Source organism: Roseinatronobacter thiooxidans, assembly GCF_001870675.1.
GTDB lineage: Bacteria > Pseudomonadota > Alphaproteobacteria > Rhodobacterales > Rhodobacteraceae > Roseinatronobacter > Roseinatronobacter thiooxidans.
The window spans coordinates 1-85,667 of sequence record NZ_MEHT01000011.1; the positions used below are offsets into that span (position 1 = coordinate 1).

66 protein-coding genes and 1 tRNA gene are annotated in these 85,667 nt (G+C 59.6%); 40 read left to right on the plus strand and 27 right to left on the minus strand.

Features of this window, described 5'->3' with window-relative positions; translation table 11 throughout:
• From BG455_RS06940 to BG455_RS06950, 3 genes are all read left to right on the plus strand, one after another.
• On the plus strand, positions 1–772 hold a 772-nt coding region (locus BG455_RS06940), incomplete at its 5' end, for an FAD-dependent oxidoreductase (protein ID WP_143079886.1).
• A 163-nt stretch (positions 773–935) separates the two neighbouring features.
• The gene (gene glpK / locus BG455_RS06945) at positions 936–2,423 is read left to right on the plus strand and encodes a glycerol kinase GlpK (protein ID WP_071469268.1); all 1,488 of its coding nucleotides are present in this window, start codon (positions 936–938) and stop codon (positions 2,421–2,423) included.
• A 2-nt stretch (positions 2,424–2,425) separates the two neighbouring features.
• Entirely contained in the window at positions 2,426–3,550 is a 1,125-nt protein-coding gene (locus tag BG455_RS06950) for an iron-containing alcohol dehydrogenase (RefSeq protein ID WP_071469269.1), read from the plus strand.
• A gap of 146 nt (positions 3,551–3,696) precedes the next feature.
• On the opposite strand, the gene BG455_RS06955 is transcribed toward BG455_RS06950, so the two are convergent.
• The 6 genes from BG455_RS06955 to BG455_RS06980 all read right to left on the minus strand — a co-directional run bounded on the left by BG455_RS06955 (position 3,697) and on the right by BG455_RS06980 (position 10,707).
• Positions 3,697–4,443, minus strand: coding sequence for an SDR family oxidoreductase (locus BG455_RS06955; RefSeq protein ID WP_071469270.1), 747 nt, complete (start codon positions 4,441–4,443; stop codon positions 3,697–3,699).
• A gap of 531 nt (positions 4,444–4,974) precedes the next feature.
• A complete protein-coding gene (locus BG455_RS06960; RefSeq protein WP_170124780.1) occupies positions 4,975–6,006 on the minus strand; it encodes an AbrB family transcriptional regulator in 1,032 nt (343 codons plus the stop codon).
• Between the two features lie 154 nt (positions 6,007–6,160).
• Complete coding sequence (locus BG455_RS06965; RefSeq protein WP_071469271.1) at positions 6,161–7,675, minus strand: sugar ABC transporter ATP-binding protein; 1,515 nt, start codon at positions 7,673–7,675, stop codon at positions 6,161–6,163.
• Positions 7,672–8,673 carry an ABC transporter permease gene (locus BG455_RS06970; protein WP_245735492.1) on the minus strand — a complete coding sequence of 334 codons (1,002 nt, stop codon included), beginning with the start codon at positions 8,671–8,673 and terminating at the stop codon, positions 7,672–7,674. Before BG455_RS06970 ends, BG455_RS06965 begins: the two co-directional genes overlap by 4 nt.
• Positions 8,670–9,644, minus strand: a complete 975-nt coding sequence (locus BG455_RS06975; protein WP_071469272.1) for an ABC transporter permease — start codon at positions 9,642–9,644, stop codon at positions 8,670–8,672. The genes BG455_RS06970 and BG455_RS06975 overlap by 4 nt, the downstream gene beginning before the upstream one ends.
• A gap of 121 nt (positions 9,645–9,765) precedes the next feature.
• Positions 9,766–10,707, minus strand: coding sequence for a sugar ABC transporter substrate-binding protein (locus tag BG455_RS06980; protein ID WP_084386180.1), 942 nt, complete (start codon positions 10,705–10,707; stop codon positions 9,766–9,768).
• 267 nt (positions 10,708–10,974) lie between these two features.
• On the opposite strand from BG455_RS06980, the gene BG455_RS06985 reads away from it, so the two are divergent.
• The 8 genes from BG455_RS06985 (at position 10,975) to BG455_RS07020 (ending at position 20,587) form a co-directional block, all read left to right on the plus strand.
• A complete protein-coding gene (locus tag BG455_RS06985) occupies positions 10,975–12,723 on the plus strand; it encodes an extracellular solute-binding protein (RefSeq protein WP_111361346.1) in 1,749 nt (582 codons plus the stop codon).
• 23 nt (positions 12,724–12,746) lie between these two features.
• The gene (locus BG455_RS06990) at positions 12,747–13,553 is read left to right on the plus strand and encodes an SDR family NAD(P)-dependent oxidoreductase (RefSeq protein WP_071469274.1); all 807 of its coding nucleotides are present in this window, start codon (positions 12,747–12,749) and stop codon (positions 13,551–13,553) included.
• A gap of 67 nt (positions 13,554–13,620) precedes the next feature.
• Complete coding sequence (locus tag BG455_RS06995; RefSeq protein ID WP_071469275.1) at positions 13,621–14,919, plus strand: M24 family metallopeptidase; 1,299 nt, start codon at positions 13,621–13,623, stop codon at positions 14,917–14,919.
• 83 nt (positions 14,920–15,002) lie between these two features.
• Positions 15,003–15,980, plus strand: a complete 978-nt coding sequence (locus tag BG455_RS07000; protein ID WP_071469276.1) for a thiamine pyrophosphate-dependent dehydrogenase E1 component subunit alpha — start codon at positions 15,003–15,005, stop codon at positions 15,978–15,980.
• Between the two features lie 12 nt (positions 15,981–15,992).
• On the plus strand, positions 15,993–16,988 hold the full coding sequence (locus BG455_RS07005) for an alpha-ketoacid dehydrogenase subunit beta (protein ID WP_071469277.1): 996 nt from the start codon (positions 15,993–15,995) through the stop codon (positions 16,986–16,988).
• A complete protein-coding gene (locus tag BG455_RS07010) occupies positions 16,978–18,261 on the plus strand; it encodes a biotin/lipoyl-containing protein (RefSeq protein ID WP_071469278.1) in 1,284 nt (427 codons plus the stop codon). Before BG455_RS07005 ends, BG455_RS07010 begins: the two co-directional genes overlap by 11 nt.
• Positions 18,262–18,276: 15 nt before the next feature.
• Positions 18,277–19,701: an NAD-dependent succinate-semialdehyde dehydrogenase gene (locus BG455_RS07015; protein WP_071469279.1), complete on the plus strand. Its 1,425-nt coding sequence runs from the start codon at positions 18,277–18,279 to the stop codon at positions 19,699–19,701.
• A 10-nt stretch (positions 19,702–19,711) separates the two neighbouring features.
• Positions 19,712–20,587, plus strand: a complete 876-nt coding sequence (locus tag BG455_RS07020; RefSeq protein WP_071469280.1) for a 2-oxo acid dehydrogenase subunit E2 — start codon at positions 19,712–19,714, stop codon at positions 20,585–20,587.
• Positions 20,588–20,754: 167 nt separating this feature from the next.
• On the opposite strand, the gene BG455_RS07025 is transcribed toward BG455_RS07020, so the two are convergent.
• A complete protein-coding gene (locus BG455_RS07025) occupies positions 20,755–23,751 on the minus strand; it encodes a calcium-binding protein (RefSeq protein WP_071469281.1) in 2,997 nt (998 codons plus the stop codon).
• Between the two features lie 356 nt (positions 23,752–24,107).
• On the opposite strand from BG455_RS07025, the gene BG455_RS07030 reads away from it, so the two are divergent.
• Together BG455_RS07030 and BG455_RS07035 are read left to right on the plus strand one after the other, a co-directional pair.
• Positions 24,108–24,851 (plus strand): Crp/Fnr family transcriptional regulator, encoded by a 744-nt coding sequence (locus tag BG455_RS07030; protein ID WP_071469322.1) that lies wholly within the window; start codon positions 24,108–24,110, stop codon positions 24,849–24,851.
• A 134-nt stretch (positions 24,852–24,985) separates the two neighbouring features.
• Positions 24,986–25,180 (plus strand): hypothetical protein, encoded by a 195-nt coding sequence (locus tag BG455_RS07035; protein ID WP_071469282.1) that lies wholly within the window; start codon positions 24,986–24,988, stop codon positions 25,178–25,180.
• Between the two features lie 329 nt (positions 25,181–25,509).
• Here BG455_RS07035 and BG455_RS07045 read toward each other — a convergent pair whose 3' ends face one another.
• Both BG455_RS07045 and BG455_RS07050 read right to left on the minus strand, forming a co-directional pair.
• On the minus strand, positions 25,510–26,796 hold the full coding sequence (locus tag BG455_RS07045; protein WP_084386181.1) for an FIST signal transduction protein: 1,287 nt from the start codon (positions 26,794–26,796) through the stop codon (positions 25,510–25,512).
• A 64-nt stretch (positions 26,797–26,860) separates the two neighbouring features.
• Entirely contained in the window at positions 26,861–27,508 is a 648-nt protein-coding gene (locus BG455_RS07050) for a response regulator transcription factor (RefSeq protein ID WP_084386182.1), read from the minus strand.
• Positions 27,509–27,759: 251 nt separating this feature from the next.
• Here BG455_RS07050 and gdhA point away from each other — a divergent pair, with 251 nt between their 5' ends.
• The 7 genes from gdhA to BG455_RS07085 all read left to right on the plus strand — a co-directional run bounded on the left by gdhA (position 27,760) and on the right by BG455_RS07085 (position 36,367).
• Positions 27,760–29,112 carry an NADP-specific glutamate dehydrogenase gene (gene gdhA / locus BG455_RS07055; protein WP_071469284.1) on the plus strand — a complete coding sequence of 451 codons (1,353 nt, stop codon included), beginning with the start codon at positions 27,760–27,762 and terminating at the stop codon, positions 29,110–29,112.
• Positions 29,113–29,272: 160 nt separating this feature from the next.
• Positions 29,273–31,588, plus strand: coding sequence for an OmpA family protein (locus tag BG455_RS07060; RefSeq protein WP_071469285.1), 2,316 nt, complete (start codon positions 29,273–29,275; stop codon positions 31,586–31,588).
• A gap of 249 nt (positions 31,589–31,837) precedes the next feature.
• Complete coding sequence (locus tag BG455_RS07065; RefSeq protein WP_071469286.1) at positions 31,838–32,482, plus strand: YiaD family glycine zipper/OmpA-like lipoprotein; 645 nt, start codon at positions 31,838–31,840, stop codon at positions 32,480–32,482.
• Positions 32,483–32,562: 80 nt separating this feature from the next.
• On the plus strand, positions 32,563–32,763 hold the full coding sequence (locus BG455_RS07070; protein ID WP_071469325.1) for a hypothetical protein: 201 nt from the start codon (positions 32,563–32,565) through the stop codon (positions 32,761–32,763).
• A 403-nt stretch (positions 32,764–33,166) separates the two neighbouring features.
• Positions 33,167–35,572 carry an endopeptidase La gene (gene lon, locus BG455_RS07075; RefSeq protein WP_071469287.1) on the plus strand — a complete coding sequence of 802 codons (2,406 nt, stop codon included), beginning with the start codon at positions 33,167–33,169 and terminating at the stop codon, positions 35,570–35,572.
• 119 nt (positions 35,573–35,691) lie between these two features.
• Positions 35,692–35,766, plus strand: a tRNA-Val gene (locus BG455_RS07080).
• A 154-nt stretch (positions 35,767–35,920) separates the two neighbouring features.
• Positions 35,921–36,367: a YaiI/YqxD family protein gene (locus BG455_RS07085; RefSeq protein WP_071469288.1), complete on the plus strand. Its 447-nt coding sequence runs from the start codon at positions 35,921–35,923 to the stop codon at positions 36,365–36,367.
• A gap of 3 nt (positions 36,368–36,370) precedes the next feature.
• Here BG455_RS07085 and arsJ read toward each other — a convergent pair whose 3' ends face one another.
• From arsJ to BG455_RS07110, 5 genes are all read right to left on the minus strand, one after another.
• Positions 36,371–37,588 carry an organoarsenical effux MFS transporter ArsJ gene (arsJ, locus tag BG455_RS07090; RefSeq protein WP_071469326.1) on the minus strand — a complete coding sequence of 406 codons (1,218 nt, stop codon included), beginning with the start codon at positions 37,586–37,588 and terminating at the stop codon, positions 36,371–36,373.
• Between the two features lie 135 nt (positions 37,589–37,723).
• The gene (locus BG455_RS07095) at positions 37,724–38,749 is read right to left on the minus strand and encodes an ArsJ-associated glyceraldehyde-3-phosphate dehydrogenase (protein ID WP_071469289.1); all 1,026 of its coding nucleotides are present in this window, start codon (positions 38,747–38,749) and stop codon (positions 37,724–37,726) included.
• Positions 38,750–38,752: 3 nt separating this feature from the next.
• Positions 38,753–39,598 carry a metalloregulator ArsR/SmtB family transcription factor gene (locus BG455_RS07100; RefSeq protein ID WP_071469290.1) on the minus strand — a complete coding sequence of 282 codons (846 nt, stop codon included), beginning with the start codon at positions 39,596–39,598 and terminating at the stop codon, positions 38,753–38,755.
• Between the two features lie 215 nt (positions 39,599–39,813).
• Positions 39,814–40,755 carry a carbohydrate kinase family protein gene (locus BG455_RS07105; protein WP_071469291.1) on the minus strand — a complete coding sequence of 314 codons (942 nt, stop codon included), beginning with the start codon at positions 40,753–40,755 and terminating at the stop codon, positions 39,814–39,816.
• A 114-nt stretch (positions 40,756–40,869) separates the two neighbouring features.
• Entirely contained in the window at positions 40,870–41,250 is a 381-nt protein-coding gene (locus BG455_RS07110; protein WP_071469292.1) for a winged helix-turn-helix domain-containing protein, read from the minus strand.
• Between the two features lie 265 nt (positions 41,251–41,515).
• On the opposite strand from BG455_RS07110, the gene BG455_RS07115 reads away from it, so the two are divergent.
• Positions 41,516–42,358 (plus strand): cobalamin B12-binding domain-containing protein, encoded by an 843-nt coding sequence (locus tag BG455_RS07115; protein WP_071469293.1) that lies wholly within the window; start codon positions 41,516–41,518, stop codon positions 42,356–42,358.
• Between the two features lie 36 nt (positions 42,359–42,394).
• On the opposite strand, the gene BG455_RS07120 is transcribed toward BG455_RS07115, so the two are convergent.
• From BG455_RS07120 to BG455_RS07135, 4 genes are all read right to left on the minus strand, one after another.
• Positions 42,395–43,144: an SDR family NAD(P)-dependent oxidoreductase gene (locus BG455_RS07120; protein WP_071469294.1), complete on the minus strand. Its 750-nt coding sequence runs from the start codon at positions 43,142–43,144 to the stop codon at positions 42,395–42,397.
• A 16-nt stretch (positions 43,145–43,160) separates the two neighbouring features.
• On the minus strand, positions 43,161–44,495 hold the full coding sequence (locus BG455_RS07125; RefSeq protein ID WP_071469295.1) for a TRAP transporter large permease: 1,335 nt from the start codon (positions 44,493–44,495) through the stop codon (positions 43,161–43,163).
• Entirely contained in the window at positions 44,488–44,976 is a 489-nt protein-coding gene (locus BG455_RS07130) for a TRAP transporter small permease (RefSeq protein ID WP_071469296.1), read from the minus strand. The genes BG455_RS07125 and BG455_RS07130 overlap by 8 nt, the downstream gene beginning before the upstream one ends.
• A 67-nt stretch (positions 44,977–45,043) precedes the next feature.
• A complete protein-coding gene (locus BG455_RS07135) occupies positions 45,044–46,048 on the minus strand; it encodes a DctP family TRAP transporter solute-binding subunit (protein WP_071469297.1) in 1,005 nt (334 codons plus the stop codon).
• A gap of 181 nt (positions 46,049–46,229) precedes the next feature.
• Here BG455_RS07135 and BG455_RS07140 point away from each other — a divergent pair, with 181 nt between their 5' ends.
• The 4 genes from BG455_RS07140 to BG455_RS07155 are packed head-to-tail and all read left to right on the plus strand — an operon-like array spanning position 46,230 to position 50,612.
• Positions 46,230–47,036, plus strand: a complete 807-nt coding sequence (locus BG455_RS07140; protein WP_245735493.1) for an IclR family transcriptional regulator — start codon at positions 46,230–46,232, stop codon at positions 47,034–47,036.
• On the plus strand, positions 47,033–48,202 hold the full coding sequence (locus tag BG455_RS07145; protein ID WP_071469298.1) for an acetyl-CoA acetyltransferase: 1,170 nt from the start codon (positions 47,033–47,035) through the stop codon (positions 48,200–48,202). Before BG455_RS07140 ends, BG455_RS07145 begins: the two co-directional genes overlap by 4 nt.
• Positions 48,199–49,782 carry an acyl-CoA synthetase gene (locus tag BG455_RS07150; RefSeq protein ID WP_071469299.1) on the plus strand — a complete coding sequence of 528 codons (1,584 nt, stop codon included), beginning with the start codon at positions 48,199–48,201 and terminating at the stop codon, positions 49,780–49,782. Before BG455_RS07145 ends, BG455_RS07150 begins: the two co-directional genes overlap by 4 nt.
• 8 nt (positions 49,783–49,790) lie before the next feature.
• A complete protein-coding gene (locus tag BG455_RS07155) occupies positions 49,791–50,612 on the plus strand; it encodes a hypothetical protein (protein WP_071469300.1) in 822 nt (273 codons plus the stop codon).
• A 123-nt stretch (positions 50,613–50,735) separates the two neighbouring features.
• Here BG455_RS07155 and dxs read toward each other — a convergent pair whose 3' ends face one another.
• The 4 genes from dxs to BG455_RS07175 are packed head-to-tail and all read right to left on the minus strand — an operon-like array spanning position 50,736 to position 54,740.
• Positions 50,736–52,652 carry a 1-deoxy-D-xylulose-5-phosphate synthase gene (dxs, locus tag BG455_RS07160; RefSeq protein ID WP_071469301.1) on the minus strand — a complete coding sequence of 639 codons (1,917 nt, stop codon included), beginning with the start codon at positions 52,650–52,652 and terminating at the stop codon, positions 50,736–50,738.
• Between the two features lie 44 nt (positions 52,653–52,696).
• On the minus strand, positions 52,697–53,572 hold the full coding sequence (locus BG455_RS07165; protein WP_084386184.1) for a polyprenyl synthetase family protein: 876 nt from the start codon (positions 53,570–53,572) through the stop codon (positions 52,697–52,699).
• Complete coding sequence (locus BG455_RS07170; protein ID WP_071469302.1) at positions 53,569–53,808, minus strand: exodeoxyribonuclease VII small subunit; 240 nt, start codon at positions 53,806–53,808, stop codon at positions 53,569–53,571. The genes BG455_RS07165 and BG455_RS07170 overlap by 4 nt, the downstream gene beginning before the upstream one ends.
• Entirely contained in the window at positions 53,805–54,740 is a 936-nt protein-coding gene (locus BG455_RS07175) for a histone deacetylase family protein (protein WP_071469303.1), read from the minus strand. Before BG455_RS07175 ends, BG455_RS07170 begins: the two co-directional genes overlap by 4 nt.
• Before the next feature lie 132 nt (positions 54,741–54,872).
• On the opposite strand from BG455_RS07175, the gene BG455_RS07180 reads away from it, so the two are divergent.
• The 5 genes from BG455_RS07180 (at position 54,873) to BG455_RS07200 (ending at position 60,123) form a co-directional block, all read left to right on the plus strand.
• Positions 54,873–56,354 carry an AMP nucleosidase gene (locus BG455_RS07180; protein WP_071469329.1) on the plus strand — a complete coding sequence of 494 codons (1,482 nt, stop codon included), beginning with the start codon at positions 54,873–54,875 and terminating at the stop codon, positions 56,352–56,354.
• Positions 56,355–56,517: 163 nt separating this feature from the next.
• A complete protein-coding gene (locus BG455_RS07185; protein WP_071469330.1) occupies positions 56,518–56,808 on the plus strand; it encodes an HU family DNA-binding protein in 291 nt (96 codons plus the stop codon).
• 215 nt (positions 56,809–57,023) lie between these two features.
• Positions 57,024–57,938, plus strand: a complete 915-nt coding sequence (locus BG455_RS07190) for an MBL fold metallo-hydrolase (RefSeq protein ID WP_342742039.1) — start codon at positions 57,024–57,026, stop codon at positions 57,936–57,938.
• A gap of 1 nt (position 57,939) precedes the next feature.
• Positions 57,940–58,893, plus strand: a complete 954-nt coding sequence (locus tag BG455_RS07195; RefSeq protein ID WP_071469304.1) for an MBL fold metallo-hydrolase — start codon at positions 57,940–57,942, stop codon at positions 58,891–58,893.
• A 72-nt stretch (positions 58,894–58,965) separates the two neighbouring features.
• A complete protein-coding gene (locus BG455_RS07200) occupies positions 58,966–60,123 on the plus strand; it encodes an amidohydrolase (protein ID WP_071469305.1) in 1,158 nt (385 codons plus the stop codon).
• Positions 60,124–60,314: 191 nt separating this feature from the next.
• Here BG455_RS07200 and BG455_RS07205 read toward each other — a convergent pair whose 3' ends face one another.
• Positions 60,315–61,385 carry a helix-turn-helix transcriptional regulator gene (locus tag BG455_RS07205; protein WP_170124779.1) on the minus strand — a complete coding sequence of 357 codons (1,071 nt, stop codon included), beginning with the start codon at positions 61,383–61,385 and terminating at the stop codon, positions 60,315–60,317.
• A 314-nt stretch (positions 61,386–61,699) separates the two neighbouring features.
• Here BG455_RS07205 and BG455_RS07210 point away from each other — a divergent pair, with 314 nt between their 5' ends.
• From BG455_RS07210 to BG455_RS07225, 4 genes are all read left to right on the plus strand, one after another.
• Positions 61,700–65,263: a beta strand repeat-containing protein gene (locus BG455_RS07210; RefSeq protein ID WP_143079888.1), complete on the plus strand. Its 3,564-nt coding sequence runs from the start codon at positions 61,700–61,702 to the stop codon at positions 65,261–65,263.
• Positions 65,264–65,638: 375 nt separating this feature from the next.
• Complete coding sequence (locus BG455_RS07215) at positions 65,639–66,325, plus strand: haloacid dehalogenase type II (RefSeq protein ID WP_071469308.1); 687 nt, start codon at positions 65,639–65,641, stop codon at positions 66,323–66,325.
• 570 nt (positions 66,326–66,895) lie between these two features.
• Entirely contained in the window at positions 66,896–67,318 is a 423-nt protein-coding gene (locus BG455_RS07220; RefSeq protein WP_071469309.1) for a universal stress protein, read from the plus strand.
• The gene (locus BG455_RS07225; RefSeq protein WP_071469332.1) at positions 67,315–67,956 is read left to right on the plus strand and encodes a 5'-methylthioadenosine/S-adenosylhomocysteine nucleosidase; all 642 of its coding nucleotides are present in this window, start codon (positions 67,315–67,317) and stop codon (positions 67,954–67,956) included. Before BG455_RS07220 ends, BG455_RS07225 begins: the two co-directional genes overlap by 4 nt.
• A 214-nt stretch (positions 67,957–68,170) precedes the next feature.
• On the opposite strand, the gene alr is transcribed toward BG455_RS07225, so the two are convergent.
• Positions 68,171–69,208, minus strand: coding sequence for an alanine racemase (gene alr, locus BG455_RS07230; protein WP_071469310.1), 1,038 nt, complete (start codon positions 69,206–69,208; stop codon positions 68,171–68,173).
• 209 nt (positions 69,209–69,417) lie between these two features.
• Here alr and BG455_RS07235 point away from each other — a divergent pair, with 209 nt between their 5' ends.
• The gene (locus tag BG455_RS07235; RefSeq protein ID WP_071469311.1) at positions 69,418–72,879 is read left to right on the plus strand and encodes a class I SAM-dependent DNA methyltransferase; all 3,462 of its coding nucleotides are present in this window, start codon (positions 69,418–69,420) and stop codon (positions 72,877–72,879) included.
• 398 nt (positions 72,880–73,277) lie between these two features.
• Here BG455_RS07235 and BG455_RS07240 read toward each other — a convergent pair whose 3' ends face one another.
• A complete protein-coding gene (locus BG455_RS07240; RefSeq protein ID WP_071469312.1) occupies positions 73,278–74,528 on the minus strand; it encodes an AAA family ATPase in 1,251 nt (416 codons plus the stop codon).
• A 190-nt stretch (positions 74,529–74,718) separates the two neighbouring features.
• Positions 74,719–76,473, minus strand: coding sequence for a S1 family peptidase (locus BG455_RS07245; protein ID WP_071469313.1), 1,755 nt, complete (start codon positions 76,471–76,473; stop codon positions 74,719–74,721).
• 300 nt (positions 76,474–76,773) lie between these two features.
• Between BG455_RS07245 and BG455_RS07250 the strand changes: the two genes are divergently transcribed.
• Positions 76,774–80,244: a class I SAM-dependent DNA methyltransferase gene (locus BG455_RS07250; protein WP_071469333.1), complete on the plus strand. Its 3,471-nt coding sequence runs from the start codon at positions 76,774–76,776 to the stop codon at positions 80,242–80,244.
• Between the two features lie 202 nt (positions 80,245–80,446).
• Here the strand turns inward: BG455_RS07250 and BG455_RS07255 are convergent, their stop codons facing one another.
• A complete protein-coding gene (locus BG455_RS07255) occupies positions 80,447–81,550 on the minus strand; it encodes a tyrosine-type recombinase/integrase (RefSeq protein ID WP_143079889.1) in 1,104 nt (367 codons plus the stop codon).
• A gap of 580 nt (positions 81,551–82,130) precedes the next feature.
• Here BG455_RS07255 and BG455_RS07260 point away from each other — a divergent pair.
• From BG455_RS07260 to BG455_RS07275, 4 genes are all read left to right on the plus strand, one after another.
• The gene (locus tag BG455_RS07260; protein ID WP_071469315.1) at positions 82,131–82,823 is read left to right on the plus strand and encodes a recombinase family protein; all 693 of its coding nucleotides are present in this window, start codon (positions 82,131–82,133) and stop codon (positions 82,821–82,823) included.
• A gap of 299 nt (positions 82,824–83,122) precedes the next feature.
• Positions 83,123–83,437 carry a hypothetical protein gene (locus BG455_RS07265; RefSeq protein ID WP_071469316.1) on the plus strand — a complete coding sequence of 105 codons (315 nt, stop codon included), beginning with the start codon at positions 83,123–83,125 and terminating at the stop codon, positions 83,435–83,437.
• A gap of 254 nt (positions 83,438–83,691) precedes the next feature.
• Positions 83,692–84,459, plus strand: coding sequence for a hypothetical protein (locus tag BG455_RS07270; RefSeq protein ID WP_071469317.1), 768 nt, complete (start codon positions 83,692–83,694; stop codon positions 84,457–84,459).
• 143 nt (positions 84,460–84,602) lie between these two features.
• A complete protein-coding gene (locus tag BG455_RS07275; RefSeq protein WP_071469318.1) occupies positions 84,603–85,250 on the plus strand; it encodes a hypothetical protein in 648 nt (215 codons plus the stop codon).
• Positions 85,251–85,667: the final 417 nt, after the last annotated feature.

An 85,667-nucleotide genomic window follows, 5' to 3' on the forward strand; every position in this document is an offset into this window, starting at 1 on the left:
CTATTTCTTTCAGGGCACAGACGGGCGGATCATTTTCGCCATTCCCTACGAGCAGGATTTCACCCTGATCGGCACCACAGATGCCGAACATGACGACCCCGCGCGCATGCCCCGCTGCACTGATGAGGAACGCGACTATCTGTGCAGCTTCGCCAGCCAGTATTTCAAGCGCAGCGTTTCTGTACAGGATGTGGTCTGGTCCTATTCGGGCGTGCGCCCGCTTTATGATGACGGCGCAAGCTCTGCCACAGCGGCCACGCGCGATTATACGTTGAAAATAGACCAGAGTGCGGGCGCGCCGGTGCTGCATATTTTCGGGGGCAAGATCACAACCTACCGGCGGCTTGCCGAACAGGCTTTGGACAAGATCGGCACCATCCTGCCGCTGGATAAAGGCGCGTGGACCGCAGGTGTGGCGCTGCCGGGCGGCGATTTTGCGCATGACGGGGTGGGCGCGCTGGTGGCGGGCTTGCAGCGCGATTACCCGTTTCTGGGCGATTTCTGGGCGCGCAGGCTGGTGCGCGCCTATGGCACCGACGCCCGCGCCATTCTGGGCACGGCGCGCGACGCGGCCAGTCTGGGCAAGGATTTCGGTGCCACCTTGACCGAGGCCGAAGTCATATGGCTGATGACGCGCGAATATGCCTATAACGCACAAGATGTGCTGTGGCGCCGCTCGAAACTGGGGTTGCGACTGGACACCGCACAAGCCGCCGCATTGGAGGAATGGATGGCGACGCAAAGGGTGCAGGCTGCGCGCGCTGCCGATTAACGCGTCACACGGGGCGCGCAGTTGCCGTGTTGCAGGTTGGGGGCGGCAAAGGGGCCTGTGACATTCTGCGGTTTTCAGGGGCAAGGGATTTGCACTAAATCTGACATATGGTCACAAGGGAACGGGACTTGAAGTTGTCCTGCACGACAAGGGAGATAGGGGAATGTCGTATATACTCGCGCTTGATCAAGGCACGACATCCAGCAGGGGGATTGTGTTCGATCCTGCGATGAAGATTGCCGCCATTGCGCAAGAAGAATTTCCACAGCATTACCCCGCATCGGGCTGGGTCGAGCATGACCCCTCGGACCTGTGGGCGACCACCGCCGCAACCGCACGCGCCGCGATCGAGAAGGCGGGATTGCACGCCACCGATATTGCCGCGATCGGGATCACCAACCAGCGCGAGACGACACTTGTCTGGGACCGCAAGACCGGCAAGCCGATCCATAATGCCATTGTCTGGCAAGACCGCCGCACCGCCGATTTCTGCGCCACCCTGCGCGAGAATGGCCACGAGCCGATGATAACCGCGCGCACAGGGCTGTTGGCAGACCCCTATTTCTCGGCCACCAAGCTGAAATATATCCTCGATACAGTAGAGGGCGCGCGGGCGCGGGCGCGCAAGGGCGAGTTGGTGTTCGGCACAGTCGATACATGGCTGATCTGGAACCTGACCGGCGGGCGCGTTCATGCCACCGATGCCACCAATGCCGCGCGCACAATGCTGTATGACATCCATAAGGGCCGATGGAGCCAGACCATCTGCGACCTGTTCGATATTCCGTTGCAGATGTTGCCCGAAGTGCGCGATTGCGCCGATGATTTCGGGGTCACGCGTGCCGATCTGTTCGGGCGGGAAATTCCCATTCTGGGCGTGGCGGGCGACCAGCAGGCCGCCACGATCGGGCAGGCCTGTTTCACCCCCGGCATGTTGAAATCCACCTATGGCACCGGCTGTTTTGCCGTGCTGAACACAGGCGAGACGCCAGTTACCTCAACCAACAAGCTGTTGACGACGATTGCCTACCAGCTGGACGGAAAACCAACCTATGCGCTGGAGGGGTCGATCTTTATTGCGGGCGCTGTGGTGCAATGGCTGCGCGACGGGCTGAAAGTCATCCGCGCCGCCCCCGAGACGCAGGGACTGGCCGAACAGGCCGACCCGTCGCAAGACCTGATCCTTGTGCCTGCTTTCGTGGGGCTTGGTGCGCCCTATTGGAAGCCCGAAGCCCGCGGCGCGGTGTTTGGCCTGACCCGCAACACAGGCCCTGCCGAATTTGCGCGCGCGGCACTGGAATCGGTGGGCTATCAGACCCGCGACTTGCTGGAAGCGATGCAAGCCGACTGGGCGCGCGAGGGGGCGCAGCCCACTTTGCGTGTCGATGGCGGAATGGCGGCGAATGACTACGCCATGCAGTTTTTGTCCGATATTATCGGCGCGCCGGTGGACCGCCCGCAAGTGCTGGAAACCACAGCGCTGGGTGCGGCATGGCTGGCGGGCCAGCGCGCAGGCGTCTGGCCGGGCATGGAGGATTTCGCCAAAGGCTGGGCGGTAGAGCGACAATTCACAGCCACAATGGATGATGCGCACCGTCTGGCGCGCGTGGCGCGCTGGCGGCGTGCCATCACTGCGGTGCTGGAGGTGTGAGCATGGCACCTTTTGGGTTCGCCACGGCGGGCACGATCCGTTTCGGGCGCGGTGTTCTGGCGGAAGCCGCACCTTTTGCGCAGGCGCGCGCGCGCAAGGTGTTGCTTGTGCGCAGCCGCTCGGTCGTGGCGGCATCGGTGCTGGCCCAAAGCCTGCGCGGCGCGGCCGATGTGCTAGAGCTGACAGTGACAGGCGAGCCGGACTTGCCCGGGATTGTGGCCGATCTGGCCTCAGCGCGCGATTTCAGGCCCGAGATGGTCATCGCCATTGGCGGTGGCGCGGTGATTGACCATGGCAAAGCGCTTGCCGCTTTGCTGCGTGCGGCGCATGGGCCGATGCATTATCTGGAAGTGGTCGGTCAGGGGCACCCGCTGGAGGCCGCGCCCCTGCCTTTGGTGGCTATTCCCACAACAGCGGGCACAGGGGCCGAAGTGACCCGAAATGCCGTGATCCAAATTCCAGAGGCGCGCCGCAAGGTCAGTCTGCGCGACCCGCGCCTATACCCGACACTTGCATTGATCGATCCCGATGTGTGCCTGTCCTGCCCCAAATCGGTGACGCTTGCCTCTGGCCTTGATGCGATCACGCAGGTGATCGAGCCGTTCATCTGCGCGCGCGCCAATCCGGTGACGGATGCCCTGTGCCGCGACGCGATCCCGCGCGGGCTGTCTGCGCTGCGCAGGCTGGTTGCGCATGGCGACACGCTGGCATGGGATGACATGGCGCTGACCAGCCTGTTTGGCGGGATTGCGCTGGCCAATGCAGGGCTTGGCGCTGTGCATGGTTTTGCAGGCGTCATTGGCGGGCGGACAGGGGCGGCGCATGGGGCCGTTTGCGGGGCCTTGCTGGTGCCTGTGCTTGAAGCCAATCTGCACGCCGCGCCCAAAGACAGCGTGACCGCGCAGCGCATCGGGTGGGTGATGGGCCAGATCGCCGCAGAATTCGGCAGTGTTGCGCAGTTCCGCAGCTGGTGCCGTGATAACGGCTTGCCGCGCCTTGCAGAGCTTGGCGTCTTGTCAGGCGATCACGCATTTCTTGCACAGGAAGCGCGGCTGTCCTCGTCCTATAAGGCCAATCCGGTTGATCTGGGCGCAAGGCAGCTTCAGGACATACTGGCCACTGCCTGACGTTTGCGGTGATCAGATGTGGCAGGCGGGGGCTTACACCCGCATATGCGCCGCACTGGCTGTGCCGCAGCAGGCAAACCCCACCCAAGCCGCAGGCTGCCTGCGGGCCTGAAAGGCTGCGCTATGTTCCCAGCTTGGCCGCGTGCCTATCCGCGCCCGATATAGGGCATCTTGGTTGCCATGATGGTCATGAATTGCACATTGGCCTCTAGGGGCAGGTCAGCCATATGCAGCACGGCATCGGCAACAAGGGTCACATCCATGACGGGTTCTGCGCGCATGCTGCCATCTGCCTGCGGAACACCCTTCGATATGGTGTCGGTCATGTCGGATGCCGCATTGCCAATGTCGATTTGTCCGCATGCGATGTCATGCTTGCGCCCGTCCAGCGACAAGCTGCGCGTCAGTCCGGTTATGGCTGTTTTGGTGGTTGTGTAAGGCACCGACCCCACACGCGGCGCATGCGCGGAAATAGAGCCGTTATTGATGATGCGACCGCCTTTGGGCTGTTGGGCGCGCATCATGGCGAAAGCCCCGCGCGCAACCAGAAATGCCCCGTCCAGATTGACCGAGGCGACACGCCGCCAGTCTTCCCAAGAGATATCGGCGATTTCGGTTGCGGGCATGCCAATGCCTGCATTGTTGAACACCACGTCCAGACGTCCGAACCTGTCGTCAATGGCGGCGAATAATGCCGCGACCTGATCGGGGTTGGCCACATCACACGGGTGGACCATTGCGCGCTCGGGCGCGTGCTGTGCGACAGTTTCCAGCGCGTCGCGCCCGCGTGCGGCCAGGATCACATGATGCCCTGCTTCCAGAAACGCAGTGGCACAGGCGCGGCCAATCCCTTGGCTGGCGCCGGTTATTAGCACGATTTTTGGCGTTGGCATGGTCTGTCTCCTGTTCAGGCGGGGCGGGCGGGCAACTCTCCGCTGGGGTGTGGCATGTGATCGGCCGCGAGAATGGACTGGATAACATGCCCCCGAGCATGCCAAACACCGGCTGCGACGCGGCTTTAGTGGCACAACGAATACCGGTGTCAAGCGCTACGGCACATGGGTTTTTGCTTGGGGCGGGGCGCTCGTGTTCCGCCCCTGACATAGGGTGCCTACATGCGTGACAAAAGTCCGTTTTGCGGGACTTTTCAGCCGTTCGCGCGGAGTCGAGGCGCGTAGCGCCGCCGCGCATCGCCGGGCCGTCCCCCGGCACGGCGATTTGGCTTGGCTACGCGCAAAGCCCTGATCTTACGCGGATTTGGCTGGCATAAAGTTATCCAGCATAGATCGGGGATCGCCGCACCACGGCCCGACGCTGCGCGGCTAGTCTCATCCCTCCAAAGCCATCAAAGCTGTCATTTCATTTCTTGTGTCAGGTGGCGAACACCAAAGCGCTTGCTTTGGACGCGGATCAGGCATGCCCCGTCACGCGGTCTTGTTGCGCGAGATCAGAACCGGAATGAATATCCCAAGCACCATCAGGCGAAACACATGATGCGCGGCCACGAATGCTGGTTCCAGCCCTGTTTCTACAGCGAGTGCGGCCATTATCTCTACCCCGCCGGGGGCGAAAGCCAGCAGCACCGCCGCCGGAGGTAACCCGATAACTCTTGACGCAAGAACAGCGCCCATTGCGGCAAATGCACAGGCGACCAGCGTGATCACAATGCCGGCGGCAAGTGCACTGGCAAGGTGTTTGCGGTCAAACCCGCGAAAGCGCGTGCCAATCAAAGACCCCATGCCAATAAACGCAATCACTGTCAGCCATGCCGGAACTGTGCCGGGTGTATAATTCGCGCCCTGACCAAGCGCCGACACAGCCATAGCCGCGATCAGCAGCGGCGCTGGCACAGACAGCCGTTTGAGCAGCAGACCCACGCCAACCGCCACCAGAAATGTCAGCGCAAGCGCAACAGGCGACATGGCGCCAGTATCGGCAAGCTGGGCTGTGCCTGTCACACCCCAAAGCGAGATCAGCACCGGCACCAACAAAGTCAGCAGCAAAACACGCACTGTCTGGACCAGTGCGACGCTGCGAACATCAGCGGCCACTGCGGTGGACATGCTAAGCACATAGCTCAGATGCCCCGGCGTGGCACAAAGTGCGGCGGTCATCCGGTCATAGCCAAAGCCGCGCATCAACAGTTTTTGCGCAACAAGCACCGTCAGAACCAAAGTCACCATCAGCATGAACAGCGACACGGGCCATGCCAGCGCTGTTTCTACAACCTCGGGGGTGACGGTGCTGCCGATTGCAATGCCGATGGTCAGAAACACGCCATCGCGCAGGCTTGCAGGTATTGCCGTACGGATGCCAAGGATCGTGGCCAGTGAAACGGCGGCGGCCGGGCCGGTCAGAACCGCTGCCGGAAACCCGATCAGCCAGAACAGCGCCGCGCCCGCGCAGCCAATCAGCAGCGTTGGCAGCGCTTCTTTCCATTCCGTATCAATCCGCATCATCATTCCAGCAAGAAAACCGTGCCACAGGGGATCACTCCTATGGAGCATCGCGCCTATGTGGGCAAGGTCAACCGCTTTCATGACTGCCGCCTGAATTTGCGCGCACCAATTTTCCTGCGCGGGTGCACAGGCCAGACAGCGCAATCAGCGATCATGCGACTTCGCTTGTCCGTATACCTGAAATTGCCTGCACCAGCGAATCTTCGGTCACCTGCTCGGCGGTGAATTCGCGCATGATCTGCCCGCTATACATTGCCACGATCCGGTCAGAAACACGCAGCACCTCGGGCATTTCGGAACTGATGACGATCACGGCATAGCCCTGTGCTGCAAGGGCGCGCAGCAGCATGTGTATCTCGGATTTTGACCCAACATCGATGCCGCGTGTGGGTTCATCCACGATCAGCACGCGCGGGTGCATTGACAGCCATTTGCCGATTACGATTTTCTGCTGGTTGCCCCCAGACAGCACCCGCGTTGTCTGGCGCCAACTGGGTGTTTTGATTTCCAGCTTGTCGCGGTATTTGTCAAAGATCGCAATTTCAGCGCCCGACGACACGAAGGGGCCTGTGGTCAGGTTTTGCACCTGCGGCAGGGTCATGTTGTCGCGGCAGTTCATCGACAGCACAAGCCCTTGTTCCTTGCGGTTTTCGGGCACCAGCGAGATGCCCAGCTTGATCGCATCGGCGGGCGCGTTGATTTGCACAGGCGATCCGTCTACCAGAATTTCGCCGCTATCGGGGCTACGCAACCCGAACAGGGTTTCAGCAATTTCGGTGCGGCCTGCACCAACCAGCCCGTAAAAGCCCACCACTTCGCCTGCCCGAACTGAAAAGCTGATTTTCTTGAACAAGGGCGCGCAGCTTAGATCGCGGACTTCCAGAACAACCTCGCCCAAGCTGTGTTCGGCGGTGTCGCGTGACAGGTCCAGACTGCGCCCGATCATCAGGCGCGTGACCTCATCCTCATCGGTGTCGGCGGTGGTCAGGGTGCCGCGATAGGCCCCGTCGCGCAGCACGGTAATCCGGTCGGACAGGGTGAAAATCTCATCCATCCGGTGCGAGATATAGACAATCCCCACACCGCGCGCTTTCAGGTCGTTTATGATCTCGAACAACACCACTTTTTCCGCGTCTGTCAGTGACGCGGTGGGTTCATCAAACACCACCACGCGCGCATCGACTGTCAGGGCGCGCGCAATTTCCACCATTTGCTGGTTGGCGATGGACAGGTTTGCCACTGTCACCTCGCCGCGGAAGTTGCAATTCAACCGCTTGAGGATCGCGTTCGAGCGTTCAAACAAGGTGGTCCAATCTACCCGCCCGAAGCGCTTTAGCGGCAATTCGCCCAGATAGATATTTTCGGCGGCAGACATTTCCGGCACAAGGCTAAGCTCCTGATGGATCAGCACCACGCCTTGGGCCTTGGCCTCGATCGGGGTGGTCATGCGCACGGGCTTGCCCGCGATGATGATCTGCCCCTCATCGGGTTGGTGCATGCCTGCAAGCACTTTCATCAAGGTGGATTTGCCCGCGCCATTCTCGCCCAGAAGGGCGTGAACCTCGCCCGGCATCACCTCGAAATCCACCCCGTCCAGCGCACGCACGCCGGGAAATGTCTTGACAATGCCCTTCAGGCGCAGGGCCGGTTCCTGTTGGTCACTCATAGGCGCAGCCCCCCATTGGCAGTGCGGTTGAAACGTTTGTCCAGAAACAGAACGGCGATCAGGATGCTGCCAAGGATGACATAGACATAGAAGGCCGGCACCTGCATCAGGTTCATGCCATTGCGCAAAATGCCAATGGCCAGAACGCCGCCCAGCGTGCCGATAATGTCGCCCTTGCCGCCTGTCAGCTTTGTGCCGCCCAGCACGACAGCGGTGATAACCCACAATTCATAATCGCGGCCCAGATTGGGCGTGGCGGCCCCCATCTGCGTGGATAAAAGCACACCGGACAGGGCGGCCAGAAACCCGATGATCATGAAATTGACCATCATATGCGGCCCCACACGAATGCCTGCATTGACTGCAGCCTCGCGGTTGCCACCCACCGCATAGGTGTTTCGCCCATGCACTGTGCGCGACAGGACAAGATGCACGATCAGGGTGCAGGCCAGAAAGATCAGCGCCAGAACCGGAAACGGGCCGACAGATAAGGCGCTGAAATCCGAATAGGCGAAGTTCATCGCATAAAACGAGGATTCGCCCGTATACACGAACACCAACCCGCGAATGCCCAGCATCGCCCCAAGCGTGACGATGAAGGCATCGACCCCCGTTTTCCAGACGATAAAACCGTTGATCGCGCCCATCAGAATTCCAACCAGCAGCGCAAGGCTGACGGCAGGCAGTATTTGCCAGTTGCCCCAAGTGGCGAACATGGCCCAGCTTTGCACATCGACCGCGAAGGCGGCGGCAAGCGCCAGTGTGGCCCCCACCGACAGGTCAATATTGCCATTGATCATGACAAGCGTCATGCCCAAAGCGATCAACCCGATGGTCGAGGTTTGCACAAGAATGTTCTGGAAGTTGCGATAGTCGAAGAAATGCTCTGACATCAGACTGAAGAAGATGAAAACCAGCAGCACAAAGCCCCAGATCGGGTTGCGCATTAACCAGCGCAGAGGTGTGATATCTGTCAGGTTCGACATGGTGTGCCTCATGCTATGGGTGAAAACAGGCGGCCGCGCTTGGCTGCGACATCCAGCCAGACCGCCACGATGATGACCACCCAAGTGACCAGCCATTGCGTGTAATAGGGCTGGCCCATCAGGATCAGGCCATTCTGGATAAAGGCCAGCATCAGAACGCCCAACACGGTTTTCAGGATACTGCCTGCCCCCCCCAACAGCGATGTGCCCCCAAGGATGACGGCCGCCAGCACCTGCAATTCATAGCCCTGGCCCACATTGTTCTGCGACCCCATCACGCGGCTGCCCAGAATGATTGCCGCCACTGCAACGCAGAGCGCCGAGATCAGATAGGTGGTGAACACCACGCGCGAGCGCGGAATGCCCGAGAAGACAGACGCAGTCGGATTGCCGCCCACAGCATAGACCTTGCGGCCAAAGGGCATGGTCGACATGATGACGTGAAAGATAATCGCCATCAGCCCGAAGATCAGTATTGGTGCGGCAATGCCCAAAACCGAACCGCGTCCGAAAATGGCGAACCATGTGCCGCGCTGGTCGACAATATCGACATTCTGCCCGCCGCTATAGATCAGCACCAGCCCCTGAATGGCCGACAGCATGCCCAGCGTCACAATCAGGGAATTAAGCCGCAGAATACCAATGAGAAATCCGTTGATCGCGCCCAGACACAGCGTGGCCAGCACCATGATGGGAATGGCCAGCTCTGGCCCGATCTTGTCATGCAGATCGACCACAAGCACAGTCGCAAAGGACAGCATGGACCCAACAGACAGGTCCAGATTGCCGCCGATCACAACAATCGTGACCCCCACCGCCATAACCCCGATGATCGCGGATTGACGAAAGACCGACATGATGTTGTCGGCGGTCAGAAACCTGTCGGACATAAGCGAGAATACGATCATGAACAGAATAAAGGCCACAAGGATGCCTTGCTTGGCAATCGCAGGCCCACCGGCCTTGAGGCGGTTCAATAACATCAGAGTCCTCCCGTAAAGCGGCGTGCTACGCGCTCTCCCCAGCGCGGGCGTATCGCTGCATTCGCAGCGATAACCGGGGCAGAGGCAAACACGCCCGCCCCGGTTCATTCATGTGACTGCCTTAGAATACAGGGCGGTCAAACTCTTCCATATTGTCCTGAGTGATTTTGGGTGTGTCAAAATAGTTCAGCTTTGGCACATCCTCGCCCGCCAGCACATCGAGGGCGGTTTGCAATGCCGCTTTGGCGTCATCAACAGGCGATTGATAGACCGAACCCCAATATTCGCCGCGCCCCATCGCATCATAGCCCACTGCGAAATTTGTGGCCCCGATAAACACCATGCCTTCGGCACGGTTCGCAGCGATTGCGGCATTCAGTGCGCCCACACCCATATTGTCATCGCCGGAATACACCCCGTCAATCTGGTCAAACCGTGTCAGGAATGTTTCCATCGTGCGCTGCGCGCGCTCGCGGTTCCAGTCGCCGGGCTGAATGTCCAGCTGGGTCACACCGGGGCACATTTCGGCCAGCCGCTCGTCAAAGCCCTGCTGGCGTTCAATCGCGGTGGTATAGCCCGGCATGCCGGTGATCTGCACGATCTGGCCTTCACCCTCCAGGGCATCACACATCATCTCGGCCGAATAGATGCCCTGCTGGATATTGTTCGGGCCAGAGAAGGCGGCGATAAATTCCATGCCTGCCTCGGCAATGTTCGAATTGGTTACGATGACCGGAATTTCGGCGCGGTGGGCATTGCGCACAGCGGGAACCACTGCCTGCCCATCGGTGGGCCAGATGATGATTGCATCAACATTTTGCTGGATCAGATCCTGCATCTGGCTGATCTGGCGTGCAACATCACCGCCCGCATCCAGCACGATCACCTCTACATCGGGGTTGGCATCGGCTGCGGCGATGAACGCGCGCTCATAGGTTGTCTGATAGCTGTCGATACCGACATTGTTTTGGGTAATTCCAATACGAACAGTATCGGCTGACGCCGCGCTGGCCAGGGCAAGAGTGCCGCAGCTGGCAAGCAAAATGCGCATTTTATTGGTCATGGTCTTCCTCCCATAGGTGAAATATCGCCGCGCGCCCCGATGAAATATCGCACCAACAAGGCAGGTTCGCGGTTGGTCTATGCTGTCCGCACGCCCCCCAACACAACACAGCAAACATGTTCAAAATGACCTTATTTATAGTCAAAATGAACATTTACGCGCTATGATCACACCGTCAAACTGAACAAAGTGAAAGTATTGCAGATGAGCATACACCGCAACGCGACCAATCGCAGTACACAAAACAGAAAGTCCGCAGACGTGAGAATGGGAAATATTCAAAAAGAAAATTTCTCGAAAGCTTCCGGTACAGGCCGGGGGCAGGCGAGGGCAGGGCAGGCCGCATTGCCTGCCGCGCTGGCCTTTGTGGACACATTGAGCGCCGAGATCGATACCGCGCTGGAGATTGCAGAGCCGAACCCTCATCTGAATATGGTCGCCGCACTGCTACAGGCGCATCTTAGCGGCAAGATCATAACTGCGACAATGCTGATTTCAGCTTCGGGCGTGCCCTATGCAACTGCAAGACGCAAATTGCAGCAGTTGCAGGACTGCGGCTTTATCGAACAGCGCGCGCGCACACGTTCGGGGCGGTCGTTCTCGCTGCACCCCACCGAGCGGCTGATGAATAACTGGCTTCAGCTGTCAGACCGTATTTTGCGGCTTTGCGCCGAAACGGGCGGGACAGGGGCGAAAGATGCGCGCGATTACTATTTCGGCGCATCCTATGTGCCTGCCAGCCAAGCCATCGCGCCGCCGCAGGTTTTGCCCGAACCCCTGCAACTGGGCGGCGGTTTGCGTATTCTGGTGCATGGTGATCCGACCTTTATGGTGATGGAGAACCTCAAGCGGCAGTTTGAACAGATCATCGGTACCAATATCAGCCAGCGCGCCTTTTCCATTGACCGGCTGCGCGCGGAAGCCTTGCGCAATGCCGAACGCCGGGTCAGCAAATATGACATCATCGCGGTCGATCTGCCCTGGATCGGTGAGTTTGCCCAAAAAGGGGTTCTCATGCCGCTGGATGAATGTCTGGACACTGACCGACTGGATACGCCGGATTTTCACACCGCAGGCTGGATGGCCGCGCATTGGGGTGGTCGCCCCTACGGGGTGCCCAGCCAGACCACGCCGGAATTGTTATTCTATCGCAAAGACCTGTTTGCCGAAGCGGGGTTGGAGCCGCCAGACACCACCGACAAGCTGATTGCGGCGGCGCGCCATTTCCACGCCCCCCAACAGGGCCGCTACGGGATTGCATGGAATGCCGCACGCGGCACGGCGCTGGGCCATCAGTTTCTGATGACATGCGCGGATTTCGGGCAACCCATCGTCAATCTGGACGCCATCGCAGGCGGGTTTGCCGCTGACACGGCGCACCGCCGCGATATTGCACCCACGATTGACACGCCTCTCGCGCTGGATGCCTGCGAATTCCTGCTCTCGCTGCTGGAATTCTCGCCCCCCGATATTCTGTCCATGTCATGGTATGAGCGCGTGCGCCCCTATGCGGCAGGCAAGATCGCCATGGCTTATGGCTATACGCTGCTGGCCCCGTATTTCGAACGCGACCCCTCGTCGCCCGCCAATGGCAATACCGGCTATCTGCCCCATCCCGCCGGGCCAGAGGGGCAGCCCGTGGCAACAGTTGGCGGCTATGTCATGGGCATTCCGGCAAATATTGCGCCAGAGCGCCGCGCGGCGGCAGCCGAGGCGCTGATCGCCTTCACCTCGCCCGAGGCGCAGAAGCTGTATATCCTGAATGGCAGCCGCACCGCCCCGCGCTACTCCGTAGGGGCAGACCCCGAGGTGCGCCGCATCTCGCCCATATTCGAGGCGGTGGACGCCATGTCCCTGCGCGACGAGCTGCAATACTGGCCGCGCCCGCCCATCCCCCAGATTGCCGAGATCATCGAGATTTGCGGGCAGGAACTTCACGACATGCTGCGCGGCGTACTGACCCCGCGCAACGCATTAAGGCGCGCCCAAGCACGGGCAGAAGACGCCTTGAAATAACCAAAAGCGCTGAGGAGGACGCCATGGACACCACCCGCCTGAAAGGCAAAAACATTCTGATCACCGGGGCCGCGCGCGGCATGGGTGCCTGTAATGCCGAACATTTTGCAGAACTGGGCGCGAATGTCTGCCTTGGCGATCTGGACCTTGATGCCGCGACAGAGATGGCCGAGAAGATCAACGCCAAAGGCAATGGCCGCGCCATTGCCGTGAAAATGGACGTGACCAAGCGCGAAGACAACGCAAACGCAGTCGCCGCCACAGTCGAGGCATTCGGTATGATCAATGTGGGCCTGTTCAATGCGGGCCTGAACAAGCCCCGTTTCTTCATGGATATTGATGAAGACAACTGGGACATGATCATGAATGTCAACACCAAGGCCATGTGGCTGGGCATGCAGGAAACCGCCCGCCAGATGATCAAGCAGGGCAAACAGGATTACCCCTATAAGCTGATCAATGTAGGCTCTATCGCGTCGCGCAAGCCGCTGGTGGATGTCACGGTCTATTGTACCTCGAAATACGGCTGCCTTGCGCTGACGCATTGCGGCGCCATCGGGCTGTCGGAGCATGGCATTACCGTCAACGGCTATGCGCCCGGTGTGGTGGTGACACCGCTATGGGAACAGCTGGACAAGGACTTGGTCGAGATCGGCTTCAAGGACCGCGAGGGCCAGGCCTATGATGATATTGTCCGCGATGCGTTGCAGATCAAGCGCGTCTCTTACCCTGACGATGTGAAAGGCACAGCCGCCTTTCTGTGCAGTTCCGACAGCGACTATATGACGGGTCAGATGATCCATATCGATGGCGGCTGGTGCATCCAGTAACGCGCTGACCTTCCTTCCAGTTCACCTTTAGAAAAATCGGTGCATGCGCACCCGATGGAGTATTCCCATGTCACGAGCCTTGATGCCCAATCTGCTGACCCCGCAAGACCTTGAACCCAACTGGCGCTGGGAAGGGCGGCTGCCCGCCTGGGGCCACACCTCGGTTGATTTTGAACGCCGGATTGACCATGACCGCCTGCGCCGCTACCGGCTGGCGCGCACGCGGCAGGCGTTGCAGGCGTCGAATGCGGGTACGCTGTTGTTGTTCGATGTGAACAATATCCGCTATGTGTCCGCCACCAAAATCGGGGAATGGGAACGCGACAAGATGTGTCGCTTCTGCCTGCTGACGGGCGATGATGCGCCTTATGTCTGGGATTTCGGGTCTGCCGCGATGCACCACAAGAAATTCAGCGATTGGCTGGTGCCCGACCATTGCCGCGCCGGTGTGGTGGGCATGCGCGGCACCATCCCGCCCGAATTCGGGCTGATGCGCCAATATGCCAAGGAAATTGCGGGCCTGATCCGTGATGCGGGCATGGGCGACATGCCGGTGGGTCTGGACTATGCCGAAACCGCCATGTTCCATGCGCTGCAAGAAGAAGGGCTGAATGTGGTCGATGGCCAGCAAATCATGCTGGCCGCGCGCGAGATCAAGAACTGGGATGAAATCCAGCTGCTGACGCAGGCCGCCGCCATGGTCGATGGTGTCTACCATATGATCTATGAAGAGTTGAAACCGGGCATCCGCGAGAATGACATCGTGGCACTGTCGAACAAGATGCTTTACGAGATGGGCTCGGATGATGTGGAAGCGATCAACGCCATCTCGGGCGAGCGGTGCAACCCGCATCCGCATAACTTCACCGACCGTTATTTCCGGCCCGGTGATCAGGCGTTCTTTGACATTTTGCAAAGCTATCAGGGGTACCGGACCTGCTATTACCGGACCTTCAACATTGGCCGCGCGACCCCTGCGCAGAATGATGCCTATGTGAAAGCGCGCGAATGGATTGATGCCTCGATTGCCATGATCAAACCGGGGGTCAGCACTGACAAGGTGGCCGAAGTCTGGCCACGCGCCGAAGAATTCGGCTTTCCGGATGAACAATCGGCCTTTGGCTTGCAATTCGGCCACGGGCTGGGGCTGGCGCTGCATGAGCGCCCCATCATCAGCCGCGCGATCAGTCTGGACCACCCGATGGAGATCAAGACCGGCATGGTCTTTGCGCTGGAAACCTACTGCCCTGCGGCAGACGGCTATTCGGCAGCCCGGATCGAGGAAGAGGTCGTCGTGACCGAGACCGGCTGCGAGGTGATCAGCCTGTTCCCCGCCGAAGAACTGCCGATTGCCAACCGCTATTGAACGCCCCTGCCGGGGCGTGCCTCCGGCGGGAGTATTTTTCGGCAAGAAAATGTTGGGGCAGATGGCCCGGAGAGGATGAGATCATGGCCAAGGCCAAGTCGAATACCGAAGACTACCTGCGGATGTATCGCCAGATGGTGCGCATCCGCACGTTCGAGGATAACGCCAACCAGTTGTATCTGTCGGCCAAGATGCCGGGCCTGACACATATGTATTCGGGCGAGGAAGCGGTGGCGGTGGGCATCTGCGAGGCACTGACCGATGATGACCGCATCACCTCGACCCATCGGGGGCATGGGCATTGCGTGGCCAAGGGGGCGGAGTTCAAACAGATGTTCTGCGAGTTGCTGGGCAAGGCCGAGGGGTATTGCAGGGGCAAGGGCGGGTCCATGCATATTGCCGATCAAAGCCATGGCAATCTGGGGGCGAATGCGATTGTCGGCGGGTCCATGGGGATTGCGACGGGGTCTGCGTTGCGCGCGAAGCTGCAAGGTGCGGATGATGTGACAGTCTGTTTTTTCGGCGACGGGGCGACCGCGCAGGGGCTGATGTATGAGGTGATGAACATGGCCGCGCTCTGGCACCTGCCGGTCATCTATGCCTGCGAGAATAACGGCTATTCGGAATATACCAAGACCGAAGAAATCGCGGCGGGGTCCATTACCGCGCGCGCCGAGGCCTTCGGGATCGAGGCGCATCAGGTGGACGGGCAGGATGTGCTGGCGGTCAATGACCTGACGCGCAAACTGGTGGCGCGGGCGCGCAAGGGCGAAGGGCCGTTCTTTATGGAGTTGATGACCTATCGCTACCATGGCCACCATGTCGGCGACATCAACCGCGAATATTACCGCTCCAAGGATGAAGAGAAGGACTGGCGCGACAACCGCGACCCGATCATCCGGTTCCGCGCGCATCTGGTCAGCGAAGGGATCGCCACGGAAGAAGATCTGGACGCGATGAATGCCGAGGTGGAACGCGACGCGGCCGAGGCTGTCGCCTATGCACTCGACGCGGCCTACCCGGATGCGTCGGAAGTCGACATGCATGTTTTTGCGGCCTGAGGAGGATATAGTATGCGCGAGATCACCCTATCGCAGGCCGTGAACGAGGCCATTGCCGAAGAAATGCGCCGCGACCCGACAGTCTTCCTGATGGGCGAGGATGTGGCCGAGGCAGGCACGCCGTTCAAGGTGCTGTCCGGTCTGGTCGAAGAGTTTGGCACCGAGCGCGTGATCGACACGCCGATTTCCGAGCCGGGCTTTGTCGGGCTGGCGGTGGGCGCCGCGATGACGGGCGCGCGGCCCATTGTGGACCTGATGTTTGGCGATTTCATCTATCTGGTCATGGACCAGCTGTGCAATCAGGCGGCCAAGCAGCATTACATGTCGGGGGGCAAGCTGACAGTGCCGATGGTGTTGCGCACCAATATGGGGGCCACGCGCCGCTCTGCCGCGCAGCACAGCCAAAGCCTGCAGGCGCTGGTGGCGCATATTCCGGGGCTGAAAGTGGCGATGCCGTCTTCGGCCTATGAGGCCAAGGGGCTGATGAAAACCGCCATCCGCGACAATAACCCGGTGGTGATTTTTGAAGACAAGCTGATGTATCAGGATAAGGCACCGGTGCCGGAGGAAGAATATCTGATCCCCTTCGGCGTGGCGAATATAAAGCGCGAGGGGTCTGACATTACCCTGATTGGCACCTCGTCCATGGTGCAGGTGGCGGAAAAAGCCGCCGAGATACTGGCGCTAGAGGGGATCAGCGCCGAGGTGATCGACCCGCGAACGATTGTGCCGCTGGATGAGGCGACACTTCTGGCCAGCGTGAAGAAGACCAGCCGCGCGATTGTCATTGATGAGGGTCACCAAAGCTACGGCGTGACGGCGGAAATCGCCAGCCGGTTGAATGAAAAAGCGTTTTACCATCTGGATGCGCCGGTCTTGCGCATGGGCGCGATGGATGTGCCGGTGCCTTTCTCGCCTGCGCTGGAAGACCTGACCGTTCCCACCCCTGAACAAGTGGCGGCGAACGCACGCAGGCTTTGCGCGGGGGAGTTGATCCATGCCGCATGAGGTGACAATGCCGCAGCTTGGCATGGCACAGGATGCCGGACGCCTGACGCAATGGCTCAAAGCGCCGGGCGATGAGGTGGCCAAGGGCGATGCGCTGTTCGAGGTGGAAACCGACAAGGCCACGATGGAGGTGGAAGCGCAGGCATCGGGTTTCCTGACCCATGTGACGGCAACTGAGGGCGAGGATGTGCCGGTCGGGCAGGCCATCGCGCGCATATCCGACAGTGCGGAAGATGACACGCCTGCCGCAGCCCCCCAACCACAAGCAGATGCCCCGAACACGCTGCCCGAGGGCCGCGAGATCACCATGCCACAACTTGGCATGGCGCAGGATAGCGGTGTGCTGGTCGGCTGGCTGGTGGAACTGGGCGCGCAAGTCGGCGCGGAGGATCTGCTGTTCGAGGTGGAGACCGACAAGGCCACGATGGAAGTTCCCGCAGGCATGGCCGGCTATCTGGCGGCAACTCTGGCGCAGGCCGGGGACGCGGTGCCAGTGGGGCAGGCCGTGGCCGTCATCTCGGCCAGCAAGCCCGCGGCACCTGTCGCGCGCGCGATGGCGGCAGCCGCGCCCGCGCCGAAACGCGAAGCGGAACCCGCGAAAGCCCCTGATCCTGCACCCGCCTCAAAACCGGCACAGGCCGCGCCAACCGTGGCCCAGCAATCGGATGGCCGCATTCTCGCCTCGCCCAAACTGCGCCGCGTGGCGCTGGAGCAGGGGCTGGATCTGGCGCGTCTGGTGCGCGCGGGCCATCCGCAGCCCTACCATATGCGCGATTTGGAGATGTTGCGCAGCCTGAAGGACGCACCCGCCACCGCCGCGCCGGTGGCGGCGCAAGCCATGCGCCTGCACGCCGACTGTGCCGAAGACGGGTTTGCGCATTTCGCGGCATGGGCTGCCGAAGCGCAAGGCCTGACGGATGCAGACGCGCTGCTTGCAGGGCTGGCCGGGGCCAGCATGGGCGGGGCGGCCACAGTTGCGATTGAGCGATTTGGCACAGCGCGTGTCTTCGCCGTGCCTAAGGGCCGCTGCCTGTCTTCTATTGCCGAGAGTGAGGCCGCACCCGATCTGCGCGTGCGCGATTTGCGTGCAACGCCCTTGCGTGCGGTCAGCATGGGGGCCGAAGATCTGCCGGTTCTGACGCTGATGCAGGCAGGCACGGGCCTTACACTCGTGCTGGAATGCAGCCCTGACCAGATCGCCCCTGAAGCCGCAATCGCCCTTCTTTCCGAATTCGCAGGGCGCATGCACGACCCGCTGCGCCACCTGCTCTGACTCTTCGAGGTATCCATGGATTATACCGATCTCTATATCAACGGCGCATGGCACAAAACGCCCGAGCGGTTTGACGTGATCAACCCCGCAACCGAGGAGGTGCTGGCCTCTGTCGCTTCTGCCGGTATTGCCGACGCTGATGCCGCGCTGGATGCCGCCGAGGCCGCGATGGCAGACTGGTCCGCGCGCACGCCGCGCGCGCGCTCGGAAGTGTTGCGCAAAGCATGGGAATTGATGACTGCACGTCTGGACCATTTCGCGCATCTGATTACGCTGGAAAACGGCAAGGCGGGCGCAGATGCACGCGGTGAAGCCACTTATGCTGCCGAATTCTTCCGCTGGTTCGCCGAAGAGGCCGTGCGCGCGGACGGGATGATCACGCAGGCCCCTGCATCGGGCGCGCGGATCATCGTGCAGCACAAGCCTGCGGGGCTGGCTGTGCTGATCACACCGTGGAACTACCCCGCCGCCATGGGCACGCGCAAGATCGCGCCCGCGCTGGCGGCAGGCTGCGGGGTGATAATAAAGCCCGCCTCGGAAACGCCGCTGACCATGCTCGCGCTTATGCCGCTGCTGGAAGAGGCGGGTGTGCCTGCGGGGCTGGTCAATGTGCTGCCCTCACGCCGCACCGGCGCGCTGGTCGATCACATGCTGCATGACCCCCGCGTGCGGGTGGTCAGTTTCACCGGCTCCACCGGCGTGGGGCGCACACTGTTGAAATCCGCCGCCGATCAGGTCTTGAAACCGGCGATGGAACTGGGCGGCAATGCGCCCGTGATCGTGTTTGACGATGCCGATCTGGACGTGGCGATTGAGGGCACGATGCTGGCCAAGATGCGCAATCTGGGCGAGGCCTGCACGGCGGCGAACCGCATCTATGTGCATGAGGCGATCGCGCCCGAATTCACCCGTCGCCTGACGGCGGCCATGCAGGCCTTGAAAGTTGGCGATGGCACCGACCCGAGCGTAGATGTCGGCCCGCTGGTCAATGCTGCCACGCGCGACAAGGTGGCGGAATTCGTGGCCGATGCGCTGGCCAAGGGGGCAAAGCTGGAATGCGGCGGTGTGCTGCCGGAGGGGCGCGGCTATTTCTACCCGCCCACAGTGCTGTCAAACGTGCCCGAGAGTGCCGATTGTGTGCAGGACGAAATCTTCGGCCCTGTGGCGGCACTTCAGACATTCAGCGATCAGGATGACGTCATCACCCGCGCCAACAACACCGAATACGGGCTGGTGGCCTATGTCTTCTCGGGCGATTTCAAGCGCGCGCTGCAGGTCTGCGAGCGGCTGGATTACGGCATGGTGGGTCTGAACCGCGGGCTTGTCAGCGACCCTGCCGCGCCTTTTGGCGGCACCAAGCAATCGGGACTGGGGCGCGAAGGCGGGCATGAGGGGATGTTAGAGTTTATGGAAACGCAATATATCTCGGCCAGTTGGTAAGGGGGCAGACATGTCAGACATCATCGCCAGCCCCAGCACGCGGCGCAAGGCCCTTGAACAGGGGGTTGATCTGGACGCGCGTGCCCGCGAATTGGGGCGCAAGACCATGGGACCGGAAGACCTTGGCACCTCCGCCCCCGCAGCCCCGACGGGCGACACCAGCTATTGGGATGTGGACCATGCCGCTTACGGGCCAGTGACCCATGAGCCGATGAGCCGCTTTGCCCAAGTGGCCGCCGCCAATCTGGGGGCGGCCAATGCGCTGATCCCGCAAGTCACCCATCACGACCGCGCCGATCTTCGCGCGGTTGACGCGCTGCGCCAGCGCCTGAAACCAGAGGCACAGGCGCGCGGGCGAAAGCTGACAACGCTGGTGTTCCAGATTGCAGCGCTGGCGCGCTGCTTGCGCGCCTTCCCGCGCTTCAATGCGTCGCTCTCAGCGGATGGCAAAACCCTGATCCTGAAGGAGTATGTCCATATCGGCATCGCCGTGGATACGCCCCACGGCCTGATGGTGCCTGTCATCCGCGATGCGGACACCAAGGGGCTGTGGGAGATTGCAGCCGATCTGGCCGATCTGGCGGCCCGTGCGGGCGCGCGCAAGATCAAACCCGACGAGATGGGCGGCGCGTCCATGACCATCAGCAATCTGGGCGGTATTGGCGGCACAGCATTTACCCCCATCGTCAACCCGCCCGAACTGGCCATTCTTGGCATTACCCGAACCGAGATTGTCACCGTCTGGGACGGCGACAGCCCGCGCCCTGTGCCTATGGCCCCGCTGGATCTGTCCTACGACCACCGCGCCCTGAACGGTGCAGATGCGGCGCGGTTCATGAGCCATCTGACGCAGCTTCTGGCGGACCCGCGCCGCATGATGGTGTAATGTAACCCCCGCGAAGTGCCGCGTCTGGCAGGTTTGCAGCCAGTCGTGGGGGCAGTTGGGGCAAGTGATTTCGCCCAGACGGTGCGGATTGGCAGGGTGCCATATGCGCACGGTCCGGCAAGCCCGCTCTGGGCTGTGCGGCTGGCCTGTTGCCTGCAAAACCTGCGCTACCTTGCACCCCGACCATTGCGCCTGCGTTGCATGGCGCTAACCTGTCGGCCCAAAGCTGCGCGCGCGATTTTGCGCAGGCTTGGATAGGGGCGGATCATGTCTGCCAGCCATGGCCCCACAGCATAATAGGCGCGGATAAACAAGCGCCCCCTTCTATGCTGCGACAGTTCCAGATCGCGGTACAGGCGCAGAAACACCACATCGGGGTGGTCGGGCGTGCCATAGGCGCAGGTTGCCACGAAACAGCCCCCGCCGGTTCCGGCTGGGCGGGTGTCTTGGTCTTCCTCGTCCCTATCATCCGACCCTGCGTCCTGATGTTGCAGATATTGCTTTGAAAACTGGCCCGGCTTTAGGAACAGGGCAAAGTCAGGCTTTGTGTCGCTGTTGAGCAAGTCCAGGCGTCTGGCCTCTATTGCCGCATCGTCGATTTCAAGGATTTGCTGGATCGAGCGTGGTTCCAGATCAGGATGGGCGTCATCCCATATGTCTTCAAACTCTTCGCGTTCACGCTCTGACATGACAAGGAAGTAATCAATCCGGTCCACTTCGGCCACAGGCGGGCGCGGACGTGCGAGCATCAGATTGTCGGGTTCGCGCAAATTATCAAAGCCGTTTGCATATTCTTCTGCGGTGATCCGCTGAAACCGCATGTCCAGCGCCGCTTGGTCGGTGTCTCGCAACAGGCGCGCGGCCCCTTCGGGGCTAAGGTTTGCCAGCAGGCCCTTGAACACACCTGTATCTACCGACATGGTCAGCGCATTGGGGTTCAACTGATCCAGAAGCGAGGTTTCCGCGTCTGGTGAGAGACCCGACAACAAAACTTCCACGTCTTGCGCAGATGTCGCAGTCAGCAGCGCCTCAAAGGCGTCTTTCGAGAAGGCAGGCGGCGGGGCAGGGGTGTCATCGGGTTCGGGGTCAGGCGGGATATCCCCGCTGGGCGGCGGGGTGTTCAACTGCGCTACCAGATCGGCGACAGGTGAGGTGTCGGAGAAATCCACCAACACGGTTTCCAGATCATCCAAGCGGCTGCCCAAGCCCAGAATCGACGTTTTCTCGCCCGTGTCATGGGTGATGACAATATCGTCCCCGTCTGCCACCGCGCGGTCCAGCACCTCTTCGGGGGTGGTATATGTATTGCGAAAACTTAGCCCGTCGCCGCGCGCGATGTCGAAATCTGCAATAGTGGCACTTCCGGCAGGGTCTATGACAAAGTGGTTTGCACCACTTCCCCCTTCCATCAGGTCGGTGCCGTCACCTGAAACCAGCGTGTCATTCCCTTCGCCCCCCAGCAACGTATTGTCACCTGACCCACCGATCAGCAGGTCGTCGCCCCGCCCGCCGTCAAGCAGATCATTGCCAGCGCCGCCGATAAGCGTGTCATTGCCATCGAAGCCAAATAACTGGTCAGACCCCGCATTGCCGACCAGCAGATCATCAAATGCGCTGCCCATGATGATGTCGTCATAATCTGCCGCAGGGTCTACCACCTGGTCATGCCCTGAAATCCTGACCCCGACATCGCCGGTGGTGAACTCGAATTTCACAATTTCATATGGCGCCAGAGAGACTGACAATCCCCCGGCCCCTGCCATGTCGCTTTCATTGAGGATCTGGATATAGGGGCGCGCATCGCGCGATTCAGGGTCGCCCTCATCGCGGTCGGGGGTTGCGGGGTTGTCCAGAACGCCGAGCTGTTCCGCCCAGACATGGTGGTAGTCGGGGATCAGCCCCGATGGGTCCAGCGTGAAGTCTATATCAATGTCACTGCGCGATGATACAAAGATCACGGCTTTATCGCGGCCCTTATAGGCATGCATGACCAGTTGTTCGGCATCTTCGGGCGCGCGCTCGGCCGGGTCTGTGCCGACCGCGTTGCGCAGTGCTTCATCCGTGTCCAGATCCAGCAGGCGCAAGCCGCGAATGCTGTGTGACATCATGCGATACGTCTCGCCGGCGGGGGTCAGCCAGTATTCATAGCCGCCGGGTTCGTCGTCCCGGATGCGCAACGCCGCAAGCCGTGTTCCAAGGCTGAGATACTGTGTGCCCCAGACTGCCGCGTTATCGACGCCGCGCTCTATCATGACGCGCATCGCTTCCAGCATGCCGGACGCCTGCACAAGCCCCACATCGCCGCCGCTGTTCTGAATATTCCATTCAGAAATAAAATAGGTCAGATCGTCGGATACCCCCTCAAAGCTTTTCCAGTCATCCAGCCGGTCAAAAGTGCCCTCTCGCTGGGTCGCCAAGGCATAGGTCGGGGGGTAGTAATGCGTCGAGACAGAGTCGATAGAGTGCCGCGCGGCAAATGACATCTGCTCGGCGATGCGTTCATTCCCGTCTGGAATGCGTCTTGTTGTGGCCTGCATATTGATCAGGGGGCGTGTCCATGCCTCTGGCCCGCCTTGCTCGGCTTCAAAAATGTCGAACAGGGTATTCATGCCTGTCGCCAGTTCGTTGACCAGCGCGCCATATTCCTCGGGTGACATGCGGTCCCGATACCAGAATTCATTGCCAATCTGGAACAGTGCGATATCCACATCGCCATAGGCCCCGCGAATGATGTTATCGACGCGGTCCAGCAGGGCATACAGGCCAAAGGGGCTTGGGTCGCGCATTTCGTCCGCGCCCAGATTGTCGGACAAGTAGTTTTCGGTCGGGATTGTGAATTTTACCGATATATCATTTTCGCGCGCATATTGGAACATTGCGGGAACCGTCAGCAGCCTGTCGGCACCGCTATCCGACACACCGCTTGGGCGTGTCACGTCGAAAAACCTGTCCACAATTTCAGAGCCGGGGGCGAATGTCTCTTCTGTGACGGTGCCGCCCGGAAAGCGAAGACCGCTCCAGCCGACATCTTGCAACATGCGGTCAAACGGGCTTCCGGGGTCAAGATAGTTGAAAGTAAACAGGGCATTGGCTTCAAACATGCCATCGCCGACAACATTGCCGACATAGGGTGAATCCGTTAAAAAAATTACTTGTCCGGACATCGCAGCCCCCTTTGCAAACCCGATCGGCCAAGGCCCGCTGGACGATGCGTGAACACCCGAAGCATGTTGCAGACTGTGATGTTTAAGACCGGCAAATCATGGTCTTGCCTGCGAAAGAAAATCGCTGCCTGCAAAGGAAATTAAATTGCTCCGATATGGATTTTATCACACGAAAGAGAAAATTTCAACGCGCAGGCAAAGCGTGGGGGGCTGGGTGCAGGCAGGCGCGATGGTCACGCCGCAGCGACCTGATACTTTGGCGCAAACAATTGCTGCCCTGCGGGGCTAACCCGCGTCAAAAAAGATTGCATACGGATGTATATTTTCTTAACTTCAAGTATCAATTCGAGATTACCATGCGCGACACAATCCAAACCCTGCTTGCCGGAGATTTGCCCCGCTGTGCCCTGTGCCAGATCAAATCTATCGGCATATGCGCCAATTCCGGCGAAGAAGAGCTTTCATGGCTGGAAGATGCCAAGCTGTATCGGCGCTATTGTGCGGGCAGCATGATCACATTCGCCGGTGACCGGCTGGATTATGTCGGCTCGATCATGACAGGCATCGCCTCGATCGGGGGCACGCGCGAAGATGGTCGCCGCCAGACCTATGGCGTGCTGATGCCGGGCGACTTTCTGGGCAGGCCCGGCCGCGCAATTTCCTCGTTCGATATTGAAGCGATCACAGATATCGAATTATGCGGCTTTAAACCGGCTGTTTTCGACAATCTGCTAGACAAAGCGCCGCAACTGCATGCGCGCATGCTGGAAATGACACTGGATGAACTGGATGCCGCGCGCGCATGGATGCTGATGCTGGGGCGCAAAACCGCAAGAGAGAAGCTGTGCAGCCTGCTTGTCTATCTGCTTGACCGCCAGATGCGGCTGGATGAGACGCAAACCACCCCGCTGTTGCGGCTGCCGCTGACACGCGAACGCATTGGCGATTTTCTGGCGCTGACACTCGAGACAGTCTCGCGTCAGTTTTCGGCGCTCAAACGTGATGGCATTATTCAGGATCTGGAACGCCATGCCGTATCGATTCCAGACCCAGCACGTTTGCGGCAAGAAGCGGGAACGGACCCCTTCCATGCGCGTTAATCAACTCAGCCGTCTGGAAACAGCCCTGACATGAGAAGCTTTGGGCGGTAAATGACCTGATATGTTGATCCTATACGTATGACTGACCGTATGTTCATCAAAAGACTTGGGAACAACCCACAATGAGGGTGTCTATGGCGCATGCCAACTTCGCTGAAATCTTGCTGGAACGTCAGTTGGAAGCGACGGAATGGATCGAGCGGTCGCCGCCGCCTGATTGCGATTTGACCGAGTTGCAAGATTACCGCAGCCAGTTGAAAGCGATCCAAAAGAGCAAAGTGTGGGATGATGTGTTGCGCTTGAAAACGCCGCGTTTTGCCCGCCGCTGATAAGCTACTGCAAGAGTGCCCCCTGATGTGGCGCGGGTGCGCGGGGTGTATTGTTTCCCAGTCCATGCCCACCAATTGGCAGATGGTGCGCTTTTGTTTCCCGGCTTGCGCGTAGGTAACAGCTTTCATGGGTCTGCTGTGCGGGCCATTTCAGCTGTCCGGGCGCAATCGAGGGCCGCAGGCCCGTCGCGCTGCGCAGGATATCAAGCACCTGCGCGATGCCTTGTTCGGGCACGTCGCTGGAATGAAGCACATCCATCGCATTCAGAAATGTGCGCGCATGGCCTGCGGAAATGCCTTCTTGGCGCAGCAGATTTCCTCGGAGGCGCTCACAGGGGCAATCCGGTCTGCGGCGCGGGCGTATATGCGTTTTCGGCACCGAAGGTGATGCAGGAAATCATCAGATTGCCATGCTCGGAATCGCCACACAGGGTTTCGCCCTGCTCGCCAAAGCTGAATACCCCCAGAAACGGGGCGCCCGCCAGCGCCTGTGCGACATTTCCTGCCACCTCATCCATGCGATCTGTCACCGACAGCATGCATCCGCCGCAATATATCATCAATGCGCCGGAAATAGCGCCCTGCACTTGGTCACGGCTGCTTGCCGCGATCCTGCCTGCGCGCTCAACTAGGCTGTCTTCGGACCCCGCCATCAGCCAGACAGTTTGCCCCTCTGTCAGATCGGCGAAGAAATCCAGCCTGCCATCAGCATGGGCAACAGCAGGATGTGCCAGCATGTGAAATGTCACTTCGTTAATTTCGGTCAACCGACGGCCCAAGGGGAACATGGTTGCCTGCGCCAGAACAGAAGCGCTGCCTGTATCGGGCACTGAAACATTGCCTTGCGTCCAGTCTGCATAAAGCTGAGCGGCAGGGCGTGTGTCGATACTGTGCACTGTCCGCCCAGAGGCTTGTGTAATCACGCCGCGCTTTGCGGTCGGTGCATAGCCGCTTTCAAAGGAACAGCCTATCTGCACCGATGGAAACAGCACAGATACTACGACAGAGTTTGTATGCGCACCCTGGACTGTGATCTGTGACCAGCCGCCACTGACATCGTTATCCGCCGAACTGCCCCCCACGATCAGGGCAGGGGAGCCAATCACGTCCTTGATCCCGAGGAGCACTTGTTCTTCATGTCCGGGCGCGGCAGTCAGCCAGACAAGATCGGGCGCTTCGCCCATGCGCCCCGCATCCTGCAACGCGGCCCGCGTTGCCTGTGCGGCTGCGGCGCGCGGGTCTTCGCCAAGGGGGCATGTGCCGGTGCCATAAGCGCCCTGCGCATCCCATATGGCAAAAGCACCGATCGCGTCGCCTTGCGCAATCGCGGCACCTTGTTCGGTCATCACTCCCAGACAGGATGACCCGCCATGCAGCGCGGCTGCGCTGAAAGCTTCGGCAGCCTGCGTGCAAACCTCTCGCGCGGGCCGCCCGCCGCCGTAATGCAGGGTCACAAAATCCGGCGGGCCTGCCCCCTCAAGCCCGAGTTGCGTCACCAGGTCTTGCAGCGCGGCAGATGTGTCTGGCAGCACGCTGTGCGCGGTGGCGGCACGAAATATGGGGGCGCGGGGCCGCAGGGCGGTGTTACATATTTCCCCGTCAGCCGTTTTGTACATGACGTAGCCTTAAAAAATGCAGAAACCATGATCTGCGCAAGCCGGGCGGGCCGGCGGTCAGCCGTTAGAACAGACCACGTTTCATAGCTTCAATAACGACTTGAGTGCGGTTGCGCGCACCCATCTTGCGGCAGATCGATTTTACATCCATCTTGACAATCGTTTCCTCGATACCGATTTCGCGGCCAATTTCCTTATTCTGCATGCCTTCGCACAACAGGCCCAGAACCCGCAATTCGCGCGGCTTCAGGCCAAGGTCGCTGCCTTCATCATCTGATGCGCGGCGCAGAAATTCGCCGGGAAGATATAATTCGCCCTCTGCGATCAGGCGCACGGCGTGTTTCAGCGTTCTGAAAGGCAGGGTCTTGGGAATGAAGCCGCCGGCACCCGCATCAATGGCACGCTCGACAACTGTTCTGCTGGCGACGCCGGAAAACAGGGCCACGGCCCCTTGGTTCACTTCGACCAAGCGGCGCAGCCCGTTCAGGCCATCCATGCCGGGCACTTCATAATCCAGCAGCACCACGTCAAAGCGCCCAGTCTCTGCAATTCGGGACAGCGCATCATCAATACAATTGACGGACTGCGCTTCCAAATCATCTTGTGCTTCCAGCGCCGCCGAGAGGGTCTCACACACAAGTGAATGATCATCGACAACCAGAATTTGCAAAGAACTGACAGGCTCTATGGCCGAAGTTGTATGAAGTGTCATCTGCACTCACCGTTTTCGATTTAGACTCCACAATAAGACTATTCAGCGCCAAGTTAACAGCATTTATCGGCTTTCATGCGAAGTATCACAATTTATCTCTTAAGAGATAAGAGGGTGAATTTGCCGCCGCGACCGCCCTGCAGCGGTTTCATCCTGCGCATGCCGCGCGTCACCTCTCTCGCCAGCGCCAAGGTTTGCTTTGTCTTTGGGGGCGCTACTGTCTTTTGAAACCACAGTTTGAAAGGATTGTCATGAAAGATCGTACCGCGACACTTCTGGGAAATTTCATGGACCAGATCACCCCGCGCCACACCGGCGAGGGCGAGTTTCTACAGGCAGTAGAAGAGGTTGCGCGCGATGTGCTGCCTATCGAGAAGGCCAGCAGCGCATTCACCGATGCCCGTGCGCTGGAACGTTTGTGTGAAGCGGACCGCATCATCAGCTTCCGGATTACATGGCGCGATGACAGCGGAGCAGTACAGATAAATCGCGGCTGGAGGGTGCAGCATTCCAACCTGCTTGGCCCCTACAAGGGCGGGTTGCGTTGGGCACCCGGTGTCACCCGCTCGGTGCTGAAATTTCTGGCATTCGAGCAGGCGTTCAAAAATGCGCTGACGGGCCTGCCGCTTGGGGCTGCCAAGGGCGGTGCAGATTTCGACCCCCATGGCCGCTCTGTCCCCGAGATCGAGCGGTTCGCGCAGGCGTTCATGGCCGAACTTGCCCCTCATATCGGGCCTGACCGTGACGTTCCCGCGGGCGATATCGGGGTGGGCGCGCGCGAGGTCGGGCTACTTTCACGGGCATGGGTGCAGCATGCGCAGCGTTGGGGCGGTGCCTTGACCGGCAAGCCGCTGGCCCTGGGCGGCAGCGACATTCGCGCCGAGGCCACGGGCTATGGCGTGATTTTTTTCACGGCGGCCATGCTGGCAGAACAGGGGGCAGAGCTGCAAGACAAGCGCGTGGCTTTGTCGGGTAGGGGCAATGTCTCTGCGCATGCGGCGCGCAAAGCACGCGCGATGGGGGCGCGTGTGATCAGCCTGTCAGGGCGCGCAGGCACATGGTATGCGCCCGATGGTTTCAGCGCTGAAGCGCTGGACTGGACCCTTGCCGCCAAAGGGGAGGCGGCGATGGCACCCCCCAAAGACCTTGGCGTGGAATTCAGGGAAGGGGCAAAACCGTGGGGCCTGTCGCCCGATATTGCCCTGCCTTGTGCCACACAGAACGAGCTGGACCTGGAGGATGCCAAAGCGCTGGCCGATAGCGGCTGCCGCGTCTTGTCCGAAGGGGCGAATATGCCGCTGACGTCAGACGCCGAAGCGCATCTGACCCGCGCAGGCGTCATTCAGGCACCGGGTAAGGCGGCAAATGCGGGCGGGGTCGCCGTGTCGGGGCTGGAGATGCAGCAAAACGCCAGTTTTGCCCGCTGGACGCCTGCGCGTGTCGAAACCCAGCTGCGCGAGATCATGTGTGCCATTCACGCCCGCCTGAAAGCCGAGCGCGCCAGTTGCTGCACCGCAGGCGGCGGCATTGACTACCGGCGCGCGGCCAATGTTGCGGGGTATCGAAAACTGGCGCGCGCCGTTGTCGATGGCGGCGTGATGTAACGGGCAGGGGCAGCATTTGTCCTGTGCTGCGTGTCATCTGCAGCAACTTTGCTTGTGCGGGTTTATTTGCCGCACGGAACTAATACGCCCGCTCATACGTTATCTGAGCAAGCACGGCGGCTTATCCCTATCCCCGCGCGCCAAATAACAGGAGATCAAAATGTCCCGCAGAAATTTTCACGCGACAACGGCGCTGGGGCTATGCCTTGCCATGGTACCCCTTAGCGCGGCCGCCCAATCCACTGGTGCCGACCCAGAGGCGGCCGAGATATTTGTGCCCATGGTGCAGGATTGCGTCATCGGGGCGCGCGAGGCGGAGTGCCAGCAGGTCCGCACTGTCATCACCGAATGCGCGGCAGATCTGGAATATGACCGCTGTCAGTTGTTATTCGAGGATGCAAACGCGGTTTTCGACGACTCCCAGCAACTCGAACAAGCAGAGATGATGCTGGTCCAGACCAGCGAGATCATCGCGCAAATGGATTTTTCCGAGGCTGATGCCGAATTGGGGGACTTGGCCGAGTCGGCGCGCGCCGATGCCGAGCGCACATTGTTGCGCGGCGACGAGAACCTGATGACGCATTCCGCGCCACCATTGGTCGAGGGCGAGGCCGAAGATATCGACGCGGATCTTGAAACACCCGTTAGCGAAATTGACGCGCAACCCGATACAGAAGAGGGCGCGCCCCCTGCGGAAGATGTGACCGATCCTGAACCGCAAGATGAAGCCTCTGATGTCGATGCCGAGAATGAACGGCTGGTGCGCGAGGCGCTGGAAGCACAGCGGCGTGCCGCAGAAGACGCGGCGTCTTCGGATGCAGCAGAAGCCGGGGCAGAAGCTGATCTTGCGGTAGAAGCCGAAGGCGATGCCGAGCAGCGCTTGCGCGACGCGCTGGAGGCAGAGCAACGCGCCACCGATGAGGGCGCTGACGCAGATGCAGCGGTCAGCGCGGAAATCGAGGCTGAGGCCGAGATGGACGCAACATCCGAAGATGTGGCACAGGACGATGCCGAACAGCGCCTGCGCGACGCGTTGGAGGCAGAACAATCCGCCACAGAACCGGCCCTTGATGATGCGGAGATGACCGAAACCCCATCTGAAATGACCGAAGGAGATGCCGCAGCCGCGCGTGCACAAGCCGAGATCGATTTCGAGGAAGAACGCGCGCAGATGCGCGCCGAAGCCGAGGCAATGGCCGAAGATGAACCCGAACTGGTTATTGAAGAGGTGCCGGAAGAAGAATTCATCGCCCCTGCTGATGCCCCGCGCGAAATAGCCGCCGATGAGCAAAGCCTGATCGACCAGTTGATGGCCGACCCTGAAACCGCCGAAGCCATCACGCTTCTGGGCCAGATGGCCGAGCAGGACCGCGCGGGCGAGGCAGAGGGCGAGGCTGGAAGCCTGCTGACATCAGCACTTTCTGCATTGCAGGCCGAACGCAGCGATGACGCGGCCGCCGAGGCTGAGGGTGTGCAGGCCGAAGAAGTCACCGAAGAAGAGATCACCGCTGCCGAAATCCGCACCAGCCGCGATGATTTTGACTCGCGCTTCGCGCTGGATGTCGCGGCCGGGCAGGCGCGCAGCAGTGACCGCCGCGATCTGGAACGCGCGGGCCTTGTTGCTTTGGGGGCGCTGGCCGTGGGTATGGTCGTGAACCGCAACCGCGTGGTGGCGCGCTCTGACGAACGTGTGGTGGTTCAGCGCGATGACGGTGAATATGCAGTCTGGCGCGATGATGATGTGATCCTTAGTCAGGACGGCTCTCAGCGGCGGATTGAACGCTATGCCGACGGCTCTACCCTGACGCGCTGGGCCCGCAATGACGGGTCCGAGATTGTGACCATCCGCGATGCGACAGGCCGTGTGCTGTGGCGTGAACGGGTTCTGGCTGACGGCACCTCGATTGAGCTGGTGAATGACATGCGCGAGGTGCAGGCCATTGATGTGTCAGTCCTGCCCCCACCGCGCCGGCGCGAGCTGCGCATCACGCAGCGCACCGACCCCGATCTGGCACTTGCCCTGCTGCAAGAGGCCGAAGCCGATGCCCGCGCGCTGGACCGTGCCTTTACCTTGCGTCAGGTCCGCGAAGTGCGCGAAGTGCGCGAAGTGGTGCCGGTGCTTAGCCCCGATCCGATTACCTTCGAGATCAACCGCGCCAATGTCCGCCCAGAAGAGGCCCGCAAACTGTCTCAGGTCGGGCGGCTGATGGAACGCCTGATTGCGGATAACCCGCGCGAATTGTTCCTGATCGAGGGGCATACCGACGCGACCGGCCCTGCCTCTTACAATCTTGCGCTATCGGACAGGCGCGCGGAGTCGGTGGCGCTGGCCCTGACCGAGTTCTTTGAGATTCCGCCAGAAAACCTGATCATTCAGGGCTATGGCGAACGCTACCTGCGCATTCCGACCGCAGCCGCCGAAGAACGCAACCGGCGCGTGGCGATCCGGCGCATCTCGCCCTTGATGGGACTTTAAGTCAGCTCGGTTAACGGGCGTTAGGCCGGGGCGCGCAGTTTTGCGCGCCCCGGCTATGTGGTGCCGCCCAACCCGAAAATGCATCCAAGCGGCAGGAAAAAGCCCCCCAAGCTTTGAAATTTATTCGGAAATTCATGATCCTATAACCCAGATCAGCACAGGCCCACGCAAGGCATGCCATCGTATTTTCAATGACCTGCGACCGCCCGCCATTTGGCACAGGGGCGGCATTTTGAAAGGATTTGACTGATGGCCCAACATGGCAAGAAAATTGTAACCGGCATGCTTGCTGCAACGATCACGCTGGCAGCATGCGCCAACCCGGACGGAACCAGCAATCAGACCGGAACAGGCGCGATCGTTGGTGGCCTGACCGGCGCGGCGGCGGGCCAGATCATCGGCGGCGATACGCGCGCCACCGTGATCGGGGGCGCAATCGGGGCAGCCGTGGGCGGGGCTGTTGGTGCCGGCATGGCCGCACAGGAACGCGAATTGCGCCAGTCGCTGGCCGGAACCGGCGCAGATATCACCAATACTGGCAGCGATTTGCGGGTGATCTTGCCCGACTCGGTGACGTTCCGCACGGATTCTTCGGTTGTAGATGCCGGATTCCGTCCGGCATTGCGTAGCGTCTCGGATAGTTTGCGCCGCCACCCCAATTCGACCGTGCGGGTGATCGGCCACACCGATAATGTCGGGACCGCAGCCTATAACACCCAGCTTAGTCAGGATCGTGCGCTGGCAGTCGCGCGCGAGCTGATCTCGGGCGGGGTCAGTGGCCAGCGGATTACAGTGTCTGGGCGGGGCTTTAGGGAACCTGTGGCCCCCAATACCAGCGCGGCAGGACGGGCCGAGAACCGGCGGGTCGAGATTGTGATCATCCCCAACAGCTGAATACAACCGCGCTGTGTGAACAAGAAAGGGGCAGGGACAGTGTCCTTGCCCTTTTGAAAAAACCGCAAAAGGATGATGCCATGCAGATAAGTCCCTCATCCGTCGATACGCCTGACAAACTGAAATCTGTCAAAGAAGATTGTGACAAGGCCCCCGCCGGACGCGCAAAAGATGCCGCCATGCGGCACTATCTGGCCGCCAAGGCCGCGCAACATGCGGGCCATGACGGCGAGTGCAACCGCAAGCTGGATTCAGCGCGCCATGCGCTAGCGCAGGCGTGATCCGCGCGGGCGCAGGCAACCCTTAAAATTGAAAATGATATAAACTTGCTTGGGCAAGGTGCGGCTGCGATACTGGGGCATCTGGTCAGGACGACCGGGGTCTGATTATTCCCGTGACGTGAAGGGCACGTGGGTGAGTGGGGTTCCGGCGTGCCGGAACCCCTGTTCTTGCAGAATTTGGGCCATCCATGACAGTGCTGCCGCGCGCGCGGCACTGAAAACTGCGATCCGCCCGCCGAGTAAGTTTTTATGTGATGCGCTGATGTCTTGAAACTGATCATTTTCCCTTGTGTAACAGTCCCGTGTTCGGCACGAGAAAAGCATGGGTTGAAACCTGTGCTTTCCAAGCCCAAATCATGTGACAAGAGCGCGTTACGCGCACGGCAGAATTAAGGATAGACATATGGATCATTCAAGCCGCTACCCCGTATTGCCCCTGCGCGATATGGTGGTGTTCCCACACATGATCGTCCCGCTATTTGTGGGGCGCGAGAAATCCGTACGCGCGCTTGAAGCTGTTATGGCCGAAGACCGCCAGATCCTGCTGGTGGCGCAGAAAGATCACACACAAGAAAGCCCCGAGGCTGAAGATATTTTCTCTGTCGGTGTGCTGGCGAATGTGTTGCAATTGCTGAAACTGCCTGATGGCACTGTCAAGGTGCTGGTCGAAGGCCGGACACGGGTACAGATTGAGGATTTCGTCGAGAATGACGACTATTTTGAAGCCGTCGCGCGGAATTTCTTTGAAGAAGAAGGCGACTCCGGCTCTATCAAGGCGCTGATGCGTGCCGTTCAGACAGAGTTCGAGCGTTATGCCAAGATGCGCAAAAATGTCCCCGATGAAGCCCTTGCCGCGATTGCCGAGGCGGATGAGGCGGCTGTGCTGGCAGACCTTGCCGCAGGGCATCTGGGCACAAATGTGGCTGAGAAGCAAAAGCTGCTGGAAGCCGAGAATACATCTGACCGGCTTGAGAAGATCTATGGGCTGATGCAAAGCGAATTGTCTGTTCTGCAAGTTGAACGCAAGATCAAGACGCGCGTGAAATCGCAGATGGAACGGACCCAGCGCGAATATTACCTGAATGAGCAGATGAAAGCCATTCAGAAGGAATTGGGCGATGGCGAGGATGGCCAGAATGAACTGGCCGAGTTGGAAAACCGCATCAATGCGACGAAATTCAGCAAAGAGGCCCGCGACAAGGCCGATGCAGAGCTGAAAAAGCTGAAAAACATGTCGCCGATGTCGGCCGAGGCCACTGTGGTGCGCAACTATCTGGACTGGATGCTGTCGATCCCCTGGGGCGTGAAAAGTCGCGTCAAGAAAGATCTGGGCCGCGCGCAGGATGTGCTGGATGCCGATCACTATTCTTTGGACAAGGTCAAGGAGCGGATCGTCGAATATCTGGCAGTGCAGGCGCGCAGCCAGAAACTGAAAGGCCCGATCATGTGCCTTGTCGGCCCTCCCGGTGTGGGCAAGACCTCTCTGGGGCGGTCTGTGGCCAAGGCCACGGGGCGCGAATTCATCCGCATCTCGCTGGGCGGGGTGCGCGACGAATCCGAGATACGGGGCCACCGGCGCACCTATATCGGGTCCATGCCCGGCAAGATCATTCAGGCGCTGAAAAAGGCCAAAACCACCAACCCGCTGATCCTGCTGGACGAGATTGACAAGATGGGTCAGGATTTCCGTGGCGACCCCGCCTCTGCCATGCTGGAGGTGCTGGACCCTGAACAGAACGCAACTTTCGTGGACCACTATCTGGAAGTGGAATATGACCTGTCGAATGTCATGTTCCTGACCACGGCCAACACCTATAACATGCCCGGCCCCTTGCTGGACCGCATGGAGATTATTCCGCTGTCGGGCTACACCGAAGACGAGAAGCTGGAAATCGCACGGCGTCACCTGCTGGAAAAGTCGTTCCGGAACCATGGCCTGCGCAAGGGCGAGTTGACCATCTCGGACGGCGCGATCACGGAAATCCTGCGGCGCTATACCCGCGAAGCGGGCGTGCGCAACCTTGAACGGGAATTGAACAAGATTGCCCGCAAGGCAGTGACCAAGATCGTCAAGAACGAGACGAAAAAGGTCATCATGGCGCGCGATAACCTGTCAGAGTTTCTGGGTGTGCCGCGTCACAGGTTCGGTTTGGCCGAAAAGGAAGATCAGGTTGGCGTCGTAACCGGCCTTGCCTGGACACAGGTGGGCGGTGATCTGTTGCAGATCGAGGCGCTGCGCCTGCCGGGCAAAGGCCGGATGAAAACCACCGGCACGCTGGGCGATGTGATGAAGGAATCGATCGATGCGGCCAGTTCTTTCGTCCGCTCGATCGCGCCGGAAATCGGGGTGAAACCCCCGCGGTTTGACAGGCTGGATATCCATGTCCATGTTCCCGAAGGTGCAACGCCCAAAGACGGGCCAAGCGCGGGCATTGCGATGGTGACGTCGATTGTGTCTGTGCTGACGCAAATTCCTGTGCGCAAGGATATCGCCATGACAGGCGAGGTGACGTTGCGGGGCAATGTGCTGGGCATAGGCGGGTTGAAGGAAAAGCTGCTGGCGGCCTTGCGCGGCGGAATCAAGACCGTTCTGATTCCGGAAGACAACGCAAAAGACCTGCCGGAAATTCCGGATAATGTGAAAGATGGCCTGACCATCATTCCTGTCAGCCATGTGCGCGAAGTCTTGCGCCACGCGCTTGTCCGGCAGCCGACAGCGATTGAATGGGATGAAGAGGCCGAAGATGCCGCGCGTCAGGCACTTCTGACAAATCAGGGCACCCCAGACACACAGCGCCCCGCGCATTAAGCGCGGGAGTGTTTGAAGATGAACTGCCGCCCGCTGAAGCGGCGGCAGTTTCCTACCCTTGCCTGCGCCAAGAAGGGGTTGCACCCTGCAAAACCGCAGAGTATAGCGCAGCCCAACAGGGGCGATTAGCTCAGTGGTAGAGCGCTTCGTTCACATCGAAGATGTCAGCGGTTCAAATCCGTTATCGCCCACCATCCCTGCCTTCATTCGCCAGGCGAAAGCACGACAGTGCCGGTGCCCCCACCAGTTGCGCCACGCGGACAGGGGCAGTATGATATGCCCACGGGTCAAGGGATACGCGATTTGCCGCAGTCAGGTTTTCCGCCCCTAGGATTGGGGGAAGAATAGGTGACAATTTATGTAGATGCCGATGCCTGTCCGGTGAAGGCCGAGATCGAGCGTGTTGGCACACGGCACAAATTGGCGATGATCATCGTCTCGAATGGGGGGATCAGGCCATCGGCCAATCCGCTGGTTGACTCTGTCATCGTGCCCGAAGGCGCGGATGAGGCCGATAAATGGATCGCGGAACGGGCCGGGCCGGGCGATATTGTGGTGACAGCAGACATTCCCTTGGCCGCGAAATGTGTCGAGGCAGGCGCGCAGGTGCTGAAACACACAGGCGAGGTGCTGAGCGCGGACAATATCGGCAATATTCTGGCAACACGCGATCTGATGGCGGATTTGCGCGCCGCCGACCCGTTCCGGCAGGGCAGTGGGCGCAGTTTTTCCAAGGCGGACCGTTCGCGCTTTCTCGATGCGCTGGAACGCGCTGTGCGGCGTGCCGCGCGCTGAGTGCTACAGATGTGGCAGTTTGCGCGCAATCAGCCAGCTTGCCGCCGCCATCAGCCCCGCTGTTGCAAGGCACAAGGGCACCCCGCCAAACTGGTAGCTGACGCCGGATAACACGGTCCCAAGCAGCCTGCCTGCCGCATTGGCCATGTAATAGAACCCGACATCGCGGGTGATCCGATCCGCCGCGCCAAAGGCAAGGATCAGGTAGGAATGCACCGCGGAATTGAGTGCAAAGACAAAGCCGAACACCAACAACCCCACAACCAGAAGCGCTGTCAGCCAGTCTGCCGGACCCCCGGACAAGGCGGCCGCGATTGCCAGCAGCAGCGGGATTGGCACAAGAAGCCCCGCCCAGAGAATGGCTTTGCGGGTGATGGCTGCCTCTGACTGGCCCTTGCCACCCAGAAGCGCGGGTGCGAAAGCCTGCACTGCCCCGTAGCCAATGATCCATAGCGCCATGAAGCCGCCCACCAGAAAGAACGCCTCGCGCCGCCCCTCTGCGGTTCCATCGGATAAGACCGCCTGAAAATAGATGGGGATGCCGACAACGAACCAGACATCGCGCGCCCCGAACAGAAACAGCCGCGCAAGGCTAAGGCGGTTCACGCGCGGATCGGTTGATCGCCATCCCGCCCATGTATCGGCCCCTTTCATGCGCCCCGGCAACCCTTCGGGCAGAAACAGGACCACAGCCGCCAGAATAAGCGCCAATACCGCTGCCATCGCCCAGACTGCCGCCTGGAAGCCCGCAGTTGCAAGCAGCGCGGCCCCCAGAAAGAAACCGGCTCCTTTCACCGCGTTTTTGGACCCTGTCAGCACGGCCACCCAGCGGAACAAAGCGCCCTCTTGTGCAGGGGCCAGAAGCTTCACGGCGGATTTTGACGACATTTTGGACAAATCCTTGGCCACGCCCGACACGCCCTGCACCGCCATGACAAACACGACCGAGGCTGCGATGGTCCATTCGGGGTCAAGCTGGGCCAGCGCCGCAAGGGCCGCGATCTGCAAGACCAGCCCGGCATAAAGGGTCGCGGCCAGCCCGAAGCGCGCCGCCAGCCAGCCCGCCGCCAGATTGGTCACAATGCCCGCCACCTCGTATAGAACAAACAGCCATGCCAGTTGCACAGGAGAGAAGCCCAAGCCGTTGAAATGCAGCAACACCAGCATGCGCAGCGCGCCATCCGACAGCATGAAGGCCCAGTAAGCGGCAGTCACTGCCATATAGGCGCGTATCGGGTTTGGGCTGGTCACTGGTGCGGGCCTTTGTGCTGGTGGCAGGCAAGGGGGGCTGTCTGCCCCCCTCTTGGGCCTTTGGCCCAATTCACCCCCCGAGAGTATTTGGCGCAAGAAAATGGGTCAGAGGCTTTTTGCGATCATGCGGGTGATGTCGCCAAGGCGGCAGGCATAGCCCCATTCATTGTCATACCACGCATAAAGTTTAAGCTGAGTGTGGTTGATGACCATTGTGGAGGGGCCGTCGATAATGGCTGATCGCGGGTCATTCAGGTAGTCGGATGACACAAGCGGGCGGGACTCGTAGCCCAGAATGCCCTTGAGAGGGCCATCGGCGGCGGCTTTGAGCAAGGCGTTGACCTCCTCAATGGTGGTGGCGCGTTCCAGCTCGAACACGCAATCGGTGAGCGAGGCGTTCAGCAGCGGGACGCGCACGGCGTGGCCATTCAGCCGGCCCTTGAGTTCGGGGTAGATCAGCGTGATGGCAGTGGCGCTGCCAGTTGTGGTGGGGATCAGATTGGTCAGGGCAGAGCGCGCGCGGCGCATGTCTTTGGCGGGGCGGTCAACAATGGTCTGGGTGTTGGTCACGTCATGGATCGTGGTGATCGACCCGTGGCGGATGCCGAGCGCTTCGTGGATTACCTTGACCACCGGCGCGAGGCAGTTTGTGGTGCAACTGGCGGCTGTGATGATCTGGTGCAGGGCCGGGTCATACAGGTGGTGGTTGACGCCGTAGACAAGGTTAAGCGCGCCGCCATCCTTGACAGGGGCTGATACTGCGACTTTCCGGACCCCGGCTGCGAAATAGGGCGCAAGCTGGGCTTCGGTCTTGAACACGCCGGTGCAATCAATCACCAGATCAATGCCCATCTCTGAGAGGGGCAGATCTTCGATCTTGCGGGCATGGGTGAGCGGAATGCGCTGCCCGTCCAGAACGAGTGCGCCGTTTTCATGCGCGACGGGCGTTTGCCAGCGGCCATGGACCGAGTCGAATTCCATCAGCAAGGCATGCTGCGCGGGATCGCCCACAGGGTCATTCAACAGTACGATCTGGCCATGCGCGCCTGTGTCGATGAGGTCGCGCAGGGCAAGTTTGCCAATGCGCCCCAGACCATTCAGGGCGATGCGGGGGCCGGTTACAGGTGTCATGGTTCAGGCACTTTCTGTGGTCAGGGCAGAGGTGTTTATGGCATCTATGCGTGTTTGCAGGGAACGCCGGTCGAGTGTTTCAAAAGGCAGGGCGACCAATTGCTGCAATCTGTGGTGCAATGCCGCGTAGGTTTGCCGGAAAGCCAGATCAGGCGCTGCGCGCGGGTCCGTGCGCGCGCGGGCGGGGTCAGGCAGGCCCCAATGGGCGGGCAGCGGATACCCTGTCCAAGGGGGGCAATCGAGAGTGGCCGCCCTGTCGCAGACTGTGATGACCACATCGAGACGGGGCGCGCCTGGGCGCTGAAACTGGGTGAGAGGTTTGGAGTGCAGGGAACTGACATCATGCCCGTGCTGGCGCAAGACCTGCACTGTTGTGGGATGTGGCGCGGGGCCGGGGGTGATACCCGCCGAATAGGCCGTGAACCGGCCCGCGCCCAAGTCGCGCAACACAGCCTCGGCAATGATCGAGCGGGCAGAGTTTGCCGAGCACAGGAACAGCACGGCCAGCGGCCTGTCACCGATGCGGCCTGTCTGCGGGCTGAGAGCAGGGACCAGCAGATCGGCGCGCGCGCGCCCGAGATCCAGCGCGAGATAGCCGATCAATGCCTCGGTCATATCAAGATTGACGGCATAGAACAGCGAGCGCCCGTCTCGGGTGACGCGCAGCAAGCCCGTTGCGGCCAGATCGCGGAGATGATGCGACAGGGTGTTTTGTTTTAACCCAAGGCATTGGGCAATTTCTGTCGGGCGCTGGCCGTGCGGCGCAAACCGCATCAGCAGTCGCAACACCGCCAGCCGGTCGGGGTGGCCAAGTGCTGTGAAGACAGAGGCGGCTTTACCTGATTCCATATTTCCAGAATAATGGAAATAAATTGCAGTGCAAGTGCGGATGTGATGTTTGTGCGCGTCGAAGTGGAGCGGGAGTTTGTGGGCGGATGGTTTGGGGCAGGCGTGCCAAAGGGGCGAAGGGGGCTTTGCCCCCTCTTGGCTGGCGCCAATTCACCCCCAGAGTATTGTCAGCAAGAAAATGATGGCTTTTGGGGGCGAGGCGATGCGTGATCCGGCTATGAGGGCCAGATTTCATGCGCATAGGGGGGATTGCATCCGGTTCGGGTGCAGGTGATCGCGGCGGCCTTGCTGGCGTCTTGGACGATCTTGCCCAGCATGTCCGGGGATAATGTGGCGATCTGTTTTGTGCCCATCAGGCCATGGCGGTGCAGGCCGGCCAGCAGCGCGGCCATCAGCGTGTCGCCCGCACCGACTGTATCGACCAGATGTGTGACAGGTGTCAGGGGCAGTTCGATCCTGCCGCCGGGCCAGTGGCATATGACCGGCCCTGCCCCTTGCGTCAGCACAACCAGCGTATCGGGCGCACGGGCCGCAAGCTGTGCAACGGCATCGGACAAGGGCTGGTCGGGGGACCACCACGCCAGATCTTCGTCACTGAGCCGCAGCAGGGTTGCGCTGGCGGCCAGCCTGTCGAGGCGCGCGCGGTACGCGGGAGCATCCTGTTCGGCCAGAAGGGGCCGGATATTGGGATCGAGTGAGGTGAAGAGGCCGCGCCCCGCGCAATCCATGAACAAATCAGCCCAAGCCTGCGCATCTGCCCCTTCGCATAGCGCAAGCGAGCCGATGTGAAACGCTGTGGCACTTTCCGGCAGGCTGTCGCGCAGCGATTGTGCGCTGACCATGCGTTCGGCCGTGCCGGTGCGGTAAAAGCGGTAATCGGGTTGCCCATCTGCGACAGTGACCACAGCCAGCGAGGTGGGCGCGTCAGGCCGCTGGCCCAGATGCCGCACCTGATCGTCTGTCAGTCCCGACAACAGATCATCGCCAAACCTGTCGCTGGAGATGGGGGTCAGATAGCCCACCTCCAACCCGAGCCTGCCAAGCGCGCGGGTGCAGTTATAGGGCGAACCGCCCGGCACTGCCCGAAACGCGCGGCTGCCATCGCCGGTCTGCATCTCGATCATGTCGACAAGGTTCTCACCGCCGCATATAATCATGTTCTCACCCCTGTTGTGATGGCTGCGTAAATCACTGGCTGATCCTTTGTAAATCGTTTGTATCTGTTCCGGCATGCAGGGCTGTAACCGCGCGAGTGCCTGTTTTGCGGGCGGTCAATCTGGCGCGGGTGCATCTTTCAGCAATCTGCGCAAGCTGCCAAGATGCGCCGCGCCTGCGGTGGTGCTGTCGGCCTCAACCGCGCGATAGAGTGTCAGCACCTCGCGCCCCGCCTGTGTCAGCACAGCGCCGCCGCCGCCCGGCCCGCCGCGTGTGCTGTCGACCACCGGCTCGCGGAACATTGTGTTCAGCGTCCCGATCAATTCCCACGCGCGCTTGTAGCTCATGTTCATTTCCCGTCCCGCCGCCGCGATAGAGCCGCAGCGGTCAATGCGTTCAAGAAGCTCTGCTTTTCCGGGGCCGATCATGCCGTCATCGCCAAAGACAATGCGGATGCGAAGCACGGGCTGCGGGGTGTGGTCTGGTCGAGATGTCATGGCGAAAGGAATGCGGTATCTTGCGGGCCAGTGCAAGTCTTGGCTTGAGCTGGGCAGGAGGCAGCGCAAGCAGGGCAGGGTGATTTCTGCGCCGCGGGTGTCGCGCCGCAGGCGTGAATTTTTCGGGTGGAAAAAGCAGGTTTGGCCTATGCAGATCGCTAAATTGCGCTAAGACGCCTTTCAGAGGAACACAGTGCATTTCTTGGATGCACACTTTACGAAACTGGGTTGCTGTGAGTATGCTTGCGATCTGGGGGAGCAGATCATGGAATCACGGCATAGCTTCGATATTAATCCCGCGCTGTATACGCGGACCCAAAGCCTGTTTGACGCAAAGCGCCGAAAACTTCCCCCCGATGCTGTCGAAAGGCTGGCGCGCGAGGTTGTCGAGCGGCTGGCGGAAAAGCGCGATGTCCTGAATGGCCGTGTGACGGAACTTGTCCCCGCCAGCACCGATCCGGAAATGGTGGCGGCATTTTGCGATATTCTGCTTGCGCCAGATGCCTCTGTCGCGCTGCGCTTTCTGGAAGACAGGCTGTCGCCCATCGTCAAGGAACGCGGCGATCTTTATGGCTATATCGCGGCTGCATCGCGCGAATTGGGCGAGCGGTGGGATGCAGGCGAGGTCACCTTTCTGGATGTCACGCTGGCAGTTGGAAAGCTTTATGCGCTGGTGCGCAGTGTCGGCTCTGGCCGGGATGCAGGGTTTCTGGACGCGAATCCGAAAAAATACGCGATTTTCGCCAATGTTCCGGGAGAGCAGCATACACTTGGCGTCAGTGTCGCAGCAGAGGTGTTCCGCGATGCGGGCTGGGAAATCAGCCTGCAACTGGACCGCAGCCATGCAGAGCTGATTGACTATGTCAGCACGATCCGGCCCGCAGTGATCGGGCTGTCGCTGAGCAGTGCGATGGGGCTGGACCCTTTGGTGCGGCTTGTGATCGCGCTGCGGCTGGCTTTGCCCAATATCGTCATTGCAGTTGCGGGCGGCGAGGATACGGATGAAGACACGCTGCGCACGCTTGTCGATCTGGACCTTGTCATCACCAATGCAGAGCAGGCGCAATCTGACCTGAGCCGCCTTTTGTCGCTGGAAGCCACTGGCTGAGCGGGCGTTGGTAGCCCGCCTTGCGCGCCGTGCTGTTCAGCCGCCGCGCAAGGCAGGCAGGCCCACGCCCACGGCATCGAACCCGCCATCGGCGGCGATGACCTGACCTGTCACATAGCTGGCTTTTTCCGAGCATAGAAAAACAATGGTCTGTGCAATCTCGCGCTCTGTCCCGTAGCGGTTCAGGGGGATGGCATCGTGATAGGCGGTGCGGATTGCGGGCGAATGCACGGCCAGCGCCAGTTTGGTGTCCACAGGGCCGGGGGCCACGCAATTGGCCCGCACGCCCCATTCGCCCAGTTCCGCCGCTTGTTGGCGCGTCAGGTGAATGACTGCCGCTTTCGATGTGCCGTAAGCCACCCGCAATGTGCTGGCGCGCAGGCCAGAGATTGAGGCGATATTCACGATTGCGCCGCGCGTTTCCTTCAGTTGCGGGATGATGGCCTGACTGGTCAGGAACACCCCGTCCAGATTGGTGGCCATCACCTCGCGCCATGTGGCGAAATCGGTGTCTTGCAGCGGGCGGAAATCGGCCACGCCTGCATTATTGACCAACGCATCCACGCGCCCGAATGCCTTTGCGACCTCTGCTGCCATGGCGCTGACCTGCTCGGGGATGGAGACATCGCAGAGGATGGGATGGACATTCTTCAGCCCCTGTGCCGCATCTGTCAGGGCAGGGGCGTCGCGGTCGATCATGGCCACGCGCCAGCCCTCGGCCAGAAACAGCTGTGTTGTGGCCAGCCCGATGCCGCGTGCGGCACCTGTTACAACGGCGGTTTTCATGGGTGTTTATCCTTCATCAGCGCAGCCAGTTCACCAGAACCTGCGACATTTGCGGCACTGCCGCGACCACAATAATACCAATCAGAGAGGCCAGCAAAAACGGCATTGTGCCGCGCGCAACCCTCTCGATGCTGAGTTTCGTGACATTGGCGGCCACATACAGGTTGATCCCCACAGGCGGGGTAATCAGCCCGATGGCCAGATTGACCATCACCAACACCCCGAACCAGACCGGGTCCCAGCCCATTTCGCGCGCGACCGGCAGGAAAATCGGCAGGGCGATGAACATGACTGTCACAGGGTCCATGAACATGCCCGCAATCAGCAGGATCACCATGATGACCAGCAAGATCACCCATGCCTGATCACTTAGGCCCAGCAGCGCGCCGGAATAGCTGCGCACCAGATCATCGACCGTGACCACCCAGCCAAACAGGCTGGCATAGGCCACGATCAGCATGACCACGGCAGAGGATGCCGCGGCCGTGCCAAGCGCATCATAGAGCCGCGCAAGTGTCAGCGTGCGGTAGGCCAGCCCCCCCACAGCAAGGGCATAAACCGTGGCGACAATCGCGGCCTCGGTCGGGGTGAAGATACCGGAATAGATGCCGCCCAAGATAACCACAGGCGTCATCAGCCCCCAGAAGCTTTCGCGGAAAGACAGCCACAGCGCGCGCCTGCGCGCCATGCCCGCATAGGGGTCGGGGCTAAGCGTCAGGAGGTTTGCGCTGCCCGCAGGGGTGGCGTTGCGGCGCGCAAAGGGCAGCACGGCCACCATTGTCAGCGCCATGAATATGCCCGGAATGATTGCCGCAATGAACAACCGCGAGATAGAGGTTTCGGCAATCACGCCGTAAATCACCAGCCCGATGGACGGGGGGATCACGATGGAAAACGCAGCCCCTGTCACCACCAGCCCTGCCGCAAAGGCGCGGTCATAGCCGTCTTCTTCCATGCCCTTGATGATCATCGGGCCGATCGCCGCGACCGAGGCAGGGCCGGACCCACTGACCGCCCCCCAGAACAGGCACACGACCGTGCCGACAATGCCCATGCCGCCGGGCAGGCCACCGACGGCCACGCGGAAAAAGCGGATCATGCGTTCGGCAATGCCAAGACTGCCCATCAGCACGCCCGCAAGAATGAAGAACGGAATGGCGAGCAGCGAAAATTTTGTAATGCCGGTGGCAATCAGATCGCCTGCCAGTTCCAGCCCGAAGCCGATTTTCCACATGGCGTAAAGTGCGGACAGCCCCAAGGCAAAGGCGACTGGCAGGCGCAGCGCCATCAGAAGGAAAAACACGATAATCATCTGCGTGCCCGCAGAGGTGATGCCGATCATCTCAAACATGGGGCACAATCCGGTTCGGGCCTGCGCGCAGCACGTCCCATGAATGTTGCAGATACCGAATGATGATAAGGCCAAAGCCAAAGGGCAGCGCCGCCTGATAATACCACGCAGGCAGCCCCAGCGCGTAAGAGCGCATACCGACGCGGCGGATATTCATCATCGCATCCCACGAAAACCACGCCGAAAAGGCCAGCAAGCTGACGGACAGCGCGACAGAGATCAGGAAAACCGGCAACCACAGCGGGCGCGGCAAAAGGTCATGCACCATGGTGACGGCCAGATGCTCGCCCCGCCGCGCGGCGATGGCCGCGCCAAAGACGGTCAGCAGCAGAAAACCGTTGATCAGCAATTCTTCGGTTGCGGCAAAGGACATGTTGGTGCCGTAGCGGATCACGACATTGACAAAGCCCAAGCCTGTCATGCCAAGAAACAGCACCGCGCAGATGATCTTTTCAAAGTCGCGCAAGATCAGTCGGATCATCGGCCCCGCCTTTGCATGAAAAAGGCCCGCACCCCTGTGTGCAGGGTGCGGGCCGGACTGTCACAGCTTAGTTTGCCGCAGCGATTGCGTCCTGAAATGCGCCCACAATCTCGTCGCCGACGCGTGCTGCCCATTGGTCAAAGGCGGGTTTGGTGGCTTCGCGGAACGCTGCCAGTTCCTCGTCAGTTGGTTCATAGACTTCCATGCCCTGTTCGCGCAGAAACTCTATGCCGGTGGCGGTGCCTTCGCGGGTAATCTCGCGCTGATAGGCCATGGCTTCCTGTGCCGTCTCGCGCAGGATTGTCTGCATATCGGCATCATAGCTGTCCCATTTCGCCTGCGAGATGCCAAGGAAGATGGGGTCATAGGAATAATGCCACGCGGTCAGGTATTTCTGCACTTCATACACCTGCTGCGGAATGATCACAGCGCCGATGGGGTTTTCCTGCCCGTCAACCACGCCCTGTTGCAGCGCCGACATTGTCTCGCCCCACTGCATCTGCTGGGGGTTCGCACCCAGCGCGTTCATCACGTCGATATACATCGGCCCTGCCACACGCATGTTCAGCCCGCGCATATCTTCGGGGCTGCGGATGGGGCGGGTGTTGTTGGTGACTTCACGAAAGCCATTCTCGCCCCATGCAAGCACGACAATGCCTTTTTCCAGCAAGATTTCCGACAGCATTTCGCCGGGTGCACCTTGGGTGGTGGCGTCCACCTGCTCATAGTTGGAATACAGGTAGGGCAGCGAGAAGACAGCCATTTCCGGCACCAGCGGGGTTACGTTGATGGCCGATGTGACCACCAGATCCAGCGCGCCGCGCCCGACCATTTCGGCCTGCCGCATCTGGTCGCCGCCAGACAGTTGCGCATTTGGGAAAACGCGCACATCCAGCGCGCCGCCGGTGCGTTCGGCCAGCAACTCGCCAAACTTCTCAGCACCCTGATGCCAAGTGGTGGTGTCGCCGGTGTTATGCGACAGGCGCAGCGTTTCTGCGCTGACAGCGCTGAAGCTGAATGCCGTTGCAAGGGCTGCGGCAAGGGTTGTGCCATATAGACGTGCAAAGCTCATAAGTATTTCCTCCTCCAGTGGCGCGGGCCGTATATGGGGCAGCCGCTTTAATTATTGTTCAGATAGTGGACCCCATTTTTTCCTGAATGCAAGAAAAACTTGCAACCTGCCTGATTAAAAAACAATATGTCGATAAAGCGGGCCAGTTATGGCATGTGAACAGAAATCAATGGTCCATATTATGAAGCTTGATCCAACAGATTCGGCCATGGGTGGCGCGCAAAGCGTGGACCGCGCGCTTGCGCTTTTGTCCCTGATCGGGCGGCACTCTGCTTCGGGAATAGCGCTGTCAGGGCTTGTCACAGAATCGGGCTTGAACAAGGCCACAGTGCGCAGGCTTGTGCTGGCGCTGATGCGCGCGGGGCTGGTTGAACAGGATGCGGGCACGCGCAACTATCACTTGGGCGAAGACGCGTATTTGCTGGGCCTGCTGGCGCAGGGCCGCCACGGGCTGTTGTCGCAGGCGATGGAGCAGGTGCAGCGCCTTGCGCGGGACACGGGCGATGCGGCCTTTATCTCTGTGCGGCGGGGGTTGTATTCGGTCTGTCTGCACCGCGAGGATGGCGGGCACCCGATCCGCACCTATGCCCTAATGCCCGGCGGGCACCATCCGCTGGGGGTTGGGGCAGGTTCGCTTGCGATGCTCGCGGCCCTGCCCGATGCCGAAGTGGATGCGGTGATTGCCGCCAATCATGCAGAAGTAACGCGCAGCTATCCGCGTCTGAACCCCGACAGCCTGCGCGCGCAAGTGGCTGAAACGCGCGAGGCGGGAATCGCCCTGAACCCCGGCCTGATTTTCGAGGATTCATGGGGTCTGGGCGCCGCGCTGCATGGCCCTGACGGGCAGTTGGTGGGGGCTGTTTCCCTTGCCGCTGTGGAAAGCCGCATGAGGATGCCACGCCGCGCGGAACTTGAACACAGATTGCGGGAAACCACCCGCGCGATTGCGGCGCGATTGACCCGCACCCAGCAGGAGGACATTCAATGACACAGGCGCAGATCATCGGCTGGGGCCATACGGTCTTTGGCAAATCCGACCACCCCGACACCGAAACCCTGATGGCCGAGGCCGTCGCGCAGGCGCTGGAGCATGCGCAGATCGGCGCGGAAGATGTCGATGGCATTTTCGCGGGCGTGTTCAACAACGGTTTCTCGAAACAGGATTTTCAGGGCGCACTGGTTGCGATGGGGGATGCACGCTTTGCCCATACCCCTGCCACACGGTTCGAGAATGCCTGCGCCACAGGATCGGCGGCATTGCATGGCGCGATGGATTTTATCGAAGCGGGGCGCGGGCGCATCGCGCTTGTCGTGGGGGCCGAAAAGATGACGGCCACGCCTATTGCCGAAGTTGGCGATATCCTTCTGGGGGCCAGCTACCGCGCTGAGGAAGCGGATGTCGAGGGCGGCTTTGCAGGGCTGTTCGGGCAGATCGCCCAAGGTTATTTCCAGCGCTATGGCGACCGCTCGGAAGAATTGGCGATGATCGCGGCCAAGAACCACGCCAATGGCATGGCCAACCCCTATGCGCATATGCGCAAGGATTTCGGCGTGGCGTTCTGCAACACTGTGTCCGAGAAGAACCCGCGTGTGGCAGGCCCGCTGCGGCGGACTGATTGCTCGCTTGTGTCGGACGGGGCGGCAGTGCTGGTGCTGGCAGATGCGCAAACGGCAGCATCCATGCCGCGCGCTATCGGGTTTCGGGCGCGGGTGCAGGCCAATGACATCATGGCGCTGTCGCGCCGCGATGTGCTGGAATTTCGCGGCGCGCGCATGGCCTGGGGTCGCGCGCTGGAACAGGCAGGCGTCACGCTGGACGACCTGAGCCTTGTGGAATCGCATGATTGTTTCACCATCGCCGAGATGCTGGAATACGAAGCGATGGGACTGGCCGAGGCAGGGCAGGGCCACCGCGTGATCCGCGAAGGTGTCACGCAGAAAACAGGCCGCCTGCCGGTCAACCCCTCCGGCGGGTTGAAAGCCAAGGGCCATCCGATTGGGGCAACGGGCGTGTCGATGCATGTCATGGCCGCGATGCAATTGACGGGCGAGGCAGGCGAGATGCAGATCGAGGGCGCAAAACTGGCGGGCGTGTTCAATATGGGCGGCGCTGCGGTGGCCAATTACGTCTCGATCATGGAGCGGGTGAAATGAGGGCGGACCTGTCGCAAGGGGTGACCCCCTATTCAACCCGCGTCATGAACCTGTCGCATCTTCTGTCCGAAAGCGCGCGGCGGCTGGGCGGCGGGGTGGGCTTTGTCTGGGGCGATGCGACATGGAGCTGGGCCGAGATGGAGGCGCGCGCGCGCGCCTTCGCCGCAGCACTGGCGCAGGACTATGGCATCACCAAGGGCGACCGGGTGCTGGTGCAATCGGCCAATTGCAACCAGATGTTCGAAGCGATGTTCGCCTGCTGGCGGGTGGGCGCGGTCTGGGTGCCTGCGAATTACCGACTGTCGCCGGATGATCTGGCAGGGCTTGCGCAATCGTCGGGCGCGACGCTGCTGCTATGCGGCGCGCAGTTCCCTGACCATGCGCGCGCCTGCGCGGCCCATGTCGACGCCACCATTCTGATTGGCCCCGAATATGAGGGGCTTGTGGCGCGCCATCTGGGCGCTGTCCCCGAACCTGTCCTTGTGCAGCGCGATGATCCGGCGTGGTTCTTCTTCACCTCTGGCACCACCGGAAAGCCCAAGGCGGCGGTGCTGACGCATGGGCAACTGGCCTTTGTCGTCACCAACCACCTGTGCGACCTGATGCCCGGCACAGGGCCGGATGATGCCTCTCTCGTGGTGGCGCCGCTGTCGCATGGCGCGGGGATTCACCAGTTGGCGCAAGTGGCGCATGGGGTGAAAACCATCCTGCCTGCGGGCGAGAAATTCGACCCCGATCAGGTCTGGGCGATGGTCGCGCGCTGGCGGGTGACCAACATGTTCACCGTGCCCACCATCGTCAAACTGCTGGTCGAACACCCCAGCGTGGACCAGCACGACCATTCCAGCCTGCGCTATGTCATCTATGCCGGCGCGCCCATGTACCGCGCCGACCAGTCCCGCGCACTGGAAAAGCTGGGGCCTGTTCTGGTGCAGTATTTCGGGCTGGGCGAGGTGACAGGCAATATTACCGTGCTGCCGCCTGCGCATCATCATCTGGACGATGCAACTATGCGCATCGGGTCTTGCGGTTTCGCGCGCACGGGCATGCAGGTGCAAATCCAGAATGCAGCGGGCGACGAGGTCGGCTTTGGCGAGACGGGCGAGATTGCTGTCATTGGCCCCGCCGTCTTTGCCGGATATTACAACAACGCGCAGGCCAATGAGAAAAGCTTTCGCAATGGCTGGTTCCTGACGGGCGATCTGGGCCATATGGATGCGCAGGGCTTTGTCTATCTGACAGGGCGCGCGTCAGACATGTATATCTCGGGCGGATCAAACATCTACCCGCGCGAGATTGAAGAGAAGCTGCTGGAACACCCCGAGGTGTCGGAAGTGGCAGTTTTGGGTGTGCCGGACCCTGTCTGGGGCGAGGTGGGCATGGCGGTTTGCGTGCCGGTTGCAGGCGCGGAACCCGATGGGGTGTTGGAGTGGCTGGCACCGCGCCTGTCACGCTACAAGATGCCCCGCTATGTGGTGTTCTGGGACGCGTTGCCCAAATCGGCCTATGGCAAGATCACCAAGAAAATGATCCGCGAGGAGCTGGAAGCGCGCGGCCAGTTGCCGGGGCAGGGGGGCTAGGGCGCGCCATGCGCAAGATCACCCATCCCGGCCCGCGCGCGCATAGGCGCGCAGATGTCCTGCCCTGTCAGGCCGTGCCCGTTTGCCTGACGCTGCGCGCAGGGCAAACCCTGACGCGCGCCATCACCGATGGGCTGGCACAGGCGGGGTTCAAAAGCGGGTATCTGCGCCTTGACGGGGCTGTTTTGTCCCCCATGGGCTATGTCACGCCCGCCCCTGCGCCGGGGGATGGGCATGCCGCGTGGTATAGCCAGACCTGTACACAGCCCTTGGCGCAAATCCGGCATGGCGGCGCGCATCTGGGGGTGCGGGAGGGTGCGGCCTTTGTCCATTGCCATGCCCTGTGGCAGGATCAGGCCATGGGCCATGTTCTGTGCGATGACAGCGTGATTTCGCAAGATGTAAGCGTCAGCGGCTGGGGCTTGCGCGGTGCCGGGCTGGTGGCGCAGCCTGATGCAGAGACGCTGTTCACCCTGTTCCGCCCTGAAGTTACACGCCCCCCGCCAGCGGCGAATGCCTGTCTGATAACCCTGCGCCCCAATCAGGATATTTGCCGCGCGCTGCTGGATATTGCCCAAGACCATCAGATCGCGCAGGCCCGTATTGAGGGGATTGGCAGCCTTGTCGGAACTGTGTTTGAGAATGCTGCAAGCCTTGAAAGCTACGCGACAGAGTTGCTGATCATTGAAGGTAATCTGCATGGGGGCAAGACGCGGCTGACAGCCGCCTCGGTCGGGTTTGACGGGGCAGGCCAGCAAGGGGTTTTGCGCGCAGGCGAGAATGCAGTTTGCGTGACCGCCGAATTGCTGATGATCTTTGCCCCTGAGTAGGGGTAAGGGCGCAAATATGGGGTGCCGTGGCGCGCGCGGGTCGGGTTCCCAAAGGCAGCGCATCTGTCTGAAAGCCGCCCCCACGCGTGGGGGCTGTGCTTGCCTATAGAATACCGATAGCTGTCATGCGCGCTTGCCCATCTGCGCCACGCCCAGAACTTCCAGCACTTTGGCCTCGATATGGGGGGCGTTCATGGCGGCCACGTCATACATGGCGCGCGGGCTGGCCTGATCGATGAAAATATCGGGCAACACCATAGAGCGGTATTTCAGCCCGTGATCGAACACACCTTCATCCGCCAGAAGTTGCGCGACATGGCTGCCAAACCCGCCCACGGCACCTTCTTCAATGGTGATCAGCGCTTCATGCGTGCGCGCCAGTTCAAGGATCATCTCGCGGTCAAGCGGTTTGGCAAAGCGCGCATCGGCCACGGTTGGGGTGATCCCCTTGGCCCCCAGTGCTTCGCAGGCTTTCAGCACTTCGCCCAAACGCGTGCCAAAGGACAGGATCGCCACGCGCTTGCCTTGCCGGATCATGCGGCCCTTGCCGATTTCCAGCGGCACACCTTTGGCGGGCATCTCGACGCCCTCCCCCTCGCCACGCGGAAAGCGAAAGGCGATGGGGCCGTCGTCATGCGCGACTGCCGTGGCGACCATATGCACCAGTTCCGCCTCATCCGCGGCGGCCATGACCACAAAGCCCGGCAGATTGGCAAGAAAGGCCACATCATAGCTGCCTGCATGGGTCGCGCCATCTGCGCCCACCAGCCCTGCGCGATCGATCGCAAAGCGCACCGGCAGGCGCTGGATGGCCACATCATGCACCACCTGATCATAGCCGCGTTGCAGGAAGGTCGAATACATCGCGCAAAAGGGTTTCATCCCGCCTGCGGCCAGCCCCGCGCAAAAGGTGACGCCATGCTGTTCGGCAATGGCCACATCGAACATGCGTTTGGGGAAGTGTTTGGCAAACAGGTCCAGCCCTGTGCCATCGGGCATGGCGGCGGTAACAGCCACGATCTTGTCATCGTTCTGCGCCTGCGCGATCAGGCTTTCAGCAAAAACCTTGGTATAGCTTGGCGCGTTGGAAGGTGATTTATGCTGCTTGCCGGTGACAAGGTCGAACTTGGCGCGCGCATGGCCCCTGTCGGCGGCCCCTTCGGCAGGCGCGTAGCCTTTGCCTTTTTGGGTCAGCACATGCACCAGCATCGGTTCATCCGCGCGCTCGCGCAGGGTGCGGAACACCCACAAAAGCTGGTCCAGATCATGCCCGTCAATGGGGCCAAGATAGTTGAAGCCCAATTCCTCGAACAAGGTGCCGCCGACGGTGACATGCTTGAGCAGGTCTTTCGCGCGCCGCGCCCCTTCCTGAAACGGGCCGGGCAGCAGCGAGATTGCGCCTTTCATCGCCTGCTTGAGGTCTTGCACAGGTTTGTCGACATAGATGCGCGACAGGTAGCTGGACATGGCGCCGGTGGGCGGTGCAATCGACATTTCATTGTCATTGAGCACCACAAACATGCGCTTGCCCAGATGGCCCGCATTGTTCAGCGCCTCGAATGCCATGCCCGCGCTGATAGAGCCGTCACCGATCACGGCAATCGCATCGCCCAGTGCCGGGTCAGGTGCGCCGCCCAATTCGCGCGCCATGGTAAAGCCCAAGGCGGCCGAGATCGAGGTGGAACTATGAGCCGCGCCAAACGGGTCATAGGGCGATTCTGAGCGTTTGGTGAAACCCGACAGCCCGTCTTGCTGGCGCAGGGTGCGGATACGGTCGCGCCGCCCTGTCAAAATCTTATGCGGGTAGCATTGGTGCGAGACGTCCCAGATCAGCCGGTCGCGCGGGGTGTCAAACACGGCATGCAATGCAACTGTCAGTTCCACAACACCCAGGCCCGCCCCCAGATGCCCGCCTGTTTCGGACACAGCCGAGATGGTTTCCGCGCGCAATTCATCCGCCAGCTGGCGCAGTTCGCGGTCATTAAGCGACTTCAGGTCGGCAGGTGTCTTGACCTTGTCCAGCAGCGGGGTTTGAGTCATGCCTTCACCTATTCATCCACCATATGGCGCAACGCCCGCGCCTGTCAGTTGCTGCGGGCGATAACGAATTGCGCAGCCTCGCGCAACTGTTGTGCGTCATTGCCATAGACCTGCAACGCCTCTTGTGCTTCGGCAATCAGGTCGCGGGCGCGGGCTTTCGCACCATCAAGGCCAAGCAATGACACAAAGGTTGCCTTGCCTGCGGCCTCATCCTTGTGCAGGCGCTTTCCTGCCAGTGCCGCATCGCCTTCAACATCGAGGATGTCATCGGCGATCTGGAACGCAAGCCCCAGCGCGCGGGCATAGGCGGCCAGATGGGTGGGGTCAGCCCCCACCATCCGCGCGCCCGCGCAGGCCGACCATTCGATCAGCGCGCCGGTTTTGCCCGCTTGCAGCGCTGTGATTTCGTCCAGTGACAGGGGCGTGGCGGCAGTTTCGGCGGCGATGTCCAGCGCTTGACCCAGCACCATGCCAGCACCCCCCGCCGCATGCGCCAGCGAGGCGATCAGCGCCAGCCGCGCCTGCGGCATAGGCGCGGCATCGTCACGCGCCAGCAAGCCAAAGGCCAGGGTTTGCAGCGCATCGCCCACAAGAATGGCGGTCGCTTCGTCCCATTTCACATGCACTGTCGGCTGGCCACGGCGCAGATCGTCGTCATCCATCGCGGGCAGGTCGTCATGCACCAGCGAATAGGCGTGAATTGCCTCTATCGCACTTGCGGCCTGCACTGCCATCTCGGGCGCGATTCCATGCAGGCGGGCGGATTCGAGCACCAGAAACCCGCGCAGTTTCTTGCCGCCGCGCGCGGCATAGGCCATGGCTGCCCGTACCGGAGTGTCGGGCAGAGCAGCGATTTCGGCTTGCAGCCGCGCTTCGGTCAGACCTGCTGCCACCTTTAGCGCCGTGGCGAAACCGCTCATGCCGAGAATGGCTCCGTGCCCTTGGGGGTGCCGTCTTCGGACAGGCGGATCGCCTCGACCCGCATCTGGGCTTCATTCAGGCGGGTTTCGCAGTGCTTCTTCAGCTCTGCCCCGCGTTCATACAATGTGATCGACTGGTCCAGCGGCACATCACCGCGTTCCAGACGGGTGACAATCTCTTCCAGCCCGCGCAGGGCGTCTTCAAAGCTCATCTCGGTTACAGGTTTGTCGCTCATGCGCCCTTCTCCATCAAGACACGGATATGCGCCGCGACACTGCGGCTGAGTGCCTCCAGATCATATCCCCCTTCCAGCACCGAAACCAACCGCCCCGAACAATGGCGCACGGCAATGTCGCACAGCGCGCCGGTGACCCATGCGAAATCATCTTCCAGCAGGTCAAGCTGGGCCAGCGGGTCGTCACGATGGGCATCGAATCCGGCGGAGACCAGCACCAGTTCCGGCGCAAAGCGGTCCAGTTGCGGCAGGACCATATCTTCGTAAATCTGGCGGAACTTTGCCCCGTCCGTTCCGGGGGGCAGGGGGATGTTCATGACATTGCCAAAAGCGCCACGTTCATCGGTCTTGCCGGTGCCGGGCCAAAGCGGCATCTGGTGGCTGGACACGAAAAAGGCGCGCTGCTCGTCCCACAAAAGGTCTTGCGTGCCATTGCCATGATGCACATCGAAATCGACAACCGCGACACGCTGCAAACCGTGGTGTTCCAGTGCGTGGCGTGCGGCAATCGCAACCGTGCCGAACAGGCAAAAGCCCATGGGTGTTGCGCGTTCGGCATGGTGGCCGGGGGGGCGCATGCCCACAAAGGCGTTTTGTGCCCTGTCCTGCATGACCAGATCAACCGCATGACATGCCCCGCCAACACCGCGCAGCGCCGCATTCAGCGACCCGTGCGAGACATGCGTATCGGCGTCCAGTTGGTAGATGCCCGCCGCCGGAATGGCCTGGCGAATGCGGGTCACATACTGTTCGGGGTGGCACAGCAAAAGCTGCGCGTCATGTGCCAAGGGCGCATCCAGCCGCATCAGCCCTGCAAATTCCGGTGTGTCCAATGCCGCATGGATCGCCGTGATCCGGGCGATCTGCTCGGGGTGACCGGCGGGGGTTTCATGCGCAAGGGCGTCGGGGTGTGTGAGGTAAGCTGTCGTCATGGCGCGAAGCTAATCTATTGGTCAGGGCGGGGGAAGAGCGATTCTTTGGGTTCGGGTGCTTGTCGGCGCTGCGCGGGGGTGTCAGTGTCGGCGCAGGGCTTTGGTGCCAAAGACGATAAGGAAAAATTGCATATGACGCCGAATAAAACATTATCTATCCTGACCCCGCCTTCGCCCGAACATCGCTTGCTGAGCGATCCCGACATGGCCGTGGCCTGTCTGGAAGAGATGTATGCGACATCTACAAAATTTCTGGTCGATGCGTTCAACGCTGTGGTCAGCGGCGAGAACACCTCGGCGCGGTATCGGGCGTTTTACCCTGAAATCCGCTTTGTCACCTCGCGCTATGATCAGGTCGATTCGCGGCTGAGTTTCGGGCATGTCTCGGAGCCGGGCAGCTATGCGTCGAGTGTGACGCGCCCTGACCTGTTCCGCCATTACCTGCGCCAGCAAATCTCGTTGCTGATGCAGAACCATAATGTGCCGGTCAGCATTGGCCCCTCGACCACGCCTATTCCGCTGCATTTCGCCATGGCAGGGCGCGGCGATGTCAGCTTGCCGGAAAATGGCGAACTGACCTTGTCTTTGCGCGATTTGTTCGATGTGCCCGATCTGGCCACCACGAATGATGACATTGTCAACGGCGACCGCGCCCGCAACGAGGATGGATCGCTGCCGCTGTCGCTGTTCACCGCGCAGCGTATCGACTACTCACTGGCGCGGCTGGCCCATTACACCGCCACCGACCCCGAGCATTTCCAGAACCACATCCTGTTTACCAACTACCAGTTTTATGTGGACGAGTTCGAGGCTTTCGCCCGCGAACAGTTGCGCGACCCCGATAGCGGCTACACCGCCTTTGTTGCGCCGGGCAATTTCAAACTGACGGACCCGGATGGCGAGATTGCGCCGCTGCCGCGCCTGCCGCAAATGCCGACCTATCACCTGAAGCGTGCGCGCGGCGCGGGGATCACGCTGGTCAATATCGGGGTTGGCCCCTCGAATGCGAAAACCGCCACTGACCACATTGCCGTTTTGCGCCCGCATGCGTGGCTGATGGTGGGCCATTGCGCGGGGCTGCGCAACAGTCAGGCGTTGGGCGATTTCGTGCTGGCCCATGCGTATTTGCGCGAAGACAATGTGCTGGATGCGGATCTGCCTGTCTGGGTGCCCATCCCTGCCCTGGCTGAAATCCAGATTGCCTTGCAAGATGCGGTGGCGCAGGTCACCCAGCTGGAAGGGTATGCGCTGAAACAGATCATGCGCACCGGCACGGTGGCCACAATCGACAACCGCAATTGGGAATTGCGCGACCAGTCCGGCCCTGTGCAGCGCCTAAGCCAGTCGCGCGCGATTGCGCTGGATATGGAAAGCGCGACCATCGCCGCCAACGGGTTCCGGTTCCGCGTGCCCTACGGCACTTTGCTATGCGTGTCCGACAAGCCCTTGCATGGCGAATTGAAGCTGCCCGGCATGGCGTCGTCTTTCTACAAGACCCAAGTGGCGCGCCATTTGCAAATCGGGATTCGCGCCATGGAACTGCTGCGCGACATGCCGCTAGAGAAAATTCACAGCCGAAAATTGCGCTCTTTTAGCGAGACGGCGTTTCTGTAGGGCGGGTTTTATGCCCTTTTGGGTGGAAAAGCTGGTTTTTCTGCGGTTGGGGTGATTGCCAGTCCCTGAAATCTCGGGCTAGATGCGCCCTGCAATGCAACGCATCGTTGAGCGGCGCCAAGGCGTCGCTTTCAGTAATATGACACATCTTAAGGAGTTCAAGATGACCGCTAAACCGATGACCAAGACCCAGCTTGTCGCAGCATTGGCCGAAAAGATGGACGCTGACAAGAAAACCGCAGCAGCCGCGCTGGATGCTGTATCGGAACTGGTCATGCAGGAGGTTTCCGCCGGTGGCGCGATCACGCTGCCCGGTATTGGCAAGATCATGTGCCGCGCCCGCCCCGAGCGTCAGGTGCGCAACCCTGCCACAGGCGAGACGATGACCAAAGAAGCCGACAAGGCTGTGAAGGTCACCATCGCAAAAGCATTGAAAGACGCGGTCAACGGCTAACATGCCGGTTGGACAGTTTTTGAAAGGGCCACCCGTTTTTGGGTGGCCTTTTTCATGCGTGATGGCACCGCGGATGGCCGCCGACACATATCGGCCCTTGCATCTGTTCCCAAGACAGATAAGATCGCGCCTATAGTTGATGCGCTCTCCCTCGCATCCGTTGATGCAACGTATGACAAGATCATGCGATACTTCGCATGGTGGGAGAGATGATAATGAACAGACGCGGATTCCTCCAAAGCACGGGCGCAATGGCGCTGGGCATGGCTTTGCCACGACAGCTTTATGCGAGATCGACCTTGGAGCTTGGCGGCGCGCGGATTGATATGGTGTCTGACGGGCATCTGGAACTGCCCGCCGATATGATGCTGGAAAACATGCCTCAGGATGAGCTGGCCGAGATACTTGCCCGCTACGGCCTGAGCGGTGACCAGTTCGAGCCGCCTTGCAATCTGGTGCTGCTGCGCGACGGGCCGCGCACTGTGCTGTTTGATATTGGTGCAGGGCCGGATTTCATGCCAAGCGCCGGTCACATGTTGCAAGCGATGGATTCGCTTGGGGTCGCGCCGCAGGACATTACCCATCTGGTCATCACCCATGCCCATCCTGATCATATCTGGGGGCTGCTGGATGATTTTGATGAAGTTATGCTGCCCAACGCAGAAATCATGATGGGGCGCGCGGAATGGGATTACTGGATGGACCCCGACACAGTTGAAAGTATCGGTGCCGCGCGCCAGTCCTTTGCTGTGGGCGCACAGCGGCGGCTGGTCGAGGTTGAGGATCACATCACCTTGTTCGAGGATGGCGCCGAAGTTTTGCCGGGCATTCACGCAGTGGCAACCCCTGGCCACACCCCGGGGCATATGTCCTTTGCGCTGGATGCAGGCGGGCAGGGGCTGTTGGTGGCGGGCGATGCGCTGGTCAACCACCATCTGGCATTCGAGCGGCCGGACTGGCATTCCGGCTCTGATTTCGATCTTGAACAAGGGGCGCAAACACGGCTGCGCCTGCTGGACAGGATCACGGCAGATGACCTGACGATCTTGGGCTTTCATCTGCCCGAAGGCGGCATTGGCCGGGCAGAACGGCTTGCAGATAATCGCTATCGCTTCCACGCAGGAGTTTGAGATGACACGCATATCAGCATTTTGCGCAGCAGCTTTTTTATGGGCGGGTGCGGCCATCGCATCAGAGGATATTGCGGATAAATACCCGCAATCTGTCCTGTATAACAAGCCGGTCGAGGTAATCCCGAATGTCTGGACCAGCATCGGGGCGACGGCCCCGCCGACCTATGAAAACTCGGGCCATAACAACAACCTGAGTTTCATCATCACCGGCGAGGGGGTTGTGGTCGTCAATTCGGGCGCGTCCTATCAGATCGCGCAGGCGCTGCATGGCGAAATCCGCGCGCGCACCGGCCAGCCGGTTATGCTGGTGATTGCCGAGAACGGGCAGGGCCATGCCATGCTGGGCAACAATTACTGGATTGAACAGGGCGTGCCAATTCTGGCCCATGTCGATGCCGCAGCAGAGTTCGAGAAGGATTCCGGCCAAGCCTTTGCCAGCCTTCAGAACTACGCGCGCGAGAAATCTGAAGGCACGACACCGATGCAACCCACCCAGATTTTTGAGGATCGCGTCGAGATGACGATGGGCGAGTTTCGCATCGAAGTGTTGTATCTTGGCCCCGCCCACAGCCCCGGCGACACACAGGTGTGGCTGCCAGAGCAGTCACTTGTGATTGCGGGGGACATCGCCTTTCAGGAACGCATGCCCCCGATATTCGAGGGGACCTGCACATCGTGCTGGATTGAAACATGGGAAGACGCCTTTGAACCGCTGGGCGCAACCTATGTGATTCCGGGCCATGGCCACCCCACCAATATGGCACAGGTGCGCCGTTATACGCATGATTATCTGGTCTGGCTGCGTGCGCGTATTGCCGAGCATATTGATGAGGGCGGTGATTTGAGCACAGCCTATTATGTCGATCAGTCGCCCTACACCCATCTGGACACGTTCGAGGAATTGGCCACGCGCAACGCGGGCGTTGTCTTTGCCGAGATGGAGTGGGAATAAACCCCTGCCAGTTGGGCGCGGTGCGCGCGGCCCGACTGGACATTGCGCGCATCTCGGGCGACATAACGGGGCATGAGCAAACACATCCTGTCCGACCGCCAGATCACCGCGCTGACACAGATGCGCCACGCATTGCACCAAGCCCCCGAAGTGTCGGGGGGCGAGGGGGCGACAGCGGCTATGGTTGCCCAATTCCTGCGCGAAACCGGCCCCGATCAGGTGATCACGGGGCTGGGCGGGCATGGGCTGGCCGTTATCTATGACAGTGGCCAACCGGGGCCGTCTGTCATGTTTCGCGCAGAACTCGATGCGCTGCCGATCATGGAACGGACGGGGCTGGGCTACGCTTCGCGTACCCCCGGCGTTGCGCATCTGTGCGGGCATGACGGGCATATGGCTATTGTCGCGGGCCTTGGGCTGTGGCTGGGGGAAATGCGGCCTGCGCGCGGGCGGGTGATCTTGCTGTTCCAACCCGCCGAGGAAACCGGCGCAGGTGCGCGCGCGGTGTTGAATGACCCGCAATTTGCGCCACTGCGCCCCGATTGGGCCTTCGCGCTGCACAATATGCCGGGCATGGCGCGGGGCGCGGTCGCTGTTGGCGCAGGGCCTGCAAGCTGCGCCTCGGTCGGGTTGCGGTTTTGCTATCAGGGGCAAGAGGCGCATGCCTCGCTGCCCGAAACAGGTGCATCGCCCGCGCCTGCCTTGGGCGCACTGATGGACGGTGTCGCGCGCTATGCAAGTGTGCAGCCGATGGGGCCTGAATTTCGGCTGGCGACCTTGTGCCACCTGAATATGGGTGTGCCTGCTTTCGGTATTGCACCTGCGCAGGCACAGGCATTTGTGACCCTGCGCACCCTGAGTGATGCCGCGTTGGAGGGGTTCGAGGCTGAAATCTGCGCGCTTGCACATAACGCCGCGCAAGGTCTGGCGCTGGAGATCACACGCCACGACCATTTCAATGCAACCCTGAATGACCCGCAGGCCGCCGCCCATGTCGCGCGCGCTGCCAGCGCGTTGGGTGTGCCGAAGGGCGCGTTTGCCCTGCCCATGCGTGCCTCGGAAGATTTTGGCGCCTTCAGCGCGGCCACGCGCACAGCGCTGTTTTTCCTTGGTGCAGGCGAAACCCATCCGGCGCTGCACAATAACGACTACGATTTCCCCGATGCGCTGATCCCGACAGGGGTTTCAGTCTTTGCCCAAACGCTGGAAGATGTCTTGCAGGATGCATGAAAACACACCAAGCAGCGCCATGCGCGTGCGCGTGCGCGTGCGCTTCGCCATAAGCCATAGCGCAGCCTGCGCATATGGGGCAAAGTGACTTCAGGTTGACTATGTGTGAGGCTGGCACAAAGCCCCAATCGCCGATTTGCGGCCCACATCGCTTGCCCCACCATGGCCCGACACTGCGCGCCTTGCGATGATCAACTCGAAAGGGCGGCAGCCCAGATTTGTTTGCGATATTGCAGCGGCGAGACGCCCGCCCACCGCTTGAATGCCAGTGAGAACGCCGGTGTCGAGGAGTAGTCCAGCAACCCCCCGATACGTTCGATAGAGGCATGAGATTCGGTCAGCAGGCGCATAGCCATATTGCGGCGCACCTCGTCCAGCACTTCGCTGAAATTGGTGCCCTCGCTGGCCAGTTGGCGCTGAAGCTGTTTGACCGACAGGCCAAGCGCCTCTGCAATAAATTCGATATTGCAGTTTCCTGTGCCCACAACGCTGGGAATGGTCAGGGCAACAGTCATGCGTGCAGACTGATCATAGAGTGGCAAGTGATCGATCCTGTAGCGGATAAATCGCTGTATCAGGGGTTGCAACAAGCTGAGATTGCCATTCGTTCTGGCGTCTAACAGGTGGTCGGAAAACACAAGCTCATCAACGCTGGCGTCAAACTCTATCTTGCAGCCAAAAATTGCCTGATGCAGCGATAGGTCGGTGGGGGCAGAGTGAGAAAACCGCACAAGCAGCGGGTTCTCTTCCGGCAGGTTGGTGACACGCCGCGCCAACATGCAGGTCAGTGCAAAGATATGTTCGGTCTGCTGGCGCGAGGACAGAACAAAACTGTCGGCTGCATACCGATAGGTTGTCTGGCCAAATGTGGTCTGAGGGATTTTGCGAAAGTTGAAGCCGTTGGTATGATAGGAAATCGACCTGATGCCCAGATCAATCCATTCCCGAAAGGTCGCGGTGAAATACTCCAGCAGGGTCAGCGGGCCGAGATTGTGAAACTGGGGGGCAACCGCGCATGCCCATTCCAGCGCGAATGCGGGCCGCCCAAGCCGCCGCGCCGCAAGCTCTAGCAACAGCGCGTGGCGGCGGTAGGGGATAAGCAGGTCATGGTCGGTCAGCGCCGCGACCGGCAGTCCGGCTTCTTCGATCATGGCAATGGGGTCATGACCCATCTCCCTGACAAGGTCGCAGAACCCGATCATCGAATGCGCCCTGAGATACGCCTCGTTCTGGGGGGGCGCTGATTTGAAATTACGTGTCACGGTCGCGCCACTCGTACCAAATTCACAACGGGTTTCAAAAGTCATTTATCAATATGTCCTGAATTATTAAAAAAACGCTTCTCAAAAAACAAGTCCTGAAAGTTCTGGATTTAACAATCTGAACCCCTCTGGCTAAATCTTTTAGGTTATTGAATTAAAACGATAAATTTGCAACATCTGGTGACTCCATGCTTTAATTTCTGCTGGTTTTCTATTAAACAATTTTTGCCGGTTTGCGGCCAGATAAAGCAGTAGAGGACTCCCAAAAAATGGTGTTGGTAAATAAAATGGCCTTGCCGGGTAAGGTGGCCCGCATGCGGTCGCGTAAGGGTATGCTTCTGTCTTCGGTCTTTCTCGGGATCGGGGCGGGTTCTATCGGCGCAGTGGCATTTGCCAATGACGCGGCAATTGGTGGCGTGGATTGTCCCGCTTGTGTTCTGGCTGGTGGGCAGATTTCTGTTGCTGGCGGGTTTTTGGAAGTTGATATCAATGTAGATACCGCGTCCATTGGTTCGTCAGGCGCGCCCGCCTTCGGCGTCGGGGTCTATGCGTATTCGACCGAAGACATCACCGTGACAGCGACACAAGACATCACCACCACGGACCGGACGATGTGGCTGGACAGCAATTCTATTACGCCCGGGCAGGGTGACATTACGGTAACCTCGTCTGGCGCGCTGACCTCGACCCTCTCGCACGGTGTCGAAATACTCCACCCGCTTGCAGAGCTGGTGCTGGACGGTCAGTCGACGGGCACGATTGACGGTTATCTCAGTGGTGTTTCGATCCTTGGTTGGCCCGGTGCGGCGGGCACGCTTGAAATCCGCGATTTCGCCTCGATCATCGGGGGCACGACCTCGATCTATGTCGACAACAGCTTTGGCGCGGATGTCAGCATACAGGGGGTCGGACAGGTTGGGGCTTCCTCAAGCCTGTTTGATGGCATTTTCATCAATGCACCAAGTGGTAACATCAATATTGGCGGGCAATCCGCGCTTGGTTCGGTTCAGGGCGGCGATGACGGGCTGGAACTTTATACCAGCGGCGCAGGCACGATAACGGTCAATGCCGGCGATGTGACAGGGGTTGATTGGGGCATCTATGCCATCGGCACCGAAGGAAATGCAGAGATCACCGTGACAGGTGCGGTTGAGGGCACGAACTTTGTCGGCATCGAAACCCGCACCACCACTGGTGATATCACGCTGAACGCAGGCGACGTGACTGGCGGCACTTGGGGCATTTACACGCTCTCTACCGATGGCGATGCAAATATCACCACGACAGGCGCGGTTGAGGGCAAAGGTGCTGTCGGCATCGAAACCCGCACCACCACTGGTGATATCACGCTGAACGCAGGCGACGTGACTGGCGGCACTTGGGGCATCTACACACTCTCTACCGATGGCGATGCGAATATCACCACGACAGGCGCGGTTGAGGGCAAAGGTGCTGTTGGCATCGAAACCCATACCACTACTGGCGACATAACATTAAACGCGGGCGACGTGACCGGCGGCACATGGGGCATTTACACGCGCTCGACTGACGGGGACACTGCAATCACGGTTACTGGCGATGTTGCTGGCGGCACGGCGATGGCGATCGATACCATCACGACAACGGGCAATGTTACCATTGGCGGCTCTGGCACCGCGACCGCCACGGGCGGCGACTTGGGCATCTGGGCGGGCACCATCGCCGGTGGCTCTGTAACTGTGCAGGATTTCGACACGGTCACTTCGGTCGATACAGCCATCTACACTTATAGCGCGGGCGGCGATATCACCATCACCGGCGTGGGCACGGGCGGCGGCATCACGTCAAGCGCGCTGGATGGCATTTACGCCAGCACACAGTCCGGCAACGGCAATGTGGTTATTACCGGCAATGGGCCCATCACCGCCGCAGGGGATGGCATCGTGGCCTATAGCTTCGGCGGCGGGACAATGGCCATCGGTGTCGATGCGGATATTTCGGCAGTTGAGTTCGGTATTTACAGCCGCAGCGTGAATGGCGATCTGACACTGGGTGTGGCCGAGGGCGTGACTGTATCGGCCACTGGCATCACCGGGATCGACGCCACCGCATCGGGGGCGGGTACAACAACCATCGATGTGGCCGCAGATGCGGTTGTCGAAGGCGGGGCCTTCGGCCTTGTGACCGGCACGCGCGCGACCGTTTCCAACGCAGGCACCATCCGCACGATTGGCGATACAGGTGCCGCGACGGATGCAGGCACAGGCATTGGCCTATGGAGCTGGACAGGCACCACCGAAGTCAACAACTCTGGCGACATGCTGGGCCAGATCCATTCGGACGGGGGCGGCGTGACCTTCAACAACATGGCCGACGGGTCGTGGTATGTCGGGACCGGACTTCATGAATTCTACGCCGCAAATGATGCGGTCAACAATACGGGCACCATGTTTATCCGCAATGGGGTTACGAATTTTGACGGGCTGGAGCGTTTCGTCACCAGCGGTGGCGGGCATATCGACATGACCTATGGCACAGCGGCAACAGATACGCTGCAAGTGCTGAATTTCGGCACCCAAGCCGGGGCGTTGCTGTCTTTCGATTTTGACGCAAAAGCAGACAACAATGCCGGGCTGGGCCATGACAATTCGGATGACGGGTTTGGCACTGCGGATACGATCTGGGTTACCGGCACAGCCGCCCCAGAGGCCGGAACGCTGGTTGCGGTGAACCATCTGGACGGTGATCCGACAGGGTTGGTCGGGTCGGTCGCGCTGGTCTATACCGGCGTCAATCTTGATGCGCCCAATCCGCGCGACAGGATCGTGTCTTCGGACCTGTATGATTTCGCCACACCGCAAAGCTTTACCACCACGGCCTTTTATCTGGTCGATGATGGCGATGGGGGGCTTTACTACCAGTGGGCGCCGAATATCACGACGGCCACGATGGGCGGCTATGGCGGTGGCGATATGTCTGACGGGGCAACAACCGCGTCCAATATCGCCAGCGCAGGGGCCGCTTTTGCGGGCTTGGGCGGCCTTGGCGGCACGGGCGGCGGCGCAACAGGTGCCATTGCCGACAGCGCCATGGCTTCGGTGCGCGGCACGGATAAGGCATGTGAGAACGGGCAGGCGTCGCGGTTCTGGACGCATGCGGACGGCAGCTCGACATCCGGTCGCGGCTTCAAGGGCAACAGCTATGGCATCACATTTGGGTATGAGCATGACCTTGGCGCTGCCACCGGCCAGACCTGCGGGCAGTTTGTCGGCGGTATCTTTGCAGGGGTTGGCAGGTCCAATCTGTCATGGGCCAGCGGAACCTCGAAAAGCGCGAATGTGACAACAGGCGCGTATCTGCGCTATGCCGCGCCCACAGGGCTTTATGCCACTGGTGTTGCTGCGGTCACCCGCGCGAAAGCTGATCTGACGAATGCGGTTTTCAGCTCGACCGGCAGCCAGAAATCACTGGGCTATGCGGGCATCGCGTCGATTGGCTATGTCATGCCCGTCAGCGCCGCAGGTCACATCGACTGGCGGGCCAGCCTGTCGCACGGCATTGTTGATGGCAAACCCTTCACCGATAGCGTTGGCATTGAGGTCGATGATACGAAAAGCCGGATGACCACAGCGGGCCTGAACGTCGCCTATTGGCACCAGATAGACGAGACAACCCGCGGCTTTGTCAGCGCCGGGGTCAACCGTACACAAGCCAAGCGTGAAACAACCGCCTTCGGCGTCAAGGTCGATGGCACCTCGAAGGCGACAATCGGCACGCTATCGGCGGGTCTGTCCAGCAAGGTGTCCGACCGCTCCAGCCTTGACGTGGTGATCCATGGTGCCTTCAGCGACAGGGCGACCAGTATCGGCGGAAGCATCGGGTACAAATTGGCATTCTGATATCACCAATTGTTCTGGTTAAACCTGAGTATGCGTTTAAATGGTGATGCGTGCATGGCGGCCCTCTGGCCGCCATGCTCCATTCTGGGCTAAGGTTTTTGCCATGCGCCTCATGGTGCCCGATGTCGCAGAGCGCTTGATCTGGTCTGCCATTATCTGCGGGCGCATCGCGCCCTTTCGGCAGCGGATCAGCGGCAGGGGTCAAGCCTTGCGCAGGCGCGCTGGCCATTGCCTGCAAGCCCAATTCCAATATGCTGCGCCATCCGGCATGCACGGAACAGGCCCCACGCTTCCCGCGCTATGCCCCAATGACAGAGGCTTGATCCATGTACCCGCCCTGCTGGTCGTGACGGGCCAGACCCAAGGAGCGCCCAAATGCCGATCAGAGTTTGCGTATTCGATGCCTATGGCACGTTGTTCGACGTGGCCGCCGCTGCGCGCGCTGCCGCGCAAGAACCCGGCGCGGAAGGCTGGGCGCCCCGTTGGCCAGCCCTGTCGGCGCACTGGCGGCGCAAGCAGTTGGAATACACATGGTTGCGCGCCGTCGCCGGTGCGCATGTGGATTTCTGGCAAGTGACGCAGGATGCGCTGGATTGGGCGCTAGAGGCTGAAGGGCTGGATGACCCCGCGCTGCGTCAGCGGTTGCTGGACCTGTACCACCAGCTTGCAGCCTTCCCCGAGGTCGCGCGCGTGCTGGCTGCGCTGAAGGCGCAGGGTCTACAGCTTGCAATCCTGTCGAACGGCGCGCCCGAGATGCTGGACGCGGCGGTTCACTCTGCGGGGATTGCGCCTGTGCTGGATGCCGTCCTCTCGGTCGAGGATGTCGGCGTGTTCAAGCCCCACGCCTCGGTCTATGCAATGGTGGGAACCCGCTTTGGCGTGCAGCCCAGCGAGGTTGCCTTTCTTTCATCCAATGGCTGGGATGCCTGCGCGGCGGCGGCCTTCGGGTTTCACACAATCTGGGTCAACCGCGAGCGCGCCCCGATGGACCGCCTGCATGGCCAGCCTGCGCATGTTTTGGCGGATCTGGCGGCCTTGCCTGCGCTTTTGGCGCAAGGCTGACGCCCAATCTTGTGCGTCAGTGCTCTTGGCCCGACAGTGGATCGTCCGGGCCGCGCGCTGCTGTGTTGGGTGCGCCTTGGTCAGGGAAATGTCTGGTCTGACATGGCCCCAAATGCGGCTTTCGTGTCCCAAAACCTGCAAGGCGCGCCGGAGCATTGCACGGTCCAAGCCAACACCTGCAGGGCGCGTCTGGTCCCAAGCAGGCATTCTGGGGGTTTGAAGGATGGGCTCGCAATATCGGCTCGTCGATAGCTTGGTTGGGTTCGGGTGGCAGGATTGATCAAGATTGGACTGTTCATCCAAATCTGTGATCAAAGCGCTCAGGCTCTATAAGAGATATCAGCCCATGCCAAATTACGGGTTCAGCCCGCCGCCTGTGGTAACCCTGCCGATTGAAGGGTCCGATGCGCTGTTTCCCATCCGGCGCGTCTATTGCATCGGGCGCAATTTCGCGGCGCGCGCCATCGAGATGGGGTATTTATTGCGGCGTGGCAAAAATCAGGAAGGGCTGGTCATTTGCCGGTTTTCCTGTTCTGAATACTCCAAAGCCCTGCACAGAGAGGAGCAAAGATGTATTCAAATATTCTGGTCACTGTCGCCTATGAAGGGGGCAAAGACGCGGCCCCTTCGCTAGAGATTGCCAAAGCGCTGCTGGCACCGGACGGGCAGATCACCTTGATCCATGTGATGGAACCCGCGCCCGTCTTCGCGATCAGCTATCTGCCCGAAGGCTGGCGCGAAGAGATGCGCGGCGCGATCGAGGCCGACATGGCCCGCATGGCCGAGGGGCTGGACAATGCGGCCATTGTTGTGGCTGAAGGCGACGCGGCCCATGAGGTGCTGGAACATGCCCGCGCGCAGCGGGTGGATTGCATTGTCATTTCCTCGCACCGGCCCGGAACGCAAAGCTTGTTGCTGGGGTCCACCGCCAGCAAGGTTGTGGCACGCGCGCAATGCGCAGTCCATGTGGCCCGCCGCCCGCCCGCCAAATGACCGCGCCCCGGCTTGCCCGGTTCGGGCGCTTTCGGCTTCTGTTCCTGATGGCGGCAGAGGCCGAATACGGCCCCCATTTGCGCGCCCGATTCACCCCTGTGATAACAGGTGTCGGCCCGGTGGAGGGGGGTGTTGCCACCGCCGCCACACTGGCGGGGCTGCAAGCGGGTGCGGGCTTGCCGGATCTGGTTGTCTCGCTTGGGTCCGCCGGGTCGGCACGGTTGCAGCAATGCGCGGTCTATCAGGCCCATACGCTGGCTTATCGTGACATGGACGCATCTGCCTTGGGGTTTGCGAAAGGTGTGACGCCCTTTCTGGACTTGCCCGCCCAACTGCCTTTGCTGATACAGATCGCGGGCCTGCCCTCTGCCAGCCTGTCGACAGGGGGCAATATCGTCTCGGGCGCGGCTTATGATACGATTGCCGAGGATATGGTCGATATGGAAAGCTACGCGGTGCTGCGGGCCTGCCAGCGCTTTGGTGTGCCGCTGATTGCTTTGCGCGGGATTTCAGACGGCGCGGCGCCGCTGGAAGGGCTGCACAGCTGGACCGAATACCTGCACATCATCGATGCGCGGCTGGCCGAGGCCGTGGACACGCTGCGCGCGCAGCTGGAGGCGGGACAGCTGCTGGGTTGAAACCCGGTTTCGCCAAGCGATATATGTATCTGGCTGCTCTTCTGGGGCAGCTGCGCTTGCAAAGGGCGGTTGTCATGGGTCTGCTGTGCGGGGCTTTGCCGCCGCTGACATTTTAGTGCATAGCCGCGCGGCGGCCTTCGGCAACTGTTGTGCGCGGGGCCTGTGCGCAAACCACTCAATGCCCACGCGCCTATCTTACCTCAGCTGCCGCGCATCACAGGTAGCGCCGCGCGTAGCGGTGGCCCAAACCTGTCAGAATTTCATAGCCGATTGTGTCGATCACACCCGCCAAGGCGTCAATCCCCTGATGCGGCCCAAGCAGGTCCAGCGTTTCGGGGTCATGGGGCACGGCGCTGACATCGATTGTCAGCAAATCCATCGACACCCGCCCGACCAGCGGGCAGGGAATATCATCTGCCCAAAGCGTGGCCTTGTGGGACAGCGCGCGGTGGATGCCATCGGCATAGCCTGCCGAAATCGTGGCCAGCCGCATGTCATGGGGCGCAATGAAGCTGTTGCCATAGCCCACACTCTCGCCCGCTTCGACATCGCGGGTTTGAATGACCGGAATACTCAGCCGGACAACAGGCTGCGCCTCGGTGAATGGATCGCCGCCGTAAAGGCCAATGCCGGGGCGGGTGATATCGAAATGATACGCAGCACCCAGCAGCACCCCGCCTGTCGCGGAAAGCGAGCGCGGCACGCCGGTGCCATCGGTCATCTGGTGGAACACGGCCAGTTGGTTGGCGTTCATGTCATGCGCGGGGTCATCGGCGCAGGCCAGATGCGACATCAGCAATTCCGGCCCCTGTGCCAGCGCAATATCGGCAACTGCCGCCCATTCTGCAGGCTCCATCCCCAGACGGTTCATGCCCGTATCCAGCTGGATGCCGAAAGGGTGGCCGTTCAGCGCCTCGAAATGGCGGGTCAACTGCTCGGTCGAATTCAGCATCGGGATCAGGCGCGCTTCCGAGATCAGGCGCGCGTCGCCTTCCATATGCCCGCCATAGATATGGATCGGCAGGTCGGGGCCGATGGCCGCGCGCACCGCAACCCCTTCTTCGGCCAGCGCCACGAAGAACCGCCGCGCACCGGCATGGGCCAGCGCATGGGCCACATGGCCCGCACCAAGGCCATAGCCATTGGCCTTGACGGTTGCGGCAGTCTGCACCTGCGCGCCCGAACGCGCATCCAGTGCGCGCCAGTTGGATTGCAGGGCCTTTAGGTCGATATTGAGTTGTGCCTGAGCCATTCCCCGCCCTTGCGCCAGCGCGCGGCAGAGGTCAAGAGGCAAAAATCACATCGCCCTGCCGGACCCGCGCGCGCAGGCGTGAATTTTCCGCCCGATCTGCCTGCCCGCCGCGCCGCGCCCGCTTTTGCGCCGCGCAGGCGTGCAAAAATTCTTGCGAACAGGGCGCGCAGGCTGTTCAATGGACCCATATTTTAAAAGGCCATTTTACAGTGCTTATTGAAGATTTCATTGCCCGTTGGCGGCAGTCGGGCGGCAGCGAACGCGCAAATTTCCAGACATTCGCCAATGAGTTATGCGATGTGCTGGGCGTGCCGCGCCCTGCACCTGCAACGCAAACCGCATCTGCGAATGCCTATCACTTTGAACACCCTGTGACCTTTATTCACACAGACAGCCAGACGCGCGGCTTTGTGGACCTGTATCGCGCGGGCCATTTCGTGATGGAGGCAAAACAGGGCGTGACCGGCACAGCCCCGCAGGGGGGCCACGAACCCGCCCTGCCAGCGCTGCGACAGCCTGCCCGCAAGGGCCATGGCACGCGCGGCACACGCGGCTGGGACGACACGATGATGCGCGCGCGCAATCAGGCCGATGGCTATGCCCGCGCTGTCTCGCGCATAGATGGCTGGCCGCCCTTTCTGATGGTGGTGGATGTGGGCCATGTCATCGAAATCTATGCCGATTTCTCGGGGCAGGGGCAGGGCTATACCCAATACCCCGATGGCAACCGCTACCGTGTCACCATGGACGACTTGCGAAACCCCGAAACGCTGGACCGGCTGCGCAGCATCTGGACCGATCCGCACGCGCTGGACCCGTCCAAAATCGCGGCCCAAGTCACGCGCGAAGTGGCCGACAGGCTGGCCGCCCTTGGCAAATCCTTCGAGGGGCAGGGGCATGACCCAAAGGCCGTGGCGGATTTCCTGATGCGCTGCCTGTTCACCATGTTTGCCGAAGATGTGGACCTGATCCCCAAATCCAGCTTTTCCGACCTGCTGATGCGCCTGCGCGGGCATCCCGAACATGCAGCCCCCGCCCTGACCAAACTGTGGGAAGTCATGAACGAGGGGGGCTTTTCTGGTGTGCTGATGACCGACCTCAAGCGCTTCAATGGTGGGCTGTTCAAGGACGCATCGGCGCTACCCCTGACCAATATGCAACTGTCCCTGCTGATAGATGCCGCCGCCAAAGACTGGCGCGAGGTGGAGCCTGCGATTTTCGGCACCCTGCTGGAACGCGCGCTGGACAAGCGCCAGCGCCACAAGCTGGGCGCGCATTACACGCCGCGCGCCTATGTGGAACGGCTGGTCGTGCCCACCATCATGACGCCGCTGCGCAAGGACTGGACCTTGGTTCAGGCCTCGGTGCAACGTCTGGCCCAGGATGGCAAACTGGACGAGGCCCGCGATGTCGTGCGCGCCTTTCATGCGACATTATGCGAAATCCGCGTGCTTGATCCGGCCTGCGGGTCGGGCAATTTCCTGTATGTCGCGCTAGAGCTGATGAAACGGCTGGAAGGCGAGGTCACCGCGCTTTTGTCCGACTTGGGCGAGGATCAGGGCGCACTCTCGCTGGCAGGCCACACGGTGGACCCGCACCAGTTTCTGGGGCTGGAGTTGAACCCATGGGCGGCGGCGGTGGCCGAACTGGTGCTGTGGATCGGCTATTTGCAATGGCATTTCCGCACCCATGGCAAGGCCAGCCCGTCCGAACCCGTCTTGCGCGATTTCCGCAATATCGAAAACCGCGATGCGGTGCTGACGACTCAGGGCACGCAACCACGGCGGGATGCATCGGGCGCGCCTGTCACCCGCTGGGACGGGGTGTCCACCATCACCCACCCTGTCACCGGCGAGCAGGTGCCCGATGCGGGCGCGCGCGTGGCCGTGCTGGACTACCTCAAACCCACCCCCGCCAAATGGCCAGAGGCTGACTTTATCGTGGGCAACCCGCCATTCATCGGCGCAAGCCGCATGCGCGATGCGTTGGGCGATGGCTATGCCGAGGCGCTTTGGCACGCCTACCCCAAAATGCCGCAAAGTGCCGATTTTGTCATGTTCTGGTGGGAAAAGGCCGCATTGGCGGCGCGGGGCTACAAGCCTGCAACCGAAAAAACCCGCGCCAAAGGCACGCGGGCGTTCGGGCTGATCACCACCAATTCCCTGCGCCAGACCTTCAACCGCAAAGTGCTGGAACCCCATCTGGCCGACCCGAAAACAGGGCTGTCGCTGACCTTCGCAATCCCCGATCACCCTTGGGTGGATGCAACTGATGCGGCAGCGGTACGCATTGCCATGACAGTGGCCGAAAAGGGCCGCACCAATGGGCGACTATTAACCGTGGCAGAGGAAATAAAAGGTCAGAATGAATCGGATGGCCGCGCGGTGCGCTTTGATATTCAAAAGGGCAAGATATTCGGAAACCTTCGCATTGGGGCGGATGTCGCGGGTGCTGTCCCGTTGAAGGCGAATGACGGGATATCATCGCCGGGAGTCAAACTGCACGGCGCTGGTTTTATTGTGACGCCGGGTGAAGCCCGCGCGCTCGGACTGGGCACAGTGCCGGAGTTGGATAACCATATTCGGGAGTATCGCAACGGGCGCGACCTAACCGCAACCCCGCGCGGTGTCATGGTGATTGACTTATTCGGTCTAACAGAAGCTGAAGTTCGCCTTCGCTTTCCAGCTGTATATCAACATATTTTGGATAAGGTGAAACCAGAACGAGACTCAAATAACCGCGAAAGCTATAAACGAAACTGGTGGATACATGGCGAGCCGCGCAAAGATTTACGCCCTGCTTTGGCGGGCCTGCCTCGCTATATCGCTACGGTCGAAACATCGAAACACCGTTTTTTTAGCCTTTTAGACGGGGGTATTCTCCCTGATAATATGTTAATTGCCTTTGGATTATTTGATGCTTTTGAATTGGCGATTTTGTCGAGTAAGCAGCATGTCATATGGGCGCTTGCTCAAGGTGCAATACTCGGCCCAACACCGCGTTACAATAAATCGAGATGTTTTGATAACTTCCCCTTCCCGGACACCACCGAAGCCCAGAAAGCGCAGTTGCGCAGCCTTGGGGAACAGCTCGACGCGCATAGGAAGGCCCAACAAGCGGCCCATCCCAAACTGACCCTGACCGCGATGTATAACGTGCTCGAAAAACTCCGCGCGAATGACCGGATCGAGGGGCGCGACCGCGAGATTTATGATCAGGGGTTGGTGGGCATCCTACGCGATCTGCATGACCAGATCGACGCAGCCGTAGCCGCCGCCTATGGCTGGCCCGCCACCCTGTCAGAGGATGACATTTTGCACAGGCTGGTAGACCTGAACCGCACCCGCGCCGCTGAAGAAGCGCACGGGCTGGTGCGCTGGCTGCGCCCCGATTACCAAAACCCCGCAGGCCATATGGCGGCTGCCAAAGGCCAGCAAGCCGCGCTGGACCTTGGCCCCAAAGACACCACCCACAAAGCCCCTTGGCCCAAATCCATGCCCGAACAGATTGCCGCCGTGCAAGCCGCGCTGTCCGATATGGGCGAAGCCACCCCCGAAGACATCGCCCGCCGCTTCCAACGCGGACGCGCAAGCAGCGTGCAACCGCTGCTGGAAAGCCTGAGTGCCGTGGGCATCGCACGCCCCACCGAAGGCGGGCGGTTTGCGGTGTAAGGCGGGCGCCCCTTGGGCCAATGTGGCAGACAAGGCCCCCGCACCCCTCTCGCGCCGCGTGTCAGGGGTGTGGAAACTCAACCCCCCGCGTCGCGCGGCGGCATGGTCGTATGGCGATGGGGGAAAGATGGTGCTGTGAGAGAGGATTGAACTCGGGCTTTGAATGCATTAGTCATTGTTTTTATTGCATAAATATTGACTGGATGCAAGCTCGGTGTAGAACCTTAGTGGGATGATTTTGAGCCTGCTTGCGATGCGTTTTTACCACCTATCTATCACATGGAGACCGAAGCTACCGGTATTTGAACAGTCGCGGGTGCACACTTCCAATCCAACGAATGCTACATCAAAAATTTGGCTAACTTGGTGCATACCGCAATCGAATGTAGTGTTCATACCTAAACCTCTACAACCGTTCTACTGACCTTCCCATCAACAACAGTCAGCATAGTGCGTATCGCCATTCGGACTTTGGGACTTGCAAGGCGATATGCATCGTCCGTTGGGAGACGTTTTAAAAGCGGATTGTCTCCCTTTGAAAGTTTAGCTAACTCTCCAGAAACGTTCAAGGTAACTCCATTTGTTGATTCCGGGAACAACTTTCTTATTTTTTTCTCTACATCTTTGTATGTAAAGCTCTCTCTATCGAGCATTCCACATGCATATATGCATTGATTTCTTCTAGATGTTTTTGTCTCCCTAGAGTTCATCCTGCCTGCTACCATTGAACAATAAGCGCGAATCGAATTCTTGGCCCATTTTGAGACTGCTCGATTGAGTGTGTTTTGATCGATAATCCGGTCTTTTTTAATCGCTTCCTTTGCAATTCTCAAACCAAGTTCCTGTAGCTCTAACGCAATTCTATCTGTTATGCTTAACATTCGATCATAGAACACTTGGCTATTTCCAAGAACCTTCAGCTTCAGAATATCTTCTAAGCCAAGACGCATCAGTAATTTCGCCTCCTTCGGTGTCATTCTTTCCACTTCAGGAATCTCTTTGAGGCGAGTAGATATTGTTTGAATATTGCCATTTCGGGAGAGTATTTCATCGATACCTGAAGGCGTTCCCACAATAACAATCTTGATGTCGTAGTCCGCATAGACTGGATCATCTAAAAGAACCACACAATTGGCAATCTGCTTGCATACGTCTTCATTTGTTGAAATTTGCTCAAAATTATCAAAGACAACTACTGCTCTTTGACGTCCAGCGGTTTTTCGGATGTATGCCAGCAATCTCTCAAAAGGTTCTTTTTTCCCTTTTACATACCGCCATGTTCCGTCGAAATCTACCCCGACCCCACCCGGCTTGAAGCCACCTGACTTCGCTAGTTCATATTCTTTCTGCTCCAGCTGTTCCTGCCTTGAAAGTTTGTCATCAAACGCAGCTCCCAATGAGCCTAATGTTGATGCCAAAACCAAATTTATCACCTCATAAAATACTGCTTTTTCCTTGAAAACTTTTTTATAGAGCCAAGATTTTCCGTTGCCACTTTCCCCAAATATCACCAAATGCTGACTTTCTGATAAACCATCAGATAACTCCTCTTCCAAGTCGGGCCTCGGGATATAAAGCTTGGGATTCACGCTGGCTGAGCGCGGTGTAAATACATCTTCAGGTTTGGGTTCCCTAGAGTAAATGATCATAAACCTTCGTCCATTCTTTGTGTGATCAGCATGTTACAAGATGAGATTTTTGTTTCGTCTAGGTGGCGTTCCATGTGACTTGCAATTATTCAATTTTCAATCAATCTTGCGAACCTCTGGATTTATATCTAGGCATCGAACAACGGAGTCGCGACGCTTGCTGAAGATACGAACGCTTAACCGTGATTAATCAATATGGCAAACACTCAATCAAGCGAGTAGTAGCCTCTAATTTTTTTGCGGCTTCTTCCGGTCGAACCTCTTCGTTACTGACGCGCTCCTCATACTGAATGCCATTGGTCTGCATGAATATTTTTGCCATAGATCCACGTACAGCGAAATTGACGTTCTGCGCAATGTCGCCCGTTACACTCGCAACTTCCATAACATCAAGCTTGGAGACGACGACACCCACAACGTTACCGCTTCGGTCAACAACCGGTCCGCCACTGTTCCCCGGCTGCACAGGAGCCGACATTTGAAAACTTGTTTCATCTCCACGTAAGCCCTTCATTGCGCTGATACTGCCTCGGCTCACATTCAATCCGCCCAGAAGTCCGTGAAGGGGATAACCAGCGATGGTGATGTCTGCGTTTAGACCAATCTCTCTCGCTGCAAATGGCAGGTGCGCGACCTCTTGGCTGATTCTAGGCTTCACAGCGGCCAGATCGAACGCCCGGCTGACAGCGATAATATCTGCTGGTTTCCCATCAACTGTAATATCGGAACAGCCTTCAATCACATGTGCATTGGTCAGCATCTCCCCATCACTGTTTACGAAGAAGCCTGTGCCTGAAGTCCGGCCTTGTGCTTCTGAAGGCGACTCCCGTCGATTTAGATCAGGGGTCGCAACCCTGTCCGCCCTGTCTATACTCTGGGGACTATGGTCATCTTCAGCCAAGAACGAAATTAAGTCGGTGGTGTAGGCGAGAAGCAGGCCATCAGTTTCTGGCAACATTGCGACAGGGCTGCCCACCACAATGCTGCTGGTTATCAATCCAAATTCTTGGCGAGATGCATTTGATCCAAACAGTGCAACCGTTGACCACGTACCGCCGATCAAGTCACTACGAATGTACCCGCTGCCGTCCAAGAAATCGACCGCAGTCACCCATCGGTTTGATTGACGGACAGTATACGGTTCGCCGACAAGACCCTCGGCCCCCCAAAGGTTGCTGTGTAGGTCAAGCAATTCTGGGTCAGTTAGGTCAGTGAACATTAAGGTCATATCCTGCCCTGTATGCTCCCACTTTTCCAGAAGGCCCTCCCTTTCTACCAATCTCATTTTTTTCATTGGCATCATGACTGAGAGAGCAAGATAGTTGATGTTCTTTGCTTCCCACCCGTCAGCAATAAAGGTATCGATAGTTGTCATCACTAAGTATGCCGCATCTGCGTTGAGTGGCACACGATCAAATTTTTGTCTTGTAAAGCGTTCGATAGCGCTTTGACTGCCTCGCCCCCAAGCGCCATCTATGAGGCCCGTGTAGTGCCCTTCGAGGGCCAGTGCTGCCTGAAGGAAACGCTTTTCTACCAAAGAGAAAGGCCGCGCATCAAACTCATTCCAAAGTCGTGATGACTGAGAGGTAGCATGCTGGCTATTTTCCCGCCATTCGATCTGACGCAAATACATTTGCCCTGTCGAACAATATGCGTCTTCTGGAAAAATCCCTGCCTGCTTACCACTCGCAAGAACTGCAGGGGCACTTGAGACGTCGACCACCGTTGTCGTGATCGCGAACCAACCATTCCTGCTTTCGAATACGCGCGCATCATCCGACCACTGATTGGTGATAATCAATGCCCTTGCCTCAGGCAGCGATTGTCGCGACGCCACTACTATAGTGCATGCCCCATCGGGGAAGAAGCCTTGTGCAGAAGCAGCTGACGACAACCAAAAGGATGTCAGCAAGATAGAGAGCGAGGAAACCAGCGTCTTGATCATCACATCATTATACTGACTTGGCGATAGATACGAAGCAAACTCTTGCACATTCAATAAAAAATTGTGTGGGCATTGTCACGTTTCTTCACCTCTGCAGTGGATGGAATACAGCACTGGAGAGTGGAAGCGAAGCCATTCCAGATAGGGTAGGGGGCATTATCTGCAATGAACGTTGCCTAGCTATTTAATTTGGCAAACACGCGGGGGTGCTGCATCGGCTTTGACGATGGTTGATATACGACTTGCGATTGGGGGTAACAAGCTGTTCAATGGCTCAAAAAGCCCAGAAGGTACTTGATATTGCAGATTGAAGATTTCATCACACGCTGGCAGCAATCAGGTGGCAGCGAACGGGCCAATTTCCAGACTTTCGCGAACGAATTGTGCGACGTGCTGGGCGTGTCCAGACCAGCCCCGGCAACTGAAACCCCGTCCGCGAACGCCTATCACTTCGAACACCCCGTGACCTTCATTCACACGGGCAGCAAGTCGCGCGGCTTTGTTGACCTTTACCGCGCAGGCTATTTCGTCATGGAAGCGAAACAGGGCGTCACGGGCGAGAAGCCCGAGGATGATGCACAACCCGCACTGCTGGCTGATCTGCCCAAAGCCACCCGCAAGGGCCACGGCACACGCGGCACGCGGGGATGGGATGATACCATGATGCGCGCCCGCAATCAGGCCGATGGCTACGCCCGCGCCGTGTCGCGCATTGATGGCTGGCCCCCCTTCCTGATGGTGGTAGATGTAGGCCACGTTATCGAAATTTATGCCGATTTCTCGGGTCAGGGCCAAGGCTACACGCAATACCCCGACGGGAACCGCTACCGCATCAACATGGACGAATTGCGCAAGCCCGAAACGCTTGAACGGCTGCGCACCATCTGGACCGACCCGCACGCGCTCGACCCGTCCAAGATTGCCGCGCAAGTTACGCGTGAAGTGGCCGACCGGCTGGCCGCGCTGGGCAAATCGTTTGAGGGACAAGGCCACAAACCCGAGGTCGTAGCAAATTTCTTGATGCGCTGTCTTTTCACTATGTTTGCCGAAGATGTGGACCTTATCCCCAAGGCCAGCTTTTCCGACCTGCTGACTCGCCTGCGAGGCAAGCCCGAACACGCAGCCCCCGCCCTGACCAAGCTGTGGGAAGTGATGAACGAGGGCGGCTTTTCCGGCGTGCTGATGACAGACCTCAAGCGCTTCAACGGTGGCTTGTTCAAGGAGGCATCCGCGCTGCCCCTGACCAATATGCAACTTGGTCTGCTGATTGACGCAGCCGCGAAGGACTGGCGCGAAGTCGAACCCGCGATTTTCGGCACGCTTTTGGAACGCGCGCTGGACAAGCGGCAACGCCACAAGCTGGGTGCGCATTACACGCCCCGCGCCTATGTCGAACGGCTGGTAGTGCCCACCATTATGGAACCGCTGCGCGCCGATTGGCGCAATGTGCAGGCGGCGGCGCTGACCCTTGCGAACCAAGGCCAGATGGAACAGGCCCGCGACACGGTGCGCGCCTTTCACGCCAGCTTGTGCGAAATCCGCGTGCTGGACCCGGCCTGCGGCTCTGGCAACTTTCTCTATGTAGCACTTGAACTTATGAAACGGCTTGAAGGTGAAGTGACAGCCCTTCTGGCGGAGCTGGGCGAGGAACAGGCGGCGCTGTCATTGGCAGGCCACACAGTGGACCCGCACCAATTCCTGGGGCTGGAATTGAACCCATGGGCGGCGGCGGTGGCCGAACTGGTGCTGTGGATTGGCTATCTGCAATGGCACTTCCGCACCCACGGCAAGGCCAGCCCATCGGAACCCGTGCTGCGCGATTTCCGCAATATCGAAAACCGCGACGCAGTGCTGACCTATCAGGGCACGCAACCCCGGCTGGACGCATCCGGCGCACCCGTCACTCGCTGGGATGGTTTTTCCACCATCACCCACCCGGTGACCGGCGAAGCCGTGCCAGACCCAGACGCCCGAACGGTGGTGCTGGATTACATCAAGCCCAACCCTGCCAAATGGCCCGAGGCGGATTTCATCGTGGGCAACCCGCCATTCATTGGCGCAAGCCGGATGCGCGACGCGCTGGGCGATGGTTATGCAGAGGCACTTTGGAAAGCCTACCCAAAAATGCCGCAAAGTGCCGATTTCGTCATGTTCTGGTGGGACAAGGCGGCACTCGCGGCGCGGGGCTGGAAGCCTGCGACGGCGAAAGCGCGGCCCAAGGGCACCCGGCGCTTCGGGCTGATCACCACCAATTCCCTGCGCCAGACCTTCAACCGCAAGGTGCTGGAACCGCATCTGGCCGACCCCAAAACCGGCCTGTCCCTGACCTTCGCCATTCCTGACCACCCTTGGGTGGATGCAGGGGACGGGGCGGCGGTGCGCATTGCCATGACCGTGGCGGAAAAGGGCAGTGCATCGGGGCGGCTGCTGACGGTGGCCGAGGAACTCAGGGGCCAGACCGAGGCCGAGGGCCGAAGCGTGCGCTTCGACATTCAGAAGGGCAAGATTTTCGCCAATCTGCGGATTGGGGCAGATGTGGCGGGGGCGGTGCCGTTGAAGGCGAATAAGGCATTAGCATTCAGAGGCATCTATCTGTTTGGCGCTGGCTTCTCGATTGAGAAAGATAGAGCTATTCAACTTGGTCTAGGAGAGAAAATTACGCTTGGTGAACACATCAAGCCTTTAGTGAACGGGCGTGACATAGTTTTTGGGAAGCAGTCGAATTTTGTTATTGACCTTTACGGTTATGAAGAGGCTGACATTCGACAGCGTTTCCCTGCTCTCTATCAGCACCTTCTGGACACAGTGCGTCCTGAGCGGTCACAAAACAACAATGCGTGGCGACGTGAAAACTGGTGGGTTCTCGGTGATCCAGCGCGAAATATGAGGCCAGCTGTTGAAGGCTTGGGATTATTCTTCGTTACGCCCATGACCGCGAAGCACCGCTATTTTGTGTCAGTAGCTAAACCAACGATTGCAGATCAAGGTTGTATTACATTCGCAGTCAGCGATTTCTCATTACTGGCAGTGCTAAGTAGCAAATTTCACGTGATTTGGGCGCTAGCTGCGGGTGGCTGGCTCGGAGTTGGAAATGACCCACGATACAACAACTCGAAATGCTTCGACCCCTTCCCCTTTCCAGACCCGACCGAGGCACAGAAAGAGCGGCTGCGCAGCCTCGGGGAACAGCTCGACGCGCATCGAAAAGCCCAGAAAGCCGCCCATCCCAAACTGACCCTGACCGCCATGTATAACGTGCTGGAAAAACTCCGCGCGGGGGACCGCATCGAAGGCAAGGACCGCGACATCTATGATCAGGGGCTGGTGGGCATCCTGCGCGAACTTCACGACCAGATCGACGCGGCTGTGGCCGACGCCTATGGCTGGCCTGTGGACCTGTCCGATGACGACATCCTGCACCGGCTGGTGGACCTGAACCGCGAACGCGCGGCTGAGGAAGCACAAGGGATGGTGCGCTGGCTGCGCCCTGAATATCAGAACCCGGCAGGCCGCGTGTCACGGGCAAAAGGCGACCAAGGCAAAATGGACCTTGGCCCCAAGGACACCACCACCAAAGCCCCATGGCCCAAATCCATGCCTGAACAAATTGCTGCGGTACAGGCAGCGCTCTACGACTTGGGCGAAGCCACCCCCGAACAAATCGCCCGCCAATTCCAAAGGGGCCGCGCGGGCACTGTCAGGCCACTGCTGGAAAGCTTGAGCGCGCTGGGCCATGCCCGTGTCACTGATGCAGGACTGTATGCAATCTGATGACCGTACGGCTCAAAATCCCCAAGTCGACGCATGTTTCTGTCTCAATACCTGAATTGCAGTATATCAAAGACAGCTGGGCGGTTATCGATTCCCGTCTTTCGGCTAATTCATCCTACCTGTAACAAAGCGCTGGAAGCTAAGTTATTCAGATAGTTAATGTTTGAGATATTTCTTCAGGTTTCGTTTCAGTAACGTTCGGTTACTCCAGTGCATCTCGTGCTTCATCAAGGCAGTTGGGTGCAAGATGCGCATAGCGCATGGTGGTCTCGATAACCCTGTGCCCCATGAAAGCCATGACCTTCGCCAAAGGAACCCCGCGCTGCACAAGGCGGGAACAAGTTGTATGCCTAAAAGTATGGAAACAAGCCTGATCTGTCGGGTGAAGTCCTCTATGTTCCTTCCATCGACGCATGACTCTACTGAGATTGCGCGAATTCAGATAACTTGCGAATACATTTTCATGGTCCTTTAGCCCTACAATTTTCCTTTTGAGAACACCTTCGACGCGGCGGGTCATTGGTACCGATCTGCGCCTGTCCCCTTTGGTCTCACCGAGCAAGATCATTCTTCTTTCAAAATCGATGTCCCGAACAATCATGCGTTGTAATTCACCAAGACGCATTCCTGTTTCGACAGCTGCAACCATTAAGTCCTGAATCTCGGGGTAGTCTGCAACAAATTCAATCAGGCTTTCAACTTCTTGGTCCGAGAAGTACCTCAGGCGACCCTCATATTCACGCCTATGAGGCAATGCAAAGCGGCTGGGAATGATGCCACGTTGTTCGGCCACCCTCAGCATGACACTTAGAGAAGAAACCTTCCGGTTCACCGTGCCAGCAGCGGCACCCATGTCTGACCAGTCATCACAGATATAGGCAACGGCTTGAGGGGTCAGGTCGGCCACCAAATAGTCAGGCCCAAACGCGTCGCACCAAGCCCTCGCGTTCATCAACGCAGTCGCTTCCCCCTTGGTGTCCCTCCAGCGCATTTGCCGGGTGACATTCAAAAGCTCTTCCAGTGTTAGAATTTTCGACGTGTTTCTTCTTGATTCCGAGGGCTTCGTGCGGAGCGACTCTGGATTGCAGCCGCGTTTTAATGCATCTCGGAACAGTTCTTCTGTCTGTAAAGCGGCTCGTTTTGATACCCTTGTAACACGCGGAGCGCGAATGCCACCAACCGTCACATCGACCTGCCAGCCCCGTCCTCTCTGTCTGATTGCCATCCGATCATAAGCCTTTCTCAAATGCCAACGCGCCGTTAGCTTCACACACCTATTCGCCAGCAATCGCTGGCTTTGTTCCACATGAGGAATATTTCCACAAGTAACTGTTAATATTATATTATTTCATCTTTATTGAGTTTCTGCAAGGCGGCTTCACAAGGGCGGCAGAGCTTTGGAGCCCAAGGGCAAACAGCTGCAATCGGTGGCCATAAGGGCGATTTTCACGGCTGTTGAAGGCTGCCCTATCTGAAAAAGGTTCCCAGTCTGGGGAAGCGACATTCTGCTATATTTCATCGTAAAAATTTGTCTGGCCGAGATATATACATTGGCTCCCGCGCTTCCCCCGTGGGGTCGTGAGAGGTTGTCGGTCGATCAGGTTTTGACGATTTCTTCCAACTGCCGAGCGCCTACAATAATGAATAATTGAGTGTTCAGCAGCATTGGGATTGCCCTTCTCAATCATCGTCGTGTGAGTGCAGCGCAACAGACCATAATTGCAGCAGAGGCGGCAAGCATTGTGTAATCCGGATAACGTATGACCGTTGGGGTATACCTCAGCGGTCAATCGGGAAGGTGTCCAAATAGGTGTCCGTAAGGATTGACTTTGCCTTTCGGACACCATACCCAAAGGACACAACCCTTTTGGACAGGATGTGCCACCATGACCACGATCTTCTATGCGAGAGTTTCCACTGCCGATCAGACCCTCGATCATCAGGTTACTCAGGCGCGCAAGGCGGGCTTCACCATAGATGATGTGATCAGCGATCATGGCGTCTCAGGGGTGACCATCAAGCTGATAGACAGGCCCGAGGGTCGCAGGCTGTTCGACATGCTGCGCAAGGGTGACACCCTCGTGGTCCGCTGGGTGGACCGTCTGGGGCGCAACTATCAGGACGTGACGGACACCATCCGAGAGTTCATGCGCCGGGGCGTCATCATCAAGACCGTCATCAACAGCATGACCTTCGACGGGGCCACCACAGACCCTATGCAGGAGGCTGTCAGGGACGCGCTGATAGCCTTCATGGCTGCCACGGCACAGGCACAGGCCGAGGCCACGAAGGAGGCCCAGAAGGCCGGTATAGAGGCTGCGCGAGAGGGGAAGCCGCAGGCGTATCGGGGGCGCAAGCCCAGCTATAACCGCGACCAGTTGGACCTTGTACAGGACATGCTTGCGACAGGGTCGGCAGGCACCTCAGAGATTGCACGCGCCACACGCCTGACAAGACAGACCGTCCTGCGCATCCGTAGGGACATAGCCGAGGCCGAGGCAGCCCTTGCCCGCTGGGCTGAGCCAGAGCGTGAAAGCAAGAAAACACGCCCCCCAGAGCGCACTTTTCAGAATCAATGAAATCAAACACTTGCAATTATCCCCCACTTGCCCGGAGAGAGTCGTCGTCAAATCTAGCGGCTCAATGGGACGGGTTGGATTGTGAGGGAAACCCCAGAGGCTTCGGCTTCGGCTTCGGGGGAGACCTTTCTCCGCGCCTGACATATGCCTCGCCATGAATGTGTATAGGGGCGGTCAATAGCTTTCCTTTCCTGACACCACTTGTACCACCCCAAAGCGCACCTCCAAGCCTTCCTTACCGGGCCATTCGGTGGCGCTCCCCTTTTCGTCTCCTGACACTTCACAAGGAACAGATTACCATGACCAGACGCAACCATCGCAATGATGGGGGCAAGACGCTCTATGTCAGCGACCTTGCAGCCCTCACCCGCAGATACCTGCCCGAGACTGTCACCCCACTCGGGCAACCCCGCAAAAACACCCCAAGGGAAAACCTGTGGCGCACCATCAAGGCCCGTCCAGAGGTAATTGCGGTTCTCGATACGCTTGCCCAGAGGCATGAGCGGGCGACCGGCAAGAAGATCACCAACTCGGAGATCATCGCAGCGGCATTGAACCTCTCGCTGCCCGTGATGGCCAGCCGGATGTTTCCCATCGGAGACGATCACGATTGATGTGCCAACCGGTACTTCGAATACTGCATCAGAACCGAAGGCACGAAGCGCAAGGCAAAGTGCTTGCACTGCTATCCCAATCCGCAAAGCTGACTGACCATTTCTGACCCGTTTTCTAACAGATGCTGGCGACGACGCCCTGTTTCAACGGACTCTTCGAATCTACGCTTGTCACTCCCTTCCAGTTATCGGCGGGCAACTACCCCCCGCAAACAACCCCCCAATCCCCTTATGTATAAGAAAGGAAGCCGATCATGTCGGACTTCACAGACAATGATGGTCAGCCCATCTTCACCGATAACTTTGTCCACAAAGAGGTGCCATTCGAGAATGTGATGATTGATGTCATCGAGACAAATGGAAATCTATGGCTCAGCGCAGCAGACGCTCTCAAAGCGATGGGATTCCATCCTCACCACAAGGGCGGTTTCAGTCGGACGTTACAGCGCGCTGAATACCCCGACATCATCAAGATAACGGACACCGCCTTCAGGTTCACCGACGGCCGACGCAATCGCGGGTCTCTCATCAGCCCGAGAGCTGTGGTTCAGTTCGCCGATGGGAAGACCCAAGGACGCAACCCGATCATGGTCAACTACTTCATAACGTGGATGGAGGAACACCTGCTGATTACGGGAGGTGATGCCAATACATGGTCACCAGCAAAAAAGGCCGCAGTAACACTTGAGCCTGTGTTCCATAGCGTTGTCACAGTTTTTGATGAAGATCAGCAGGGACGAGAATTGGACCCGCTACGCCCGAAGGGTCCCTACAGGGCTGCCGACTTCAGGTCGCCTATCGGGCCAGACGAACTCGAATTCTGCCTTTGCGGAAGTGGTTGGGATGGATTTGAAAAGTGCTGGTGCGACGGCACGGGACGACTTCGAGAGGCTATCCGAAAGCCATTTGTTCTTTACGATGGTGATGATGTTCTAGACCTTGAGGACAATTTATCAGAGCCATGCTGGACGCAATCCACCAGAAACTGGGCTTCGCGCAACCTACACCGGTCCCGGCTTTGAATATGGGACAACCAATCGAGGTTCCCTTCAACGGGAAGCTCTCAGAAGCCCCTGAGAGGCCCGTACAGACTCAACTCTATCCTGCGCGCCCTACGCACCCCGACTCCCCTCATGGCCCCTCAGCCCCTCACAAGGAAATCCACATGAATAACGACAGCAGCAACACACCCACCACCAAAACCATCGATCTCTTCACTTATTTGCGTGAAGGCATAGAGGCAAAATTGCCGCCTTGCGCCCTCGCTAGGATGCATGCAGAAGAAGCCGGTGAAGTATTCGACGAGGCCGCTTGGGACGCCGCCGAGGCTGAGGCGCAGGCTGAACGCTCGCGGGCGTGCCGTCGTCAGCTGATCGAGCTTTGTAAGGAGGTTCTCAGGGAGCACTCAGAACATCCAGCGTTTCTCGCCCACGAAGTTGAACAAAATGATATCAGCAAGCCCACGCATGACAGCAACCCCATTGAGTACGAGTATATGATTGCGCAACTGATGTCAGACATAGAAAACGGCGAAGTGCCAACTGCTTCTGCCTTGCCTGCATTGTTGGAGCACAAGACGTCGACCAACCAGTTGTTCTGGCGAGAACGCCCTGTGGAGCTTTTCACTTCCGCTTTACATTGTCAGCGCTGGAATGACGAGTTTGCTGACAAAGAGGCGTTTACTGCGCGCTGTGACAATGGTCATCGGAAAGATGCGATATTCCACTGGGAGTTCTGCGCCCCTGATGTAGTTTCGGCTCTTGAAAGCGGCGAGTGGCCGGAAGGTGCTGGGTGCATTATTTCGACTGAGTGACACCCCAGAGAAGCCCGCGTAATTCGAGCGGACCCCCAAGCGACAACCTCGCTTCCATATGCCGACGCCAACGTCACGCGCTCAGCCGGTCGCTGGGTCTCTTGCTGCGCGGGCTCCGTGTCTGTCGAAGGACACTGCACAGCGGTTGCTGACGCAGAGGGGGACGAGTTGATCAAAACGCCCGCGCAGATCATTCGGGCTCGAGTGGCCTTCCAGCGGTGATAACAGCTTCGCCTGCTAAGCATAGAGCCCCCGACGAGACAGCGCTTCAGCGGTCTTGTCGGGGGTCCTTTCCATCGCGATCCAGCAGATGCGACCCTGCAGACCCGTCGGTCGCCGCCTCCCCTCAACCTCAACCTCAACCTCAAAATCAATCTTCAAGGCCCCGTGTTGGGCCGTAAGCATCCGCCGAGGGCC

Bases quoted from the DNA above. Each gene is read 5' to 3' on its own strand.
- glpK (WP_071469268.1), top strand. From the start codon at position 936: ATGTCGTATATACTCGCGCTTGATCAAGGCACGACATCCAGCAGGGGG.
- BG455_RS06950 (WP_071469269.1), top strand. From the start codon at position 2,426: ATGGCACCTTTTGGGTTCGCCACGGCGGGCACGATCCGTTTCGGGCGC.
- BG455_RS06955 (WP_071469270.1), bottom strand. From the start codon at position 4,443: ATGCCAACGCCAAAAATCGTGCTAATAACCGGCGCCAGCCAAGGGATT.
- BG455_RS06960 (WP_170124780.1), bottom strand. From the start codon at position 6,006: ATGCGGATTGATACGGAATGGAAAGAAGCGCTGCCAACGCTGCTGATT.
- BG455_RS06965 (WP_071469271.1), bottom strand. From the start codon at position 7,675: ATGAGTGACCAACAGGAACCGGCCCTGCGCCTGAAGGGCATTGTCAAG.
- BG455_RS06970 (WP_245735492.1), bottom strand. From the start codon at position 8,673: ATGAGGCACACCATGTCGAACCTGACAGATATCACACCTCTGCGCTGG.
- BG455_RS06975 (WP_071469272.1), bottom strand. From the start codon at position 9,644: ATGTTATTGAACCGCCTCAAGGCCGGTGGGCCTGCGATTGCCAAGCAA.
- BG455_RS06980 (WP_084386180.1), bottom strand. From the start codon at position 10,707: ATGACCAATAAAATGCGCATTTTGCTTGCCAGCTGCGGCACTCTTGCC.
- BG455_RS06985 (WP_111361346.1), top strand. From the start codon at position 10,975: ATGGGAAATATTCAAAAAGAAAATTTCTCGAAAGCTTCCGGTACAGGC.
- BG455_RS06990 (WP_071469274.1), top strand. From the start codon at position 12,747: ATGGACACCACCCGCCTGAAAGGCAAAAACATTCTGATCACCGGGGCC.
- BG455_RS06995 (WP_071469275.1), top strand. From the start codon at position 13,621: ATGTCACGAGCCTTGATGCCCAATCTGCTGACCCCGCAAGACCTTGAA.
- BG455_RS07000 (WP_071469276.1), top strand. From the start codon at position 15,003: ATGGCCAAGGCCAAGTCGAATACCGAAGACTACCTGCGGATGTATCGC.
- BG455_RS07005 (WP_071469277.1), top strand. From the start codon at position 15,993: ATGCGCGAGATCACCCTATCGCAGGCCGTGAACGAGGCCATTGCCGAA.
- BG455_RS07010 (WP_071469278.1), top strand. From the start codon at position 16,978: ATGCCGCATGAGGTGACAATGCCGCAGCTTGGCATGGCACAGGATGCC.
- BG455_RS07015 (WP_071469279.1), top strand. From the start codon at position 18,277: ATGGATTATACCGATCTCTATATCAACGGCGCATGGCACAAAACGCCC.
- BG455_RS07020 (WP_071469280.1), top strand. From the start codon at position 19,712: ATGTCAGACATCATCGCCAGCCCCAGCACGCGGCGCAAGGCCCTTGAA.
- BG455_RS07025 (WP_071469281.1), bottom strand. From the start codon at position 23,751: ATGTCCGGACAAGTAATTTTTTTAACGGATTCACCCTATGTCGGCAAT.
- BG455_RS07030 (WP_071469322.1), top strand. From the start codon at position 24,108: ATGCGCGACACAATCCAAACCCTGCTTGCCGGAGATTTGCCCCGCTGT.
- BG455_RS07035 (WP_071469282.1), top strand. From the start codon at position 24,986: ATGGCGCATGCCAACTTCGCTGAAATCTTGCTGGAACGTCAGTTGGAA.
- BG455_RS07045 (WP_084386181.1), bottom strand. From the start codon at position 26,796: ATGTACAAAACGGCTGACGGGGAAATATGTAACACCGCCCTGCGGCCC.
- BG455_RS07050 (WP_084386182.1), bottom strand. From the start codon at position 27,508: ATGACACTTCATACAACTTCGGCCATAGAGCCTGTCAGTTCTTTGCAA.
- gdhA (WP_071469284.1), top strand. From the start codon at position 27,760: ATGAAAGATCGTACCGCGACACTTCTGGGAAATTTCATGGACCAGATC.
- BG455_RS07060 (WP_071469285.1), top strand. From the start codon at position 29,273: ATGTCCCGCAGAAATTTTCACGCGACAACGGCGCTGGGGCTATGCCTT.
- BG455_RS07065 (WP_071469286.1), top strand. From the start codon at position 31,838: ATGGCCCAACATGGCAAGAAAATTGTAACCGGCATGCTTGCTGCAACG.
- BG455_RS07070 (WP_071469325.1), top strand. From the start codon at position 32,563: ATGCAGATAAGTCCCTCATCCGTCGATACGCCTGACAAACTGAAATCT.
- lon (WP_071469287.1), top strand. From the start codon at position 33,167: ATGGATCATTCAAGCCGCTACCCCGTATTGCCCCTGCGCGATATGGTG.
- arsJ (WP_071469326.1), bottom strand. From the start codon at position 37,588: ATGGCAGTGACTGCCGCTTACTGGGCCTTCATGCTGTCGGATGGCGCG.
- BG455_RS07095 (WP_071469289.1), bottom strand. From the start codon at position 38,749: ATGACACCTGTAACCGGCCCCCGCATCGCCCTGAATGGTCTGGGGCGC.
- BG455_RS07100 (WP_071469290.1), bottom strand. From the start codon at position 39,598: ATGGAATCAGGTAAAGCCGCCTCTGTCTTCACAGCACTTGGCCACCCC.
- BG455_RS07105 (WP_071469291.1), bottom strand. From the start codon at position 40,755: ATGATTATATGCGGCGGTGAGAACCTTGTCGACATGATCGAGATGCAG.
- BG455_RS07110 (WP_071469292.1), bottom strand. From the start codon at position 41,250: ATGACATCTCGACCAGACCACACCCCGCAGCCCGTGCTTCGCATCCGC.
- BG455_RS07115 (WP_071469293.1), top strand. From the start codon at position 41,516: ATGGAATCACGGCATAGCTTCGATATTAATCCCGCGCTGTATACGCGG.
- BG455_RS07120 (WP_071469294.1), bottom strand. From the start codon at position 43,144: ATGAAAACCGCCGTTGTAACAGGTGCCGCACGCGGCATCGGGCTGGCC.
- BG455_RS07125 (WP_071469295.1), bottom strand. From the start codon at position 44,495: ATGTTTGAGATGATCGGCATCACCTCTGCGGGCACGCAGATGATTATC.
- BG455_RS07130 (WP_071469296.1), bottom strand. From the start codon at position 44,976: ATGATCCGACTGATCTTGCGCGACTTTGAAAAGATCATCTGCGCGGTG.
- BG455_RS07135 (WP_071469297.1), bottom strand. From the start codon at position 46,048: ATGAGCTTTGCACGTCTATATGGCACAACCCTTGCCGCAGCCCTTGCA.
- BG455_RS07140 (WP_245735493.1), top strand. From the start codon at position 46,230: ATGAAGCTTGATCCAACAGATTCGGCCATGGGTGGCGCGCAAAGCGTG.
- BG455_RS07145 (WP_071469298.1), top strand. From the start codon at position 47,033: ATGACACAGGCGCAGATCATCGGCTGGGGCCATACGGTCTTTGGCAAA.
- BG455_RS07150 (WP_071469299.1), top strand. From the start codon at position 48,199: ATGAGGGCGGACCTGTCGCAAGGGGTGACCCCCTATTCAACCCGCGTC.
- BG455_RS07155 (WP_071469300.1), top strand. From the start codon at position 49,791: ATGCGCAAGATCACCCATCCCGGCCCGCGCGCGCATAGGCGCGCAGAT.
- dxs (WP_071469301.1), bottom strand. From the start codon at position 52,652: ATGACTCAAACCCCGCTGCTGGACAAGGTCAAGACACCTGCCGACCTG.
- BG455_RS07165 (WP_084386184.1), bottom strand. From the start codon at position 53,572: ATGAGCGGTTTCGCCACGGCGCTAAAGGTGGCAGCAGGTCTGACCGAA.
- BG455_RS07170 (WP_071469302.1), bottom strand. From the start codon at position 53,808: ATGAGCGACAAACCTGTAACCGAGATGAGCTTTGAAGACGCCCTGCGC.
- BG455_RS07175 (WP_071469303.1), bottom strand. From the start codon at position 54,740: ATGACGACAGCTTACCTCACACACCCCGACGCCCTTGCGCATGAAACC.
- BG455_RS07180 (WP_071469329.1), top strand. From the start codon at position 54,873: ATGACGCCGAATAAAACATTATCTATCCTGACCCCGCCTTCGCCCGAA.
- BG455_RS07185 (WP_071469330.1), top strand. From the start codon at position 56,518: ATGACCGCTAAACCGATGACCAAGACCCAGCTTGTCGCAGCATTGGCC.
- BG455_RS07190 (WP_342742039.1), top strand. From the start codon at position 57,024: ATGAACAGACGCGGATTCCTCCAAAGCACGGGCGCAATGGCGCTGGGC.
- BG455_RS07195 (WP_071469304.1), top strand. From the start codon at position 57,940: ATGACACGCATATCAGCATTTTGCGCAGCAGCTTTTTTATGGGCGGGT.
- BG455_RS07200 (WP_071469305.1), top strand. From the start codon at position 58,966: ATGAGCAAACACATCCTGTCCGACCGCCAGATCACCGCGCTGACACAG.
- BG455_RS07210 (WP_143079888.1), top strand. From the start codon at position 61,700: ATGCGGTCGCGTAAGGGTATGCTTCTGTCTTCGGTCTTTCTCGGGATC.
- BG455_RS07215 (WP_071469308.1), top strand. From the start codon at position 65,639: ATGCCGATCAGAGTTTGCGTATTCGATGCCTATGGCACGTTGTTCGAC.
- BG455_RS07220 (WP_071469309.1), top strand. From the start codon at position 66,896: ATGTATTCAAATATTCTGGTCACTGTCGCCTATGAAGGGGGCAAAGAC.
- BG455_RS07225 (WP_071469332.1), top strand. From the start codon at position 67,315: ATGACCGCGCCCCGGCTTGCCCGGTTCGGGCGCTTTCGGCTTCTGTTC.
- alr (WP_071469310.1), bottom strand. From the start codon at position 69,208: ATGGCTCAGGCACAACTCAATATCGACCTAAAGGCCCTGCAATCCAAC.
- BG455_RS07240 (WP_071469312.1), bottom strand. From the start codon at position 74,528: ATGATCATTTACTCTAGGGAACCCAAACCTGAAGATGTATTTACACCG.
- BG455_RS07245 (WP_071469313.1), bottom strand. From the start codon at position 76,473: ATGATCAAGACGCTGGTTTCCTCGCTCTCTATCTTGCTGACATCCTTT.
- BG455_RS07260 (WP_071469315.1), top strand. From the start codon at position 82,131: ATGACCACGATCTTCTATGCGAGAGTTTCCACTGCCGATCAGACCCTC.
- BG455_RS07265 (WP_071469316.1), top strand. From the start codon at position 83,123: ATGACCAGACGCAACCATCGCAATGATGGGGGCAAGACGCTCTATGTC.
- BG455_RS07270 (WP_071469317.1), top strand. From the start codon at position 83,692: ATGTCGGACTTCACAGACAATGATGGTCAGCCCATCTTCACCGATAAC.
- BG455_RS07275 (WP_071469318.1), top strand. From the start codon at position 84,603: ATGAATAACGACAGCAGCAACACACCCACCACCAAAACCATCGATCTC.